The following is a 93745-nucleotide window of genomic DNA, read 5'->3' on the forward strand; positions in this document are numbered from 1 at the left end:
ATGAACCCCGAGATGGACCGAGTCGAGCCCCGCGTGGACCTCACCAAGCGGCCTGGGACCTACTTCGTCATCGCCGACGACGAGGGCGTCTACGACTGGAACGTCTGGCGGGACCTGGACAGGCGCCATGTGCTGGAGGTTCAGCGCGCTTCCGGTCACCCGGTCGAGCAGTACGTCCAGCGCGAGGACCTGGAGGCCGCCTGCGAGGACTCGCAGTCGCCGCTCGTCTTCCGCACGTTCCGGGCCGTCAGCCACGGTCACGCCGCCCACCTCGCCCTTCGCGAGGACGCCGACCGGCGCGCGATCCGGGACCTGGAGGACGTCTTCTACGCCGACGAACTCGCCTTCACCGGCGCCGGTTTCACCGACACCCCGAGCTGACCTATACGCCCGTGGGGGCGGACGGGCCGGGAATCCCGTCCGCCCCCACGGCCCACCCACCGAACCACCTCAACAAGGAGCACGACCATGAGCACCGCCACCTTGCAGCCCCGTATCGGGGAGCCGGACATCGAGTGCCGCTACCCGGTGATCATCGGCGAGGACCGCGTCATCGGGCAGGCCTACCGCTGGCACCGTGACTGGCTGGTCATCACCAGCGAGGGCGAGCACAATCTCCGCCGCCCGCCTGCGGCCGAGGCCAAGCGCGCGAGCGGCATCGACATGGCCGCCGCGTACCTGGCCGAGGAGTACGCCGCCGGTCGCATCACCGCCACCGGGCTGGAGCAGCTCCGCGCCGAGGCCCCGCAGCCGCTGACCGGCCCGGTGCCCCTGCTGCACCCCCGGATGCCCGCCAGCGCGCGCAACGTCGCCGGTGCCACCACCGCGTTCGCCGGTCTGACTGAGCACTACTGGCGGGCCGTGCTGCGCGGCTTCCCGGGGTCGGACAACCCCTGGTACCTGCTCTGTGAGCTGTGCGGCTGGTCCGGAGTCCGCTACTGGAGCCACCACCGGGGCCGCAACAACCAGCCGCCCTCCCCGTACCGCCACGACGGCGGGTGCATCGGCAAGGACAGGGTCCGCGCCCTGATCCCCGCCTACGGCAAGTAGCCGCGTCCGCCCCGGGCCCGGACGACTTCCGGGCCCGGGGCGCCCACTCCACCATCCTGAAAGGCCCACCATGCAGATCGAGTTCTTCACCGTCGAGGCCAGCACCCACGGGCCGTACGAGGCCCTGCCGGTCGACGGCACCTGGAGCCCCTACGAGCCCATCTCCGTGAGCCGCGCCGTCGCCGAGCGCATCGCGGACGACCTGAACATCCTGGACGCCGGATGCGGCATGACCGCCGCGTGGGACGGGCCGGTCCTCACGTTCACCTGGGACGAGACCCGCGACGGCGACGGCGGGGTCCTGTCGGTCCGGCCCGGCGACGACGGCCGCTACCTGATCGGCCGCCTGTGGGCGTGGGAGCGCCGCGTGCCCGCGCCGCTTCCCTCCGGCGAGTAAGTCCGCCTGCTGCCGGGGTCGGAGCACCCTCCGGCCCCGGCAGCACCGCCGGGCCGCCCTCCCGATGGCCGCCGGTCGGCTGCTCGCCCCGGCGGTCGACCGGCGGCGAGGGGCGGCGCGCTGAACTGCGGGGGAGCTTGACCAGACCCCTAAGAATTGAGAGTATTAGTTACGTCGGAAGGGGGCGGGAATCCCCTCTCGGCGCCGGGCCCCTGCGGGCCCGACCACACCGAAGAACCTCAATGAGGAGCAACCTGTATGAGCACTGCCATCCCGGCCGGCGAGTCCGCCGGTCACCGCCCCGCCCCGGGTGCCGAGCACCCCTTCGTCGTCTCCGCCTTCGCGGCCGCAGTCGCCGAACTCCTCGGTGACGACTGGACCGCCAGGCCCCGCCACTGGGGCACCGTCGCCACCCTGGCGGGCCCGTACCCCGAGCGCATCGCGGTCAAGGTCGACTACGAAGGGGACCTGTGCTTGGAGTTCGACCGGCGGGGCGACGACTGGCCGCAGGACCCGGTTCTCCCGCAGGGCTTCGTCGCCTACGACGGCGAGCCGTCCGACGGGATCTTCCTGGACGCGGCCTCGCTGATCGACAACCCCGACTTCCTTGCCGAGCAGTACGCCGCCGCCGTACGCGCCCTCACCGGCTACCACCGACCCCTCACGGACGAGTCCGGCAAGGGGGTCACCGGAGCGGAGGCCGCCGCCCGGGCCCTGAGCGCACGAGGCGTCAGCGCGCGCACCATCGTGGATGCCTACCAGTCCTGGCTGGTCGTCGGCCACGACAAGGCCACCGGAGCCCACGCGCTCCTGCACCTCTACCGGACGGACGGGGAGGAGACCGACGTCAACCGGGTGCCCGACCTGGACCGCGACAACTGGTACGTGGCGACCGTCGGCACCGACGGCACCGAGGTGATGCTCGCGATGCAGCCCGCCGGGGGGCTGGAGGCCTGCGTCGAGGCGATCGCCGCCTGGGTTGGCGCCGGGCGGCCCGACCGCCACGTCCCCGCCGAGATCCGCGACCTGCGCGGCCGGTTCGCCGACGGCTACACCCCGGAGGCCATCCGCACCGTCTTCGGCCGCATCCACCAGGCGGGCGGGCCCTTCCTGGTCTGCGTCTGGGAGTACGCCGACGCGCACGGCTTCGGCGGCAACTCCCGGTTCTACGCCGAGAGCGAGGACGGCGACCACTTCGAGATCCACCCCTACGTCCAGCTCTGGCTCGGCGGCCAGATCGACGTGCCCGCCCCGATGCACACCTGGGTGCGCGGCCCCGTCACGGAGTCCACGGACTTCCCCGTCACCGACGACTTCCACAACTACGCCAGGACCGTGCGCACCGGCTGAGAAGCCGGACCGGCCGGGGGAGCGGGGCGGGAATCCCGCTCTCCCGGCCGCAGTCACCCACCACACCGAACACCCTCAACACCCCTTTGGAGGGGACCGTCATGACCGCTTTCGAGCCCACCTTGCAGGCCCGCGCCGCCGCCGGCCGCGCCGCCGTGCTCGCGGACATCGCCCGCCGCCGTACCTTGTTCGCCGCCGCCCTGGACGCCCGGGCGCTCCTGCACCTGGCCGACCTGCTCGACATCGCCGCCCTCTCGCTCTACGAGGAGGAGCCGACCGGGCTGGACGGCATCTGCGACAGCGCCCGCCTCGCCCTCGCGGACGCCGAGACGACCGCCATCGACGCGCCGGGTACCGGCTTCCCGACGGGCTTCGGGCAGTACGTCACCCACGCCGTGGACCACCGCCCGCTGACGACCCCGGCCCGTCCCGCTCCGGACGGCTGGAGCCTGGCCGACGAGGACGCTCAGCTCGCGGCCGCGCTGGACGCCCTGCACGGCCACCTCGGCGCGGCCGCCACCGAAACGGTCGCCCTGGCCCTGCTGGAGGCGGCGTTCGCGCTGCACGCCAAGCGCGCAGACCTCGCCCAGCTCGCCTGCCGCTGACCCCGCGCCCCAGACTGCCCGTCCGTCCGGGCCCACCTCTCCGTGGTGGGCCCGGACGGCGCTTCGGCCCCCCCCGCAGTACCACGGCCGAGGAGTTGACCTAGACCCTAAGAATTGAGAGTATTAGTTACGTCGAAAGGGGGCGGGAATCCCCTCTCGACACCGGGCCTATGCGGGCCCGACTACACCGAAGAACCTCAACGAACCGAAGGGCACGACCCTATGACCACCAGCACACCGCCAGTCACGACCCCTGACGGCGTCAACGCGGCCCAGCTCGCCATCGAGGCCCTGGCCGCGCGGGGGATCTCTGCGGACATCGATGAGGACGCCGGGAACTCCTGGCTCATCATCGGCGAGGACGCGAACACCGGCTCGCACGCCGTGCTGTGCCTGTTCCGGGGGGACGACGACGAGACGGTCGTTCTCCGCGTACCCGACCCGGACCGCGACGACTGGTACGCCGCGACCGTCGTCAACGGTGTCGAGCTCCAGCTCATGATCCGGCCCGCCGCCCAGCTGGGTGACTGCGTCGAGGCCATCGCCGCCTGGCTCGCCGAAGGCCGACCGGCGCGCAGCCTCACGGGCGGCACCGAGGGCGCCATCGAGCCGGACTACGCGGTTGGTGACCCCGTGTGGTTGAAGAACAACCACGGCTTCCCGGTCGTCACCATGAACAACACCCACACGTCGCACGAGACGGTCACCTTCACCATCCAGGCCATCAACAACGGCCGGTACGAGCTGGACACGGACAACAAGTTCGCCCGCCGACGCCACTGCGGGGGGAGCGACGTGTCCGCCGACAGGCTGATGAGGCCGCAGGCCGCGCCCAAGGACGGCGGCGCCCGGTACTGAGCCGGACCACCGGCTGAACGCCCGGCGGGGGAGCGAGGCGGGAATCCCGCTCCCCCGCCGGGGGCCTGGCACAGCCCCACCGAAACCCCTCAACGAGGAGACCACCGTGACGAAGAAGCCGTTCACCCCGCCGTGCGCCACCGGGTGTGCTGCCGCCCAGATGGAACTGTTCGCCGCGCCCCCCGCCGCGCCGGCCGCGCCGCCCGCCGAGTTCGACTTCGACGCCCATGATGTCGTCATCGTCGGCGACAGCGGCGGCAAGGACTCCGGGGCCACCGTGCACGAGGTCTGCACCCGCGCCGACAAGGCGGGCCAGCTCGACAAGGTCCGCATCCTGCACTGCGACCTCGGGACCACCGAGCGCGGCCACCTGGTCGAGTGGCCCGGCGCGATGGAGGTCGCCCGCGCGCACGCCGAGCAGTACGGCGTCCCCTTCGCCGTCCGCCGCAGCACCCGGTGGGCTTCGCTGTGGGAGCGGATCCGGTCCCACGGGAACTGGCCCGGCCACTTTGCGCGCTACTGCACGAGTGACACGAAGACGGCGGTGGGCCGGGACTACGTGGACGAGGTCGGCGCCGAGCTGAACCTCGGCCGCCCGGTCCGGGCCGGGTACGCCATGGGCATGCGCGCGGAGGAGTCCCGGGCTCGCGCCAAGAAGCCCGAGATCGAGCGGAACCGCATGAGCGGCAAGGGCACGTTGCGGGTCGTCACGACGTGGCTGCCGATCCACCAGCTCACCACGGAGCAGGTCTGGGGGGTGCACGACGACAACGACATCGAGCACCACGAGGCCTACGACCAAGGCATGCGGCGCCTGAGCTGCCGGGCCTGCCCGCTCGCCCACACCGACGACCTGGTGCGCTCCGCCCAGCTCAACCCCGAGCTGTTCGACGAGTACGCCGCGGCCGAAGCCGACATGGGCCGCCAGTTCAAGAAGTCGATCAGCCTGCGGGAAATCATCGTGCGCGCCCGGAGCTGACCGGCCCGGCCGGCGGGGGAGCGGGGCGGGAGTCCCGTCCCCCTGGCCGGAGTTGACTGCCATCCTAAAACTTGACAGTATTAGTCACGTCGAAACGGGGCGGGAATCCCGAGCGACACCGGCCCCCGGGCCGCACCGAACACCTCAACGAGGAGCGACACCACCATGCCGATGATCTCCAAGGCCGTGTGCCAGGAGCTGCAACTCGCCACGTGCGACGGGCCGACGGTCCGACTGCGCGAGAACTCCGACACGGCGCTGTCGGACAAGGTCCACGTGGTCCTCGCCCGGTCGGGTGCCACCTGGAGCTGGAGCCTCCGGGTGTACGTCTTCGCCGACCTCTACCCTCACGGCCAGGCGGCCGAGGTGATCCAGCGGATCGTCGCCCGCCAGACCGCCGTTCGGCCGGATCGCGGAATGGTCTCGTGCCCGGCGTCGATCGCCGAACTCCTGTGGAGCGAACTCCCGCAGGACTCGGGCCTGCTGGGACTGGAGCCCTCTGCCGGGCACGGGGCTCTCGCCGCCGAAGGAGCGCGCCTCGGCTACTCGGTGGACTGCTATGAGGTGGAGGGCCACCGGGCGGCGGACATCACCCGGGCCGGGATCGCGCGCAGCGTTTCCGTGGCCGACTTCCTCACCGTCGAGCCCCGGCCGGAGTACCACGCCGTCGCCATGTACCCGCCCCACCGGGTCGACCTCGCCGCCGCACATGTGCTGCACGCCTTCAAGTTCCTTCGCCCGGGAGGGGTTCTCGGAGCCCTGGTCTCGTGCGGCATCGAGAACGGGGCGAGGCCCGCAACGCGACGGTTCCAGGAGCTGCTGGGCAGCAACGGCCACTACACCCAGGTCCTGGACGAGGTGGATGGCGGTGGGGACGACTTCCTGCTGCTGTCCCCGGGGGGCAACCCCGTGCGAGCACAGATTGTGTACCTCTACGCCGACGAGTAGGCCCGAGCGGCGCCGGCCGGGGAGCGAGGCGGGAATCTCGCTCCCCGGCCGGGCCCGGCCCCGAGAGCACCGGAACCCTCAACCCAGCTGGAGACCCGCAGTATGAACGAGACGCCGAACGCCGCGTCGCCCGTCATCCGCCGACCGCAGCGCACTCTCACCCCCGAGGAGCACGAGACCGTACGGGACACCGCGGCCCTGAACTTCCAGGGCGGTCTGTTGATGGGCATCATCGATCCGGTGCCCAACCCGTCGCCGATGAGCGAGGACGAAGGGACGTGGGTTCGCGAGCAGGTGTGGCCCGCGTTCCTCACGGACATCGACCGCAAGTACCCCTTCGGCTTCTGGCGCTGGTCGAACTGTGAGCGGGGTACCTGCCGGAACTGTCTCGCCCGTCGCTGCGACCTGTGCGTCCACCGCCAGGAAGGCGGTCCGCACGTGGACGACAACACCGAGTGGGTGCACGACACCCGGGGGATGGTCGTCGCGAAGTTCACCCTGCGGCCCGACGGCGCTCCGTGCGTGTGGTGGTGCAGGTGCCCGTGCGCCAAGACCGGCCCCGCCCCTGACCGGCCCACGCGCGGGCGACGGCGGCAGAAGACTGCGGCTGTCAGCGCCCCCGAGCCCGGCCCGCTGGCATCCGAGGCGCACTCGGACGAGGCAGCCGCGTCGGAGGCGGCGGAGCAGTACACCCTGTTCTGACCGGGCGGCCGGGGCGACCTGGCGCCGGACAGCGAACGGCCCGGTGGGGGGCTGGTGAATCGGGAACCCCCGCCGGGCCGTTCGCTGTCCGGCCACCGAGGGTCCTCAACAGACCCATAACCGAACAGTCATCATCGTACCCAGCACCGACACCACCAGGAGCACAGCGTGAGAAGCATCGAGGGCCGCCAGTGGGCGAACCGCGAGGACCTGATCGAGCACAGCGGCTACAGCCGGGCCACCCTCGGCGCACTGTGGCGCGACCGCGAGACCAACGGCCACCCCCCGGCCCGCACGATCGACGGCGTCATGCACTGGGACCTGGAGGAGTGGACCGGCTGGTTCGCCACCCACTGCGAGAGGCCTCGCGACCTGGCCAAGGTGGACCGCAAGGGCGACCCGGATGAGATGCTCCCGCCGGCGGGGCAGGCCCGCGTCCTTGGCGTCGACCCGAGCCGGATCACCCAGTACGGCAAGAAGCCGCCGCCCGGGTGGCCGGACCCGATCCACACCGAGCAGTTGGCCAAGCGCACCCGCGAGTACCGGACCAGGGCCCAGCTCTGGGAGTTCGCCGACAACCCCGCCAGCGGATTCGGGACCAAGGGCGGCAGGCCGACCGGCCCCACCGCGAAGGGAGCCGCCACCGACCCGCGGGTACAGCAGGCCGCCGAAGCGCTGGCCGCACGGCCCGACCTGAAGGCCGGCGAGGTGGCGGCCATGCTTGCCGAGCGCCACGGCAGGTCCGTGGAGACCTGGAAGCGGATCGTCACCCAGGCCCGCAGGGAAGCCGGGCAGTAGAAGGCCTGCGGGCCCGACGGCGGCCAGCGCGCACCCGGACCGGGGGCACGCTGGCCGCCGCCTTTTCATCACCCCGCCACCAACTCACCTCTTAAGAGGGGAGCTTGCGGCGCCCTTCGGAGAGTCCGCGCGGTTCCAGGCAGCGGGGGCTCTGCCCCCACACCCCCGGCCCTACTCGGAGGGGGAGGAGGTCCGCGCCGAGCCGCAGGTCTGTGAGGGGTTGGGGGTGGTGGTCGGGGGTTCCCTCCCCGGACGGGCCCCCGGAGGGGACCACGGCCCGCGCCGGGCCGCCAGGCCAAGCCGCCTTCGGCGGTCGCGCGAGCGCGAGCCCGGCACCCCGACACGGCCCGCGGTCGACTACGCCTGCCCGACCGAGGAGGGAGCCCCCGACCGGCCCGCCGTACGGCTTCCGCCGGGAACGGCGGAGGCAGGGTGACATCCGGACGGTTCCCGAATCTCTCAAAAAAGGCTCCTGACCTGCACCTTTGTGGAGTTGAGGAGGTTGACTCCCACCCCAAAAATTGAGAGTATTAGTTACGTCGAAAGGGGGTGGGAATCCCCTCTCGGCACCGGCCCCCGGGCCACACCGAGAACCCTCAACGACCGAAGGACCGTCATGGTGAGCACCCCTGTGCGCGACACCGCCCCCGACGCGGCGACGGACCCCGACGGCCGCCCCTACGCCAACGGCTTCCGACCGGCGACGCTGGAGTGGGACGGCTGGACCTGCGCCGACTGCATCGTCTGCGCCACGGGCAGGCAGTGCGCCGACTGCCGCGCCTGCACCAACTTCGCCTTCCCCTACCCGCCGCACTGGGCCCGGCCGTGGACCGAGGGCGAACCGGAGCGCGGCATCGAGGCGTTCGGCGGCCCGGCGGGCATGTCCACCGGCCGGAACCTGGTCGACAACACCGGCGACTGGGTCCTGATCGAGTTCAACCGCGACGCTGCGGCCACCGCCCGGGCCGCCGGTCACTGGGTGGTCGAGGCCGACATCCGCACCCTGGACCCCCGCCACCCGGCCCTGCGGTACGTACGCCGTTTCCACGGCTCCCCGCCCTGCCAGACCCTCTCCGGCGCGGGCAAGCGCACCGGCTGGAGCACCGACGAGATCGCCGAGCTCCAGTCCGTCATGTGGCAGGCGTCCGAGGCCTTCGGCTTCCTGGAGGTCGATGACCTCTGCTCCCTGTACGGCGGCCCCCACACCTACTTCGGCGACGTGATCGACGGGATGGACGACCACCCCGACGCCGACATCTGGGGCGACCTGTGCCACGGCGGCCACCTCCCCCCGACCATGACCCCGGACGAGTTCCGTACGTGGGCGGCGAGCACCGTCTCCGACGACCGCACGGCCCTCATGGCGGAGATGCTGATCTGGCCGATGTGCCTCATCCAGATCGGTGCCCCGCTGGTGTCCATCACCATGGAACAGAGCGCGAACCTCCTCAAGCAGAGCCCGGCCCTGGCCGAAGCCATCCAGTCCGAGATCACCAGCGTCGAAGGCTTCGGATGGGCCTGGTGCTCCTGGCAGATCGCGGACGCCGCCGACTACGGCGCGGCCACCCACCGCGTCCGCGCCTGGATGGTCGCCACCCGCTACGCCGAGCCCCGCTACGCCGACCACGTGGACGGCGACCAGGCCGCCCGCAAGATGTGGTCGCACGTCCTCCAGCGCACCGGCCGACTCCCCGACTGGACACCCGAACTCAACCGCCGGATCGACCCCTACCAGGGCCGCCCCGCGCTCCCGAAGGTCACCGTCGCGACCGCCCTGGAACTGCCCGAGGACTGGTGGGCCGACACCCGTGGCAAGCGCGGCATCAACCCCGCCACCGGCAAGCCCAAAGGCGGCGGAAGCTTCCCGCTCAACGCCGTCGGCCCGTGCGTCACCGCCCCCTGGTACGCCATCAAGTTCCGCCCCGCCGACGTCCCCCAGGGCGAGGGCACCCACACCATCACCGCCGCCGAACTCGGCGCCCTGGTCGGCTTCCCCCGGGACAAGCAGTGGGTCTACATCCCGACCCGCAAGAACGCCCGGGGCGTACGGAACATCGCCCAGATGATCGCCGACCCGGTCAGCCCCTTCCAGGCCGCCGCCATCAGCGCCGCCGTCCAGGGCAAGGACTGGTACGAACCGACGGCCCTGTACCAGGCCAAGCTCTACCGACTGGAGGAGAACGCCACGGCCACCACCGCGCAAACGGTACTGCCCGCCCCGCGCACCGAGGGCCGGGCGATCGAACAGCTGGAGCTGTTCCCCGCAGCCTGACCGACCCATGAAAGAGCCCCGGCGGACCGCCTCTTCAGCGGCCCGCCGGGGCTCTTTGACCGACCGGGGCAGAGGGCACGGAGTCCGCCCCGGCCCGGCCGGGGCCTACCTGGAACCGGCCGATACGGCGACTGCGAACGCCACCGCCAGTAGCAGCCCGAGACACCACGTCTGCCACCAAGCCCACCACGCAGGTGCCCGACGCTGGGAGCGGCGACGACGACCCGTCATGACCGGGGCAGGGAGTCCGGCGTGATCCGCTCAGGACGGGCGAGCGCATCCGGGGCCGTGGTCCACTCCACCCCTCCGCCGACCGGCAGCAGCCACGCCAGCAGCCCCGGCTTGTCGACGTCCGGGGCGATGGCCCGCAGCGTGCCACGACGCTGCCGCACGGTGTCCTCCACGCTCCGCCCGAGCCAGGGATGATCCTGGTGGAGCAGGCCGCGTTCACCCGCGCGCGTCACCGGCACTCCCCGGTCGATACGGCCAGAGGAGCCCACGTGTAGACGACCTTGACGCCCTGCTCCTGAAGCCAGTTCGCCTCCCGGTAGCGGTACTCGTGCGTCGCCTCCGGGGCGATCATGGCGGGCCACCGCGTGATGACCGTGGCGACTGCGCCGGCGGCGGCCAGAGCCCGAACCCGCTGCCACCCTTCCCGCAGTGACGGGTCCGGCTGGCCGAAGGGGTCCGTCACCACCTCCATCACCCTCAGCTCGCGCTCCTGCGCGAACGCCTGTCCTTCCTCCACTGCGCGCTCGGAGGCCAGCTCCGGCATCGTCGTGCTGCGGTCCGCGCACACGTACAGCACGGCCGCGGAGGGGTCCGGGACCGCCGAGGAGGCGGTCGATTCCTGGGAGATTCCTGCACTACTCATGGCTGCCTCAGCACTGGTGTCGACGGGAAACACGAAACCCCGCCGCACCCCACGGGGGAGGGGGATGCAGCGGGGCCGTACACACCACCTAACCGCCCACCACCGCCATCCGCCCATGACCAAGTCGCGCCAGCCTCCCCCTCCGTGACTGACAAATTGACTCTCCCTTTACCTGCGGCGCCGAGGCCGAACGCCCTACCTTTCAGATGTGGACGCAGCACAGAACAACCTCCCCTTAGCCGAGTGGATGGCGGAACACGGGATGAAGGCCCCTGAGCTTGCCGACGCCGTCAACGACGCCGTCGCCCAGCTCACCGGCACCACCAGCAACACCTCGGAACGCACCGTCTTCCGATGGCTCTCCGGCAAGACCCGATGGCCCCAAGAACGCCAGCGCCTCGCCCTGGAGGCCGTCACCGGCCTGCCGATCTCGCACTTAGGGTTCGTCCCGCGGGGGAAGCCGTCAGAGAACGCACCAGCACAACCGGAGGAGGGCTCCGACGTGCACCGTCGCCAATTCCTCGGCGCGGCCGCCAGCACCGCGGCCGCCGCCATCCCCATCGCTCCACCCGCCTTCGCGCGACCACCCCATGTGGGCACGGCCGACGTGATCCGCCTGCGCCAGGGCATCGAGAGACTCGTCGCCCTGGACGACGAGCGCGGAGGCCACGGACTGGAAGGCGTCGCCCTCGCCGGCGCCGCCGAAGCGCTCGCACTGCAAGGCCAGTCTGCGACCCAGCGCGTACGCCAGCGCCTGTTCGCCCTGGCCACCGACTACACCGCCCAGGCGGCATGGTCGCGGATCGACGCCGGACAACTCGACGGCGTCGAGGCCCACCTGGACCGGGCACTCACCCTTGCGGGCCTGGCCCAGGATTCTGAGCGCGCCATGCAGGTCTGGAACCTGCGCGCCATGCTCGCCCGACAGCGGAAGAACTACGCCGAAGCCGTCGCGTCGGCAGAGGCCGCCCAGGCGACCACCGTGGCGCGACGCAGCCCGCTGCACGCCTCCCTCGCCCATGCCCGTACCGCCGTCTGCCTCGCCCATAGCGGCCAGACCAGGCCCGCTCTGCGGCACCTCGGCCGAGCCGAGGACCACCTCGTCAAAGCCGACCTGGAGCAGCTCCGCGCGAGCTGGATCACGTTCTACGGCCCGGCCGAGCTCCACTCGCTCACCGCGATCGTCCGCGACGAAGTCGGACACCCGGCCGAGGCCGAAGCCGCCTCGCACCAGGCACTCGCCGCTCTTGCTCCGTCGTACCGCCGCAACCGGGCGCACACCACCGCCCGGCTCGCTCTTGCGCAGCTCCACCAGGGCGACATCGAGCAGGCCTGCGCGACCAGCGGAGCCGTCTTCACCATCATGGCGGGCACCGCCCTGCCCGGCCGGATGCGCCAGCTGATCGGCGATTTCCAGCGCGATCTCATCGCCAGCGCCCCGCCAGCCATCGCACATGCATGGACCGACCAGTACCGAACCCAGTGGAGCGGATGATGAACACCGACACGATAGAACTGCGCCGCTACGGTCACGACGACCTGCCAGTCATCCGGCAGACCCTCCTGGACGTCCATGCCGACGCCTACGCCGACCAGATGCACGACGAGTTCGTCCAGAGATTCCCGTGGTTCGTGAACCACTGGGGCGGTCACCCGGGCTTCGCCTGCGTGATCGGCTACGACGGTGAGGAGCCGATCGGCTTCGCCTACGGAGCACCATCGGAACCCGGCCGGGAGTGGTGGCGCGAGCACGTCTCCCCGCCGCCGCCGGACAGCTCCACCTTCTCCTTCTCCGAGCTAATGGTGCGCCCGCGCTGGAGGAAGACGGGCATCTCCGAGCAGCTGCACGAAACCCTGCTTGCCGACCGGCCGGAGGCCCTGGCCGTACTTCTTGTGGACCCCAGCCACCCCAGGGTCGTGGACCTGTACGAGAGCTGGGGCTACCGCACGGTGGGCACTCGGCAGCCGTTCGCCGACAGCCCGAACTTCGGCGTGATGCTGCGAGAGCTGGACTCTTCTTCGCCGCACTGATGCCGAGAAGATCGCCGACGGTGCCCGACCTCTCCACGGCAGGTGGCCGGGCACCGTCTGCGTGTTCCAGAAAAGCGGAACCGGCCCGCACGCGCAGCAGCGGCACACCGTACCGAGGCGGTAGCGGGGACCGTCCTTTTGCTCCTCCCCGTGGACACTTCACCAAGGCCGGGGGACAGAGTGTCAAGGTGGAGCGCCCGCACCGCAGGCGTGTCCGGGAGGGACGAGCGGACACGGCGAGGGTGCGGACGTACGACCTTGATGCGGCGGAGCCCGGCCGGACACTGGAGAAGTCGGGGAGAGGCCAAAAGACCGAGGGCCCCGCTTGGCGGGGCCCTCGGATTCTGGTTGGTGTAGTGAGTTCAGGCGGAGACCGTCTCGGGCTCCACCTTGGCCTCGGAGTCCTCGGCGTCAGCCTGAGCCGGGATCTCTGCCGTGGCGGGACCCGTCGGCCCGTCGCCGGGCAAGGTCGAGGAAGCCTTCTTCGGCCGGTTACGGCTTGCCTTGGGCCGTCCACGCCGTGCTGGCTCCTCTGCGCCGAGCGCTGTCAGTTCCTCCGCCGACCAGCCTCCGGTGAGAGCACCGCTGAACGCGCTTCGGTACGGGCCATCCAGTTCAGCGAGGCGCTGCTCCTGCTCCTTGAGTAGGCGTGCGATCTCTCCTCGCACGCTCTCGCGTTGCTCCATGACGGAGGCGAGGGGTGCGAACGCGGCCTCACGCCTCTCCTGGAGTTCCTTCATTCGCTTCATGACATCGCGAGCACTCGACATGCTCCGCATCGTAGCCGTGCACGGGCAGGAGTAGGCTGTCAGACCTCTGTAACGCACGCTTTTGACCTGGTCTGACAGCCAGACAAAACCGTGCCGCCACCTGCCATTCCGGCGGTAGATTCTCCAAGCGAGTTAGTGCTTATTGTTCCAATAAGCGGGATCGCCGCCGGTCCAGGGTTACCCTGGCCGACGGTGATCATGGGTCCGAGGACGGACCGGGGCGCTCGTTGAGCGGGGGGTTTCTGTGGTGGGGAAGGCGACGGCCCGGCGCAGGTCGCGTGACAAGGAGACGGCGGCGGAGGGTCGGCCGGCGCGGCGCGACAGGCGGGTAAATCTCGCCTATAACGAGGACGAGTTCCGCAACATCGAGGAGGCTGGTTCCCGCGAGGGCCTGGTCCCGGCTGCGTGGGCTGCGAAGGCTGCGCTGGCGGTTGCGAATGAGGTCCTGGTGCCGACGCCGACTGCGTCTGCGGAGGTGGTGGCCGAGCTGATCGAGGCCCGCCATCAGTTGTCGAGGGTGGGTAATAACGCCAACCAGATTGCGAAGGCTCTGAACTCCGACGGGAGTGTGACAGAGGCTCAGCTCGCCGCGGTTCTGGCGGGGGTCGAGAAGGCGGTGCGCCGGGTGGATGAGGCGACGTTGCAGCTGATGCGTGAGCGGCGGGCGCGCTGATGATGCCGAAGAAGGCCCGGGACGGTGATGACACCTGGGGTCTGATCGACTACCTGTATGGCCCGGGGAAACGGGATGAGCACGTGGACCCGCACCTGGTGGCCTCGTGGGACCCGTACATCGATGATCCCGGGCGCGTGCCCGACATGGCCGCCGCGATTTCTGACCTGGCGCTGCTCCTTGATGCGCCGGTCTTCGCGATGACGTCGAAGCCACCGCCGAAGCACGTCTACCACGTGGCCGTCCGCAATCCGCCCGAGGACCGGCAGCTGACGGATGAGGAGTGGGGCAGAGTCGCCCAGGAGATGATGCACGCGGCCGGGATCGCTCGGCATGGTCAGGAGCGCGCCTGCCGGTGGGTGGCGATCCGACATGCGGACGACCACATTCACATCGTGGCGACGCGGGCGCGTGAGGACGGGAGGCAGCCGAATCTGCGACAGGACATCGTGAGGATGCACGCGGCTGCGAGAAACTTCGAGGTCGAGTTCGGGCTCCGCCGCCTGGTCGACGGGGACCACACCGCACGGAAGTGGCCGAGGACCGGCGAGATGGAGAAGGCGGTCCGCCGAGGGCTGGGAGAGCCCGTACGGGAGACCCTTCAGCGGACGGTACGGGAAGCCGCGGCGGCCGCCGCGAGCGAGGAGGAATTCTTCGCCCGGCTGACTGCAGCGGGGGTCCGGGTGAACCGGCGGGTGGCACCCGATGGGAACGTCACCGGGTACTCGGTCGCGCTGCCCGGAGACCGCGACCAGGGGCAGCAGCCGGTGTTCTTCTCTGGTGCGCGTCTGGCTCCTGATCTGTCGTTGCCGCGGGTACGGGAGCGATGGGCGATTGCGGTCTCGGCGCCGACGGTCGCGCCGGCGCAGATGTGGCAGGAGGCCGAGCGGCGCGTCCGCGCGGCCGCGGAACATCTTGGTGCGGGAGGCCTGCACGAGGGCGCCGGGGATGTGGCCGCGCTGGGCGATCTCATCGTGGTCGCCGCGGTGGCGTCGCCGCACCTGGTGCGCGGACAGCTGCGGGACGCGGCGTTCGAGTACGAGCGTGCCTCGCGGGCACCGGGTGACCGGAGGCTGGAGGGCCAGGCGCGCAGTCTCTACCGGGAGTCGACCTACCTCGTTTCACGGTCGGCGGCGGTGGCCGGGCGCGCCGACACGGTGGCCGCGCTTGGCTTCCTGGTGGCTCTGGCAACGGCGGTCGAGGCCGCTCAGCGGTGGCATCAGGCGCAGCAACACCGGGCCCAGGCGGAGGCCTCGGGGAGGGCCGGTCGCCTGTTGCGGGAGGCGGTAGAGGTGACCGCCGGTGCGAGGGCGGCACGTGAGTACCGGGCGGGCCGAAGGCCTGCGGCGGGACGTCCGTCGAGGGCTGGCCGGGCCGTGGCGGTCTCGGGTGAGCGGCCGATGGCGGGCGTGGTCCAGGAGGCTCTGCCCGGGCATGCCCGGTTGATCCTTGCGGACCAGGCGTGGCCCGCGCTGCGTACGCGGCTGGCCGCGGTCGCGGAGGCGGGGGAGGATCCGGCCGCGGTTCTCGCCGTGGTGGCGGCCCGCCGGGAGTTGGGGTCAGCGGACTCGGTCGCGGAAGTGCTTACATGGCGGCTGTACGGGTGGAGTCGTGAGCGCGGTGCGCCGACGAGTGCCACCGGCAAGAGCCCGTCGCCGACGTCCACCGGCGGTACCAGCCGTACCAGTGGACCGCGCAAGACGGGGGCGCCCGGACCACGACGGCCACCGGGCGATGAGCAGCGCAAGGGCCCGCGACGGGCCCGGTGACGAGGGGAGCGGACATGTCGATGCCGACACCGGAGGAACGGGCGGGGGAGGCCTTCACGGAGGCTGCTGCCGAGGCGGTGCAGACCTCGACGATGGCCTTCCGTCTGATGATGGCCATCGCCGATGCGGTGCGCCGTCAGCAGCAGCAGAAGGAGGCGGGCCGGGAGGAGGAACTCCCGCCGGTCGAGAAGGCTGTGCCCGAGGCCACGGAGTACGCGAAGAAGTACCTACCGCCGGACATTGGTACGGCCTTGATGGACGGCGCGGACTGGCCGATGCTTGCCCAGCAGCTCATGGCACTGGGTGGTGCGGGGGTGGACCTGGAGGCCCTTATGCCGCGCGTCGCGGAGATCACCGTGACCGTACGGGACGCCGTTGCCGAGCACGCCAGGAAGGCCCTGGAGGACGAGGGCGCCGGGAGGTGGGAGGCGATGCTGCGCGAGGCGGTTCCGGCCGGGCCCGTACGGGAGGCGATCCTTTCCTCCCCGGCCTGGCCGGACATTGCGACGAAGATGGCGAGCTTGGACGAGAAGGGCGTCGATGTGCGGGGAGTTCTCGCGGCCGCCCACAAGGAAGGGCTCGGCGTCGAGCAGGCTGTGGCCTCGTCGCTGGGCGCGGCGGCGCCGTCGACGAGCCGGGACGCGCTGCTGGCGTACGGTCCGCTGACGACTGGCCTGGACGTGCCGAAGAACCTCACCCTGAAGGACCGGGCACGGGCGCTGGTGCAGCTCGGGGTCAGGGATGCGGACGCGCGGAACGTGCGGATGGTGCGCGAGGCCATGCCGGGCAGGGAGCGGGATGCCGACCTGATGGTCAGCGACCGTCACTGGCCGCTGATTTCCCTGCGGATGGCGGAGATGGAGTCGCGGGGTGAGCCGGTGGCAGAGCACCTTGCCCGCCTCATGCAGGACACCTCGTGGGAGAAGGGCACGGGAACGCTGGGGACCCGGCTGGTCAGGGCTGCGGCTGACGCGCTGACCCGGCCGGTGGGCGATGCTGCGGGAGCCTCCCGGCCGGTGGTGAGCAGCGCGGCAGCCAAGGCCACTTCGCCGAGCGTGGGCCCTACTAAGGGCGTCTCCGTAACCAAGGGCGGGCCCCGCCCGGCAGAGCCGGGGGTTGCCGCACACCGTGATTCTGGACCGGCGCCGAGCAAGGGCAGGACCCGCTAGGCCTCCCGGTTACCGAGCGTCCCCGTCCCCGCCGTTGTGCGGAGGCGGGGGCCTGAACGGCGGCCGAACGGCAGGAAGGGGGATGGTCAGGCCGTGCGGCGGCACCACGGCTTGTCGTACGGGCCGCCCCAGATGCTGCACGAGGCGGTGTAGAGGGCGGCGGCCGGGCCCATCTGGCTGCTGGGCTCGGCCGGGGACTGACGGCGGGAGATGGTCACGAGGCGTGGTGGTGGTCCCCTTGCTTTCGCCACCACACGCTCAGGTCAGGGGCGGGTGGCGCCGAGGTAGTCCCCGGCCGGCATGGCGGAGGCGAGGGGAACGAGTTCGACGGTTTTGCCCGTGCGGGGGGCGTGGAGGACTCGGCCGTCTCCTGCGTACAGGCCGACGTGGTAGATGAAGCCGCTGCTGTTGGACCAGAACAGCAGGTCGCCGGCCTTGAGGTTGTCGCGGGAGACGGGCCGGTTGGAGGTGGCGCCGTACTGGGCGGCGGCGGTGCGGGGGAGCTTGACGGAGGGCCAGTAGGCGTACTGGGTGAGCGAGGAGCAGTCGAAGCCGGTGGTGGTGGAGGCGACGCAGCGTCCGTTCCGGTAGCCGTTGGTGCCGTCGCAGAATCCGGTGGAGGGGCCGGAGGGGCTGCCGCCGCCGTAGGCGTAGGGGGTGCCGAGCCGGGTGGAGGCCTTGCGGAGGGCGTCGGGGCCGGTGCCGGTCCCGGAGAACGACACGGGGACCAGATCGGGGCCCTGGAAGCGGCTCATTGTGGAGAGGATGAGCTGGACGTAGTTGTAGGTCTCGCCGCCCGCGAAGGACTTCGGCGGGACGCCGCGGTACTGCTGGACGCGGCCCCATCCGGCGTTGTAGCCGGCGAGGGCCAGGGCGCGGGGGCCGCCGGGGTAGCCGGAGGCGGTGGCCTGGCGGAGCAGGGAGCACATCATGCGCCCTTGGGCCATGACGGCGTCGCCGATGTCCCAGGGACTGTTGCGACCGTTGCCGTCGTCGTCACGGCCCCAGGTCGCCCAGGTGCCGGGCATGAACTGTGCGGGGCCCTGGGCGCCGACGCTGGAGGTGGCCTCGGCCACGGACGTCTTGAACTTGGACTCCTGGTAGAGCTGAGCGGCGAGCAGAGCCGGAGTCATCGGCGGCTCTTTGCACTCGGCATCTGCCTTCAGAATCCACTTGCGGAACTCTGCGGGGACGCCCTGCAAGCCGCTTCCGCCGTTGGTCGCGTCGACCGCTGCGTCGTCTTCGTCGATGACCAGGACCGCGATGCTGATGACTAGCAGCAGGATGAGCCCTAGGACTCCTGCTGCGGCGCCTGTGATCACCTTCACGTGCTATCCCCCGTTGGTCTTTCGGATTCCGTTTGTGTGACTTTCTGGCACGCACTAAATGTGCGCTCTCTTCTTGTGCAGGCGCTGAGTCGTACGCCTGGAGTCCGGGCTCACGTAGAGTCGGCTCTCGGTCTCGCTGGATGGTGGATTTGCCCAGTAAAACTCTGCCCGGGCTTGCCCTGTGCAGGGGGCATGTGGCTCCCAGTGCGGGGCTGTTGGCGACTCGGGGGTGGGGCTGTTGCGTACGGGGCGGGCGGCTGGTGTACGCGTCGAGATTCAATCAATGTCTCAAAAGGGCCTTTCGTGTGAGGCTGGCTTTCCGGCCCTCTGGGCTTTACCGCTGGCCTCACCTCCCGTCACCGAGTAACTGGTGAATCGCGTTGCTGGGGATCACGCTAACCTCAGGGATCCCGGGGCCCAATCCCGTGACTAGATGGAATCGCACAGGGGGAGTTGTGGCATGACCACTCAGCCGGTGGCGTCAACGCAGGTCGAAGCGGAGCGTGTTGTTCTCCGGTATGCGCTGATGCCGGTTGACGGTAATGGCATTGCAGTAGCGACGGTGTCCCGGATGCTTGACGATGGCGCGAATGGCGGCCGTGCCCGGGTCCTGGCGCCGGGGGAGCAGGTCCCGTACGGGGTTGCTCCCGTTCTGGTCGCGGACACGACCCTGTACGCCGCGAAGCGGGTGCAGGAAGCGCTGCTGCGGTGGGGGCAGATGCCCCGGCCGTGGCTGGTGCTGGTGTCGGATGCTCCCGCGCGGCCGGTGCAGGACGCCCGCTTCCTGATCCGAGGGCTGGAGAACCGACTGGCCGGGGTGGCGAGGGTGCCGTACCTGCCGGTCCTGCGAGCCGTTACAGATGCCGACGAGGCCCTGGAGTACAAGGACGTCCGGGCCGCAGCGGAGAAGCTGCGGACCGCTATGGAAAAGAGGAGTTGAGCATGCTGGATCAGTGGTACCTGGCAGCGGACTTGATCCCGGGGGCGAAGCCGACGGAGATCCCGGGGATGGCGGGCACGGTCACCAAAATTTTCGGGTACGGGCTGTGGATTTTGATCCTGGCCGGCGTCGGCGGGGTCGGCTACGGGTTCTTCAAGCTGGCCGTGTCCGACAAGGGCCGGGGCGGCGGCGGATCCGAGCCGTTCAAATGGATGGGCGGCGGGCTGATCGCGATCGTCATCTCCGGCAGCCTGATCGCGATCCTCAACGGCGTCGCAGGCTGAAGGGGGAGGTCATGGGCGGGACCAGGAGCAGGTGGAACAGCACTTCGGTGTGGCTGTCGGGGGTAGCTCTGGTGGGGGTGCTGGCGCTGGGCGGGTACGCCCTGTTCTCCGGCGGCGACGAGGGAGACGAGGCGGGCAAGAAGGAGCCGGGCTCCTCGGCGAGCGCGGATCCGAAGCCGTCGAATTCGTACGAGGCCCCGGAGGACTGGACCGACCCGAAGCGCTGGGCGGCGCTCCCGCGGGGGGAGCGGACCGACGAGCGCGGCAGCCAGGTCGGCTTCCCGCAGAGCGCCGAGGGCGCGGTGGCGATGATGGCAGCGGCCAACACCACCGCCATCGAGGGCACCACGACCAACGACGACGAGCAGCTGCGTCTCTACTACAGCTACATCGGCAAGCCCGACCAGTCCGAGGCCGCCGCGGAGCGGGTCGAGCAGGGAGCCATCACCAACGGCAAGTCGATCTGGCGCAGCCTGGGCCTGAAGCCCGGGGCTCCGCTGCCGGCGGGCGCCTACGCGCGCACGCACGTGATCGGTTTCCAGGTCATCAAGGAGTCGCCCACCGAGGTGACCGCGTGGGTGCTGGGCACGGAGACGCTGAAGGCGGGCGAGACGGAGGAGGAGAAGGTCTCCTACACCCGTACGCTGATGGGCGCGCAGTGGCAGGACGGCGACTGGAAGCTCAGCGTGCAGGCGACGCGGCACGCGCAGGACGACACCCAGGGCAAGCCCGAGCCTGAGATGGCTGCGGTCGGGGACGCCAAGTTCGACGCGGCCGGGTGGACAGCGATCCGGGAAGCGTCGTGAAGCGGCGGCTGACGGCGCTGCTGCTGGTCCTGGTCGCGGTCTTCGGAGGCCTGTCGGCGTCCGCGACGCCTGCGGCCGCCGACGGGATCGTCTCAGGTGGCATCGAGGCGACGTGCCGGGCCGGGGCCGGTCCGCTCCTCGGCCTGGTCGACGCCGGCGCGGAACTGATCACCGGGTCCTCGGTGTGCGACAAGATCGGCAAGGCCGGTGAGAAGAAGGTCAAGGAGGCCTGGAAGTCGGTCCAGGACTCCGTGCTCGGCGACGTGATCGACTCCGGCAAGGACGTGGCCGGGTGGGTCCTCAAGACCACCATCACTGTCTCCCTGATGGGTCCGTCCGTGAACCTCAAGGCGACCGGCCTGTGGCCCGAGGGCGACAAACCCACGCTGGCGGGCATGATGACCTGGCTCGGACTGGTGATCGCAGCAGCCGGGGTGATGTGGCAGCTGGGCAAGATGGCTGTGACCGGACAGGCCAAACACGCCGGGCGGGCGATGGTCGGCTGGATGGAGAACATCTTCATCTCCGCACTCGGCGTGAGCTTCTTCGCGATGATGCTGCTGCTCGGCGATGCGCTCGCCAACGGAGTGGTGAAGCTGACGTTCAAGGGCGGCGACGAGGCCATCGACCGGATCGTCACGACTCTGCTGCCGACCGGCATCCTCAACCCCATCGGTCTGGGCACCGTGGTCCTGGTCCTGCTCATCATCGGCGGCATCCAGCTGATCATGATGTTCCTGCGGCAGAGCGCCATCCCGATCATCTGCGTGCTGCTGCCGGTGGCCGGCGGCGGCCGCACGGGCGGCGACACGACCCGCAAGTGGGCCGGAGGTTTGATCACCGCCGGACTGGTCGTCATCGCCTACAAGCCCACCGTGGCCATCATCCTGTGTATCGGGTTCGCGGAGTTGGGGTCCGCCGGGACTTTTGCTGAGTGGCTGCGCGGCTGCGCGACCCTCCTGCTGGCCGTGCTCGCCCCGGGACCGCTGACGAAGATCTTCGCGCCGTTCGGCGCGGCGGCGGGTGCCGGGATGAGCGCGGGCGGGGCCACCGGGGCCCTGGCCGGAGCCGCCGGGTACCTCGGGGGCAAGTTCGGCGGCGGCGACGACGATGGCGGGCAGGGCGGTGCGGCTGGAGCCTCCGACGACCCGGTCTCCCGCGCCCAGATGGTCTCCCAGACCATGGGCCCGCAGGGCGGAGGCGACGGCGAAAGCGGCGAAGGCGGCGGGCAGGGCGGCGACGCCCAGGCGCAGGCATCCCGCAACGAGACAGGGGCGAGCGTTCCGGCCCAGGGCGGCCCGGGCGAGCCGGGCGCCGACGGCGGGCTCGGCGCAGCTGGCCAGGCGACCGAGGGCACTGCCGGAGTGGGCGGCGGTACGGCGGCCGCCACGGGCGGCGGTGCGGTGGCGGTCGCCGGTCCGGTGGCCGCAGGCATTCAGGTCCTGGACGGCGTCAACGACGCGGTGCAGGGCGCGAGCGGAGCAGTGGGCGGAGACCAGAGTTGAGTTCGCACGAGGTACCGCAGACGCTGATGGTCAGCGGGTTCCGTACCCGCCGATCCTTCGGGTTCGGCGGGCTGTCCAAGACCGGCACGCTGCTGGCGGTGGCGCTGCTGACGGCCGAGGGGCTGATCGGTACGCAGGTGCCGCTGTCGCTGCTGGTCACGATCCCGGTGACGCTGCTGGTGTTCGGTCTGGCGGCGTCGAAACGGCACGGGATGCCCGCGCTGTCGTACTACTGGGCGCGGTTCGCCTGGAAGCGGGCGGGCCGGTACGACGCCACCTCGTACCGCAGGCTGCTGCTGCCGCATCCGTACGCGCTCGACCTGCCGGGCGTGGGCGCGTCCTCCACGCTGATCCGGGCGGCGGACCCGACGACGAACCGGGCCGTGGGCGTCGTCCACGACCGCTCCAGCGGCAACATGACCATCACCACACTCCTCAACCCGGGTGGCAGCCTGATGGCGCCGACCGGTTCGGTCCAGGGCAACATCCGCACCTGGTCGGCCGTTCTGGACCAGATGGCCACGGATCCGCAGATTAAGGGTGCGAGCGTGACGATTCAGATCACCCCCGGCGCCGGCGAGGCCCTGGGGGATGACGTGAAGCGCCGTCAGGACCCCGGCGCCCCGCAGCTGGCCAAGCAGGTCATCAGCGATCTGGTGCGGACGACCCCGTACGCGACGGCGAGCGTGGCGCCCTGGATGAGTGTCACTGTCGACCCGTCCGAGACCGCGAGTCCGCCGGTGGATCTCGCGGAGCAGGTCGCCGAGGCGCTGCGGGTGGTCGACGGACTCGATCTCTCCGGCACCGGCACCGACATCGAGCGCCGGGCGACCGACATCGACCTGCGCCGCATCGTCCGCAGCGCCTACGACCCCACCGTCTTCAACGCCCGCGACGACGAGTTCGCTGCCCTCAGCTGGAGTGAGTGCGGGCCGCAGGCGGCCGACGACGGATGGCAGGAGTACGCCCACGACTCCGGGGTCTCTATCAGCTGGGTCCTGCGGGAGATGCCCCGCAGGCCCATCCCCTACAGCGTGCTGCTGCCGCTGCTGGCTCCGGGCCGCTTCCAGCGCCGCATCTCCATCTCCTACCGGGTGCTCGACCCGCTGGAGGGCGAGGCGATCGTGGAGCGGGAGATCAGCAACGCGCACGACCGGGCCCGGGTGACCCAGGAGGTCAAGGGGCGGGCCAAGCACAGCCAGGCCGCCGACCTCAAGAAGTCCCAGCAGGCGGCCGCCGCGGTCGCCGACGGCGCGCAGGTCGTGGACTGGACGCTGCGGGTGACCGCGACCGCCCGCAGCGCGGAGGACCTGCCCAACCTTCGCCAGGAGCTGGACCGGGCCGTCAAGGCGACCCGGAGCCTGCGCTTCCGCCCCGCGTTCGGGGCTCAGGCGGCAACCTTCGCCGCCGGGCTCCCCATCGGCTTCAACCCGCTGGTGAAGGACTGAGCGACATGGCGCGCAAGACCACCAAGCAGACACCGGTCACCACACCGAAACGGATCACGGCCGAGGCCGAGGTGCGGCCCAGCCGCGAGGAGCGGCGGACCGAGCGCCAGCTGCGGCAGCGCTTCGCACCCCGTCTGGGGTGGAGCGGCCGGTTCAGTGGACGCAGCCCCGTCGAGGACGCCGGCACCGTCTACACCGGCCCCTCCACCCAGGCGGGCGGTATCTTCCCCTGGCTGCTCGGCAGCGGACTCCCGCCCCGGGGCGTGCCGGTCGGCCGGGACGTACTGACCGGCGAACTGGCCTGCGTCGACCCGGCTGGATGGACCGGGAATCTGACGACCAACCCGGGCGTCTACGTCATCTCGCAGCCCGGGGCCGGGAAATCGGCCCTGGTCAAGCGGATCTGCCTGGTGTACTCGTCGTACGGGCACATGGTGTGCGTGCCCGGCGACCCCAAGGGCGAGTACAGCGCCCTGGTCCGCGAACTCGGCGGATCCGTCGTACGCATCGGGGACGGCATCGGCCGCCTCAATCCCCTGGACTCCGGCCCGTTGAAGGGTGTTCTGCACACCCTTCCTGCCGACCGGCGCGCATCCTTGCGCGACACGCTCAACGCGCGCCGCCAGGACGCGCTGGTGGCGCTGCTGGGCACCAAGCACGGCCTGGGGCGCATCCCCGACGAGGTCGAGCGCAGCGCGCTGACCACCGCCGTCAGGATCGCCGCGGACACGCTCGGCGAGACCGTCGACCCGGTGGTGTCCGACGTGGTGCGGGTGCTGCGGGCGGCCCCGGAGGCACTGCTGTCCAAGCTCAGCGCCCCGGAAGCCGAGTTCCGCGCGCTCACCCGCAGCATCGTCGCCGGTCTCGACAACCTGATCGACGGCCCGCTCAAGGGCCTGTTCGACGGGCAGACGACCTCTCCTCTGGACATCAACGCCCCGGCAGTGTCGGTGGACATCTCCGCCCTGCGCTCACGCGGCTCCGACGTCGAGGCCGCAGGCATGATCGCCACGTGGGCCTACACCTACAGCGCGATCGACAGCGCCCGCAGCATCGGCATGCTGCAACGGCCCCTGGTCCTGCCCATGGACGAGATGTGGCGGGCGCTGCGGGCCGGGCCGGGCATGGTCGAGGCGATGGACTCCATCTCCCGCCTGAACCGGCAGCACAGGGACGTCGCCATCTACGTCACCCACTCGCTGCTGGACGGCGAATCGCTGCCCACGGAGGCAGACCGGGCCAAGGCGCGCGGCCTGATGGACCGGTGCGACACCCTGATCATCGGGGCATCGTCCTCGGACGAGCTGACCAGGATCTCCAGCAAGCGGCCGCTCACCGAGCAGGAGCGGATGATGATCGGTTCCTGGTCCTCGGCGACGTCGACCGGGCTCGATGTCACCCCGAGCACCCCGACCGACGGCGAGGGGATGCCCGTCGAGCAGACCCGGCACCCCGGACGCGGCAAGTACATGATCAAAGTGGGCTCCCGGCCGGGTGTCGCGGCCGCGATGGAGCTGACGGCCACCGAGCGGCGGCTCTACCACACCGACCCCGAACAGCGGCGCAAGATGACGACGGAGGCCAGCTGATGATGACGGACAACGACCGGGCGTGGGCCGCCGGCGGCGTAGCCCTCGGTGGCGGGATCACCCTCGCGGTCTCCACCTGGGCCGGGGCGGCGGCCGGGGCCGTAGTGACCGGCGACCAGGTCGCCGACTTCCCCCTGACGGTGGTCGACGCCTACCGGATGGCCACCCAGTGGTCCCAGCTCTGGCCGCACTCCCAGACCGCGAGCACCCTCGGCGCCGCGCTCCTGGACCTCTTCGTCGTCATTCTCATCGTCTGGGGGCTGCGGGTCACCTTCCGCTGGTACCGCAACCCCAACAGCCTCGCGACGCTGCACCAGGTGCGGGAGCTGACGCCCAAGCACGCCGCCCGCTCCGCGATCCGGCTGCGGGCCTCCCTCAAGGGCACGAAGCCCAAGGATGTTCCGGCCCGCGACCGGGGTGTCCTGCTCGGCGACCACCTGCCCTCCGGCGTCGAGCTGCGCGGCTCGGACGAGGACACCTTCGTCGCCATCATGGCGCCCCGCGCCGGCAAGTCGACGGCGCTGGCCATCCCGATCGCCGAAGAGGCCCCGGGCGCACTGCTGATGACGAGCAACAAGGCCGACGTCTACGCCGCGACCCGTGCGAGCCGTGCGCAGAAGGGGGAGACGTTCCTCTTCGACACCCAGGGAGTGGCCCAGGCCTCGCAGGAGATGTGGGTGGACCTGGTCGCGCAGGCCGAGACGCTGGAGGGCGCCGAGCGCCTCGCGTCCCACTTCGTCAACCAGATCACCAGCGAACAGGCTGATCCGTTCTGGAGCCAGGCCGCCGGAGACCTCCTCACCGGCCTCTTCCGCGCCGCCTGGTGGGAGGGCGCCACCGTCCGCGAGGTCATGAAGTGGCTGTCCGACCCCAAGGAGAAGGCCCCGCTCCGCATCCTCTACCAGAACGAGGCCGTACTCGCCGAACAGGTCGACTCCTCGATCAACATCGCCGAGGAGACCCAGTCGGGGATCTACCAGAACGCCCGTACGGCGATGAGCGCGCTGCGGGACGAGAAGGTCCTGGCGTGGGTCACCCCGGACAAAGGCCGGGCACGGTTCGACCCGGAGGCCTTCGCGACGAGCACGGACACCCTGTACCTGCTGTCGAAGAAGGGCGGCCCGTCGAGCGCCCTGGTCGCGGCGGTCGCGGACGCGGTGTTCACCGCCGCCTCCGAGGCCGGCGAGCGCCACGGCGGCCGCCTGCCCGAGCCGATGCGTGCCGTCCTGGACGAGGCCGCCAACATCTGCAAGATCGCCGACCTGCCCGACCTCTACAGCCACCTCGGCAGCCGCGGGATCACGCCGATCGTCATCCTCCAGTCCTACCGGCAGGGCGTGAAGGCGTGGGGCGAGGTCGGCATGGACAGCATGTGGGGCGCCGCGACGAAGAAGCTCATCGGCCCCGGCGGGGACGACGCCAAGTTCGCCCAGGACATCAGCGCGCTCGTCGGCGCCCACCATGTCGAGCGCGGCTCGTACTCCAAGAGCAAGGACGGGCACAGCCGTAGCTGGTCCGAGCAGCGGGAGCAGGTGCTCGACCCGGCCGAGATCCGCGCCATGCGCAAGGGCAGCGCACTGCTGCTGTCCACCGGCATGCCGGTCGCCCAGATCGCTCTGCGCCCCTGGTACAGCGAGAAGTCGATGTCCCACATCGGCCCGCAGATGAGGGACGAGGAGCTGGCCATCACCAAGCGCGCCGGATGGGCGTACGAGGACAGGAAGGCGGCGCGCAGTGGCCGATGACCCCGAGGAGGAGCCACGCCTGGACGTCCCGATCGGGATGTTCCAAGACATCGAAGACATCAAAGCCGAACTCTCGCGGCTGAATACCCTGTTCAACTCGTTCACCGGAGGCGACGGTGCCGAGCCGGGCGAGGCCTCCGCTGCCGAGGACGCTGCGGCCGGCGCGGAACCCGACGAGGGGGAAGCCGACGAGGACGAGTGGCAGTACCCGCCGTTCATCCTCCTGCTCGACCCCCCGGCGTACGACGACGAGCTGCGAGCCCTGGTCGAGTGGGTCGAAGGCGTCCTCGTACCCGGCTACCTCGCCGAGCCCTCGGCCGATGCCCGGTGGTGCCACCTCTGGTTCGAGCACAGCGTGGCCATCGCGCGCCTCCACGCGGTGTGGCTGGCCTGGCAGGAGCTGACCGACCCGGCGTCCTGCGGGTACACCGGCCCGAGCGTCTGGCACCGTGACCACCTGGACCCCGCTCTGCGGGAGCTGCGGGCCTCCTCCGGCCCGTTCTCCGGCTGCACCAAGGGAGAGCACCAGATCGACCACCGGATGCCCAGCACCGTGCCCAGCGCATGGAGCCACGGCATCGACTGAACAACCCCGCCGCACGGCAGGAGGGCCGTCGGACCGACTGGCGGCCCTCCTCTCGTCCCGGTGTGAACTTCTCATTTGCGACCATGTCGTGCGAAGCGCGGGACCAACTCACCCTCAAAACTCACCTCTTAAGAGGTGAGTTTCCCTTAGGGTTGAGCCATGACCACAGAAGCCGTCGCCCTCATCCCCGAGCCCGCTGGACCTCCGGCCCTGGAGGTCGTGCCCGACCTGCCTGCCGTGTCTGTCGCCGACATCGCCGCCGGGATCACCGCCGCCCTGGTGACCGGCTGGAACGCGATCCGTGCTCGGCATCCCGACGTCCCCGAGGCTGTCATCAGCATGGCTACCGGAGGTCGCATGAGCGCAGTGGAGCTGGCGCACTTCTGGCCCCGCAAATGGCGCGCGAGGGAAGGGGACACTCGGCATCACGAGGTGTTCGTCACCGCCGAATCGCTCGCCGATGGCGCACCGAAGGTCTTCGGGTACCTGCTCCACGAGGCCACCCACGCGGCCAACGAGCACCGAGACGTTAAAGACTGCTCCACCGGCCAGTACCACAACAAGGAGTTCCGGGAGACTGCTGCGGAGCTGGGGCTCGTTCAGCAGCCCGGCATCAGCGACAAGCGGAAGAAGAAGTACGGGTTCGCCGATACGGATCTGGGAGAGGACGCAGCGAAGGTGTACGCCAAGGAGATCGCCGCTCTCGACAATGCGATCCACGCCACCCGTCTGCCCGACATTTTCCTCACCAGCAGCAAGGGCGGCGGCAAGGGCGGCGGCAAGGGCGGCGGGGCTGCTGCCGAAGCGGACGGCGACGCCGGCGGGGACGGTGAGGCGCCGACTAAGAAGAAGGAGAAGGAGGACCGCAACTACGTCAAGGCGGTCTGCCGGTGCGAGCCGCCTGCGGTGATCCGGGTGTCTCCGAGGACGCTGGAGCGCCGCAACATCATGTGTGGCGACTGCATGGAGAACTTCGCGACGGAGTCCTCCTCAGAGTGATGGTCTTTCTGGCCAGATAACCTGCGGGCCCCGGCGGTCCCCTCTCGCAGAGGGGGAGCCGGGGCCCGCGTTGTTGTGCGGCTGTACCGCCGATGGTGTGCCAGGAACGGCGCCTACCAGGGGGCTTCGGGCTTTACTTCACGATCATGCTGTCGGGGCAGCGGCCGCCCATGTGGGCGACGCACTGCGGGCAGTCCTCACGCGGACCGAGATGGGCGTGAGCTTCGCGGGAGGCGTAGGCGTGAAACCAGCACTGCCTGCACTGGCCCTTCGGCGGATTCGTGGCGGTGGCCCTCAACGGGTCTCCTCGTCGTCGCAGATGCGGAATGCGCGGTTGATGACGCGGCAGCCGAGCAGTGCGCTGACGAGCGCGATCACGATGTTCAGCACGAGCCCTCCTCGGCGGTCAGCATGCGGCGCGCGGCGCGCAGGATGTCGGCGTGGTCGAAGGCCAGCTCGGCGTTTTCCAGGGCGGCGCCCAGCTGGACCCACCGCACGTTCAACGCGTCGTCGTCGGCCACCGCGACGGTGCCGACGGGCACCCGGGCGAGGTAGGCGTCCGTGCTGTACGGCCCGCGCGGGTCACGGCCGGGGGCGTTGTAGGTGCCGATCAGGACCAGGTCGGCGGCGTCGACCCGTACACCGGTCTCCTCCACCAGCTCCCTGGCGGCGGCCAGCTGGGAGTCCTCGCCCTCGTCCAGGTGCCCGCCGGGCAGGGCCCAGTGGCCGGTGAACGGCTCCCAGCGGCGCTGGATGAGCAGCACCCGGCCGTCCTGGTCGACCGTCACCACGTCGGCCGTGAAGCGCCACTCGTCGCCGTCGGCGGCGGGCGGCTGGGCCACCACGGTGTCGCGGCGGGCGTCCCAGCGCGTGCAGTGCGTGTGCTCCCGGCCGTCCTCGTCGAAGCGGACGGTGATGTCCCACACGGGCCAGACGCCGACCGGACGCGGGCCGCGCTCGATCGCGAGGACCTCGTACGTGCTCGCGGCGTCGCCGTGGTTGTACCGGCCGCCGACGACGCGGGGGCCGACCTGGGTGGCGATCCACTCCTCCCAGGTCATCTCGAAGCCGTCCTCGCGGTCGCCCAGCAGCTCGGCGGGCATCTTGCTGTCGCACTCGTCGCAGCTGCTGAGGGCGGTGGTGTTGACGGTGCCGCAGGCCGCGCACGTCCACGACGGGCTCCCGCAGTCGTGGCAGGCCCCGTACGACGCCGGGTTGTCGGCTCCGCATCCGCAGCCCCACGCGGTGCGCGAGCGCTTCGCGGCGGCGAGGTCGGTCTCGTACGTGCTCATGTGTCTCCTCCTTGTCCGGGCCGGGGGAGTCCCGGCCCGGGTTGGTGGTCTTTCTGGCCAGATAAATTGGACTACACGGCCCGGAGGCGGCGCGGGGTGCGGGCGGGGGGCGGGTTGCCCGGGTCGGGCCAGTCGTCGGCGGACAGGCCGTACGCGACGGGAGGTTTCCAGTTCGCCGGGGCGTAGCGCCGGTAGACCTCCTCCCACGGCGCCGAGAAATGCGCCGGCAGCAGGCCGCCGCGGTTCGGGATCGGCTCGGGCGCGGCCGCGTTCTGCTCGCGGACCTGCTCGGCGACGCGCTCGGCGTGCTCCACATGCCGGTTGCAGAACCAGTGGGGGATCGTCCAGCCGGTCCGCGGATCCAGCTCCTGCACCTGGTGGTGGGAGTTGGCGCCGCAGATCCCGCGCTCGTTGCGGACGTCGACCGGCGGTACGTGGCCCGGCCCGACGTGCACGACCGGCTCGGGCAGCGGCCGCAGCGGCACCACGGCCTCATCGTCCAGCGGGGAGGCGGTCGGGCGCGGCCGGTAGACGTATGGGCGCAGGCGCGGGGCCTGGCACCCCGGAGCCTGCCCGGGGCTCCAGTTCCCCGCCGCTCGGGGCGGCTCGTAGCGGGGCCGGTCGTCGGCGACCAGGGCGTCGAACCGGGGGCGGCCCGTCGCCGTGCGGCCCAGGACGCGGGCGGCGGTGTTCAGCACCCGCCCGGGCTCGCCCGGGGCGATGGCGAGGGCGTACGCCACGGCGAGCAGCAGCTCCCGCGCCGGCGGGGCGGCACGCCGGTCGCTGAAGATGCGGTGGACGGTCTCCGCGTGCTCGGTCGCCCGGTCCAGGCGGGGGAGTTCGTCCGGCGTGCTCACCCGAAGACCTCTACCAGACGGATCATGGCCTTCGGGTAGTCGCGCGTCCGCTGCTGCTTCACGTACTGGTTCCAGGTGCGGTTGTCGCAGCGGACCGGGATGCCGTCGCCCGGGTCGTAGTCGACCAGGCAGGTGGTGTGCACGTCCTGCGTGAGGACGTCGGCCAGGTCGTCGGCCTCGTACAGGGCCCTCTCGCCCCGCCACAGGCGCTGCCGGTCGACCCGGGCCCGCGCCGAGGCGATACGGACCTCCAGGGCGAGCGGGGAGAGCGCGGCCCACTCCAGCAGCACGTCGGCGTGGCACGGCTCGCCGGGCGCGCACGGGCAGGCCAGGTCCATGCCGCGCAGCTCCGGCAGCCGGGTGAGGATCTTCTCCCGGCGCTGGTCGCCCTCGGTGGAGGTCCAGTTGGAGCGGCTTCCGCGCAGCCACGGGTGGAACTCGGCGGCGGCGGTCAGCCGGGCCTCCGGCTCCGCGTAGCCGATGTCCACGAGCTGCGCGACGGTGAACGGGTTGCCGAAGGCGGACGTGCGGTCCACGATCATGCAACGCTCGGGCCTACGCCAGTCCTTGGTGCGCTGACGCTGGATACGGGTGCAGGTACGCATGGAATGTGATCCTTCCTGCTGGTCAGAGGGTGGGGGCGGCCGGTCGGGCGTGGATCGGGATGTGGATCTCACCGCCACCGCAGTCGTAGTCGGTCCAGTCCTGTTCGGGGGCGAGCATCCAGCCGTTGTCCGTCGCCGCGCTGACGGCCTCCCGGATCGCCTCGGTCCTGCTGGAGTAGTCCCCGAGGTTCACCGACGCGAGCGGCATCCCGAAGTCCGCGCTGTAGGTGTCCACCGAGGCGCCCCACACCCCCTTCCCGTACTGCATGACCAGCAGGTGCGTCGCCACCATCCCGGCGTCGGCAGCCGCTTCGAGGTAGCGGGTGTGGTCGGTCTGCATGACCAGGCCCTCGTACTCCGGGAAGAACTCGGCGAGGCCCTCGTGTGCCTCCTCGTCGCCCTCCTGGGCCTTGCGCAGCACGGCGACGGCGTCGGCGATCCGCTCGGGGGCGATGGTGTCCTTGCTCATGGTGGCTCCTGTCGGGGCGGGTTCGATGTGGTGTACGGCGGTGAAGCCCTCGTGCAGCAGGGTGGGCACGGTGGCCTCCTGCGTGAGGGCGTGCTGCCAGCGCAGCGTCTCTTCGGGCACGCGCCGGTTGAGCGGGCGCAGCTCGTTGCGGGCCAGGCAGAGGTCGAGGTCGGGCAGGAAGCGCAGGGCGACAACAGGACGGCCGTGCCAGCGGGCCCTCGCGACCAGCTCCTTACGGATTCGGGGCTCCACGTTCGTGCTGTCCAAGAACACCGTCTCCGCGGCGCTCAGGTGCCACTCCAGGAGGCTGTTCTGGCGCTCTACAGCAGCCGGGGTGACGGACTGGTCGCCCGCGTCCCCGCCGATCTCGTACCGCAGGGAATCGAGGCACACCACGGCGTCGACGGCAACGGTGTCGGCGTACGTCGACTTGCCCGACGCTCCAGGGCCGACCGCGACGAGAAGCGTCCCGGGGGCCAGGTCGAGGGCCGGGATGACCAGGAAGCCCGCAGGCTCCTCGTCTGCCTCCTCCGTCCTGGTCATGACCGTCATCCCTGCCCCCCGGCCGCCTGCTTCAGCTTCGTGATGAACCGGCCGTTCGTACGCGTCTCCAGGCGGTCGAGGTATTCCTCCAGGTCGAAGCCCGAGCCCGCCCGGAAGCCCTCGGCCGGGTGGGTCCAGTCGGCCAGGTCGGCCACCTCGCGCGCCGCCCGCAGGGCGTCATCCTGGGAGGGGAAGGCGGCCAGGGCCTTGCCGGAGTAGTGGCCCAGCCGCCACGGGTTGGCCACGCCGTGGCCCTCCTCCCGGTGCTCTGCGGGCACTTCGTAGACGTGCAGGCCGGGCACCGGCTCCACGGCCGGCAGCAAGAGCGTGCCGCCTGCGGCGAACGCCATCGCGTGCTGCACGACGGGCAGGGGGGCCGGGTCCGGGTCGACAGCGGGGTGGGTGAAGCGGACGGGCTTGCCCACCGCGCGGGCGTAGCGGATCTCGGAGCGGGTGGAGTCCCCGATGTAGTCGCCGACGATCAGGACCTCGTCGGCGAGGCGGATCTTCGCCCGGTGCAGGTCGTCCAGCTCAGTCTTGAGGCGATCGACCCGGGCGGGGTCCGCCCACAGCGGGTGGGGCTGCTTGAGGTCGCACCCGGGCTTGACGACGATCCGCCCGGCCGCGGTCTCCTGGAGCTCCGCCTCGGTCATCTCGTTCATGAAGCGGGTGGAACCGCAGATGGCGACCACGATCGGGAGTCCGAGGTCCCGCTTCGCAGCGGCGAGCCGCGACTCAGGGGTGGGTAACTGCTGTGTGGGCATGGGGAGTTCTCCCTAGTTGGTGGAGGATGTCTTGGGTTGGGCAGGGTGGGGATTCTGGGGGCCGGTCGGCGGCGCCGCCAGCCGAATCTGAGGGACGTAAGCCAGGCAGCGCTGGCAAGTCGCCGGAGCGTCGGTCGGGTCCTCGTCCAGCAGGAGAGGCCTGGCGCGGCCGGGTGTCTCGCAAAGGGCGCGGCCTTCACGGTGGCGCCGACGCCGCCCGGAGACGGCCTCGGAGAGCGGAACGACGTGCCGCAGGCGCTCCCGGGCACCGCCCCGAACGCGGCCGTACCGGTTCTCACGGACGACGACCTTCACCAGGCAGCCACGGACTGCGGCACCCCACACAGCGGCCTCCGCGCGATGGCGCTCAACCGTGCGCTGTTCACGCAAGGCACGGCTCGCTTCGGCAGTCTGTGCCCGCTCCTCAACAGCAGCCTGTGCGGCGAGTTGGGTGCGCGTGACCGGCGGCTCCGGCTCAGCGTCCATGGCGATGGCCAGCAGGTACATGGTCGGCCAGTGGTTCAGAGAGAAGGCCGCGTCACCGACGATCGCCTCCGCCCACTCGCGGTTGTGGAAGTGGCGGCGGGCGTAGACGACCTTCGGGTCGACGAAGGGACCGGCCGTACGGCGGGCACGCTCACGCAGGGCCGCGATCTCGTTATCACTCAGCCGGGTCGGCCGGTCCGTGCCCTGGAGGGCCTGGAGTGTGCTCCTGGTGCTCGGCACGGTCACGGCTGCTGGTCCTCCTCGTCTTGGTCGTCGTGGTTCGGGCGCTGTCATCGCGCCGGTTCCCTTCTGATCAGTCAGGCAGGTTGATGCGGACACGGGAGTCCGGCCTGGGGCGGTCGCAGCCGAGGCAGACCGCGTCTGCCCGGCGGGTGTTGCTGGTGTCGCAGTCGGGGCACTTCCAGGCGCCGGAATCGGTGCTCGGGAGGTCGGGCAGGGGCTCCCACGTGCCGGTCAGTCGGTCCAGGGCAACCCAGGTGCCGTCCGCGCTGCGGTCGGCGTAGGCGTTGGTCTGCTGACTGCGTGCGGTCCAGAGTGTGACTCCGCCCGGGACATCGAGGTCGTCCAGGAACCGCCGGGCCTCGGCGAAGGTGGTGGAGCGCTGCTCGCGTCCGGCGACGCGGATGACCTCGGCGTCGGGCTTGGTCCGCGTGGTGCTCTCGGTGGCGTAGAAGACCTTCTTGGCGTTGCGCGGGATGCGGGTGGTCACGACTGCTGGCCCTCCTCATCCTGGTCGTCGTGGCCGGGGCGTGAACCGCCCTCCAGGTCAATGGAGTTCGGGTCGCTGATGTAGTTCTTCATGGCCGATGAGTTGGGCTCCCAGCGGAGCAGTCCGGCAGCTCGGGCAGCGTCGATGCTGTCGGCGATCCGGGAGACGGCCTTGCGGAAGATGGGAACGTTCGCGTTGTCCATCTCGTAGCCGATGGTCTTCTGCCACGACGGATTGTCCGGGTCGTACACGGGAGAGATGGGCGGCCGGGTTCCCTCCGGCCACCAGCCCTCCCGCACCCCGCGCGGAATGGCGCGGGACAGGGCGACGGTGGGGCCGTTGAGCTTGCCGACCTCTTCGCGCAGCACCCTGGAGTCGCAGTAGCCGTTGTCGCTGCCGAGAACGAGGATGGCGAACGAGCGGGCGCCGGCGGGGAGCGAGCGGAGATAGCGTTCGGCGCGCTCGACCGTCCACTCGGTGTCCGCGGTGACCGCCAGTTCATGGCGGTGCTCGGCGACCAGGCCGAGCAGCTTCTGCTCGAACTCCTCGCTCGCACCTTCAATGGTGATCTTCATGGGGCCTTCCGACAGATACTTGCCCGGTTCTCCGGGGCGTACATGGGGAGTATGCCTCGCCGGACCGTCCGCCGTATAGACCCCGGGGATTCTTGGCGGAATTCTGCACTCGTTCGGGTGATGTGGTGGACCGGTGCGTCTCGGCTCGGATAATGTGCCGTATCCGACGCCAGGGGGGCTCTGAGCTGCGGAAACATCACAGCTCAGAGCCCCCCTGACTGTCAGCCCCCGAGGCACTCCCCTTGGATCGCCGTAGACGGAAGCCTCCGCGCCGCCGCGCGTAGTGCGAGCCTTCAGCCGTTCTCGTGCGCCAGTGCGCCGGCGAGGTCGGCGCCGAGGGCGTAGCCGGGGCTGTCGTCGAGGAGTTCCTTGCGGCGGTTGTAGCGCTGGGTGGTCCGGGAGTCCTTGTGGTCGGCCCAGCGCTGGATCTTGTCGGGCCGGGCGTCCGGCTTCGCCAGGGCGTGGGTGACGGCGTCGCCCTTGACGCCGTGCGGACCGCGCGGTGTCAGCCCGGCCCGCTTGGCCAGGGAGTCCGTGAGGTGCCACACGGCTGGTTCGTCGAGCTGGCCGCCGCTGGCTGTGCAGAACAGCCATCCTGTGGTGCGGCCGTCGAGGTAGTCCTGGAGGGCGGCCCAGGCGATCGGCGGGACGGGCTTGTTCTTCCAGGAGCCGCCCTTCACCTTCACCTTGATGACGTGGTGGCCCTGGTCGTCGCCGAGGTGCTCGACCTTCGCGGTCAGCAGGGAGTCGACGCGCAGGCAGCAGGTGTAGAGCATGAGCAGCAGCGCGTACGCCCGCTTGCGGTAAGCCCGGATCCGGTGGTGGTCGCGGGCGGTGACCAGGAGCTTGGTCCACTCCTGCTCGGTGTAACCGGGAGTGGGGGAGTAGTCCGGGTCGATGACCGGCCTGCGTACGGCGTCGAAGGGGTTCTTCAGCGGGGTGTCGCTGACGACGTCGAGGTAGGCGAAGAACGAGGAGGCGGACGACAGGGCGTTGGCCCGGGAGGCGTCGCTGTAGGGCGGCCCGGTCCGGATCATCTCCCCGTGGGCCCCGCCCTTGACCCGCACCCAGGTGGGCGTCGCCTCCAGGTACATCCGGAAGGTGTCCGCCAGCGGGAACGTCACCTTCAGCGGGTGGGCCCCGTGCTCCCGGGCGAACTCCTCGAAGATGCGGAAGCCCCGGGCGTACGATCGCTGCGTGTTGGGCGAGCGCTGATGCGCGATCCACGCGGCCGCGAGGGTGGGCAGCGGATCGTCCTCGCCGTACAGACCGACCAGGTAGTCGTACAGCTTCCGCGCGTGCTCGGGCCACTGGTCGCGCGGGTCGCGGTGGAGCGTGGCCAGGGTGCCGCGTGCATCGCGGAGGACCGGCGCTCCGCCCGCCGGCGCGGAGCCCGGCACCGGTTGTGCGTTCACCCCGCACCCCCGCCGTGGTGGTAGCGGACGGGGCGGCGTGCGGCGTACCGCTCGATTCGGGAGGACAGTTCGTGCAGGGCCAGTTGCAGGGCTCCGGCCCGGTAGGCCCAGACCAGAGCGTCATCGTCCGACCTGACGGTCCACAAGCGGTCGTTGGCCAGGTCGACGCCGACGCGTGCGGCCAGGCTCTCGGCCTGGTCCAGCGCCGTACGCAGGTGCAGTCCGGCCGAGGCGTTCTCCATCAGCCCGGCTTCCGGGAGCAGCTGGTCCAGGCGGTGGAGTTCCTCCAGCCCGGCGGCCTCGGCCATGCAGTCCGCCCGGGTGCAGCGCACGCTGGCCCGGACGAGCGTCATGTCCTCCTCGCTGCTGGTGGACAGCAGGACCTCCCCGCTCTCCGCACCGCACGACAGGTCCTGGAGGAGTCCCTCCCTGACTTCCTCGCGCAGCGCGGCGAGGCCGTGCTCGGCGATCAGCGTCAGGCCCCAGCCGGTTTCGTTCTCGTGCCAGACCGCGGTCGGCGTTCCGTCGAGGCTGTACTCGATGCTCACCGTCGCGACTCCCGCCGTGCGGCCGCCGCCGCGGTGGTGGTGGCCGGAGTGCCGGAGGCCACCACCGATTGCGACATGTAGGGCGATTCACTCGAATGCAGGGCAAATTGATCGGGTGTCAGCATCCCTACAGGATAACCGTAATTATCCTGTGCGTTCCTTCCGGACACCCGAACGGGTGAATCTGGCCGAACCGTCAGAGAAGACCTGCGCATCGGATCGTCAGGCATTCCCTGCGAAGTCACTGGTCAGGAAGGCCGGACAGGAGGGAACGTCAAGCGTCCTTGACGCTACGGCGTGACAGGAATGCCTGACGCTGTCAGTTGTCAGGTGTACCTTGACGCTCATGTCTGAGACCGATGACACCACACCCGAGCGGGACCCGCGCCTGCCGCTGGTCCCGCTCGACGACGCCCGCCTCGCGCGGGCGATGACCCTCCAGCAGATCGGCACGATCGTCCTGAACGACCTGCCGACCACGGACGAGTACGACCCGGTCGGCGGAGCCCTCAACCTGGCCCGGCTAGCCGAGAAGCTGACGGAACAGGCCGTCATCATCCGCCGGGAACAGGGGGCCTCCTGGACGGAGATCGGCAAGGAAGCCGGGGTGAGCCGCCAGGCCGCCCACGACCGGTGGGGCAGCGCCGTCGAGACCTGGGTCGCGCTCGGTCAGTACCGCGAGGGAGCCCCCGACTTCACGGTGGCACAGCTCGACAGCTGGTACGCCGACATCGACCCCGAGCGCCCCGACGCGGTCAGCTCCGGACTGCCCTCCTTGCACGACCCCGCCGCCCGTCGCGCCGCCCAGGACCAGCGCGACGAGGCGAGGCGCCTGCACACCGAACTCAACACCTACCCGGAGCTGGAGAAGGAGGCGTTCAACCAATCGTTCGGGGCGACCGGCACCCCCGAACACCCGGCGCGCCGCCGGGAGTGGGCCGCCGTGCACCTGGAGCATGCCGCCCTGCTCGACCGCCTCGCCCAGGTCGAGCCGCTCGCCGCCACCGAGCACCGCCGCCGCGCCCGCACCCAGCGCTCCCTCGCAGACGAGATCGCCGCCGAGTCCACCGGCACGACCACCACCCAGGCCGAACCCGCCGCATGACCCCGGCAGAAGGCGAGACCACCATGACCAGCACCGACACCGTCCCGGCCGAGACCCTCCACCGGTGGCAGCTGCGCGGCCAGAAGCTGATCGACACCCTGCTCACCGACGCCCGGAAGCTCGGCCTGCCCCCGCTGGCCTGGACGCTCGCCGTCAGCGGCGCCGTCACCGGATCCGCCGAGCACATGAACTACACCCCCGACGAGCAGCGCGAGGCCGTCCGCCGCTGGGCCGCCCACGTCGGCGTTCCCGTCGACACCGAGCACACCACAGACCGCCGCGAGGAGCTGTACGCCGGATGGCAGATCGCGGTCGAGGGAGAGGTCGGCCCGGTGCAGGGCTGCTTCCGCGCCACCATCTTCCTGAACGAGGAGAACGCCTGATGCCCAACCTCCCCCAGCAGGCCCGGCTGCACGTCGTCGACCTCGCGGCCGCCGACGGCACGGCCGTGATCGAGTTCCTCGAACCGCGGCTGCGCGAGCAGATGGAGGGCCAGTACGGCACCCCGGCGTTTAAGACCGCTTTCGCGCTGGACGGCATCGTCCGCAGCGCGGCGAGCCGCATGGAGTACCACTGCGAGGAGCTCGCGGAGGACGACTTCCGCGACAGCCTTGATCGGTTGGACAGTCTGCACGCTGTCCAGGACGCCTGGAACATGCTGTGGCGGGCCGTGTTCCCCTGGCGCGAAGAGGACGGATACGACACCGCCCGCTGGGTGCACGTCGAGTACGTCGATCCGGCGGCCGCCGAGCGGGGCGAGGAGATGAAGGCGCGAGTCCGGGCCGAGGTCGAGGCCGAGATGCAGGCGAAGGGCGGGAGCTGATGAGCTGCACCACGGCAACACGCCCCGAGGCGCCCGCAGAGCAGCTTGAGCTGTTCCCCGTGCGGCCGCGCCCGAGCATCACCATCGACTACGCCCGCCCCGATGGCGGCGCGCTCACCGACGCCGACTTCGAGCACCTCGCCCGGCTCGCCGGTGCGGCCGCCACCACCCGAAAGAGTGGCTGATCACATGCCGCTGAACGTGCCCGTCACCCTCACCACCCCGCCGATAGACCGCCGCTACACGGTGCACACCGACCGCCAGCGCTGGAGCGCCGAGCAGCTCGCCGACCAGCCGGACGGCCGCGCAGCCCTGGAGACTGCGGTGCGCGAGGGCGTACGCAAAGCGGCGTCCACCTGCGCCTACGCCCAGCTCACTGAACCGGACATCGACCTCGCCGAGCACCCGGACGGGTCGGTGACGATGACCGGCCGCGTGCTGTGCGACGAGGCAGACTGCCACGCCGCCGCCCAGCGCCACCACTTCGACGCCGCTGAGTCGATCGAGGCCAAGGCCGCCGCCGAATGGGTCGCACAGAAGGAACTCGACCTCGCCCCCGGCGAACTCGCCGTCCACCAGGAGCATGTCCGCACGGGCTACTACGACCAGCAGGAGAAGCGCCGGGCCTCCTACGGCTTCATGGTGGTCGGCGTGCTCTGCACGGCCGCCGGCGCGGGGATGGGCCAGTACCAATACACCAAGCCCGAGGGCTCCTCCCCGGGCACCGACATCAGGGTGTGGTTCTGGCAGAACATCGACTCGCTCTGCAACTTCCTGGCCTTCCCGATGGTCGTCGCCGGGGCGCTCCTCGTGATGTTCGGCGTCGTCCGTCTCGCCATCACCGACAACACCCAGTGAACCGAGAGGCCACCATGCCGTTGTCCGTACCGCTGCTCCTCGTACCGGGAGAGCCGGACCGCCACTACACCGTCCACCTGCACCGCGTCGGCTGGAGCGTCCCCAACGTCTCCGTGCCGCTCGGCGCCGACGACCTCGCGAGGCTGGAGGACAACGCCCGCAGGTGCCTGCGGGCGGTATCCGAGTGCATCGCCGCCGAGCTGTCCGACGCCGAGGTTGAGATCATCAAGCACCCCGCCGGCGCCGAGGCGGTGGCCCGCGTGCTGTGTGCCGAGGACGAGTGCGCCGCCGTCGCCGAGAACTACCGCCGTGACGCCGACGAGGACGTCGAGGCCGAGGCCGCCCGCGCGTGGGCCGCCACCCAGCTCCAGGACCAGACTGTGGAACTCCTGAAGCTCCGCGCCGAGTGCCCCGGCGACGTTCCGGCCGGCACGCCGCTCGCCTCCCTCGCGCAGCAGCGCGCCGAGGCCGGTGAGCGTCTGCGGGCCGAGCACGACCGCGACCAGGACGCCGTCGTCGGCGACGCCCTGACGCAGCTCGCCGTGGGTGAGTCGATCCGGCGGGCCGTACGCAGCGAGCGCGGTGGCATGGTCGCGCAGGCACTGCGGCTCGGGGCGACGTGGGACCAGGTCGCGGCCGCGCTCGACACCACCGTGCTGGCGGCGGTTGACGACCTGCGGCTGTGGGCGGAAGGGCAGCGCACCCTCTATCACCAGCACCTCGCGGACGGTGCGGACATCCTGGTCGGCCTGGACGAGGACGCGTACGGCGAGGTGATGCGGTGGGTGGCGTTCGGCCTCGGGTGGGCCACCGTCGAGGCACCCGAGGCCCGTACGGAGCAGAAGAACCGTCTGCGGGCGGCGGTCGCCGCGGCGCCGATGCTGGACACCGTCGGCGAGCTGCGGGCCCTGGTGGAGCAGCTTCCCGACGAGATGCCGCTGTCTCTGGACAGCCACACCCGGGCCCTGCCCGGCGAACAGAACGAGGTCCACACCATCCACCCCCGGCTGGTCGCCTTCGTCTCTGGGCTCGCCACCGAGGCGGAGACCTCCCGGCCCGGGCTGATGCTGACCCAGGTCTTTGTCCCGTTCCCTGCCGAGGAGGAGGAGCAGGCCGCCGTCGCTACCCGCGACGACCTGCCCGCATACGACGAGCTCCCTCGCGCCGCCCATCACCTGGAGCGCGGTGAACTGCGAGCCGGGCTCAAAGACGTAGCCGCCGTAGACCGGGGCTTTGATCACCCCGGGCTCGCTCACGGCGTTCGGGGGGTTCCTAGGAAGGCCTTGGAACTTCAGGCCAGTGACTGGTCCGTGCCGCAGAGGATGCAGCCGCGAGCGTGCGGGGCGGCCATCGCCTCGCGGGCCTGGCCTTCGTCCGTGATCTCTTCGCGCCGCCCCCGGATCGACCAGCAGTCGGAGCGGTGCACCGTGGTCCGTGCGACCGCCGAGCCGGCAGCCGTCCGCTCGTACTCGACCGTCCACGCCGTCGCGGGCTCCACCCTGCGTACGGGCGGGGCCGGAATGTCCTGCTGGAGGCGGGTGGTCGGCACCCTGGAGTAGTCCGTACCGGCCAGCGGCTGCACGGAGGCCGAGGGCATCCAGGCGACGTACTCCCCGGGCACAGGACGGTCCGGGTCAGGGGCCTGCCACAGGACTACGCCGATCTTGTAGAGCCAGCCGTCCTCGGTCTGGCGCCGCTCGTGCAACCGCCCCTGGACCACCTGCCCGTCCGGCATGGCCACCGCCACCGGGGGCGGGGTGCTACCGGCCATGAGGATCCTCCCGCATCGGCCCCAGCCTACGACCGTGCGAAACGCTCCCGTCAGGGCTCCTGCGGAGCTTCCCCGACGGGAGGGTGTCCGGGCTCGCCGGTGATCACGCGCAAGCTCGGCTCGTGCATCGGCTGCCACCCCATGATCCGGACCCAGGCGGGGCTGGTGGGCGCCCCCTCCAGGTACATCGGCCTGGTCGTGCCGTAGGCGTGGCGTCGCAGGTCGGCGGTCCGCTCCCACAGAGCCCGCACCTCCGGGTCCTCACACACTTGGTCCACGATCCCCCGCAGCGCCGCGTTGGCAAGGGCGCCCTGACGCAGCTGCGCGAGCAGGGGTGGCGCCCAGTGCTCCGCCCACTGGGCGCACTGGTCCCGCCCGGGCCCAGGCAGCAGCAGATCCGTCATCACGTTCGCGCCGGGGCGGGCGGCCCAGGGGCAGGCCCGCTCCGCGCGCCGGTTGACGGCGAGGATCCCGAAGTCCGGAGCCTCCACCAGGGCGGGGAACGGCAGCCGGCGGATGTGGTCGGCGAGGTCGCCGGGGACGTCGGGGGCGGTGGGGGAGAGCAGGGGCGGGACGGGGCGTCCGGCCCAGCGGTAGAGGGCCTGCATCTCGTCGGGGTGCAGGGACAGGGCACGGGAGATCGCGGCGATGGTGTCGCTGGACATGCGGCGCTCGCCCGATTCCAGGCGCTGATAGTGGCGGACGCTGACGTCGAGGACCTCAGCCATGACGGCGGTGGTGACGGATCCGGCGGGGTCTGCGCCGAGCGGCGGGGCGGGCAGGTCGCGTACGCGCCGGCGGGCCCGCCACCGTTCCAGCAGGAGCGGCATGTCCGGCGATCGATAGCCCACCATCAGCGCTCCTGACCTCAGCAGAACCCCAAATCTACCCATATCCGTGCATGGGTGGCGGTGGCGGCCAGCCTTGGTCGCGACCAGGACGGGCCGTTCCGCTCCGGCTCCGCCGGGGTTTACCTGGAGGAAGTTCACCGACTGACCTGTCTGTCTCCGACACCGGGAGACTCACCTGTTTGGAGGAACTCCGCCATGTCGTGTCTTCTTCTGCCGCCCGTGCCCGCCTCGGTGGGCGCGGCCCGGCGGTGGGCGGCTCCGCTGCTGCCCCCGGACCTGCCCCCGGACCTGCGCGACTCGGTCGTCCTGGTCCTGTCCGAGCTGCTGACCAACGCCGTCGCCCTCACCACCGAGGGCCGGGCGGCAGCCGCCGAGGACATCGAGGTCGAGGTCTTCGTCGACCCGGCCGACGGACACGTCACGGTGGCCGTCACCGACCCCAGCGACCAGCCCCTTCCCCCGGCTCCCGTCGCGGTCGAGGCCGGAGCGGACCACGGGCGCGGACTGCTGCTCCTGGACGCCCTCGCACACTCCCACGGCTGGTCCCCCCGCGCCTGCGGCGGCAAGTCGGTGTGGGCGCAGTTCCGCCGCCGTGCCGCGGCACCCCGCCGCAACGGGCCCCGCCGGGCGGCCGCGCAGCCTGCGGGATGTGCCTGTGCCTGAGACCGGGGCGGCGGCCGTGGGCGCGGTACCGGGACCGCGGGTAGCGTCGGCGCCAGCCAAGGAGGACGTGAGGGCGATGACGCAGGAGCGCGGGGAGAGAGCCGAGCGGCGCGAGCAGACCGCGCGGCGCATCATCGAGGCCGCCGGCATCGTCATCGACCGCGAGGGCTACACGGGCGCCAGCATCCCCGAGATCCAGCGCGTCGCCGGGGTCTCGCGAGGCGCCGTCTACCACCACTTCGCGAGCAAGCAGGCCGTCGGCGACGCCGTACTGGAGCGCCAGCACGCCTTCTTCCGGCAGGTGGCGCAGGAGTCCTCCGAGCTGGCCCCCGCCCTCTGGTGCCAGGTGCTGGTGGACGTCAGCTACCGGTACACCACCGCCATCCTGGACGACGCCGTGCTGCGCGCCGCCGTACGCCTGAGCATCGAGCCGGGACCGTACCTGACCCGCGACAGCTACCAGGCCCCGCTGGAGGCCGTCGCCGCGATCCTCGCCGCCGCCCGCGAGGCCGGAGAACTCCAGGACCACGCGGACCCCGAGGAGGACGCCCTGACGCTGGTGGGCTGCTACAGCGGCGTGCAGCTCCTCGCCCTGGCCCTCACCGAGCGGGACCGGCTGCACACGCAGGTCGCGGCGATGTGGCGGATGTGCATGCCCGGGCTCGCCCGCCGAGACGTCCTGGACCGCCTGCGGCTGGATCCGCCGCACCCCTGAGCACGATCACGCCTGGATGGTGGAACGCAGACACGGCGAGCTTAAACCTCGCTGCCCCTCGGGGTGTGCCGGTTCGAACCCGGCTCCAGGCACGCTCACCCGGCTCCGGCCGGACCCGCCACCCGTACGTAGAGCGCGGCCGCCGTGAACCCCGGCCCGAAGGCCACCACCACCCCCGGCCCGCTCACCGCCCCCTCGCCCAGCGTCCGCTCCAGCACGTCGAGGACCGCGACGCCGCCCAGATTCCCGCCAGCCAGGGAATCCCGGGCGTGCCGACCGGCCCTCTCCTCGTCCAGGCCGAGCCCGGCCAGGGTGCCGGGGATGATCTGGGGCCCGCCGGGGTGCACCGCCGCCCAGTCCACCGGCCGACCGTCCAGCCACCCCGTCAGGTACGGCAGCACCCGCCCCGGAGCCGTCGTTGCCTCCTTCGTCGACTCGAAAGAGACACCCTCCTCGTGGATCTCGCTCCAGTACGCTTTCGCGCTCTTCGGCAGCACCAGCTCCCACACGCCCTCCGCCACCAGGTCCCCCGCGCCCGCCCGGTCGACGGTGGAGACGACGACGGCGCCCGCCCCGTCCCCGAACAGCCCGCTGTAGAGGATGTCCTGCATACGCAGCTCCGGGCGGGAGCGGTACAGAGTGGAGAGGTCCTCGGAGGCCACCAGCAGGGCCCGCCCGCCCCCGCGGCCGCGCAGGGACCGAACCGCGTGGACCAGGCCGTGGGCACCGCCGACGCACGCGGCGGTCGCCAGCCCGATCCGCTCCACATCCGGCCGCAGCCCCAGCTGTCCGACCAGGTCCACGTCCAGGCCCGGGACCGTCCACGAGGTGGTGTGGGTGGTGACCAGCACGTCGATGTCCCCCGGCCCGAGCCCGGAGCGGGCCAGCGCCTCCCCGGCCGCCGTCACCGCCCGGTCCCGGGCCGCCTCGTACGCGGCCCGCGACCGCACCCCGATCCCCTTCCGTCCGAAGGTGACGGCCGGTGGCGCCGACCACGGCCGCTCCATCACCCCCGTACTACGCATCTGCCGCAGCCACACCTTCAGCTTCGGATGGACGAACCGCTTCTTGATGTCCTGCTCCAGCTCCTCGGTGCTCACCCGGTACGGGGCCCGGACCACCACCGGCCTGCCGATCACCACGTCCATGCCCAACCCCCTCCACCGACGATTCCCGTGCGGCCACCGTACGCACACCGCCCGAACAGCAAGGAGATCCCTGTGCCTCGCCGTCTGACCCATCCCAGCCTGCTGCCCGCCGTCCCCGCCCAGGAGACCCCGCGGCGCCCGCTGGACCTGGGCGTCCACGTCCAGCGCATCCAGATAGACGACCTGGTCGTCATCGACCACCGCCAGGTCCTGGCCCACGGCCGCGAAGCCGCCCGCCAGGACCCCGAAACCGCCGCCCTCCTCGGCTACCGGCCCTCAGCCCCGCTCACCCTCCAGGCCGCCGCCGCCCTCCTCGCCGCCCTCCACACCCCCGACGAGCTGACCGAGATGGGGATGCGCACCGCCCGCCACCTCACCCGCACCACCGCCGCCACCCAGCACCGCGCCTCCGTCGTCCTCGAACTCACCGGCGCCACGGAGGACGACTGACCCCTCCTGAGGTGAGTGAAGGAAGAGCGCGACCCCTTGCCTCCTCGGGCTCACCTCTTAAGAGGTGAGTCCGAGGAGGACGGCCCACCGTCGGCGACAGGCCGACGACCGGGGCCGTACCCCTCCGATGCCGACCTCGGTACGCGCAGCAGTTGCCCAGCCCCCTTTGGCAGGATGGCGCCATGAGCAAGATCGTGAACTACAACATGGCGAGCCGCAGCCGAGTCGCGCGATTCGTTCCGGGCCGAAATCTGACCGCCGACGACATGGAAACTCTGGACCGGATCCGGGAACTGGCGCAGGTGAAGCAGGCCGATTTGGACGAGCAGGAGATCGACTGGGGCCTGACGGTCCCGGACGCGCTGGAGCACCTGGTGTCCGGGCGCGCCGATTCCCCAGCCGAGTGGGCGGGGAACGCGTACTACACGGCTCTCCAGCTCATCATCGACAACAGCGGCAGCGACATATCCACCCTGGCGAGCTACAGCAGCCCGATCACCCTCTACACCACGCTGGACAAAGAGCTGAGCGCCGTCGGCGTACCGCCGGACTTGCTGCCCACGCAGTACATCTTCAGCGGCCCGCCGTCCGAGGTCCCGTTCTACATCCCGCACCCCCCAGAGGGCTCACCGGAGATCGGGGTATGGCCCATGCAGCAGGCCGGGCCCGCCATCCAGGCCTACCGGGAGGCGCTGGACCGGATCGACCCCGACCTCCGGTACGAGCTGTCGGAGCTGATCGAAGCGCTCGACGGCTGGTACTCCCACTGGCACGGCAAGAAGGGCATGCGGTGGTGGCACGAGGACGCCTCGGTCTTTTTCTCCGTCGTCGGCTGACTCGGACCCGGCCCTCGTAGGCGCCCCGTACGAGAATCGCGCGGGCGCGGCGTCGCCTCGCGTGGTCACCCGCCTCCTGGTGCGGCACGGTGGAGAGGTGGAGCTCCCCGTCCCCCTGGCCCTGGCCCGTAGCGCCCCCCGTCTCCCGGCGGGCCATTGGTATGAGCCTAAGTACGACGGTCACCGTATGATTCTGTGGCGTTGCGAGGACGGCGTACGGCTGCTCTCCCGCTCGGGCCGGGAGGTCACGGGCCACTGGCGTGACCTGGCCGAGGCGGGGGAAGCGCTGCCGGCGCCGACGGTGCTGGACGGCGAGACGGTGGTGTGGCGCCACGGGCGCCTGGACTTCGGGGCCGTGCAGTCCCGCGCCGCGTCCTCCCCCCGGGCCACAATCACCGTCCCGGCCTCCTACATCGCCTTCGACGTCCTTCAGCACCCAGTCCATGGTGACGTCCGCCGCCGCCCGTACACCGCCCGCAGGGCTCTGCTGATCGCCCTGCTGAAGGACATCGGCCCCCCGATCCAGGCGACCATGGCCAGCGACGACATCGAGGTCGCCCGGCGCTGGTACGAGGACCTCGTCGCGGTCGGGGTGGAAGGAATCGTCGCCAAGCCGGACCGCGCCTACCCGGCCGGGTACGGCTGGACCAAGGTCCGCCACGCGGACACCGCTGACGCCGCGGTGCTCGGCTTCACCGGCCCGCGTGCCCGCCCCCGCCGCCTGGCCCTGTCGCTCGACGGAGGGCCTGCCCGGCTCTCCACCCGGCTCCCCTCCGCCCTCGCCGCACACCTCGGGAAGCCCCTCGCCAGAGCGCAGGACAACGGCCCCGCCGTGGCGCACGGCGGCGAGCCGTACACCGGACTGGAGACCAACCTCGTGGTCGAGGTGCTGGCAGGATCCGGGCGCCACGGCGTGCTCACCATCGTCCGCGCCCGGTGAGCACTCTCCCGGCACAGGCAGATCTGATCGCGGCGGGCCGGACTCCGAACGTAGGCAAAAGGCAGCCCACCCGGCGGTGATCCCTCTACTCTGACCACAGGGGGCGGGGCTTCCCCCGTGGCGCCGCACCCTGACACGACGAGGGGGCCGTTCCGTACCCGTGTTTCCCGGGGAGCAGAACGGCCCCCTCGCGTTCCGTTCCTGTGGCTCAACAGGCCGCCGAGCAGGGGGAAGTGAGTGACAGTGCGGGTACCTACCGTGTTTTCGCCCTGTTCAATCGTGGTGATCCTCACGCCGTCAGACGTGATCGATCAGGCTAGTTTTCTCCGGTGTGACTGACTCTCAGATTCCGGATTCCGTGTCCGTCTGCTCTGTTCCCGTTTCCGCCGCTCTCTCCGACGTCCTGTTCGACGGTCAGCTGGGAGCCACACACGACCGGTGGAGGAGCTTGTTCAGCTCCGCGCCGTTCTGGTTCCAGGAGGGGCTGACCCACCGGGAGCGAATACGCCTGAGCTACGACCGGCTGCGGATCGTCAACGAGGCCGTCGAGGCTCCGCAGGCGCTCGCGGCCGATCCGGTCGAGCTGACCGCAATCCACGAGTGGGCCGGAGCGGTCGACCCGGGCATGGCCACCATCGTCTCCATCCACTACAACCTCTTCTTCGGGAGCCTGGCCGACCACGAGGCGGCCGGGCGGGACCTGAGCGAGTACGTCCACGGGGACCGCATCGGGACGTTCCTGTGCACCGAGGTGGCCCACGGTAATGACGCCGCCCAGATGGAGACCACCGCGACGTACGACCCAGCGGCACGGGAGTTCGTGCTGAACACCCCGCACCCCGCCGCAGCGAAGTTCATGCCCAACACCGGCCCGGCCGGCGGGGCGAAGGGCGCCGTCGTCGCGGCCCGCCTCATCGTCGAGGGCACCGACCACGGCGTCTTCCTCCTCCTGGTGCCGCTCAGCGACCGCGACGGCAGCTCCCTGCCGGGTATCGGCGTGCGGCCTCTGCCCCAGACGACCAGCAGCCCCGTCGATCACTGCGCCACCACCTTCGACAACGTTCGCCTGCCGCACGCCGCGCTCCTCCAGGGCGACCACGGCCGCCTCACCCCGCAAGGGGAGTTCACCAGCAGCCTCGGCAGCTCCCGCCGCCGGTTCCTGGAGTCCATCGGCCGGGTCACCATGGGCAAGCTCTGCATGACCGCCCACGGGCTCGGCGTCATGCGACACGCGCTCGACGTCGCCATGCGCTACGCCCACACCCGTCACACCTCCGGCATGACGAAGGGCCAGCGGGTGCCCCTGATCGCCCACCGCGGGCACCACACGCCCCTGCTCGACGCCGTCGCGACGACCTACGCCGCCACGCTGCTCCAGCGCTCGGTGGTACGGCAGTGGGACCGGGCTGGCGGGGAGGAGCGCGAGGCGTACGAGCGGCTGACGGCGATCACCAAGGCCTGGATCACCTGGCAGTCGCGGGCGGTCATGTCCGAGTGCCGCGAGCGCTGTGGCGCGCAGGGCCTGATCCAGGCGAACGGGATCGCGCTCCAGCTCGCCTCCATCGAGGGCACGATCACGGCCGAGGGTGACAACACGGTGATCATGCAGAAGGCGGGGGGCGAGATGCTGCTCGGCGGCGTCGACCTCAAGCCCGAGAGCGAGATCGCGGCCGAGGACCGGGAGCTGACCGACCCCCAGTTCCTCCAGGACCTCCTGGCCGACACCGAGCACATCTCCCACACCCGCGCGAAGGCCCGCCTCAGGAGGCGCGCCACCTCCCCCCTGGCCCGCTGGAACTCCACGGTGACGCCCGCTGTGGCCCTGGCCGACGCCCACGTGCACCGGCTCGCCGCCGAGGCCCTGCTGACCGCCGCCGCCCAGGTGCCCTCCGGACTCCCGGCGGATCTGCTGCGCGCCCTGCACGCCCTGTTCGCCCTGCGCCGGATCGCCGCCCACAGCGGGGACCTGCTGGCACGAGGGAGGGTGACCGCCGCTCAGGTCGAGAGCCTGCCCGACGCCGTTGAGGAGGTCCTCGCCACCTTGGAGCCGCACGCACTCACCCTGACCAGGGCGTTCGGCGTATCCGAGGAGATACTGAAGACGCACCCGATGCTCAGCGCCTGACCAGCGCCGTGAAGGGGGAGTCTGCCCCCGGCCGCCGAGCGGGGCGGCGGCCGGAGTGACGGGTCAGAGGTACAGGGACCGGTGCATCGTGTACATGAACCAGTCGCCGGTGCTCAGGGCGAAACAGAACTTGTCGCGGTAGGCCTTGTACTCGGCGTGCTGCGCACCGTCGAGGGAGATCTCCCGCTCCGGCCCGGCCGGGGCCGCTTGCCCCAGGGCCGCGAGCAGGGCGGGGGGCGCCGGTATCTGCAACGCCCGCAGGACCCGGCGGACGTTGTCGACCAGATCCCGCTCCCGGGGCTCCCTGATCTCTTGAAGCGCGCCGGCCAGCGGCCCACCGAGGTCGTTCTCGGCCCCTTCGAGCAAGGCAAGGCACGCCGTCAGGTCGATGATGCTCTCGACGCTCACCTCCACCGTGAACAGGCTGATCAGCTGCTCGCCCTCGGGGCTGTGGAGGCGGTAGCCCTCCGACTCCCGGCGGGGCCTGGCGATCTCGAATGCGGTCGGCGTGTGCCAGCTCAGGAACTTGGGCATTGCGGCCTGGATGCTGCCCCAGCCCTCGTAGGCCCGGCGGATCGTCTCGGCCTGGTCCAGCGGCAGGTAATCGAGGTGGAGGTAGTAGAGGGAGTGGAGGAGGGGTTCCTCCATCTCCAGGAACCGCGTCATGAACACCGGGTCCTCCGGTATCAGGATGTCCATCACAGCTCCTTAGCATCGGGTTCGAAAATGAGTGTCAGGATGCTCGCGCCGGTGGTCCGGGAGGTGAGCAGGTGCGCGGTCCCGCTGCCGAGCGCCGGGTGGTGCAGCGGCAGGGACGCGCCGTCGAGCCCTCTGCCGCTCTCCTCGACCGTCCGCAGCCGGGCATCGTCGGCAACCTCGGACAGGAGGCTCAGAGCCGCACTGTCCCGCGGCGCGCGATGACACATCAGCTTGACCTCGGTCAGCAGGCGCGGGGCCCATGCCTGCGCCCAGTCCAGCAGCACCTTCTCCGCGTCGGGGCTGAACAGCGCCCAGCGCCACAGGTTGGCCGGCGGCCCGCCTTCGGGGAACAGGGCCGCGAAGGCGGCGTTGGCGGCCACCCGGTGCCCGTCGGGCGTGACCGCGCACGCGATCTCGCGCTGACCGCCGATCAGGCGGCCCAGGTGCGGCGAGGGCTCTGCGGGAGGCAGTACCGGCTCGGTCCGGAACAGCTCCAGGTGCCCGATGGCGGTGTCCTCGGCGCTGAAGCCGAGCAGCTGCGCCAGACGCAGGTAGAGGTCCGGCGAGGGACGCAACCGGCCCGCCCGGATCTTCTGGTACGTGCCCGCGCCTCCCTGGAGGGCGGTGTCAACGTCGACCTGCCGGACGCGCTCGGAGCCGCGCCCGCCCCGACCGAAGGGCAGGGACCAGGGTTCGAGGCCGAGCTCCTTACGGGTCCGCCGACGCCGGTAGCGCTCCATCAGCCGCTGGTACTCACGCTCCGGCACCGCTCTCCCCCTCCGCAACAGCCCGCCCCGTACGCACGGAATGTGCGCTCACCAATGAGCCGTTGCCATCTCGCCACATGGCCTGAACGATAGAGAGATCAAACCATGTGCATGGTTTGGTTTGTAACCCGGGCGGCGCCCTGCGCTTCACGCAGAGCGAGCCCGCACCCTCCCGCGCCCCGACCTATTCGACGATGACACCGTCGACCCGTCGGTGAGCGCGGGCACTTTCTTGATGACTTTGTGTGACGACATGAGGAGTGCTGCTGTGACCCTTGCCCCCGGACACGAATCGGTCGAAGGGGCCCGTGAAGACGCGCCCGGCATCCTCCTCACGGCCGGGCCGCCGGGAGGCGGGTGCCCATACCTGCGCGGCGCCACGGCGGACCAGACCAACAGCCAGGAGGGGCAGCGCCTGCGGGCATTGGGCCCGGCCCCGGTCGTGGAGTTGCCGGGGGGAGTTCAGGCACGGGTGGTGGTCGACCCCGGCCTCGCGGAGAGGCTGTCCGCCGGCCCTCACGTCAGCCGGGACGCCGCACGGCACTGGCCGGGATTCCGCGAGGGCACCCGGAGCGTGGACGGGATCATCGCCGCATGGATCGGCACCCACAACGCCCTGAACAGCTACGGCGAGGACCACCGGCAACTGCGGGCACCGATCGCGGCGGCACTCACCCGCCGACGGGTCGAGGCGATGGCACCGGTGATCGAGCTGATCGTCCACGACGTACTGGACGAACTGAACGGCCTCGGAGCCCCCGAGAAGATCGACCTGGTGGAGTTCTACGCCCTGCCCATCCCGCACCGGGTGATCACGCACCTGCTGGGAGTGCCCGCGCAGCACCTCCCCGCGTTCTCCGCCGCCGCGGCCGGACTCTTCGACACCTCCGCCAGCGCGGAGGACGTGGGCCGCTCGATGGGGGCCGTGCTCGCAATCCTGGACCAGCTGGTGGTCAGCGCGCGCGAGCACCCGGAGGACAACCTGGTCGGGGACCTGGTCCGGGCGGCAGACGCGTCCGAGAGCCCGCTGAGCGACACCGAACTGCGCGACCAGCTGATGCTCATCATCATCGCGGGCACCGAGACGACCGTCCACGCGATCGGCACCCTGCTGGTCCACCTCCTGGGCCACCCCGACCAGCTCGCCCTGGTGACCAGCGGACTGGCCTCCATGGAGGCCGCCCTGCGGGAGAGCCTGCGCCTAAGGCCGCCGATCGCCGCTGTGCCGCTGCGCTTCGCCGTCCGGCAGTTCCAGGACGCCCGGAGCGGGGAGCGGTTCGAGGAGGGGGAGCCCATCCTCATCCACCTCGCCGGCGCCAACACCGACCCCGAGACGTACGCGGACCCCGAGCACTTCGACGTGCAGCGCGCCGATGGGTCCCGGAACCTGGCATTCGGGCACGGCCCGCACGTGTGCCCCGGCGCCGCCCTGGCCACCAGTGAAGTGGTGATCGCCGTGACGCGCTTCCTGGACCGGTACCCCGACGCCCGGCTGGCAGTGGCGCCGGAAGACCTTCCGGAACCCTCGTCGTTCATCTCCAACGGCTACACGTCCATCCCCGGCCGACTGGCCTGAGCCCAGACACAGGGACGGGGCCGCGAGGAACTTCTGTCGCGGCCCCGTCTCCTTGAGATCAGGTCAGGCCGGGCTGCCCGTCGCCGACTCCATGGCTTCGAGGCCCTGGATGTACTCCTCGGCCCAACGGGACTGCCGCACCAGAAGGTCGCCTCGCTGGACCGACATGTCCAGCTTGAGGGCTGTTTCCGCGGTGACGATGCCCCGCACGATCACCGCATTCGCGTGCGCGATCTTCTCCGGAAGCCGGTGGTAGTCCAGGCGGGCGTGCTGGTCGGTCCCCGAGTAGAGCATGACCCAGGCCTCCGCCGTCAGCGCCGGGTCCACACCCTGCTGGAGCTCTCCGAACTCCTTGGCCTGCTCGATCAGCTGAGTGACCTGGGGAATGTAGAGCCGGATCAAGTGGCCGTAGAAGTCGGGGTGGTCCTGCTCGGTGGCGAGCCTTGCCGCCGCTTTGACGACCGGAACCACGGGGGTGAGCGTGGCCAGGGCGATCGAGGCGTCCACCACGCTCTGGATGCGCGGGATCTGCGGCACCGCCGCGTCCATCGTGAAGCCCTCCGTCACCACCGCCGTGGCAGCATCGGACTTGCCCAAGTTGAAGTAGTGGTAGAACGCGCCACGGCCGACACCGGCCAGCGTCGTGATGTCCTTGACCGTGGTCCGGTAGTAGCCCTTCTCGGCAAAGACCCGTGCGGCAGCGGCCACCAGCTCCTGCCGCTTGTCTATGGATCGCCGCTGGACCGGTTGCCGCACTGTCGTCTCCTGTTTCGGCTGCACTGCGGCAGCGGTCTGCGTCCCGCACCCCCGGCCGCGCCCGGCCACCGGAGCCGTCATCACAATCAGTTACAACGGGCTGGTGAAACTCTAACCCCGAACCATAGCCGCACTAGAAGTGCGCACACCATGTCCTCCGTTGATCTCTCACCGGCCTCCTGGAAGAGTCACTTGCGAACCAGTCACAGTGTTTGGTCTGCCAGCCAGGTGGGTGACGGGGGCAGAAAGAAGCGCAGCGGGCCGGATTCCAGACCAAACTGGGTGTCTGGCCTGCGTCACCTCCTCGCGAAACGAGGGGGACCTCTTCCTGCGCACCTGCCGCCTGTGACGACGTTCGGCTCCCGCCCGAGCCAGCGCTCTGTGGTGGTGCCGGCCCCAACGGCCGGCACCACCTCGGAACGCGCCACCACCAGGAAGGGCGGCCGCCAGCCTCCACAACGACACAAAAGCGGTGGCCGCCCCTGTACCACCAGGGACGGCCACCGCCGATCGCACCACCGCGAACCGGAATCCATCCACATCAACGGGGCGCTCCAGAGGCGTGTACCACCACGCCGCTGCTCCCAGAATAGTCATGCCCACACCAGGCGGGACCTCGTCCCCTTGGTCGGCGGCTATCGCCCTGGGTGCCAGGAGCTCCCCGCTCGAAAAGGGAGCCCCTTCATGCGTTCACCGACCCGACTGCCCTCCCGAGGAACGCACAACAACGGGGGAAGTGCGTTGCGTATTCGCAAGCGCGCTCTGTCCGTGGGCCTGGCGGCCAGCATCGCCCTGGGAGGGGCGGTCGCCCTCGCCCCGGCCGCGAACGCCGTCGGCTCCTCGAAGTGCAACATCAAGGACGCCCTTCCCGGAGGCGTGTGGGAGACCAGCGCCAGCAACGTGAACCTCCGCAGCGGCCCGAGCACCAGCTACAGCTCCAAGGGCCAGCTGAAGAAGGGCACCGACTTCACCTACCACTGCACCTACAAGGTAGGTAACCGCAAGGGTCTCTGGTACTACGGAACCGTCCGGCAGGGCGCCCACAAGGGCACCAAGGGATGGATCTTCTGGCAGTACGCGCACATCGCCCAGTAGGCGCCCGCGCGCCTCCCGCCCGGGAGGAGATCAACACAGGGCGGGCACCAACAGGGTGCCCGCCCTGCGCCGTTCACGACCCTGCCCCACGCGCCCGCCATCACTGGCGGCCGCCTCCTCGCATCCCACGGATGCCTGACCCCGGCGGCCTGGGTCGAACAAGTCCCATCCGCTGCTGTGGCCCGGGCCCCCACTGTTCCGCACCACGACGACCACACCCGCCCCCGCCCGTTCCGAACACCCGGCACAGCACAGTTTCCGCGCCGGGCTCTCTCCTTCCGGAGCGCCAGTGCCTCACTCTGAACCTTTGCCAGGAACCCTCGCCGCGGGCCCGCAGCCCGCGTCGCTCGAACCGCAGGGGCCCGGGCCCCTCAGCGCCCGCGTCGACTCCGGCTTATCCCCTGCCGCTTCCCGCCTGGACCACGCGTTGGTGGCCAGCCGCGACGAGGGGCGAGCGATGCTCGCCCCGTACTTCCCGGTCGGCTACCCGAGCTTTAGAAGTCATCTCATTTGGATGACTCGGTATTCTGTGAGTCATGGTGGGGATCGTTGAGCGGTTGGTGCCGGACGAGTTGTGGGAGTTGTTCCAGCGGGTGGTGCCGGAGGCGCCGTCGCGGCCGCAGGGCGGCGGTCGGCGTCGGCACGGTGACCGGGAGGTGCTGGCCGCGATCGTCTTCGTGGCCACGTCGGGTTGTACCTGGCAGCAGCTGCCTTCGGCGTCGTTCGGCCCGTCCGGCGCGACTGCCCACCGGCGGTTCTCGGAGTGGTCGAAGGCCAGAGTGTGGGCCAAGCTCCACCGCCTGGTCCTCGACGAGCTCGGTGCCCGAGGCGAGCTGGACTGGTCGCGGTGCGCGATCGACTCGGTGAACATGCGGGCCCTGAAAAGGGGGACCTGACAGGTCCGAATCCTGTCGACCGGGGCAAGTACGGCTCGAAGATCCACCTGATCACGGAACGGTCGGGTCTGCCCATATCCGTCGGCATCTCCGGGGCCAACCTGCACGACAGCCAGGCCCTGATCCCGCTCGTGAAGGGCATCCCGCCGATCCGCTCGCGCCGCGGCCGGCGACGGCGCAAGCCCGGAAAGCTTCACGCCGACAAGGGCTACGACTACGCCCACCTGCGGCGATGGTTACGCGAACGCGGCATCACCCACCGCATCGCCCGCAAGGGAGTCGAGCCCTCGCAACGGCTGGGCCGCCATCGCTGGACCGTTGAACGCACCATGGCCTGGCTCGCCGGGTGCAGACGCCTCCACCGACGCTACGAACGCAAGGGGGACCACTTCCTCGCCTTCACCAGCATCGCCTGCACCCTCATCTGCTACCGCAGACTCACCAAATGAGACAGCGTCTTAGCCGAAGCCTCGCCACCCTGCACGCCCTGGCCGAGCACGCCGGGGGGCGTGCCCTGCGCCGACCCGGTGATGGACGGGCCGGTGATCCGCGCAGCGACCGAGCAGTCCCTCGCAGCGGGCTTCCGCATGCGCGACGCCTTCCTGGCCGCCCGGCTGCTGTCCACCAACTCACCGGCGAACCTGCTGATCATGACGTACTGGGGTCCGGTAGCCGCATACGGGCCCGCCCGCTTCGCGTACGAGGCCAAGGACGCCGGCGCGGCCGGGGTGATCGTGCCCGATCTCCCCGCCGATGAGACCGCCATCTGGCTGGCCGCCACGCGATCGGTCGGGATCCACACGGTCCTCCTCCCGCAGCACGGCGCGGATGACGCCGAGCTGACGCGGATCGGTGCATCGGGCGGAGGCATGATCTACGCTCCGGGCCTGCCGGGGTTGACCGGGTCCACCGATCCGCTCGCCGTCGACCTGGAGACGTTCGTGCAGCGGGCACGTGACCTCACTTCGCTCCCCGTGGGCGTCGGGATAGGGGTCTCCAGCCCAGAGCGCGCCCGTGCAGTCAGCGCGTACGCGGATGTCGTCATCGTCGGGTCAGCCCTGATCCGTGCGTACCAGCAGGCCCCCGGAGGCGCAGGCACCCGCGCTGCGGCGTGCCTGGCCGCTGAACTCTCGGCCAGTCTCGTCACCCGGGGCCTCTAGAGAAGGCTAGTGGCGAACGTGTCTCACCCCGTGTTGCACACCAGGTGTGACCATCACCGGAGGGTGACGCACGCCTTCGCGGCCAGACCCTGGAACTGCACGCACACCCGGGTACCGCGCGGGTAGATCGGGCCGGTGTGCCCGTCGCGGCCCCAGCTCGTCTCCACGAAGTCACCGCCGACCCTGCCCGCGCGCTTCCACTTCCCGCCCGTCTTCCAGGCATCGCCCGGCTTCTTGACGAGCCATCGGGCGATGCCGTCGCCCCGGCCGTCGCGCGATGCGTACACCCAGCCGACACCGCGCGAGGCGGACCCGCGCTTGTGCCAGTGGTGCACGACGATGCCCGGTCGGCACCCGCTGGATCCTGCGCAGGCGTTGACCCGCGTGTCAACGTACCGGCCAGCGGCCGTGGGCGCGGCCGCCGCGGGAACGGCGGACACGGGGAGGAGGGCGGCCGCTAGAACGGCGGCCGTGATCATTCGTCGCATGGACGGCCCAACGTCGACCACCGCGTGCGCCGTTACGGGCAGAGGCCCCGGTTCACTCGTGGGTGCCCCGTGACCTGCTGACTGTTACCTCCGGGCTTGGTCAGCGCGAGACCGCGCGGGCCCGGCCGTGGGACGCCTGAACTCCGTAATCCTCCGTGGCCTGCCGCGTGCGCGACTGCAGGTGCGTCGCGCTGGGAACGACGGCTGGCGGCGGAGGGAGGGGGTCGGTTGTGGACCGGTCGCCGTCACCCCGCCGGGAGTTGGGCCGCTCGCCGTACTCCCGCCGTCGCGGATGACGGGCGCGCGAGGAGACCGCGCTGCCGACCGTGGCCGAGGGGGGAGCAGCTGCTGCCGCGATGGGGCCCAGGCCGTCGTGGGCGCGTACCGCTTCGGTCCCCTTTCGTCCCTGGCGCGGGATCGGTCGACCAAGGAGACCGGGCCGAAAGGGGCGGCGTCCTGCGTAGACCGCCGGGCCGCGCAGGTTATCTGGCCAGATTCACCACCTACGGGCACCCGGCCTTGCCGGTACCCGGGCGGGCACCGGTGCCCGCCCGGGAAGCCGGGTCAGCGCTGCTGGTTGGGCTTGGCGGCCGACTGCTGGTCGCCGTTGCGGCGGAGGTGCCCGGCCTGTTCGGCGACACCGGTGGCCGACTTCTTCGCCCCCTTCACCGGCCGCTTGGAGGTCGTGGTCGACCGTCCACGAGCGGCCGCCGCAGACGGCCGCTTCCCGGCGACGGGCATGGGCCGGGCGAGGGCGTCGCCCATCCGCTTCAGCGACTCGACCTTCTTCACGTCCGGCACGTCACTCGCGGGCGGAGGCGTGCTTCCTGCGTTCCGGGGGCCGCGGTACGCGAGGGCCGCGTCTCCCAGCCGCAGCAGCGCATCGGCGCTCGGCAGGGCCGAGCGTTGCTGCTGGCCTCGCTCGTCGTCGCGCCGGAGCCGGTCCGCGCCTGCCTGTGCCCACCTGGCCACCTTCTCGCACACGCGGAGCGACGTACGGCGGAGGAAGTCGGCGACGCGTCCGTCTTCCATGAGCTTGCCGAAGTGCTCCCCCGCGCGCTCCCTGATGACGTTGACGAGGTTGCCGAAGGCGCCACGGACCGTCTGGAGACGCTGCCATTCCGGCAGGTCCTGGAGAGCGGGGGCGTGCTCGTCAGCCTGCCGCAGCGCCGCGTTCACCGCGTCCGCCGCCTTCTGTGGATCGCGGTCCGCCGGCACTGCCTCCGGTGCACCGGAAGGCGACGCGGCGGCCGCAGGCGTGGGCTCGGCGGCTGGCGCGGGCTGCACGGGGATGACTGGCAGGGCCTCGGGGGCGGGCTTCGCCTCCGCGACGGCTTCGGCGAGCAGCTGCTGAAGAGTCACCAAGCGTTCCTGCACGTCGGCGAACAGGTCCTCCCCCGACCCGTTCTCCGCGGGCACGTTCTCGTCCCACGCTGCCTTGACGCCGTCGAACTCGGAAACGACGTCCGCCGGGCCCTCCACCCAGACGAAGCTGTCTTCCCAGCCGAAATTGGCAGCCAGGGGCAGGTCGACGGGGAGGACCGTCTCAGAGGTGGGCTCCTCCGATGCGGCGGAATCCACAACCTCACCGGTCTCGGGCTGACGCTCGCCTGTACCGGTGTCCGGGGCGGTATCGGCGCTGACACTCTCGGGTGCCTGGCCCACTTCGTTGACCTCCACGGTGCCCGGTGTCGGGATATCGGGAGACGGGGCGGCCGTCGCGGGCTCCTCGCGGGGAGCCGCACCCTGAACGTCCGGGGAGACCGTCTCCGCCGAGGTGGGCAGTTCCGTGGCCCGCAGACGCTCGTAGGCGGCGGGCGCAGCCAGAGACAGTAGCTCGTTCCGCTGAGAGGGGGTCTGCTCGGAGTAAGCCCACCGCAGGTGTTCCCAGCGGCTACCGGTGATCATGAATTCGGCAGCCCGAGGGAAGTACATCAGCCTGAAGTCGTCCAGGCTGTTCTTGTGTGCGGCGTGAAGCAGGTCGCCGTCCTCGGCTGCGGCGTCGACCAGCCAGTCGGCGATCTCCTCGGAGGAGGGCGCCATGCCCTCGCGCAGTACGTCACGCGTCAGGTCCGCCAGCGCGGAACGCAGCTCTCCGACGTCCCAGGCAGACTCCATGGGGCCGCCCACAAGGTGCCTGGCGAGCCACGGGCCTGTCTCCAGGGTCGACACCAAGCTGTCGGACTGCATCTCGGAGCGCACCAGCATCGGCACCTCCACCATCATCGGGAGCGGCAGTTCCGGCATCGGCTCCCGCCGGAGCAGCCTGGGCTGAATCACCGTGGTCCTGATGGCGTCCGGTGTCATCACCCGGGCGATCAGCGCCTGTCCGGCTCCCTTCCGCAGCTGGATCGAGATCACAGATCCGGACTGCGCTGCTGAGTCAACCGGCCGCTGCTCTTCCTCGAATTCGTCATCGCGGGCGGGCGTGGCCATCTCGGGCTCCTTCAGTGTTTCGGCGGCGATCGGGGCAGCCGGTTCGGTCTCGCGGATGGTGGCCGTCTCCGAAGCAGGGCTCTCAGGCGGGGCGGTCAGCGCACGCAGTTGCTCGTACGCGCCGGGTGTGGCCAGGGTCAGCACGTCGAGGCGGCGGTTACCTTCGCTGTCTCCCAGGTAGCGCCATACAAGGAGCTCGGAGCCGCCGTCGGCCACCAGGTCGTCGGCGGCCTGCGCGAACGCCGGCGCGAAGTCGGCGACGGTGGCGGCGGTGTGGGCGGCCTGGAGCAGGCCGTCCTGCTCGGATGCTGCGGCCACCAGCCAGGCGGCGACCTCCTCCACCGAGGGGGCCGTGCCGTCCCGCAGCACGTCGGCCGCCACCGCGACGATCGCCTGACGTACTGCGTCAGTGCTCCAGGCCTGCGCGAGCGGGCCGTCGGCCAGGTGCCCGGCGAGCCACGCGTGCGTCTCCTCGTCGGACACCAGCTGCTCGGCCCGCTGCGCCTGGCGTACCAGCATGGGCACTTCCACCCGGGCCGGCAGCGGCATCCCCGGCAGGTCGGCGGACGTGACGCCGGGCAGGACCAGCGTCTGCGAGGCCTCCACGGTGTCCACCATGGCCACGAGTCGGCCCTCGGCGACCTCCCGCAGTCCGAGCACCGCTACCGGGCCGCGGACCCGCTGCGGAGGGGTCGGCGCCTGCTGTGCCTGCTCCTGGCCGACGGGCGCCGTCGGCGCCGCTGCGGCGGCCGCGCGCTCCGCCTGGACCGCGTCCAAGGTGGCCTGGATCCGCCCGCGCAAACGCGTGCTCTCGTACAGCAGATCCAGGAGGGGGAAGGCGAGGAACTGCCGCTCATCGTGGGCGGGGTCCGCCGGAAGGTTGGCACCCCAGGCGTTAGCCGCCTGCTGGATCGCCGTCAGGTTGGCAATCATCTGCTGGGAGCCGTGCTGATCAGGGACGGCCGCCGCAAGGTTCCCCAGCGCATCGGTCAGGTCCTGGAGGTGCGGGTTCTGCCCGTAGTCCTGGTCCGCCCTGGCCGCCGCCACGGTGATGGTGCGCAGGTGCCGGTCGGCGGCAGTGCGCAGGTCGGCGCGCAGCACGTCCACCCGCGACAACATCTCCCGCGCTTCGGCCGCGGCCGGCGGTTCACCGTACGGCTCCCCGGTGCGGACCGTGAACAGGATGGCGGCCTGGTGGGCCGCATCCTGGGGCGAGCCGCTCAGTGCCGTGACGTCGGCGGGCAGACCCTCTACCGCTGAGCGGGCAAACCAGCGTTCGTCGGCGGACCGGCGTACGACGGCAACGGTGGCCTCGCCGTACAGCAGCTCCCCATCGCGCAGCCCTTCGCCCTCCACGGTGGTGAGCCGGAGCCCGTACCGGTCGTCGTTGGCGAGCGGGACCGTCTCCGTGAACGTACGGGGCTCGGGCGGGTCTTCGACGTCCACGGCAGGCTCGGCGTCCTTCTGCACCAGGTTGTCCGCCGAGAGTTCTTCACCAGCCGGAACGTCCGTCGCGATGGAGGTGGGTTCCGGCTCGTCTGCCACTGCGTCCTCCTGGTCTTGCTGTTCGGGGTCATCATCCGTGCGTTCCGGCACGGCCTTCTCGGTGGCCGCTGGTTCGGTCGTGGTCGGGTTCTCATCGGGTGCCGGGGCGGAAGTGGTTTCGGCGGTCTCCACTGCCGGGGCTTCCTGCGGTTCTGAGGCGGGCGTCTGCGCCGCCGACAGGGTCGTTGCGGACGCGTCCGCCGGTTCAGCCTCCGGTTCGCGGACCCGCGCGCGGGCCCACTCCAGCACGCCCTGCCACCGTTCATGCCGGGTGCCCGTGCCTCCCGGGTCCGTCACGGCCAGACGGTGACCGTCGTCGCCGGGGAGCCCCTGCTGGTAGACCATCTCCACCGTGAAGTCGGTGTCGCCGATGGTCAGGCCCCACATCGGGCCGTGCTCCAGCGGCGCCCGTTCCCGGCGGGCTTTGCTGGAACGGGCCGTGATGCTCTCCCCCTTGGGGAGAGCGACTTCCTTCAGCTGCTCTCGGTAGGAGAAGAACACCCAGTCGTCGCTGGCCGTGGGGTGAGTCTCGGCGGTGCGGCCCAGTGCGGCCCGTTCGGTGAGTTCAGCGATGGTGCCGACGGAGATGCCGGTGCCCACGGACACGCCGGACAGGTCGCGCATCACGAAGCCCCGGTATCCGCTCTCGGCTTCCTTCGCGGTGCGGTAGCGCTGACCGGTCGGGCGGTGGACGCTGGTCCACTCGTTCTCGGCGGTACGGCGGAAGACGATCTCGGAGTCCTGGGAGTAGGGCTGCGGCCAGATCTGTACGCCACCGCGCCGGGCCTCTGCGAGGTCGGCGAGGCTCTGGGACTGCTGCTCGGACAGGCCCAGGGTCTGCTCGACGCACGGGCCGCACTCGGCAGCCATCTCCGCCTGGTCCTTGCTCCACCAGTGCAGCACCACGGTGTAGCGGTCGGTGTCGGGGGTGCCGCAGCGGTCGCATTCTCCGTGGTCGGCGTGCCCGTAGATGCCAATCCGTCCGTGGGGGGCTTCCTCGGTGCCTGATGAAACGGCGGGTTCCGGCTGACGGCGCCCGCGCCTCCGGGCGGGGCGCTGTGCAGGGGCGGGCGCGGGCTCAAGGGCGGCCGCCTGGCCGAAGAGGTCGAGTTGTTCTTCTTCCTCGCCGGTGACGCCCGCCGTCTCCTCCTCCGTCTCCGAGGCGGCGGCCGGCGCGGGATCGGGCGCCGGAGTCTCCATGGCGGCTTCACGCAGCCATGCCTGGGCCGCCGCCCGCTGCTCGCCGTCCTTGTCACCCGGGTCCAAGGCCTCGGCCGCCGATCGAACGGCCGCCTCCGAGTCGATGTACGCCATGCACTCGTCACGGGTGCCGGTGAAGATCGAATCGCTGAACGAGTAGGAACGGGTCTGGCGGTTGAGGTGGAATTGGAGCGTCTCGGGTTCACCGGGCCGCATGCTCCCGTGCATCCAGTACCGGATGTCCGCTGCTCCGGTCAACTCCACCCGTTTCAGCTGGGCAAGTTCGTCAGCAGCAGGGGGCTCTTGCGGCTCCGGATCGGCGTCGGGCCGCTCCGGCGAGGTTGGCGTGCCGACGCCGAACAGGTCGAGTTGTTCCTCCAGATCGCTGTCGAGGGCGGGGGCCGGTCCAGGCTCCGCCTCGGTGGTCTGCTGCTCCGCGTCGGCGAGGGCTGACGCCGGGGCGGGGTCCGTGGCACGAAGCCGCTCGTAGACAAGGCCCGCCAGCTCGGCGTACAGGCCGTTGCGGTCACTGACGGCGTCGTCGCCCCGTCGGAAATAGGCGCGGGCCCATTCGGGCCAGTCGCCCGGCGGGATGTCCGCCCACTGGTCGGTCACCCACTCGCTCCCCCAGGCACCCAGCGGGTAGATGAAGCTGTTGAGGTCCTTGGCGCGGGCCGCCTGTGCGACCTTCGGGGCGGCCAGCGCCGCAGCGGTCATGGCCTCCAGTAGGGGCCCACGCAGGGCCGGGTCCGTCAGAGTGCCCGGGAACTGTCGCAGCGCGGCCACGCGGTACGCCTCGGCGGCCGCCTCCGGCTCCATGGCGCCCGGTTCGACGGTGACCAGGTAGAGGGGGGCGATGTCCATGTCCCAGCCGTTCGGCCAGCCCTCACGGTCGAAGACGACTTTCGCCTCACGGCGGTGCGTCTTATCTGCGTAGCCGCCGACGATGCCCAGGTTGCCAAAGGCGATTGACAGAACGCGGTCGCCGACGGCGGGCTCCGGGCGGTCGGTGCGCTTCAGTTCGTCGATGCGCTGCCGTCCGGCCGGGGTGATGTCGACGTTCAGCGTCGCCCCGTACTCCAGCAGTCCCGCACCCATCAGCCGCTCGACCATAGCGCCGTCGGCACGGACGCCGCCGTCAGCGATGACGATGCGACTGGTGTCCCAGGTGACGCCGTCGTCGGCGACGCCCGCGGGCATCAGTTCCCGGTACGCGGCGTAGAGGAGCGCGAACTCGTCCGAGACAACGAGCAGGCCACTGTCAGCGTCCGACACAGGTGCCGACGGTTCCAGGTTGACCGGGGCGGGATCGGCCGGACCATGCTCCTCGGCGGCCGCGGGGGCCGCCTCGGTCGCGGCGGGCGTGGGTTCGTCCGACTGCTCGGAGGTGCCCGACTCCGGCTGAGTGGCGGCCGGCGCCTCCTGGTTCTGCTGCTCCGGGGCAGACGCGGACGCTTCCTCAGGGGCCTCCGCCTGGGAACGGGGCTGGTAGGGCCTGGCGTACGGGTCGCTCTCGCCGATCGGAGGGATGGTGGCTCGCCACCGGGCGGTGTCGTACACCTCGAACTCGAAGCGTTCGGCGGCATTGCGGAGCACCTTCGCGGTGCGGCGTTCCTCCGCCGTGACGCCCGGGAAGGCGTCCGCAGCAGCCTGGGCGGCCTCTCCGAGGGCCTGCATCTGCGCGACGTTCAGCTGGTACTTGCGGTGCCCGGCCACCCACTCAGGCGGCTCCACCGGGGTGCCGTCAAAGTAGGTGCCGTCCAGGGTGAGCCTCCGCAGTTCCCGGACCTGTGCTGTCGTCAGACGCACTTCCCTGGAGGCGTATTCGGCGGCGATCGGGCGGCGGTGCGCGGGCTCCTTGACCGCGGTCAGGCCCGTACGCACGTGTCCGGCCGCCCTGATCGCCGGGACGCCGGCGGAGACGGGCAGCGCTTCGTGGAAGGGCATGCTGTCAGGGGGGCCGCCCTCGGCGTCCTGGCCCCACCAGTAGCGTCGGCCGTCGTCGCCGAGGCGGGCGCGGACCCATCCGACGACCGCGCCGTCGGCGTCGACCACCGTGCCGTGCCCGGCCTCTGCGTCCAGGTCGACCAGCCGGTTGCCGTCGCCGTAGTTCAGCTCGATGCCTTCGGCGGTCGAGGCCTGCGCCAGGTCGGCCTCGTTCCGTCGGCGTTTGGCCGCGAAGTCGCCGTCCTCGGGCCGGGTGGTGCCCTCCGGCCACTGGACCTCGTTCCCCTCGTAGACCCGGGTGCCGAACTGCGTGGAGACCAGCACCAGGTCGCCGTCCGTCCCGACCACCCGGCCGGGGCCCTCCGGGGTCTGCACGATGACCATGCCCTCGGCGGCATCCGTAGGCGCTTCGTCGCCCTCTTCCTGCTCGTCGGCGGAGTCGCCCTCCGGCTCCGCCTCGGCGGTCTCTGCCGGTACCTCCGCAGAGGGCGGAGCGCTGTCCTGCCGGTTGCCGTCCGGCTCTGCCTCTGCCGGGTCAGCTTCCGGCGCGCCCGACGGGTCCACCGTCGTCTCCGCCGAGTCGGCGACCGGGGTCTCGGCCGTGGGGCTGGGGGAGGGTTCCTGCGGGTGGGGACCGAAGCGTTCGCGGGCCGCAGCGAGCTGGTTCTCGCTCGGCGGTGCCATCTCCCACAGGGCGACGTCCAGGTCTTCCATCGCCTGGCCAGCGGCCAGGCTCCATTCGTCGCTGCGGAAGTGGATCTCGCGGTCCAAGCGTCCGTACCGGCGCTTCGCGGACCTCTTGGCCTCCCGGGCGGCCTCGTCGTGAACGGCGGCCGCCTCGATCCAGGCGGGGATCTCCTCCCACGGCAGCACGGTGGTCCGTCCGGCCTGCTCCAGGGTGATGCCGTCGCGGCCGGTGGACAGGCGCACGTCCCCGTGGCCGCGCAAGGCCTCCGGCAGGTCGCTGCTGGGCGAGGCGTACCAGGCCGTGGTCGGCGTCTGCTGCTGTACGGCGATCCATTCGCGTACCCGCTCGGTCCGCTGTCCGTCGTGCCGGAGTGGTTGGCTGTCCACGGCGTACGCGCTGACGACCGCCTTCAGCTGCTGCTGGCTCAGCAGTGCCGCGATCGTCCACCCGACGGGGTGGCCTGCGGTCTCGGCGGAAGGGGCGGCGGTCTCCGGAGCCGGTGCCGTCTCCTGCGGGGTCTCGGCGGTCTGTTCCGAGTTCTGCGGGGCCGGAGCGGGAGCGCCGTCGTAGTAGGCGGTGTAGGTGGTGCCGATGCGGTCGAGGAAGTCGCGCAGGCCTCGCACGGCGTCCGCCCGGGCGTCCAGGGGCGTGTCCCGCCTCAGGTACCACATGCTCTGCCGCCGCGACCAGCGGAAGCCCTGGTCCTTGAGGGCGTTGCGTACGGGCTGGTCGTCCTTGTGGGTGCCCTTGACGGTGGTGCCCTCGGCATCGTGATGGATCACGATGGCGGACGGAGCCTGCTCCGGTGCCTCGGGCAGGTCGATCACGGTGCCGGACGGGGCGGCGAGGATCGTCTCCAGGTCGACCTCGAACAGCGGCTCGGTCTCGCGGTTGTAGAGCGTGAGCAGGTCGAGGTTCAGGTTGGTCAGCTGCTCGCTCTGCTCCTGGCGCCGAGCCCCGACCTCGTAGGTGACCCACTCGTTGTAGCTGCGCCGGAAGGTGCCTCCGACCCGTTCGCCGACCTTGCCGATCTCGTTCACAAGGTCGAGGAGCGGATTGTCGGGGTCGTAGCTGTAGCCGACGCCGGGGCGGTCGATGTAAGCCACCACGTCCTTGCCGGACAGCTTGTGGCGCTTCAGCAGCGGCTCGTAGTACCGCAGGACCGCCGCGATGCGGGCGATCTCCGGGGCGGGCCCGGTGTGCTGCTCGGCTTCCGCCGGCGCCGGGGCGGCCGGTTCTTCGGCGGCCGGTTCGTCGCCGGGCTGCGGGCCCCCGATGTGGGTGAGTGAGACGCGGTCGCCCAGAGCGCCGATCAGCTCCTGGAGGGGCGCCGCGTCGGCGGCCGGTGCCTCCTCCGGCGCTTCCTGCGGCTCCGGGGCCGTGGGCTCCTGCTTCTCGGGGGTGTTGCCCGGCAGCAGGCGTGAGCCGTCGGGGACCGCGACGATTTCACGGGGGTGCATGCGGGTGACGCCGCCCAGCTGATGACGGCACCGGTAGTAGCCGTCTCGCGGGTCGGGGCCTTCGGTGACCGTGACCGTGCGGAAGCGCAGGTGGCGGTCCTCCATGTACTGGCGCCAGCTCTCGCGGACGACGTCTCCCGGTTCCAGCTGCACCGAGTCGTCGGTGAAGGGCTGGTATCCCTCGGGGACTGCAACGTCGCCGGAGTCCTCCCCCAGCGCCTCCGGTTCCGGCTGCTGGGCATCGGCGGTCGGCTCGCCGGACTGTACGGGCGGCGAGCCGACCGTTACCGGGGACTGCTGCCCCTGCACCCCGTCGGCGAGAAGGTCCTGGATCGCCTCCCGTTCGCGGTCTCGTACCGCCTCCAGGGTGTTGAGGTCGAGCTTGCCGTCGAGGCGGTCGATCAGCTGCGTCGGGGGCGTGGCCTCCAGCTCGGCGGCAGTGAAGCTGTCGCGGTCCAGCAGCGGAAGCTGGTCGAACCCCAGCACGGCCCGCGCCCGGGGCGTACCGGGCTCATTCCAGCCGACGTACAGCACGATGCCTCGGATGTTGGCGTACGCCACCCGGAAGTCGGGGTCGAGGTTCTGCCGCTCGGCAGGGAGTTCTTCTAGTTCGCGCATGACGCGCAGGAGGTCGTCCCGCAGCTGGGTACCGGCGGCCTCGCGGTCGGTGATGGTGGCGTTCTGCCGGTCCATGCGGAAGTCGGAGCCCTGGTCGCGGAGGTACTCCATGGCGCTCTCCAGCACCTGGAGTTCGCGCAGCCGTGTTTCTGCCGGGCTCTCCGTCTCCTGGCGCTCCTGTGCCTGTTGGGCCAGGACGTCCAGGGTGGCGGCCAGCCGCTGCGCGTACTGGTCGGCGGTGTTGGCCACCTGGAGGAGGAGGGCCCGGTCGTCGTCGGAGACGTACGTGTCCTGTTCGGCGAGGTGGGTGTCCGCGCGGCGGGCGGCTCGGGCCAGTTCCTCGTACTGCTCGACGACCGTCCTCCCGCCGGTCGGGCCCGCGCTCGCGGCCGCGAGACGGGCGCGGTACGCCCATGAGGCGACCAGGCCGGCGGGGTTGGTGATCCCGGGGTCTTCGTCGGCCAGTTCCTCGTCGGCGTCGACCAGCATCGGCAGCGCGGTCTGTGTGGCCGCCCACCGCTCGTAGACGACCTGGACATGCTCCTGCTCGAACGCGGCCTCGCGCTGGCTCGTGAAGGGCCGCACGACTTCCGTCCAGCCCTCCCCGGCCAGCGCGCCCATGTCGTGGGCGATGATCTGCGCGAGGAGCGGATCGTCGTCCTCTGCGGCGGGGTTCTGGTCCTGCGCGCCGGACTCTTCGGGCTCCGCCCCGGTGCCGGAGAGGAGTTCGTCCAGGGCTTCCTGGAACTGCTGCTCCCGGCTCGGCTCGCTCGCGGCCTCGGTGCCCGGGTCCGCAGGAGGCTGCTCGGGGCGCGGCTGGTCCTGCGATCCGGCCGCGGTCCGGTCCGGGCCGGTCGAGGAAGGACCGGCAGTTGCTTCTCCCGTACCGGTCCCGGCGGTCTCGGCCGGGGCGGGTTCGGATGCGGCGGCCCCGGAGTGGGGTGCGGGCTCTTGGCCGGTCTCGCCGCGTGCGGACGCGGCGGCCTGTTCCTGGATCCGGTGTTCGTCTTCGACGGCCTTGCGGAGCTTGGCGATCTGCTCGCGCAGGGCGGTCAGTTCTTCGTCCTCCTCGTCCTGCCCGTCCGGGCTGTTGCTCGCGGCCCGCTCGGCGCGCTCGGCGAGGCCTTGCTCCTTCTCGTTGGCCACGACGAGCTTGCTCAGGGCCCGTTCCTCGCGCTCCTTGGAGCGGGCCTGGATCCGGTAGGGGTTGTCTTCCTTGGGGCGCAGGTTGGCGATGATCTCCTCGCGGCGGCCGCTCTGGGTGGCGGCGGACGCTGCGAGCTTTTCGAGGTCGTCGTCCAGGTGGTTGAGGAAGTGCTCCAGGGACTGGATGGCGCCGCGTCCGTTGGACGGGGTGACGGTGGAGGCCTGCCACTGGGCACGGTCGTCACGGTGGCCGATCGGTACGACGTTGCCCCAGGGGAAGCGCAGGCGCAGTTGGCGGCCGCCGCTGGCTCCGTAGACGATCTCGGCGTGGAAGTCCTGCCCGCCGAGGGTGCCGAGGGGGACGTGCTGCCCGGGCCGTACGGACTGGTCCTTCGCGATGGCGGCCATCCGGGCGCCGAGCGCGTTGGCGGCGGTGTCGCGGGAGCGGTAGGTCGCGTCGTCCACGGTCATCACGAACGCGTCGCCAGCGGTGGGGCGGCGGGTCGGGGCGGCTTCCCGCATCCGTGTCAGGGCGTGCTCGGCGCGGGCGATGTAGCCGTCGATGTCCTTGAGGTCCTGTGCGCGGTTGTCCTGCGCCCGGTCCCAGCTGCGGGCCAGGCCCTGGAGGCGGGAGCGCTCTGCGGTCGCCTCGGCCAGTTGCAGGATCGCCGGGTCTCCGGAGGACAGGGCGGCGAGCATGCCGAGGTTGAGGGCGTCGGCGCCGATGTCCTCGATCTCGCGGAGGTTGAACTCGCGGCGCTGGATCTGGCCGATGAACCGCGCCTTGCGGGCCAGGGTCGTCAGCCGGAACTCATCGAAGGTCCGCTCGGTGATGTAGTACAGGACGCGGACGTCGTCGGGGGTGTTGTCGATCCAGGGGGCGTTGAGGTTGCCGCGGCGCTCGATCCGGCCGTCGCGCTGGGCCATGTCCGCCGGCCGCCAGGGGTAGGACAGGTGGTGCAGGGCGACCGCCCGGTCCTGGATGTTGGTCCCGGTGCCCATCTTCTGCGTGGAGCCGATCAAGACGCGGACGCGCCCGGCACGGCAGTCGGCGAACAGCTTCTCCTTCTTCAGGTCGGTGCCCGCCTCGTGGATGAAGCGGATCGCCTCGCGCGGCATCCCGCGCGCCACCAGTTCCTCGCGCAGGTCCGCGTACAGGTTCGTGCCGTGCTTGGCCTTGCTGCCGGGGGTGCCCTCGTCCAGGAAGACGAGCTGGAGGCCGCCGGGCAGGTCCTGCGGGCTGGGGTCCTTGTCGGAGACGGGGTAGACGATGTCCTTCGTCTCGTGCCAGATTTCCGTGATCTTCTCGGCGGCGTAGGGGACCTTGCTGCCCATGTCCTTGGTGCCGCCGACGGAGCGCATGTCGGTGGCCGCGAGGTCGGCGATCTCGGCGACCTTGGTGTAGTCGATGACCTGCTCACCCGTGGCCGGGTCGGTGCTCATGATCCGGTTGGGGTTGATCCCCAGGGCGCGCAGGGCGCCGGTGGCGTCGACCAGGTCGAGGTCGACGGAGGCCCGCAGGCCTTCGCCCAGGGCCTTGAGCACGCCGCCCGGCTTGCGGACCCAGTCCTGGTGGGGCAGTCGTTTGATGAACTCGCGCTGCGCCGGCGTGGGCGGGATGAGGATGGTCTCGCCGCGCTTCCCGTCCTCGTTCTCCCGTACGGGAGGGGTGGGGAGGTTGAGGTCCTCGGCCATCTGCACGTCGGCGAAGGTCCGGTAGCCGGACATCAGCTCGGGGACGTTGAAGAAGCGGGCGAAGCGGGCCTTGTACTTGTAGCCGTCGCCCTTCGGGTCGGGCTCCAGGTTGGAGACGACCTCGCCGAACGTGGCGGCCCAGTTGTCGAAGGCGTCGAGCCCCATCTCGGCCAGCAGGGTCGGGGCGAGGTAGCGCTTGAGGACGTAGGCCTCGGTGACGCTGTTGGCGATCGGGGTGCCGGTGGCGAGGGTCGCGACGCGGTCGGACTCGTTCGTCTCGCGGAGCCAGGACAGCACCATGTGGAGCTTGGTGGCCTTGGCCGATCCCTGGATCGCGGCGCCGGGGATCGCGGAGACGGTCCGCAGGTTCTTGTACTCGTGCGCCTCGTCCAGGAACAGGTAGTCGATGCCGGTGTCCTCCAGGAAGACACCGTTCTCGTCACCGAGGGACTCGATCTGCTTCTGGAGCTTGGCCTCGGCGTTGGCCAGGCTCTCCTCGATCTGCTTGACCGTGTTGCGGCCCATGCCCGCCTCGGCGGCCACGTCCAGCTGCTCGCGCAGCGAGCGCATCTCCTGGTCGAGGTAGTCGCGCATGGAGTCGGGCCGCAGCGGCACCCGGTTGAACGCGTCGTGGGTGAAGATCACCGCGTCCCAGTCGCCGCCCGCCATCCGCGCCATGAACTTCGCCCGGCGCTTCACGCTCAGGTCGGACGCGGCGATGGCCAGGATCTTCGCGTTGGGGTAGAGCTGGCGGAACTCGCGGGTCCACTGCTTGAGCATGTGGTTGGGCACGACCAGGGCCGGTTTGTTGGCCAGTCCGGTACGGCGGAGCTCCATCGCGCCGGCGGCCATCGTTGCCGTCTTGCCCGCGCCGACCACGTGGGCGAGGAGCGCGGTCGGCTCGTTCACGATCCGGCGGATCGCCGCGTTCTGGTGGCCCCGCATCTCCCAGTCGGCGATCAGACCGGGCAGGACGAGGGCGGAGCCGGAGTATTCCGGCATCACCAGATTGTTGAACACCTTGTTGTAGATGCCCGCGAGCCGCTCGGCCCGCGGCTTGTCGGACCAGACCCAGTCGTCGAAGGCCTCGGCGATGAGCTTGGCCTTCTCCTGCGCCTCGTCGGTGGCCTCGCGGTCCACCCAGGTGTTGCCGTCGGCGTCCTTGTGGGTGACCTGGATCGTGGAGTCGGTCTGCCTCAGCAGGGCGGTGAACAAGTCCTGCGTGGAGCGGGAGCCGGTGCCCCACTCCTTGCGGGCCAGGTCACCGTGGTGCGCGCCGCGGACCTCCCACACCGTGCCGCCCGCGTGCAGGACGCTGGCGTTCTCGAACCCGAGGTGGGCGAGGAAGGCGTCGTAGACGTCGACCGGTACCCAGGGAGCGCCGATCTTGGCCTTGATCTCGGCCGGGGTCAGGTCGGTGGGCTGGACCCGCTCCAGAGCGGCGACGTTGCCCAGGAACGTCGGGTCGACCCCGGCGGCCGCTTGGGCGGCCGCGAGCTTGGTGCGGACGTTGCCGGACAGGTAGCGGTGGGCCGGTTCCCAGACCTCCTCCTCCGGCCCGCCCTGCTCCGGGTCGCGGTAGGCGAGCGAGGCGTCGGCGACCTGCGCGGCCACCGTCTCCACGTCCGAGCCCAGGAGGCTGGCCACCCGGGTCATCTCCAGGCGGCCGCCGTCGTACTCCATCGCCAGGGCGATGGCGTCCTCCGCCGTGGCCGCCCGTACGGGAAGGGTGCGGGGCTCCAGGACGCGGGCGTGCAGCACCTTCTGCTCGATGCCCTTGCGGGTCCGGTCGTCCCACTCCTCCAGGCCGAACAGGAGGGCGGCGTCGGGGTCGTCATCGATCCAGGCGAACGCGGTACGGGCCTTCCAGCCCTCGGGCACCTCCTTCAGGCCCTCCTCGGCGGCGCGGGCCTTGGCCTCGGGCGGGGTGAACTTGTAGTGCTGGCGCGGCTTCGTCAGCGGCGGGTGGCTCTTGCGGTAGTCCCGCCATCCGACTCGCAGTTCGGCGCGGAGCCGGGCGAGCTGCGGCGTCTCCCCCGGCTCCAGGGTGTCCCCCTCTGCCTCGTACAGGGCGAGGGTGAGGTGCTTGAGGCGGATCAGCTTGACCAGCTGCTCACGCTGCTCGGGGTGGACGTCCAGCGGGACGGGGCGGCCGTTCTCCACGATCGTCGGGTTGCCCTCGGCATCCAGCCCCAGGGCGTCCTCCGTACCGCCGGGGACGATGGCCGCGACCGGTTCGGCCCGCTGGTCCTCGGCGGCGAGGAGTCCTGCGGCCTGCGCGTCCACGGCGATGGCGGCCGCGGCCGCCGCCAGGGCGTCGGCAGGGGTCTGGTCGCTGCGCCCGACGACCGTGACCTCCGGGCCCCACTCGCGGGAGCCGGCGCGCAGCTCGCCGAGGACGTACTCGGGGTGTGCGTCGAAGAAGTTGTTGACCGCGAGTTCACTCTCGTGGCCGGGCAGGGCCCGCTTCGTGGCGGTCAGCCACGTCCGGTCGCCGGGCTCCTCGCCCTCCATGCGGCGCCGCAGGATCAGCACGTCGGTCACCACATCGGTTCCGGCGGCCGCCCCGTGGGCCCCGGCGGGCAGGCGGACCGCGCCCACCAGGTCGCCGAGTTCATACAGGCGCTCGCGCGCCTCGGTCTTCTGCGCGTCCAGGGTGTAGCGGGAGGTGATGAGCGCGACGATCCCGCCGGGGCGGGTGGCGTACAGCGACTTCAGTACGAAGTGGTCGTGGATGGAGAGCGTCAGGTCCTTGTTGTGGACCTTGTCGAACCGCTTGTACCGGCCGTAGGGGACGTTGCCGACGACAGCGTCGAAGCCGCCATCGGCGAGTTCGATCTGTTCCAGGCCGCTGGTGATGATCTCGGCGTCCGGGTAGAGGTGGCGGGCGATCGCCGCGGTGGTCGGCTCGACCTCCACCCCGGTCATCCGGATCGTGTCGCGGACCAGGATCGGGGCGAGGCCGATGAAGTTGCCGCTGCCGCTGCCCGGCTCCAGGACGCGGCCGCCCGTGAAGCCGAGGGTGCGGACCGTGCCCCAGATCGAGCGGACCAGGGCGGCGTCGGTGTAGTGGGCGTTCAGCGTGTTGCGGCGGGCCGCATCCCACTCGTCTTGCGTGAGCAGGGCCCGGATCTGCTCCCGCAGGTCGCTGACCGCGTCCCAGCGTGCGGCGGCCCGCTCGTAGGCGTCGTCGGTGTCGAAGGCGTCCCGGCCCAGGCGCGGATTGAAGATCACCGGCAGCGCGCCCCAGCCCGACCAGCGGGCCAGGACGGTCTGCTCCTCCTCCGTCGCCGAGCGCTGCTCATCCTCCAGGACGCGCAGCGCCTGAAGGGCGGCCAGGTTCGCGCGGGCCCGATCCCCCTGCCCGGCCGGCGCCAGATCCTTCTGCCCGCCCGGACGGAACCTCGGCGGAGCTACATCTCCCGGTGCTCCGTCCCCGGCTCCTTCTCCAGCCAGACCAGATCCGCGTAGACCAGCTCCTGCGCCTGCGACTTCACCGCCCGCCGGGCCGGTCCCCGCTGCTCCACCGGAAGTTGCTGGAGCAGCTCGTTCGCCGTCTGCCCGATCTGCTCCGTCACCCGCAGGTCCAGAGCCACGAAGAACTCCTCCTGCTGCTCCGGGCTCCCCAGCTCCGCCAGCGCCCGCGGCCGGTACGTCTGCCAGAACTCGCGGGCCGTCCGCCCGTGCCTGCTCAGCTGCGCCATTACGGTTCCCCTCGTCATCGCGGAGCGGCGGCTCCACTTCCCCGGTACTCATACGCGTTCTCCCCCGTGGTGCTCGTCGGGCACAGGCTTTGGACCCGGCCCGGCACGCTGCCCCCACGGACGCGACCAAGGACTTCCCCCGGTCTCGTCCGGAGGCTCACCAGCGGCCGGACTTGATCCATCCTCTTTGACCCTACGACTCACCAACAGCGGATTTCCTCTGCCGCACCATCAACCGCCCTACAGCGCTTGCGACACGGCCGGAACAGTACGCCCCCCAATTATCTGGCTACATTTCCTTCATGGCGAGCATGGCGAAGGTGAAGTTCCACGTTGCCCTGACTGAGGCAGCACACAAGGGGGTGCTCAAGCACGCGAAGGATGAGCGGGACCGCGAGGAGGCCTGGATCCGCGAGCGCCGGCACGAGCTACTCGCACCCGGCCTGTCCCGACGCGAAGCCGCGGCCGTCCGCCGCAGCATCCGGGCCGAGGTCTCCAGGAAGCGCCGCAGCGGCGAATTCGGCGGCAACCGGGACGAGATCATCGCCCGCGCCGTACGCGAGGAACTGATCGCCCGAGGCCTTGACCACAAGTGGCCCAAGCCACCAGAGGGCGAAGTCGACGCCCCGGGCCGCCGGTGGGGCACCCCTCCGAGCCAGCCGATGGGCGCGGGCGGCTACACCGAACGCCTTTCGATCAACCTGCCGTACACCCTCGGCGAGACCGTACGCCGCGCCGCGTACTGGACCAGCAAAGACGCCGTCGAGGCACTCCAGGAATGGGCTGATCGCTGGGGCAACGACCCCGAGACGGCCCTACGCGAGGCCGAGCGCAACGGCGTGCCCCCCGAACTCGCCCTCACGTCCGCCGCCGGACGGCCTTCCGCGCCCCAGTCCGCACTGAAGATCCGGGAGGAGCTCCGCGCTAAGGTCCTCACGACCGGCGACCTCCTCCGCGCGGCAATCGATCGAGCGGTAAGCATCGGCCAGCAGGAAATCCCCTGAGCGTTCCAATTGGAACGACTTTGTTCGACCCGGAATCGAACAAACAGCAAGGTGCATCCGGGCGACGCTTACCCCCGGACGACCGATGCTCGGCGAACGGTCCCGGCTCTGGCAGTATGACCGCGTCCGAGTACCCACCAGGGGAAGCCCACGGAGGTCCAATGCCCCCCGTTCAAAGTCCCGAGACAGAACACCCCGAGACGGAACACCGCGCCAAGGTCATCACCTTCTTCCAGCAGAAGGGCGGCGCAGGAAAGTCGACAGACGCCGTCAACGTCGCCGCCGTGCTCGGCGAGAACAACCCCTCTGCCGACCCCGATGACCCCGACTGCCCATGCCCGGTCGTCGCTGCTGGCATCGACCTCCAAGGCTCACTGGAGAAGTGGGCCCGAAAGGTCCCGGCAAAGCGACTGCCATTTGACTACGTCGTCACCCGCGGCAGGCTGGGGGAGATCCCTGACCTGGTCAGAGACCCTTCAGTGCGCCGGATCGTGGTCGACACCCCTGGCTTCGCAGACATTGACCCGGAGGCAGACCTTGACGCCATCGACCCTCTGGGCAAGGGTCCGGCAGCTGAGGCCATGCGCGAGATCCTTGACCTCACGGACCTTGCCCTCGTGCCCATCGTCCCGGTCGAGACGCTGACCCACGACCCCGCCGAGTACACCGTCGAGCGCCTCCTTCGCCCTCGCGGCATCAAGTTCCGCATGGTGATCAACAACTGGGACTCCGGCACGGATCGCACGAAAGCCGATCTCAAGGACATGCAGGAGTGGTGCAACAAGCGCGGCTACCCGTACATGCCACAGGCCGTACGCCGGTACAAGCTGCACGCGAAGGCTCCGGAGCAAGGCCTGACGGTTATCCAGTACCCCGAGAGCGGTACAGCCCTCCGCGCGCGGGAGGACTTCTACAAGCTGGCCCTGGCCGTGGAAGGACTGATCTGATGGGACGCCAGCGCGGCGGATCGGCCACCGAACGCTTCGAGTTCAGGAGCGCCATCGACATGGCGCGGGCCCTGCCAAACCTCTTCCGCCCCATCTCGGGGCAGCCCACGACTCTCACCTCAGATGAACGGCAGTCGCTCGCCCAGTGCGAGGCAGCCGTCGACACTCTGAAGTGGTCATTCTGGCTGGCCGGGAAGGCGTTGCAGATCATCCGAGACAGCCGGCTGTACCGGACGGAGCACACCAGCTTCGAGGACTACTGCTGGACCCGCTGGGGGATGAAGGCCAACTACGCAGGGAAGCTGATCCGCACGTGGCGGCTCGCGGAAGCCCTGTTCGATTTGGCGTCGAACGATTCCGTTCCAATTGGAACCCCTCGCCTGACCTTGGAGCAAGCCAAGAAGGCGAACCAGGCCCAGGTCTGGGAGCTGGTCTCCGTTCGTGAGGCGTGGGATGTGGAGCACGCAGTCTTCGTGTACGCGACGGTGGCAGCCTCCGACGTTGCCGTCACCGCCGAGGTCCTTCGGGGAGCGGTTGACGTCCTCCCGGAGACCGAAGAGTTCGACAATGAGGCCGCCAGAACGGCCATCCAGTCCTTCCTGGACAACTGGAGCGACGAGAAGGGCGAGGAAGAGGTCGATGTCGCCGCCCGAGCAGAGAAGGCGGTCTCCTTCCCCTGGGTGCGACGCCTGGCCCGGAGAGACAGGAAGGCCGCTGAGCGTTATCTCGATGCGCTCGAAGCGGAGATCCTGAAATGCCGAGAGCAGCTCAACGAGCGCGCAAAGACCAAGCGGGGATCAGGGAAGGCCCCCGAATCGCGCCAGCAGCCCACTGAAGAGGCTTCAGAGTCCCCGGAGGGCACCGAGAGCACCGAACCCGCGGCGGCATAGACCGCCTGAACGCAAAAGAAGCGGGCCCCGTCCGAGAGGACGGGGCCCGCTTCGTGTTGTCAGCTCAGGTAGTTGGCGCAGGCTCTGGTGAAGAGGTCGGTGAAAGGGTCGTCGCCGGGATCCTGGAGCAGTTCCCACCAGGCGAGCGCGACCAGGCCGGCGAATTCCTCCGCGCGACCGTCGCCTTCGATCAGGATCTGTGCGGCACCCGTGGCGCAGCGAGGGCCTGCGGCGGTCAGCCATTCGGGCAGGCCGCCGCAGGGGAAGCAAACTTGCAGGGCGGCGTACAGGGCGGCAGGAACGGCCCGACCAGCCACGCGTCAGGTCACCCGAGGGTGTCGGAGGCGCGCGGTGGGCTGGACGAGGCCACGCAGGAGAGGGTTACGCCGGAGCAGGGAGCGCCACCGAGGCGGGTGGACGTGGTACCAGGCGCTGCGGAACGCGTCTCCCTCGGCGGCAAAACGCTGACCGATCCCGCATTCGCAGGCCCACCCGTACGGGAGCGGGTCAGCGTCGTCTCGGGTGGCGAGGGCGAGGACCTTGGCGTCGTCGTGACTTCCCCAGAAGGCGCCTACCACCCAGAGCCCGGCCCGACGGGCGGCATCAACAGGGTTCAGCTCGGTTTCCATGCTGTTCTCCTTGGTCGAGGAATCGGTCAGTGAGCGAGGGCCAGAAGAAGTGCGGCTCCGAGGGCGAGGAGTGATGCGCCGGTGATGATCCCGGCGAGCCGCAGGCCCTTGTACTTCCGGCGGGCGATCTGGGAGAGGTGGATGATGTGGCGGACGCGGTCGCCAGGGTGCTGGAGGTCCTTGAGCAGGTCCTCGGGCGTGCAGAGCGACCAGTAGAGGAAGCTGCCGCGGGCGGCGCCGCCCAGTCGGGGGTGAACCACGATGAGGACAACGAGCATCGCGGCGATCAGGCCGACGGCGCCGGCGCCGACGAGGGTGGCGACCGGGGGCGGTAAGTCCTTCCCGGGCACCACGGCGATGAGCGCGGCGAGCGGGAGGGAGAAGCTCGTGAGCAGGACACCACTTTTGGCGTCGGTCCTGCTGATCTCGGCGAGAACAGTGTCGTTGGCCGCGTCCAGGCGGGCGTCGAGATTGCCGTCAGGCGGGGTCATGGAGTCCCTCTCATAGCGGTTGAGCCGGATGGGGAAGTGCAGGAGCGGCCGCGCCTCCGGTCGGAGGTTCGGCCGCTCCCGTGCCGGTGGTCAGCCGACGCTGTTCATGACCGGAGCCGGTTGGCCGGTCGCTATGCCGCAGCGTCGGCGCCGACGTCGAACAGGCCGATCTGCATCTCGGCGAGTTCCTGCGAGCGCCGCTCGTCGGCGCGTACCTGCTCGGCGGCAAGCGCGGCCCGCCAGCACGACCAGCACCAGGGCCGAAGCTCCTCCAGCGGCGCGGCGGCGTTCTGCACATCGGTGGCGTGAGGGTTCTGCGGGGCCGCCATCAGAGGCTTGTTCTTGCCGCTGCTCGCGGCGTTGCACTGCTCGCCTTCGCCCGTGTGCACCTTGCCGCAGGCGCCGCGGCAGGCGCAGTGCTCACCGTGGGTTTCGAGGACGGAGGCCAGGACGTTGTCGCGTCGCTGCTTCATAGTCGTTTCCCCTTAGCCGTCGAACCGGTTGGTGGTGTGCGCGATGACACCGCGGGTGTGCGTGTTGATCTCGGTGTTGTCCTGGACGACCGTGCTGCCCTCGTAGTGGTGGTGGATCACGGGCGGGGCGGCCTGCGCGACGTCCTTGGCCCGCCGGACCAGGCGGCAGAGAGCGAGGACGACGACCGTGGGGGCGCCGAGGACGACGCCGCAGACGACCGGGTCGGCGTACTGGGACAGGTACATCAGCAGTCCGGCGGACACGCTGACCATGGACACCGCTCCCCCGCCGGCGAGCATGAGAACGCTGGCGTCGGTGGCGCCCTGGCTCATCGGCGTCCGGCCGGGCTGCGCCTGGGGCGGGGTGGTCCCGACGGTAGGCCCGGTGGGGGCGGGAATGGGGTCCTTGTAGAAGCTGGCGACGGGGACGGGGGAGCTGGTTCGGCTGTAGCCCTCGGCGATGAGGCGGGCGGCTTCGGCCGCTGCCTCGGCTTCACTGAGCACGCGCCCGGCGGGGCGTTCGGGGTGGTTCACTGGGGTCTCCTTCGTCGTGGCAGTCTGCGGGGAAGGGGCCGGGGCCCGGAGGCGGAATCTCCAGGGCCCCGGTGTTATGTGTCAGTCCGCGAGGTCGGGGACGATGAGGCCGGTCCCGTCGGGGCGCGCGAGTTTGCCCTTGTTCCGCAGGGTGCTGATGTTGGTGCGGACGGATCCTCGGGGGACGCGGCGGCCGCCGTCGACTTCGAGCGCGGCCATGAGGTCGACCTCGGCCAGGCCGTCCGCCGGCAGGATGGCGAGGATGCGCTCAGCGGTCGACATCCGGGAGGCGTCAGGCGCCGGGGCGGGCACCGCCGACGAAGCGCCCTCCTGATCACCCTCATCGGCTGCCTCCTGCTCTTCCGCGCTCACGTACTCCTCCAGGTCGATCGCCTGGCCCGGAGGGGCGTGGTCGCCGTACAGGGCGAGGATCAGCGGGTCGAATCCCGGCGTCGGAGCGACGCTCCCGACCATGAAGGTGCGACCCATGCTCGTGGGGCGGATCCCGGTGAGGTGGTAGAGCATGCCCTGGCTGTTCACGTCGTCCTCGTTGTCGGCCCGCTCCTCGTTGAAGCGGCGGATCCGGCGGACCTGGCCGACAACCTTGGGGATCGGCTGGAGCGACTCGCCCCGGGGGAGGAGACCATCGCTGACGAGCTGCTGCATCATCGCGCTGGACCAGCGCAGGAGGATGACCTCGCCCTCCTTGAGCATCCCCCGCAGTGTGTCCGAGCCCCCGAGTTCGTCCAGATGCCCGGCCTGCGCGGCGATGATGATGCCGACCCCGACGGACCGCCCCGTACGCCCGAGTTCCTTGATCAGGCGGGCTGCCTCGTCCCGGAAGGGGGCGCCCTTCTCCAACAGCCTGTTGGCCTCGTCCACGATTCCGTACATCAACGGGTCCGGGGAGTTGATGACGAAGCCGGAGCGGCCCATCTCCGCGTACGCGGCCATGCGGCGCTCGGCCTCGGCGACCAGGCCGCGCAGCATGAGGATCGCCTCGTACTGCGTGGTGACCCGAGTGGCGACCTGTCCGGCGGCCTCGGGCACCGACTGACCGTGCTTCAGGTCGGCGAGGTGGACTACGATCCCGGATTTTTTGCAGGCGATCAGGATCGCCTGGACCAACCTGCTCTTACCGGCCCCGGTGGTGCCGAACACCGCGCCGCGCTGGGCGTTGCCCGTCTTCGGGTCGAACAGGCGGAAGCGGAGCGGCGAGCCGTCGAAGTACGTGCCGAGCTGGATACGACCCCGGGCGTCCATCACCAGGTCGTCCGCCGTCATGTCGCGGACGCCCATGAGGGGGTTGGAGGGGTAGATGCGGACGATGGCCTGGCGGCCGACACCCTGCTCGAAGATGACCCGGGAGCGGTCTTCGACCTTGAGCAGGTCGCACAGCGCGTCGTGGTTGTAGCGCGTCACCCCGCCCGGCGGGGTCTTCAGTAGGTATTCGCGGATGTTCATCAGGTCAGTTCCTTCGGCATTTCGTAGGTGGTGGCCTCGATCAGCTCGACGCCGGGCATCGCGGTGGCGGCGATCTCCGCCCACACGGCCTCGTCGCTGTCGACCGGACCCGCGTCGGCTTCGGCGACGGGGCGCTGTCCGAGAACCAGGAGACGGACTCCGGCTCCGCGGCCGGGCACCGGGCCGACGTCGATCTGCTCCTCGGGGAGGTCCAGTGCGGCGGACAGGCCGGGCTTGGAGATGTCGGGTACGGGCTGGCCGCGCTTCTGGGTGCCGATGATGAGTGCGACGCACTGGTTACTCACCTGCTGGTGGTCGAGGAGGACGGTGCCGGGAGCGAGGCCGCCTTCGACGGCGAACGTCTGACCCCACCACCGAGCGGCCTCACTGGCGTAGGTGGGTGTCACCGGCACGACAGCGGCCGTCTCGGCGGCCTTTGCCGCTTCGGCCAGCTCTTGGGCCAAGGCCTCGTCGGTGAGCTCGCGGGCCGTCAGGCCCGGGCGCAGCATCCAGGTGGCTCCGGTCCACAGTGCGACGACGGCCGCCTGGACGAGGACGGACACCGGCCCGTCAGGGGCCAGGCGCTCCCCGATGAGGATCGCCGCGCAGCCCGTGTGGGGGGCCGCGTAGAGGGAGATGGCCGTCCACCGCACCGATTCGGGGGCGCGGATGACCTTGAGGTTGGAGGCGAGGCCGACGCCGGCGGCGACGGCGGCGGCGGCGACTCCGGGGAGGGTGAAGATGTCGTTGCCCAGTCCCCCGGCCAGGACGAGGGCACCGGTGACGGTGGCGGTCCGGCCGACCGCTCCGCGTACGCGAGCGAGCATGAGTGATACCTCCGATAAACGGGCGGGGCGGCCGGGCCAGTGGGCTCCGGCCGCCCCGCAGGGGGAAGGGGTTATCGGTTGCTGTAGTAGGTGCGGTCGGTGTCCTTGCCCGCCATCAGTTCGGCCACGGGCCCGTAGTCGGCTTCGTGGCCTTCCTTGGCCGATTTGAAGTCCGTGGCCATTTCCTCGGCTTCGTTGGCGAGCGATTCCGCGTCCGCGAGAACGCCTCGCATTACTGCGGCCGCGTCACGGTGGGCGTTTACCACGTCGCCCTCCACCCACAGGGTGGATGCGGTATCGGCGAGCGTGTCGACCGACCGGGCGCAGTCCTCGACGTAGTTGTACGCGCCGCGTACCGCCTCGCTCAGCGCGAACATCGCGATCGACGCCATTCCCAATTTGGCGGTGGCGACGGTGTACGTGATGCCGTCGGAGACCAGCTCCACGACCTTCGACCCGACTCGGGCGAGATCCATTCCCATGGCAACTACTCCTTGTGGTACGAGGCGTCGGCGGGTGCGGTGTGGCCCATGTCGCGGACCGTGTCAGCGGCGGGCTTGTCGACCTGGGCGGCGAGCTGTCCGGCGTGGGCGATGGCCTCGGCCGCCCGGGGCAAGCCCCCGGCGACGGCCTCGGCCTTGGACGCGACGACCCCGGCCCGCTCGATCAGCCGGGTGCACCAGCCAACAACAACGCCGGGCACGGACCTGGCGATCAGCTCGGCGCGCATCTCCTCGATCGCCCCGGCCAAGCGGTCGCACCGGTCGGCGACGAGCCGGGCGTGCTCGGCGCCCGCCATGATCTCCTCGGCCTGGTCCGCGTCCGCCTCAATGACGTCGTAGACGGTGAGGTCGGCGTCGCCGAACTGGGTGTCCCGTACGGGGATACCGGGCGATCCCATGGGGGGTGCCCCTTTCCGTGGTCCTGGCACCCCGCCGGTCGGCGCGGGCGGTGCAGCGGCTCCTCCTGATCCCGCCGGGAACTCGCACTTCCCGGTCAGGGCCTTCGGCTTCGGCCGGGCGGTCGGCTTCGGCTCCTGGTCCAGCCGGGTCAGCGTCACGGAGTACGTGGCGCTCATCCCGGGCGGCGGCCGCAGCCACGCCCCATTGCCCTGCGGTGTCTGCGGGGGCGGCGGCTGCTGGCTGCGGTTACTGCGCGAGCGCGATCCCGGCCGCGTCCCTGCGGAGCCGGGCGGGGCCTGGGCGCTCTTGCTCCTGCGCCCGAACCGCGGGGGCTTCGGGACCTTGGGCGGCTTCGTCGGCCGGGGCGGGACCGTGGGCCCGGACGCTGTCGGCCCCGGCGGGGGAGCCGTGGGACGCGGCGGCACCGTCGGCTTCGGCGGAACGGTCGGCTTCGGCGGCGGGGTCGACGCTGCGGGCGGCGGCGACGGCTTCGGCGGCTTCTTCAGGTTCGCCTTCGGCGGCGTCGGCGGTGTGGCCGGCGGCGCGGACGGAGACTTCGGAGCCTTGGTGAGGCTCACCTTCGGCGGTGGGGTCGGAGGCTTCGGGGCCTTCGTCAGGCTCACCTTCGGCCCGGCAGGGGCGGCGGTCGGGGCGGCCGCCTTCTTCTTCGCCCGGGTGAGTACGGGCGATGCCGGGCTGTTGCGCCGCTTCTCCAGCCGCTGCCCGGCCTTCTCCATCACGACCTGGCCCAGCGTCGTACGCGCGGCGGCCGCGTCCTTCTTCCGCTGCCTGGCCTCGGCCCTGGCCTTGGTCTTGGCCTTCTTCTCCTTGGCCTTGACCCGGGCCGCCTTGTCCTCGACCTTGGCCGCCGCCTTGAGTCGGCGGTCACGGATCTTGTCCTTCACCGCCTGCTCGCCGTCCAGGCTGCGCCCCTGACGCTCCCGGGCGGCATCCCGGTCCTTGGCCCGGTGCTCCAGGCGGGCCTGCTGCCGGTCGGCCTTGCGCTGGTTGCTCGCGCCCTGCCGGGTGGCGGCCCGCTCCTGGCGTCCACGGGCCCGCTCCATCGCCGGGCTGGAGGCGTTGGAGCTGGGTGACTTCGTCCCGCCGGGGCCCTTGATGCCCTTGCCGGAACCGTCCTTCCCCTTGCCCTTGCTGCCCCCGGTGGACCCGTTCGTCGAGCCGGACTTCCCGACTCCGGGCTTTCCGGTGCCGGACGGGCCGCTCTTGCCCGAGCTGCCCTTCCCTCCGGCCCCGGACGTGCCCCCGGCGCCCTTCGGGCCGGTGCCCTTCGACGGTTTGCTGCCCGGCCCCGGCTTCCCGGCACCGGTCGATCCGCTCCCGGCGGGCGATTTGCCTCCGCTCCCGGACGCCCCGCCCTTGCCCGAGCCGGGCTTGCCGTGACCGGTAGACCCGAGCCCCGAGCTGGGCTTCGTACTTCGGCCGCCACCACCGGCCCGGCCGCCGGAGGATCCACCACCGCCACCCTTGGACCCGCCTCCCTTCGAGCCGGAGCCGGAGCCCGTGTCGGTGAGGGACTTGAGGCGGCCCTTGGCGCGGGCCTTCTCGGCGTCGCCGCCGATCTGCGCCAGGGCGGCCTCATGCTCCGCTCGCGCCTTGACCTTCTCCGCCTTCGCCTTCGCGACCGCCTGCCGTACAGGGGCCGCGTCCGCGAACGCCTGGCGACGGTCTGCGAGCCAGCCGGTCATGCCGCGCAGCGCGGCGACCGCCGTGCCGATCGCGAGGACCATCGCCCCCCGGCCCGAACCGCCACCCGGTGCGATCCCGCCGGACTGGAACGCGGTCGGCACGTTCGGCGCGGTGCCGCCAGGGGCCGACGGCACGGGGACCGGCGGAACCGCCGGCGCGGGCAGCGTCAGCGCCGGGTGAGACGGAACCGCCCCCGTGGGGGCGGGTGCGGGAGCCGCACCAGAAGCCGCGGGGGCGGGCGGGGCCGTCGGCGGCGGTGGTCCCGGAGCCGGAGGCGGGGGAGGAGGAGGAGGAGGGGGCGGCGCCACGGTCCCGGAGGGACGCAGCGGGATCACCTGACCTCCGCCACCACCACCGTTGTTGGTGCTGTTGCTCATGAAATTCTCCTGGAAGAGGGTTGACAGACGGTGACCGCCTCGCATACGCGCGCGCGTGTCCGCGCGCCCGTGTGCCCGCGCCTCCGCATTACGCGAGGGCGAGGCGGTCACCGCCTGGATTGACCGGTGGATTGATGGACCCGGGTGGTCACTGTTCGTAGCGGGAGACCCAGGTCGACATGGTCCGCGCGAGGTCGTTCCACACGTCCTCGTCGCCGTTCGTCTCCCGCGTCGCGGCGATGGCGCGGGCCCGTTCCATCCACGACTCGGCCAGGCCGCGCGGACCGCGTGCGGCCCGCTCGGCCTGGCGCTGCTCGAAGTGCGCCCGCTGGTTGATGGTCCGCCGCTCGGACTTGGTCTGAGCTGCCATCAGGCGCCGCGCTTCAGAGCGTCGAAGACGTCCCCGTACTGCTGCTTCTTCTCCGGGCCCGTGTCGGCGGGGCCCGACTCGATCGCCTCGGGCTGCTGCCCGGCCCTGGCCAGCGCCTTCCGCTGGCGCTTCTCCTCGCGCTTGACCGGCAGCTCCTCGTACGACCTCTCGAAACGGGCGTTGAAGCTGATCAGGTCGCTGATCACCTGCTCGATGTCGTCGGCCGCCTTGAACAGCGGCTTCCCGACGCGCCAGGCGCGCAGCCTGGCCTGACCGGGGAGATCGCCCTCGATGGCGCCCATCTCCTTGAGCAGCGCGTCCATCTCGCGGGCCACGCGGCGCAGGTCGTCGGCGAGCGGTAGAAGCTGTGCCCGGCGCTGCTCCAGGTGGATCGCCCGGGTCGCGGGCGACAGGAGGTGAGCGGGGGTCCATTTGTCGCTCATGAGCATCCTTTCAAGGGGGGGGAGAAAAGCGGGGCCTGCCCGCATCTACCGCCGTACCGCATCAGCGGACGGCGCGGATCTGGTTACGGACCCACTCGGGATCCAGGCCGCCGAACTCGGCAGCGAGAGCGGTAGGCGAGGGGGTCTCGCCCGCCGCGATCAACTCGGTAACGCGGGCCCGTACGCGGGTGCGCTGCTCGGCACTCGGGGCACCGGGCTTGCCCGCTTTACCGGTCCGCCTACCGCTACGGGCGTCGCCCGACTTACCCGTACCGGTAGAACCGGCGTTACCGGTACCGGTAGAGGTGGGGTTACCGCTACCGCCACCGGTACCGGTAGAGCGCGGCCTACCGGTACCGGTAGGACCGGGGTTACCGCTACCGGTGTCGGTGGCGGTAGGGCGCGGCTTACCGGTACCGGTGGAGGTCGGGCTACCGCCGCCGTCACCACCGGCGGTAGCGGACGAGGGCTCCTCCTCGTGGTCGTCCTCCAGCAGGCGGTGAACCCGCCAGACGATGGCGACCACCACGAGGACGGCGACGATGATCAGGTACACGCTCGGGTGCTTCTCTCCGTCGGTCCCCACCGTCACGCCGGTGCCCGTCATGTCGGCCACGTGGTACGTGATGTTGGTGGCGGCCATCAGGCCGAGCGCATAGGGCACGTCCCGCTTCATGCGGAAGGCGGTGACGGCGTAGACGTCGAGGCCGAGCGGGAGCGCCCACCCCGCGTCTCCTATCGGGGTCTCGCCCAGCCCGACCATCCGGGCGAACGCCCACTCGCCGGAGGCCGTCAGGACGATCACGGCCGCGAGTGCGATCCAGACGCTCCCCTGCTTGACGATCTCCGCCCAGTTCTGTTTGCGCTTGAGGCTCGCCGCGTGCTTCTCGGCGGTACGCCGAGCCGCTTGAGCGGCGGCCAGTTCCCGGTTCGCTTCCGCGAGCCGTGCGTCGGCCTCCTTCCGGATTCCGCCGGCGGCGACCCGGGCCTCCCTCTCGGCCTGCTTGCGCAGTTCCTCGAACTCGGCCGCGAGTCGCTCCCGCTGCGCCTTCCGCGCCAGCTCGTGCTGTTCGCCGAGCTTGTGGAACTCGGCTTCGATCTCCGCGCGGGCTGTGTCGACTTCCGCGCGACGGGCCGCCAGTTCGGCGTCGATCGCCGCGCGGCGCTCGGTCAGTTCCTCGTCCAGGTCGAGCTGGGCCGACCGGCGGGTCAGTTCCAGCTCGGAGTCGAGGGCAGAGCGGGCCGTTTTGATCTGCACCGCCTGGTCCTGGGCGTCACCGACGATGCGTGCGGCGTCGTCTAGGGCCTTGCGGTAGGCGGCCTCCGCCGAGGTTCGACGCAGGTCCACCAGGGCGTGCGCCCTCTCCTCGGCCTCGGCGAGCACTTCGCTCACCTGTTTCTCGGCGTCGGCGAGGAGGCTCTTGGCCTGCTCCGCCGCGTCCGCCATGACCTCTTCGGTCTGCCGGTCCGCGTCGTTGCGGGCCTGATCGAGGAGTTTCTGCGCATCGTCCCGAGCGCGGCCGCGGACCGTGTCCGCGTTGCCCTCGGCTCTGCGCAGCCGCTCCCCGGCTTCGTCTGCGGCTTCCGCCAGGACGCGCCTGGCGTCGGCGGCCGCCACACGGCGGATCTTCTGGGCTGTGTCCTCGGCGGCCTGGATCAGCGCCGCCGCTTGTTGAGCCCCGTCCCACCGGGCGCCGTCGATCACGTCGGCTGTACGGTCTCGGAGATCAGCGGCCAAGGTCGCGGCCTCTGCTCCAGGGTCGGGCTTCGGCGTCGCGGGCGCCGCCTTGACCGGGCGACGGGGCGGCGCCTTCTTGCGGGTGGCTGTACGAGCCGCCACACCGACCTCCTTTCATGCGGGTGGCCGCCCGAATTCGGGCGGCCACCAGGGTGTGCGGTCCGTCAGCCCCGTACGAGGCGAGCGGCCTTCTGGCCAACACAGTTGGCGACGTTCGCGACCAGGTCGAAGACCCGGCCGATGCGCTCGATCAGCTCGACGTCACCGGCCCGCTCGCACGCGGACTCGATGGCCGAGCACCGGTCGTCCAGCCGGTCGATGACCGCCTCGATCCGACCGGACCCCTGGTTCCGGGCCACCCACAGCAGCTCGTTGAGGAAGTAGACCGGCATCGCTGCCCCGGTCCACAGCAGCAGCGTCATCCGCAGTCGGAGCCGGGCCACCGGCCCGGGGGTGTTCACGACGACGAGCAGGTCCAGCACGTGCTCGAAGTCGTCGCGGACCAGCCCTCCATCGGCCCGTGCTGCTCGCGGAAAAGCTGGAGGGCCTTCTTAGGCTTGCGGAGACCGAGGGAGTTGGTGAACGTCGTCATCGTCGCCCCTTGAGGTTGGTCACGGTCTGGCCGTGCTTCTGCAAGTCGCCCTGCGCCTTGCGTCGGGCTTCCTCCGCCTTACGGACCGCCTCGTCCGTCTCGGCGCTCACAGCAGGTTGGAGGGGTCGGCGAGGGCCGTGCCGGTCAGCACGGCCAGCTCCTGGGCGGTCACCCACTCCTGCGGGATGAGCACCCGCAGCGTGACCGTGCCCTGGCACATCGAGCCGGTGACGACGAGCTTGCCGTCGGGCAGCTGGCCCGGGCGGGCGTCGTCGATCTCCTCCAGCAGCGCCGGCAGGACCTGGGCCGCATTCGCGGCGACCCGGATCGTGGCGACGATGCGCGAGGGCGCCACCTCGAAGGCGACGCTCACGCCGAGGCGGGCCAGGTTCTGGACCGACTCGAAGAGGGGGAAGACCTCGTTGACAGCTTCCTGAACGTCCTCGGCGATCCCGGTGGACGACAGGGGGATGTCGGCAGGCATGATGGTCATGCGGATCATTTCCTTTGCTGGTGGATCCGTGGACCCCCGGCACATATGGCGTCTCTAGCGCCGTGTCGGGGGTCGCGCCGTACGGGGGACGGCGCGGTAGGCGAGCGGGGACTCGAACCCCTGACTCCGGAGAGCCCGAACCAGTCGGGCGCGCCCCTCATGACCTCGGCCTTGGAAACTCCGCCGGACCACCCCTTCGTGGAGTAGGTCCGGCGGAATTCGGCCCAATTACTCATCTTTGGCACGCTGTTGAGTTCTCAAGGAACGAACGGCCAGCCAGCCGAGCCCTGAAAAGGCCCTGTTCCCGACACCGTCGCGAGCTGCGCTAAAACCTAGGTTTTTGCTTGCTCGGGGAAGATGACACCACAACCGACGGGAGCGTGTCAATAACCCTAGGTTTTTTTAGGCTCGGGCTGGACAGCGGAGCGCAATGCGCGCTAAAACCTAGGTCTGAACTAGTGTGGTGGTGACGCCCCGTAACCAAGGAGAGATGCGTTCCGATGACAGAGTCCAGCTCCATCAAGTGGCGCCAGCTCGCAAATGAGCTGCGCGTCAAAATTCAGGACGGGACTTACCCGCCTGGATCTACATTGCCGCAGCTCAAGGCGTATTCCCGCGAGCTGGGGATACACCACGAGACCGTGCGTGCCGCGTACAAGGAGTTGGAGCGGGAAGGCCTGGTTCGGACGATCCAACGCAAGGGGTCCGTCGTCCTGGAGCCCCCCGTCCGCCGCCGGATCACACGCGGCGTGACCGTCACCCGCGACCCCGCTCGGGGTTATGTGTTCCCGGCCGCCTCCCGGCCAGATGAACCTTGGCAGGTGCATGGTCAGCCGTTTCGCAAGGTGGTTCCAGCGCCCGCCGAGGTGAGCGACCAGTTCGAGGTAGACCCCGGCTCAGAGGTTCTGCGCCGTCGGCGCGTCACCAGCCCCGCCGGCGAGCCTCCGTTCCAGCTCGTAGACACGTGGCTGAGCCCCGAGGCGGTGCAGTCCGCACCCAGGATCGCCGAAGCGTCCCCGGGGCCGGGGGGGTACTTGGACCGGCTAGAAGAGGCTGGCCACGGACCCATCGAGTGGGAGGAGACCTCCCGCATCCGGATGCCCGACCGCGAGGAGGCGAAGCTCCTGGAGATCGCGACGTCCATCCCGGTATTGGAGACCACGATCGTCGGCACATCGGCCCTCACTGACAAGCCGGTCGAGGTCACGATCCGCGTGATCCCTGGCGACCGGGTCGAGCTTGCGGGAAAACTCCTGCGGGGTGATTCGGCTCAGTGGCCGGTTGACCCCGTAGAGCCGCCCGAGGCCGCGGCCTAGGCTGCCTGACCGACGGGTCACGCCGTGCACGGCGTGACGCGACACTCCGCGCGCAAGGGGGCGTCGCCACGACACACCGGCTAACGCCCCCTTCGGTGCCATCGCCGAGCGAGAGGGGGCATGATGGCAGCGCATCCGAGTAACCGCGTACACGCGGTGAAGCCCACGGAATCGAGGCTCCAAGACATGACGCGTACCGCAGTCGTACCCGCCTTCCCGCAACGGGTAGTGACGGCGCGTCCGCTGCCGCCCCGCTCCAGCGCCTTGAAAACGCGTTCACTGGAGACCGGAGGGCGAGGCAAGATCGTTGGATGCCACGTACACATTCGCCGCTGCGTCGCCGGTCGCTCCGCAGACGCGGCCGCCCGCACCTGCGGACCTGCGCCATGAAACGCAGATGGCCGCCCTGCCTGCCAGCAGAGCGGCCATCTAGATCGACTCCCAGCCTCCACAGCTTGAGTCGTAGGTCGGCGATGACGCCGGGGCCTGAGCCCTGCCAGGGGCCCGAGGTCACCACACCCAGGATATGACGAGTAATGGCGTGCACGCAGCAGCGTGCCCCAGGTCACCGTCTCTTTTCCGTCACTTGCCGGTCTGCGACTCCCCAAACCACTCGTAGGGGAGATTCCGCACCATGTTCCACACCCACCCGACGACACAGAGCGTCGCAGTACCGATTCACTCGGTCGCGCTCGCTGCCGTCTCCACCCCACAGGCCACCACGGTGGCGTTCCGGTGAGGCGCCCGAAGAAGGCACTGGCGGCCGCCGCAGCGCCGGACACCGACGACATGTTCGAGTTCTCCGGCACGATCACGGACTACTGGTCGTATACGCAGGTCCGTGACTACCTGATGTTGATGCCGGGGATGACGCATGTTGCGTACCGGCTCTACAGCCTGCTGCGGTCGATGATCGCCGAGGCGTCCCGCAGGCGGGACGACGAGTCGTGGAACGGCGGCATGCGGCGCATGACGATCGACCAGCTCTGCTGGCTGATGCCCGGCCCGAAGGACAAGCCCACAAGCGTCTCGACCATGTACGAGGTCCTGGGGGTGCTGGAGGCGCTCAACCTCGTCGTCCCGAAGGACACGCGGGAGCTGGAGGGCATCAGCCAGCTCAAGGGCAAGCAGCGGGCCGCGAAGGGCATCTCGCGGGGCTTCATCGTGAACGACCTGCCGCCCGATGCCGTCCACACCGGGTGGCGCAACGCGTGGGACAAGCTCGACGCGTACACGCCGGACTGGCGGGAGAACCCGCCGGCGCCGCCCACCCACCTCACCGAGGCCGAGACCCTGCCGAACGGCCAGACCCTGGCCACGGTCCGGCTGGTCGACGCCAGCGGCAAGCCGTTCCAGAAAACTGGAACGCCGCAGGTCAAGGCCGACGATGCCCCTTCATTCCAGAATTCTGGAACGCCAGCCCAGAATTCTGGAACGCCAGACCAGATTTCTGGAACGGATCTGCCTCTGACCAGCGAAAACGATCACCCTCTAAGAAGCTCTCTCAAAGAAGCTTCTTCCTCTCCTGTCCCGGGTGCCCCATCGGTACCCGCCGTACCGGCCGAGCCGGTGACGGGAGGAGAGGAGAAGTCGGCTTCGCCGGAAAACGACACCGCCCCTGCGGCTGGTGCTCAGGGGCCCGCCACCCACGACGACGTGCGGGTGGCGGAGGCCTGGATCACTGCTCGCCAGAAGCACGGTCATGAGGTTCCGGCGCGCGCCAGGCAGGCGATGGTCCGGGAGGCCTCACGGCTGCTGACCGAGGGGGTGGACGTGGACCATCTGGCCGCCGCCGCTGCTGACATGGGCAGTCGTGAGACCTGGTTCAACCTGGAGCGCCACCTGGAGCGCTTCGTCCTGCCGAAGTCCTCCGTGCCCGGCCAGCGTCCGGCACTGCCGGACTGGTGCGGGAAGTGCAACGACGGCATCGAGCCCGTACAGCCCGGTCACCGGCTCCGTGAGACGGATGACGGTCGGCTGGTCCGGTGCGAGTGCCACCCGAGCCACCCCAGCAACGCCAAGTCGCCGGTGCTGGCCTAAGACCCCCCGCAGCACGACGGCGGCAGGGGAGCCCCTGGTAAGGCCCCTGCCGCCGACCGAATCACCCAGTTCAGAAGGGATTCACCCATGAGCGTACCGACACAGCACGACGGGATCGAGAACGGCGCCGGATCGCTGTTCGACCAGGAGCCCTCCGAGGCCGTGGCCTTCGAGCGAGTTCCTCCGCAGGACTTCAACGCGGAGCAGTGCGGGCTCGGCGGCATGATCATGTCAAAGGACGCGATCGGCGAGGTCAGCGAGACGGGAATCACCGCGTCCGCGTACTATCGGCCGGCGCACGGCGTGATCCACGAAGCGATCATGGACATGTACGGGAAGGGCGAGCCGGTCGACCCGGTGACGCTCGGCCACTACCTGCTGAAGTCTGGTGATCTGGAGCGGATCGGCGGAGCCGCGTACCTGCACACGCTGGTGCAGACGGTTCCTACGGCGGCGAACGCCGTGTACTACGCCGAGATCGTGGTCGAGCGTGCGAAGCTGCGGCGCCTGGTTGAGGCGGGCACCCGCATCGTGCAGCTCGGGTACGCGGCCGAGGGCGAGGTCAGCGACATCGTCAACGCCGCCCAGGCGGAGATCCAGTCGGCGACCGAACTCTCGACCGGGGCCGGGCTGGAGCGGGTCGAGTTCGTCCGCACCATGCTGGAGGACTACCTCGTCAGCATGGACGAGCCGCCGCCGGTCCGCCTGCCCCTGCCGTACCGCGACCTGGCGGACAAGCTCCCCCTGGAGCCCGGCGACCTGGTGGTGGTCGCGGCACGTCCCGCCATCGGCAAGTCGGTCGTTCTGCTCGACATCGCCCGCCACGTGGCGATCAAGCACGGCATGGCGGTGCTGGTGGCGTCGATGGAGATGAGCCGCCCGCAGTTGATGGAGCGGATCATCGCGGCAGAGGCCGGGGTGCCGCTGAACCGGGTCAAGAACCGCACGTACGAGAACGGCGACCGCGAGAGGATTCACAAGGCCGCACTGAGCATCGGTGAGGCGCCGCTCGTCGTGGACGACGGCCCGGCCACCACGATCGTCCGCCTCCGGTCCCGGCTGCGCTGGCTCCAGGGTCAGGGCAAGCTGCCGAAGGTGCTCTGCCTGGACTATCTCCAGATTGCGAAGGGCTCCGGCAAGAGCGGACAGAACCGTACCGGGGAGGTGGACGAGATCAGCCGAGGCCTCAAGGAACTGGCCGGCGAGTTCGAACTCATCATCATCGCCGCGGCCCAGCTGAACCGCGAGGTCGAGAAGCGCGAGGACAAGAAGCCGATGATGTCCGACCTGCGCGAGTCCGGCTCCATCGAGGCCGACGCCAACGCGGTGATCCTGCTGCACCGGCCCGACGCGTACGAGAAGGAGCACGAGCGGTCGGGCGAGATGGACTTGATCATCGGCAAGAACCGGCAGGGAGAAACGGGCACGGTCACCGTCGCCTTCCAGGGGCACTACGCCCGCGCACGCGACATGGCAACGCTCTGACCTGCGAAAAGAGGAATCCGACATGATCGCCACCGACGTACGAAACAGGTTCGTCACCGAGCCTCAAGCCCACCATATCGCCGATCGCTGGAACCGTGTCTACCCCGCAATGCGGACGATCCTGGACACCGTCATTAAGGCCCAGCGAGCCGCCGAGCTGCCGACGGTCGACATTGCCCGGCTGGAACGGGTCCGCCGCGAAATGGGTCAGCAGGACCGGGGCAACTTCAAGCTCTGCACCCATGATTCAGGTGCGTTCAGCATCTCCGACGCGTTCAGTCAGGTGCGCGAGGTCGTGAACGTGACGCCGATCGGCCACGCGGACGCGGGCGCGATCCTCCGGCTGGCCGGCGCGCTGGCCGACCTGGTTGCCAGCGCGGGGCTCGCGCGGCTGTCCGAGCGGGAGGCTGAGCGGGCCGGGACGCTTCCGGTACAGCTGGTCGACGGCGGCCGCCGCGAGCAGGCAGACTTGGCGCAGACCGAGAGGGGCACGCGATGACCGCACAGCCGATCCGCCCGCACGAGCCGGAGCGGGTGCCGCGCAACGGCGAGGGCATCGCGTCCGCGCTGGACGGGCCGCGACGCATGGAGTTCTACCGCGAGCTCCTGGGCGCCGCGCCGGAGGAGGCCGAAGGCGTCCTGAAGCGCTGGTGGGGCGAGGCGATGCTCGACAGCGATCCCGACGGCGACCTGCTCGTTGTGGCCGCGATTGACGGCACGCTGCCGATCACCTCGGTGGCCGACGCCGTCCGACGCCGCCGAGAAGTGGGCCTGCCCGTCGAGTGAGCCGTACGACGAGGAGCCGCACATCGTCCTCACCCGCGTTCAACTTTTCTGACCGACCAGCGTGACCAGGGGCCCGGCGAGACATCCCTCTCGCCGGGCCCTTCGACATTCACGGCAGCGACGCCGGCGCGGGGCGGTGCTCGAGGAACGGCGCTCCTCTCCGTTCCGCACCGTGCCTCGTGCACCAGGCCGCCGCCCGACTACCGGTCGCCTCACCTCTTAAGAGGTGAACACGTGGCGGGGGTGACCGTGCGGGTGCGGGTACAGGCACGCGGGGGCTCCGCCCCCACACCCCCGACCCTCCACAGAGGGGTGGGGGCGCCGTTTTGAGCTGCGGCTGCGTGGGTGGTGGGGGAGTGGGCGGGGTCGGGGGGTTCCCTCCGCGTCCGGGCCCCCGGAGGGGACCACAGCCCGCGCCGGGCCGCAAGGCCGAGCCGCTCCGCGGCTGAGACCGGCCTTGCCCCCCGACACGGCCCGCGGTCGGCTGCGCCTGCCCAGCCGCGGAGGGAACCCCCCGACCGGCCCGTCGTACGGCGAGCCGCCGAGAGGGGCCGGGGTCGTCGGTCGGGCACCCGAAAGTCTTCAAAAAAGGCCTCTGACCTGCGCTTTTGTGGTGCGTCGGAGTTGACCCAGACCCTAAAAATTGAGAGTATTAGTTACGTCGAAAGGGGGCGGGAATCCCCTCCCGGCACCGGCCCCCGGGCCACACCGAAAACCTCAACTCGAAGGAGCAGTAATGGACTTCATCGCAGCGGTCTGGAGCGACCTGACTACGCCGGACCGCGCCGACCGCGCACGCAAGGCGTGGGAGCTGTACGACGCCGCGAGCGGCGACGGCGAGGAGAGCCGGATCGAGGACCTGATCACCGACCTGCTCCACCTCGCGGACACCGACGAGCACCCCGGCGGTGCGGAGGGTGTCGCGGCCCGCGCCTCGCGCAACTACGAGGGCGAACTCGCCACCTGGCCGACCGTGGCGCGCGAGGCCACCGCCGAGCCCACCGGCCGCTTCCTCGCGCAGGCGCGGCAGGTGGGCGGCCAGTGGTTCACCGTCGCCGCCGACGACGACCAGCGCAGCGCGGCGGTCGACCTCTGGAGGGGGATGCAGCTCGCCGGGTTCCGCTTCTCGGAGCTGGCCGCGCACACCGAGGACCTGATGAAGGGCTACGTCCTCACCTCGGACGGCTGCGAGTTCCGCGTGATCGAGCGCGGCAGCGACGAGGGCTGACTCGAAGTCTCCCGGCGGGCGGGCGGGGCGGGAATCCCGTCCGCCCGCCGGGGCCCCACACCGAAAACCTCAACGAAAGGCCCAATGGC

88 protein-coding genes, 1 tRNA gene and 1 pseudogene are annotated in these 93745 nt (G+C 70.7%); 50 read left to right on the forward strand and 40 right to left on the reverse strand.

Annotated features, from left to right (window positions below):
- The 11 genes from ACQP09_RS33915 (at position 1) to ACQP09_RS33965 (ending at position 9959) form a co-directional block, all read left to right on the forward strand.
- The gene (locus tag ACQP09_RS33915) at positions 1-381 is read left to right on the forward strand and encodes a hypothetical protein (RefSeq protein ID WP_433407004.1); all 381 of its coding nucleotides are present in this window, start codon (positions 1-3) and stop codon (positions 379-381) included.
- Between the two features lie 87 nt (positions 382-468).
- Positions 469-1050 carry a hypothetical protein gene (locus tag ACQP09_RS33920; protein ID WP_433407005.1) on the forward strand — a complete coding sequence of 194 codons (582 nt, stop codon included), beginning with the start codon at positions 469-471 and terminating at the stop codon, positions 1048-1050.
- A 70-nt stretch (positions 1051-1120) separates the two neighbouring features.
- On the forward strand, positions 1121-1447 hold the full coding sequence (locus ACQP09_RS33925; RefSeq protein WP_433407007.1) for a hypothetical protein: 327 nt from the start codon (positions 1121-1123) through the stop codon (positions 1445-1447).
- Between the two features lie 258 nt (positions 1448-1705).
- Positions 1706-2797, forward strand: coding sequence for a hypothetical protein (locus ACQP09_RS33930; RefSeq protein WP_433407009.1), 1092 nt, complete (start codon positions 1706-1708; stop codon positions 2795-2797).
- Between the two features lie 101 nt (positions 2798-2898).
- Entirely contained in the window at positions 2899-3402 is a 504-nt protein-coding gene (locus tag ACQP09_RS33935; RefSeq protein ID WP_433407011.1) for a hypothetical protein, read from the forward strand.
- Positions 3403-3624: 222 nt separating this feature from the next.
- Positions 3625-4260, forward strand: a complete 636-nt coding sequence (locus ACQP09_RS33940; RefSeq protein ID WP_433407012.1) for a hypothetical protein — start codon at positions 3625-3627, stop codon at positions 4258-4260.
- Positions 4261-4366: 106 nt separating this feature from the next.
- Positions 4367-5239 carry a phosphoadenosine phosphosulfate reductase family protein gene (locus ACQP09_RS33945; RefSeq protein WP_433407014.1) on the forward strand — a complete coding sequence of 291 codons (873 nt, stop codon included), beginning with the start codon at positions 4367-4369 and terminating at the stop codon, positions 5237-5239.
- A gap of 165 nt (positions 5240-5404) precedes the next feature.
- Entirely contained in the window at positions 5405-6187 is a 783-nt protein-coding gene (locus ACQP09_RS33950; protein ID WP_433407015.1) for an SAM-dependent methyltransferase, read from the forward strand.
- A gap of 102 nt (positions 6188-6289) precedes the next feature.
- Positions 6290-6889, forward strand: coding sequence for a DUF6248 family natural product biosynthesis protein (locus ACQP09_RS33955; protein ID WP_433407017.1), 600 nt, complete (start codon positions 6290-6292; stop codon positions 6887-6889).
- Positions 6890-7057: 168 nt separating this feature from the next.
- Positions 7058-7687 carry a hypothetical protein gene (locus tag ACQP09_RS33960; RefSeq protein WP_433407019.1) on the forward strand — a complete coding sequence of 210 codons (630 nt, stop codon included), beginning with the start codon at positions 7058-7060 and terminating at the stop codon, positions 7685-7687.
- Between the two features lie 616 nt (positions 7688-8303).
- Positions 8304-9959, forward strand: a complete 1656-nt coding sequence (locus tag ACQP09_RS33965) for a hypothetical protein (protein ID WP_433407021.1) — start codon at positions 8304-8306, stop codon at positions 9957-9959.
- 227 nt (positions 9960-10186) lie between these two features.
- On the opposite strand, the gene ACQP09_RS33970 is transcribed toward ACQP09_RS33965, so the two are convergent.
- Positions 10187-10423: a hypothetical protein gene (locus tag ACQP09_RS33970; protein WP_433407022.1), complete on the reverse strand. Its 237-nt coding sequence runs from the start codon at positions 10421-10423 to the stop codon at positions 10187-10189.
- The gene (locus ACQP09_RS33975) at positions 10420-10833 is read right to left on the reverse strand and encodes a hypothetical protein (protein ID WP_433407023.1); all 414 of its coding nucleotides are present in this window, start codon (positions 10831-10833) and stop codon (positions 10420-10422) included. Before ACQP09_RS33975 ends, ACQP09_RS33970 begins: the two co-directional genes overlap by 4 nt.
- A 208-nt stretch (positions 10834-11041) precedes the next feature.
- Between ACQP09_RS33975 and ACQP09_RS33980 the strand changes: the two genes are divergently transcribed.
- Positions 11042-12328, forward strand: a complete 1287-nt coding sequence (locus ACQP09_RS33980) for an XRE family transcriptional regulator (RefSeq protein WP_433407025.1) — start codon at positions 11042-11044, stop codon at positions 12326-12328.
- Positions 12328-12864: an N-acetyltransferase family protein gene (locus tag ACQP09_RS33985; protein WP_433407026.1), complete on the forward strand. Its 537-nt coding sequence runs from the start codon at positions 12328-12330 to the stop codon at positions 12862-12864. The genes ACQP09_RS33980 and ACQP09_RS33985 overlap by 1 nt, the downstream gene beginning before the upstream one ends.
- Before the next feature lie 362 nt (positions 12865-13226).
- Here the strand turns inward: ACQP09_RS33985 and ACQP09_RS33990 are convergent, their stop codons facing one another.
- Positions 13227-13634, reverse strand: a complete 408-nt coding sequence (locus tag ACQP09_RS33990; protein ID WP_433407028.1) for a hypothetical protein — start codon at positions 13632-13634, stop codon at positions 13227-13229.
- A 247-nt stretch (positions 13635-13881) separates the two neighbouring features.
- Here ACQP09_RS33990 and mobC point away from each other — a divergent pair, with 247 nt between their 5' ends.
- From mobC to ACQP09_RS34005, 3 genes are all read left to right on the forward strand, one after another.
- Positions 13882-14307 (forward strand): plasmid mobilization relaxosome protein MobC, encoded by a 426-nt coding sequence (gene mobC, locus ACQP09_RS33995; RefSeq protein WP_433407029.1) that lies wholly within the window; start codon positions 13882-13884, stop codon positions 14305-14307.
- Positions 14308-14390: 83 nt separating this feature from the next.
- Positions 14391-16076 carry a relaxase/mobilization nuclease domain-containing protein gene (locus ACQP09_RS34000; protein WP_433407030.1) on the forward strand — a complete coding sequence of 562 codons (1686 nt, stop codon included), beginning with the start codon at positions 14391-14393 and terminating at the stop codon, positions 16074-16076.
- A gap of 14 nt (positions 16077-16090) precedes the next feature.
- On the forward strand, positions 16091-17245 hold the full coding sequence (locus tag ACQP09_RS34005; protein WP_433407031.1) for a hypothetical protein: 1155 nt from the start codon (positions 16091-16093) through the stop codon (positions 17243-17245).
- Positions 17246-17331: 86 nt separating this feature from the next.
- Here ACQP09_RS34005 and ACQP09_RS34010 read toward each other — a convergent pair whose 3' ends face one another.
- Together ACQP09_RS34010 and ACQP09_RS34015 are read right to left on the reverse strand one after the other, a co-directional pair.
- Positions 17332-17463, reverse strand: coding sequence for a hypothetical protein (locus ACQP09_RS34010; protein ID WP_433407033.1), 132 nt, complete (start codon positions 17461-17463; stop codon positions 17332-17334).
- Between the two features lie 45 nt (positions 17464-17508).
- Positions 17509-18573 carry an NlpC/P60 family protein gene (locus tag ACQP09_RS34015; RefSeq protein WP_433407034.1) on the reverse strand — a complete coding sequence of 355 codons (1065 nt, stop codon included), beginning with the start codon at positions 18571-18573 and terminating at the stop codon, positions 17509-17511.
- Between the two features lie 460 nt (positions 18574-19033).
- On the opposite strand from ACQP09_RS34015, the gene ACQP09_RS34020 reads away from it, so the two are divergent.
- The 9 genes from ACQP09_RS34020 (at position 19034) to ACQP09_RS34060 (ending at position 28475) form a co-directional block, all read left to right on the forward strand.
- Complete coding sequence (locus ACQP09_RS34020) at positions 19034-19513, forward strand: hypothetical protein (RefSeq protein ID WP_433407035.1); 480 nt, start codon at positions 19034-19036, stop codon at positions 19511-19513.
- Positions 19514-19515: 2 nt separating this feature from the next.
- The gene (locus ACQP09_RS34025; RefSeq protein ID WP_433407037.1) at positions 19516-19797 is read left to right on the forward strand and encodes a hypothetical protein; all 282 of its coding nucleotides are present in this window, start codon (positions 19516-19518) and stop codon (positions 19795-19797) included.
- Positions 19798-19808: 11 nt separating this feature from the next.
- Positions 19809-20603, forward strand: coding sequence for a hypothetical protein (locus ACQP09_RS34030; RefSeq protein WP_433407038.1), 795 nt, complete (start codon positions 19809-19811; stop codon positions 20601-20603).
- Positions 20600-22108, forward strand: a complete 1509-nt coding sequence (locus ACQP09_RS34035; protein ID WP_433407039.1) for a hypothetical protein — start codon at positions 20600-20602, stop codon at positions 22106-22108. Before ACQP09_RS34030 ends, ACQP09_RS34035 begins: the two co-directional genes overlap by 4 nt.
- On the forward strand, positions 22105-23556 hold the full coding sequence (locus ACQP09_RS34040; protein WP_433407041.1) for an SCO6880 family protein: 1452 nt from the start codon (positions 22105-22107) through the stop codon (positions 23554-23556). Before ACQP09_RS34035 ends, ACQP09_RS34040 begins: the two co-directional genes overlap by 4 nt.
- 5 nt (positions 23557-23561) lie before the next feature.
- On the forward strand, positions 23562-25145 hold the full coding sequence (locus ACQP09_RS34045; protein WP_433407042.1) for an ATP-binding protein: 1584 nt from the start codon (positions 23562-23564) through the stop codon (positions 25143-25145).
- Positions 25145-26890, forward strand: a complete 1746-nt coding sequence (locus ACQP09_RS34050; protein WP_433407043.1) for a type IV secretory system conjugative DNA transfer family protein — start codon at positions 25145-25147, stop codon at positions 26888-26890. The genes ACQP09_RS34045 and ACQP09_RS34050 overlap by 1 nt, the downstream gene beginning before the upstream one ends.
- Positions 26880-27476 (forward strand): DUF4913 domain-containing protein, encoded by a 597-nt coding sequence (locus tag ACQP09_RS34055; RefSeq protein ID WP_433407045.1) that lies wholly within the window; start codon positions 26880-26882, stop codon positions 27474-27476. The genes ACQP09_RS34050 and ACQP09_RS34055 overlap by 11 nt, the downstream gene beginning before the upstream one ends.
- 159 nt (positions 27477-27635) lie before the next feature.
- Positions 27636-28475 (forward strand): hypothetical protein, encoded by an 840-nt coding sequence (locus ACQP09_RS34060; RefSeq protein ID WP_433407047.1) that lies wholly within the window; start codon positions 27636-27638, stop codon positions 28473-28475.
- A gap of 133 nt (positions 28476-28608) precedes the next feature.
- On the opposite strand, the gene ACQP09_RS34065 is transcribed toward ACQP09_RS34060, so the two are convergent.
- From ACQP09_RS34065 to ACQP09_RS34115, 11 genes and pseudogenes are all read right to left on the reverse strand, one after another.
- On the reverse strand, positions 28609-28773 hold the full coding sequence (locus ACQP09_RS34065) for a pRL2-8 (RefSeq protein ID WP_433407049.1): 165 nt from the start codon (positions 28771-28773) through the stop codon (positions 28609-28611).
- A gap of 85 nt (positions 28774-28858) precedes the next feature.
- Positions 28859-29767, reverse strand: coding sequence for an NUDIX domain-containing protein (locus ACQP09_RS34070; RefSeq protein WP_433407050.1), 909 nt, complete (start codon positions 29765-29767; stop codon positions 28859-28861).
- Between the two features lie 71 nt (positions 29768-29838).
- Positions 29839-30624 carry a hypothetical protein gene (locus ACQP09_RS34075; protein WP_433407051.1) on the reverse strand — a complete coding sequence of 262 codons (786 nt, stop codon included), beginning with the start codon at positions 30622-30624 and terminating at the stop codon, positions 29839-29841.
- Complete coding sequence (locus tag ACQP09_RS34080) at positions 30621-31229, reverse strand: DUF4326 domain-containing protein (protein WP_433407053.1); 609 nt, start codon at positions 31227-31229, stop codon at positions 30621-30623. Before ACQP09_RS34080 ends, ACQP09_RS34075 begins: the two co-directional genes overlap by 4 nt.
- A 22-nt stretch (positions 31230-31251) precedes the next feature.
- The gene (locus ACQP09_RS34085) at positions 31252-32241 is read right to left on the reverse strand and encodes an AAA family ATPase (protein WP_433407055.1); all 990 of its coding nucleotides are present in this window, start codon (positions 32239-32241) and stop codon (positions 31252-31254) included.
- Between the two features lie 377 nt (positions 32242-32618).
- A pseudogene (locus ACQP09_RS34090) lies at positions 32619-33005 on the reverse strand (hypothetical protein); the annotation flags it as partial.
- Between the two features lie 12 nt (positions 33006-33017).
- Positions 33018-33737: a hypothetical protein gene (locus tag ACQP09_RS34095; RefSeq protein ID WP_433407057.1), complete on the reverse strand. Its 720-nt coding sequence runs from the start codon at positions 33735-33737 to the stop codon at positions 33018-33020.
- Between the two features lie 67 nt (positions 33738-33804).
- Entirely contained in the window at positions 33805-34221 is a 417-nt protein-coding gene (locus ACQP09_RS34100) for a hypothetical protein (RefSeq protein WP_433407058.1), read from the reverse strand.
- Positions 34218-34796: a hypothetical protein gene (locus ACQP09_RS34105; RefSeq protein ID WP_433407060.1), complete on the reverse strand. Its 579-nt coding sequence runs from the start codon at positions 34794-34796 to the stop codon at positions 34218-34220. Before ACQP09_RS34105 ends, ACQP09_RS34100 begins: the two co-directional genes overlap by 4 nt.
- Before the next feature lie 293 nt (positions 34797-35089).
- Positions 35090-36211: a tyrosine-type recombinase/integrase gene (locus tag ACQP09_RS34110; RefSeq protein ID WP_433407061.1), complete on the reverse strand. Its 1122-nt coding sequence runs from the start codon at positions 36209-36211 to the stop codon at positions 35090-35092.
- The gene (locus ACQP09_RS34115) at positions 36208-36759 is read right to left on the reverse strand and encodes a hypothetical protein (protein ID WP_433407062.1); all 552 of its coding nucleotides are present in this window, start codon (positions 36757-36759) and stop codon (positions 36208-36210) included. The genes ACQP09_RS34110 and ACQP09_RS34115 overlap by 4 nt, the downstream gene beginning before the upstream one ends.
- Positions 36760-37105: 346 nt before the next feature.
- On the opposite strand from ACQP09_RS34115, the gene ACQP09_RS34120 reads away from it, so the two are divergent.
- From ACQP09_RS34120 to ACQP09_RS34140, 5 genes are read left to right on the forward strand one after another with little or no spacing between them, the layout of a single operon-like run.
- Positions 37106-37864: a hypothetical protein gene (locus ACQP09_RS34120; protein WP_433407063.1), complete on the forward strand. Its 759-nt coding sequence runs from the start codon at positions 37106-37108 to the stop codon at positions 37862-37864.
- Between the two features lie 23 nt (positions 37865-37887).
- Positions 37888-38247 carry a hypothetical protein gene (locus tag ACQP09_RS34125; RefSeq protein WP_433407064.1) on the forward strand — a complete coding sequence of 120 codons (360 nt, stop codon included), beginning with the start codon at positions 37888-37890 and terminating at the stop codon, positions 38245-38247.
- Positions 38247-38687, forward strand: a complete 441-nt coding sequence (locus ACQP09_RS34130) for a hypothetical protein (protein ID WP_433407065.1) — start codon at positions 38247-38249, stop codon at positions 38685-38687. Before ACQP09_RS34125 ends, ACQP09_RS34130 begins: the two co-directional genes overlap by 1 nt.
- Complete coding sequence (locus tag ACQP09_RS34135; RefSeq protein ID WP_433407066.1) at positions 38687-38872, forward strand: hypothetical protein; 186 nt, start codon at positions 38687-38689, stop codon at positions 38870-38872. Before ACQP09_RS34130 ends, ACQP09_RS34135 begins: the two co-directional genes overlap by 1 nt.
- A 4-nt stretch (positions 38873-38876) precedes the next feature.
- Positions 38877-39545, forward strand: a complete 669-nt coding sequence (locus ACQP09_RS34140; protein WP_433407067.1) for a hypothetical protein — start codon at positions 38877-38879, stop codon at positions 39543-39545.
- 1291 nt (positions 39546-40836) lie between these two features.
- Here ACQP09_RS34140 and ACQP09_RS34145 read toward each other — a convergent pair.
- Together ACQP09_RS34145 and ACQP09_RS34150 are read right to left on the reverse strand one after the other, a co-directional pair.
- A complete protein-coding gene (locus tag ACQP09_RS34145; protein ID WP_433407069.1) occupies positions 40837-41316 on the reverse strand; it encodes a DUF6233 domain-containing protein in 480 nt (159 codons plus the stop codon).
- A 50-nt stretch (positions 41317-41366) separates the two neighbouring features.
- Positions 41367-42170: a helix-turn-helix domain-containing protein gene (locus ACQP09_RS34150; protein ID WP_433407071.1), complete on the reverse strand. Its 804-nt coding sequence runs from the start codon at positions 42168-42170 to the stop codon at positions 41367-41369.
- A gap of 192 nt (positions 42171-42362) precedes the next feature.
- Here ACQP09_RS34150 and ACQP09_RS34155 point away from each other — a divergent pair, with 192 nt between their 5' ends.
- The 3 genes from ACQP09_RS34155 to ACQP09_RS34165 all read left to right on the forward strand — a co-directional run bounded on the left by ACQP09_RS34155 (position 42363) and on the right by ACQP09_RS34165 (position 43637).
- Positions 42363-42830, forward strand: a complete 468-nt coding sequence (locus tag ACQP09_RS34155) for an ATP-binding protein (RefSeq protein WP_433407072.1) — start codon at positions 42363-42365, stop codon at positions 42828-42830.
- A gap of 76 nt (positions 42831-42906) precedes the next feature.
- On the forward strand, positions 42907-43545 hold the full coding sequence (locus ACQP09_RS34160; RefSeq protein ID WP_433407074.1) for a ScbR family autoregulator-binding transcription factor: 639 nt from the start codon (positions 42907-42909) through the stop codon (positions 43543-43545).
- Positions 43546-43555: 10 nt separating this feature from the next.
- Positions 43556-43637: transfer RNA gene (locus tag ACQP09_RS34165), tRNA-Leu, on the forward strand.
- Between the two features lie 3 nt (positions 43638-43640).
- Here the strand turns inward: ACQP09_RS34165 and ACQP09_RS34170 are convergent.
- Positions 43641-44693: a PhlD gene (locus ACQP09_RS34170; protein ID WP_433407076.1), complete on the reverse strand. Its 1053-nt coding sequence runs from the start codon at positions 44691-44693 to the stop codon at positions 43641-43643.
- Between the two features lie 72 nt (positions 44694-44765).
- Between ACQP09_RS34170 and ACQP09_RS34175 the strand changes: the two genes are divergently transcribed.
- From ACQP09_RS34175 to ACQP09_RS34190, 4 genes are all read left to right on the forward strand, one after another.
- The gene (locus ACQP09_RS34175) at positions 44766-45143 is read left to right on the forward strand and encodes a hypothetical protein (RefSeq protein WP_433407077.1); all 378 of its coding nucleotides are present in this window, start codon (positions 44766-44768) and stop codon (positions 45141-45143) included.
- Between the two features lie 182 nt (positions 45144-45325).
- Positions 45326-45979: a DUF7691 family protein gene (locus ACQP09_RS34180; protein WP_433407079.1), complete on the forward strand. Its 654-nt coding sequence runs from the start codon at positions 45326-45328 to the stop codon at positions 45977-45979.
- A 97-nt stretch (positions 45980-46076) separates the two neighbouring features.
- Positions 46077-46919, forward strand: coding sequence for a hypothetical protein (locus tag ACQP09_RS34185; protein WP_433407081.1), 843 nt, complete (start codon positions 46077-46079; stop codon positions 46917-46919).
- A 331-nt stretch (positions 46920-47250) separates the two neighbouring features.
- Positions 47251-49044: an acyl-CoA dehydrogenase family protein gene (locus ACQP09_RS34190; protein WP_433406949.1), complete on the forward strand. Its 1794-nt coding sequence runs from the start codon at positions 47251-47253 to the stop codon at positions 49042-49044.
- Positions 49045-49107: 63 nt separating this feature from the next.
- On the opposite strand, the gene ACQP09_RS34195 is transcribed toward ACQP09_RS34190, so the two are convergent.
- Positions 49108-49743, reverse strand: coding sequence for a hypothetical protein (locus ACQP09_RS34195; RefSeq protein ID WP_433406950.1), 636 nt, complete (start codon positions 49741-49743; stop codon positions 49108-49110).
- Positions 49743-50510 carry a sulfotransferase gene (locus ACQP09_RS34200; protein ID WP_433406952.1) on the reverse strand — a complete coding sequence of 256 codons (768 nt, stop codon included), beginning with the start codon at positions 50508-50510 and terminating at the stop codon, positions 49743-49745. The genes ACQP09_RS34195 and ACQP09_RS34200 overlap by 1 nt, the downstream gene beginning before the upstream one ends.
- Before the next feature lie 268 nt (positions 50511-50778).
- On the opposite strand from ACQP09_RS34200, the gene ACQP09_RS34205 reads away from it, so the two are divergent.
- The gene (locus tag ACQP09_RS34205; RefSeq protein ID WP_433406953.1) at positions 50779-52086 is read left to right on the forward strand and encodes a cytochrome P450; all 1308 of its coding nucleotides are present in this window, start codon (positions 50779-50781) and stop codon (positions 52084-52086) included.
- 63 nt (positions 52087-52149) lie between these two features.
- Here the strand turns inward: ACQP09_RS34205 and ACQP09_RS34210 are convergent, their stop codons facing one another.
- Positions 52150-52794: a TetR family transcriptional regulator gene (locus ACQP09_RS34210; protein WP_433406955.1), complete on the reverse strand. Its 645-nt coding sequence runs from the start codon at positions 52792-52794 to the stop codon at positions 52150-52152.
- Positions 52795-53583: 789 nt separating this feature from the next.
- On the opposite strand from ACQP09_RS34210, the gene ACQP09_RS34215 reads away from it, so the two are divergent.
- The 3 genes from ACQP09_RS34215 (at position 53584) to trpA (ending at position 55993) form a co-directional block, all read left to right on the forward strand.
- Positions 53584-53937, forward strand: coding sequence for an SH3 domain-containing protein (locus ACQP09_RS34215; RefSeq protein ID WP_433406956.1), 354 nt, complete (start codon positions 53584-53586; stop codon positions 53935-53937).
- 536 nt (positions 53938-54473) lie between these two features.
- A protein-coding gene (locus tag ACQP09_RS34220) for an IS5 family transposase (protein ID WP_433406958.1) occupies positions 54474-55282 on the forward strand; the annotation gives its coding sequence in 2 pieces (ribosomal slippage) (positions 54474-54822 and positions 54822-55282; 810 coding nt in all).
- Positions 55283-55342: 60 nt separating this feature from the next.
- Entirely contained in the window at positions 55343-55993 is a 651-nt protein-coding gene (trpA, locus tag ACQP09_RS34225) for a tryptophan synthase subunit alpha (RefSeq protein WP_433406960.1), read from the forward strand.
- 53 nt (positions 55994-56046) lie between these two features.
- On the opposite strand, the gene ACQP09_RS34230 is transcribed toward trpA, so the two are convergent.
- The 3 genes from ACQP09_RS34230 to ACQP09_RS34240 all read right to left on the reverse strand — a co-directional run bounded on the left by ACQP09_RS34230 (position 56047) and on the right by ACQP09_RS34240 (position 72920).
- The gene (locus ACQP09_RS34230) at positions 56047-56433 is read right to left on the reverse strand and encodes a hypothetical protein (protein ID WP_433406962.1); all 387 of its coding nucleotides are present in this window, start codon (positions 56431-56433) and stop codon (positions 56047-56049) included.
- A 612-nt stretch (positions 56434-57045) separates the two neighbouring features.
- Entirely contained in the window at positions 57046-72450 is a 15405-nt protein-coding gene (locus ACQP09_RS34235; RefSeq protein WP_433406964.1) for a DEAD/DEAH box helicase family protein, read from the reverse strand.
- 179 nt (positions 72451-72629) lie between these two features.
- Complete coding sequence (locus ACQP09_RS34240) at positions 72630-72920, reverse strand: hypothetical protein (protein WP_433406966.1); 291 nt, start codon at positions 72918-72920, stop codon at positions 72630-72632.
- Positions 72921-73222: 302 nt separating this feature from the next.
- On the opposite strand from ACQP09_RS34240, the gene ACQP09_RS34245 reads away from it, so the two are divergent.
- From ACQP09_RS34245 to ACQP09_RS34255, 3 genes are all read left to right on the forward strand, one after another.
- On the forward strand, positions 73223-73924 hold the full coding sequence (locus ACQP09_RS34245) for a hypothetical protein (protein ID WP_433406968.1): 702 nt from the start codon (positions 73223-73225) through the stop codon (positions 73922-73924).
- A gap of 161 nt (positions 73925-74085) precedes the next feature.
- Entirely contained in the window at positions 74086-74871 is a 786-nt protein-coding gene (locus ACQP09_RS34250; protein ID WP_433406970.1) for a ParA family protein, read from the forward strand.
- A complete protein-coding gene (locus tag ACQP09_RS34255; protein WP_433406972.1) occupies positions 74871-75761 on the forward strand; it encodes a hypothetical protein in 891 nt (296 codons plus the stop codon). Before ACQP09_RS34250 ends, ACQP09_RS34255 begins: the two co-directional genes overlap by 1 nt.
- Positions 75762-75820: 59 nt before the next feature.
- Here the strand turns inward: ACQP09_RS34255 and ACQP09_RS34260 are convergent, their stop codons facing one another.
- From ACQP09_RS34260 to ACQP09_RS34330, 15 genes are all read right to left on the reverse strand, one after another.
- Positions 75821-76078 (reverse strand): hypothetical protein, encoded by a 258-nt coding sequence (locus tag ACQP09_RS34260; RefSeq protein ID WP_433406974.1) that lies wholly within the window; start codon positions 76076-76078, stop codon positions 75821-75823.
- A 3-nt stretch (positions 76079-76081) separates the two neighbouring features.
- Positions 76082-76390, reverse strand: coding sequence for a hypothetical protein (locus tag ACQP09_RS34265; protein WP_433406976.1), 309 nt, complete (start codon positions 76388-76390; stop codon positions 76082-76084).
- A 26-nt stretch (positions 76391-76416) separates the two neighbouring features.
- The gene (locus tag ACQP09_RS34270; protein WP_433406978.1) at positions 76417-76881 is read right to left on the reverse strand and encodes a Pycsar system effector family protein; all 465 of its coding nucleotides are present in this window, start codon (positions 76879-76881) and stop codon (positions 76417-76419) included.
- A gap of 131 nt (positions 76882-77012) precedes the next feature.
- Positions 77013-77354 carry a hypothetical protein gene (locus ACQP09_RS34275; protein WP_433406980.1) on the reverse strand — a complete coding sequence of 114 codons (342 nt, stop codon included), beginning with the start codon at positions 77352-77354 and terminating at the stop codon, positions 77013-77015.
- A gap of 12 nt (positions 77355-77366) precedes the next feature.
- The gene (locus ACQP09_RS34280) at positions 77367-77888 is read right to left on the reverse strand and encodes a hypothetical protein (RefSeq protein WP_433406982.1); all 522 of its coding nucleotides are present in this window, start codon (positions 77886-77888) and stop codon (positions 77367-77369) included.
- A gap of 81 nt (positions 77889-77969) precedes the next feature.
- Positions 77970-79352 (reverse strand): DNA/RNA helicase domain-containing protein, encoded by a 1383-nt coding sequence (locus ACQP09_RS34285; RefSeq protein WP_433406983.1) that lies wholly within the window; start codon positions 79350-79352, stop codon positions 77970-77972.
- The gene (locus tag ACQP09_RS34290) at positions 79352-80179 is read right to left on the reverse strand and encodes a hypothetical protein (protein WP_433406984.1); all 828 of its coding nucleotides are present in this window, start codon (positions 80177-80179) and stop codon (positions 79352-79354) included. Before ACQP09_RS34290 ends, ACQP09_RS34285 begins: the two co-directional genes overlap by 1 nt.
- 71 nt (positions 80180-80250) lie before the next feature.
- Positions 80251-80655: a hypothetical protein gene (locus tag ACQP09_RS34295; protein WP_433406986.1), complete on the reverse strand. Its 405-nt coding sequence runs from the start codon at positions 80653-80655 to the stop codon at positions 80251-80253.
- An 11-nt stretch (positions 80656-80666) separates the two neighbouring features.
- A complete protein-coding gene (locus tag ACQP09_RS34300) occupies positions 80667-82922 on the reverse strand; it encodes a hypothetical protein (protein WP_433406987.1) in 2256 nt (751 codons plus the stop codon).
- A gap of 391 nt (positions 82923-83313) precedes the next feature.
- On the reverse strand, positions 83314-83535 hold the full coding sequence (locus ACQP09_RS34305) for a hypothetical protein (RefSeq protein ID WP_433406989.1): 222 nt from the start codon (positions 83533-83535) through the stop codon (positions 83314-83316).
- The gene (locus tag ACQP09_RS34310; RefSeq protein ID WP_433406990.1) at positions 83535-83978 is read right to left on the reverse strand and encodes a hypothetical protein; all 444 of its coding nucleotides are present in this window, start codon (positions 83976-83978) and stop codon (positions 83535-83537) included. Before ACQP09_RS34310 ends, ACQP09_RS34305 begins: the two co-directional genes overlap by 1 nt.
- A gap of 61 nt (positions 83979-84039) precedes the next feature.
- Positions 84040-85818 (reverse strand): hypothetical protein, encoded by a 1779-nt coding sequence (locus ACQP09_RS34315; RefSeq protein ID WP_433406991.1) that lies wholly within the window; start codon positions 85816-85818, stop codon positions 84040-84042.
- 62 nt (positions 85819-85880) lie between these two features.
- On the reverse strand, positions 85881-86198 hold the full coding sequence (locus ACQP09_RS34320) for a hypothetical protein (RefSeq protein WP_433406993.1): 318 nt from the start codon (positions 86196-86198) through the stop codon (positions 85881-85883).
- Positions 86174-86308, reverse strand: a complete 135-nt coding sequence (locus tag ACQP09_RS34325; protein WP_433406994.1) for a hypothetical protein — start codon at positions 86306-86308, stop codon at positions 86174-86176. The genes ACQP09_RS34320 and ACQP09_RS34325 overlap by 25 nt, the downstream gene beginning before the upstream one ends.
- Positions 86309-86414: 106 nt before the next feature.
- Positions 86415-86801 carry a hypothetical protein gene (locus tag ACQP09_RS34330; protein WP_433406995.1) on the reverse strand — a complete coding sequence of 129 codons (387 nt, stop codon included), beginning with the start codon at positions 86799-86801 and terminating at the stop codon, positions 86415-86417.
- 500 nt (positions 86802-87301) lie between these two features.
- On the opposite strand from ACQP09_RS34330, the gene ACQP09_RS34335 reads away from it, so the two are divergent.
- The 6 genes from ACQP09_RS34335 to ACQP09_RS34360 all read left to right on the forward strand — a co-directional run bounded on the left by ACQP09_RS34335 (position 87302) and on the right by ACQP09_RS34360 (position 93656).
- The gene (locus ACQP09_RS34335; protein ID WP_433406997.1) at positions 87302-88117 is read left to right on the forward strand and encodes a GntR family transcriptional regulator; all 816 of its coding nucleotides are present in this window, start codon (positions 87302-87304) and stop codon (positions 88115-88117) included.
- Positions 88118-88852: 735 nt separating this feature from the next.
- Positions 88853-90157, forward strand: a complete 1305-nt coding sequence (locus tag ACQP09_RS34340; RefSeq protein WP_433406998.1) for a hypothetical protein — start codon at positions 88853-88855, stop codon at positions 90155-90157.
- 87 nt (positions 90158-90244) lie between these two features.
- Complete coding sequence (locus tag ACQP09_RS34345; protein WP_433406999.1) at positions 90245-91642, forward strand: replicative DNA helicase; 1398 nt, start codon at positions 90245-90247, stop codon at positions 91640-91642.
- A gap of 22 nt (positions 91643-91664) precedes the next feature.
- On the forward strand, positions 91665-92141 hold the full coding sequence (locus tag ACQP09_RS34350) for a hypothetical protein (protein WP_433407000.1): 477 nt from the start codon (positions 91665-91667) through the stop codon (positions 92139-92141).
- Positions 92138-92428 (forward strand): hypothetical protein, encoded by a 291-nt coding sequence (locus ACQP09_RS34355; protein ID WP_433407001.1) that lies wholly within the window; start codon positions 92138-92140, stop codon positions 92426-92428. The genes ACQP09_RS34350 and ACQP09_RS34355 overlap by 4 nt, the downstream gene beginning before the upstream one ends.
- A 736-nt stretch (positions 92429-93164) precedes the next feature.
- Positions 93165-93656, forward strand: coding sequence for a hypothetical protein (locus ACQP09_RS34360; protein WP_433407003.1), 492 nt, complete (start codon positions 93165-93167; stop codon positions 93654-93656).
- Positions 93657-93745: the final 89 nt, after the last annotated feature.

This window comes from Streptomyces sp. CA-146814, from assembly GCF_050942385.1.
Lineage (GTDB): Bacteria > Actinomycetota > Actinomycetes > Streptomycetales > Streptomycetaceae > Streptomyces.

What these genes read in the sequence shown, in the direction of transcription:
- ACQP09_RS34290 (WP_433406984.1), bottom strand. Translation starts at nt 80,179, where the DNA reads ATGCTCGCTCGCGTACGCGGAGCGGTCGGCCGGACCGCCACCGTCACC.
- ACQP09_RS33925 (WP_433407007.1), top strand. Translation starts at nt 1,121, where the DNA reads ATGCAGATCGAGTTCTTCACCGTCGAGGCCAGCACCCACGGGCCGTAC.
- ACQP09_RS34180 (WP_433407079.1), top strand. Translation starts at nt 45,326, where the DNA reads ATGAGCAAGATCGTGAACTACAACATGGCGAGCCGCAGCCGAGTCGCG.
- ACQP09_RS34325 (WP_433406994.1), bottom strand. Translation starts at nt 86,308, where the DNA reads ATGACGACGTTCACCAACTCCCTCGGTCTCCGCAAGCCTAAGAAGGCC.
- ACQP09_RS34250 (WP_433406970.1), top strand. Translation starts at nt 74,086, where the DNA reads ATGCCCCCCGTTCAAAGTCCCGAGACAGAACACCCCGAGACGGAACAC.
- ACQP09_RS34195 (WP_433406950.1), bottom strand. Translation starts at nt 49,743, where the DNA reads ATGGACATCCTGATACCGGAGGACCCGGTGTTCATGACGCGGTTCCTG.
- ACQP09_RS34005 (WP_433407031.1), top strand. Translation starts at nt 16,091, where the DNA reads ATGTCGATGCCGACACCGGAGGAACGGGCGGGGGAGGCCTTCACGGAG.
- ACQP09_RS34295 (WP_433406986.1), bottom strand. Translation starts at nt 80,655, where the DNA reads ATGGATCTCGCCCGAGTCGGGTCGAAGGTCGTGGAGCTGGTCTCCGAC.
- ACQP09_RS34050 (WP_433407043.1), top strand. Translation starts at nt 25,145, where the DNA reads ATGATGACGGACAACGACCGGGCGTGGGCCGCCGGCGGCGTAGCCCTC.
- ACQP09_RS34265 (WP_433406976.1), bottom strand. Translation starts at nt 76,390, where the DNA reads ATGGAAACCGAGCTGAACCCTGTTGATGCCGCCCGTCGGGCCGGGCTC.
- ACQP09_RS34025 (WP_433407037.1), top strand. Translation starts at nt 19,516, where the DNA reads ATGCTGGATCAGTGGTACCTGGCAGCGGACTTGATCCCGGGGGCGAAG.
- ACQP09_RS34270 (WP_433406978.1), bottom strand. Translation starts at nt 76,881, where the DNA reads ATGACCCCGCCTGACGGCAATCTCGACGCCCGCCTGGACGCGGCCAAC.
- ACQP09_RS34020 (WP_433407035.1), top strand. Translation starts at nt 19,034, where the DNA reads ATGACCACTCAGCCGGTGGCGTCAACGCAGGTCGAAGCGGAGCGTGTT.
- ACQP09_RS34330 (WP_433406995.1), bottom strand. Translation starts at nt 86,801, where the DNA reads ATGACCATCATGCCTGCCGACATCCCCCTGTCGTCCACCGGGATCGCC.
- ACQP09_RS34245 (WP_433406968.1), top strand. Translation starts at nt 73,223, where the DNA reads ATGGCGAGCATGGCGAAGGTGAAGTTCCACGTTGCCCTGACTGAGGCA.
- ACQP09_RS34080 (WP_433407053.1), bottom strand. Translation starts at nt 31,229, where the DNA reads ATGCGTACCTGCACCCGTATCCAGCGTCAGCGCACCAAGGACTGGCGT.
- ACQP09_RS34135 (WP_433407066.1), top strand. Translation starts at nt 38,687, where the DNA reads ATGAGCTGCACCACGGCAACACGCCCCGAGGCGCCCGCAGAGCAGCTT.
- ACQP09_RS34240 (WP_433406966.1), bottom strand. Translation starts at nt 72,920, where the DNA reads ATGGCGCAGCTGAGCAGGCACGGGCGGACGGCCCGCGAGTTCTGGCAG.
- ACQP09_RS34345 (WP_433406999.1), top strand. Translation starts at nt 90,245, where the DNA reads ATGAGCGTACCGACACAGCACGACGGGATCGAGAACGGCGCCGGATCG.
- ACQP09_RS34160 (WP_433407074.1), top strand. Translation starts at nt 42,907, where the DNA reads ATGACGCAGGAGCGCGGGGAGAGAGCCGAGCGGCGCGAGCAGACCGCG.
- ACQP09_RS34105 (WP_433407060.1), bottom strand. Translation starts at nt 34,796, where the DNA reads ATGAAGATCACCATTGAAGGTGCGAGCGAGGAGTTCGAGCAGAAGCTG.
- ACQP09_RS33955 (WP_433407017.1), top strand. Translation starts at nt 6,290, where the DNA reads ATGAACGAGACGCCGAACGCCGCGTCGCCCGTCATCCGCCGACCGCAG.
- ACQP09_RS33990 (WP_433407028.1), bottom strand. Translation starts at nt 13,634, where the DNA reads ATGTCGAGTGCTCGCGATGTCATGAAGCGAATGAAGGAACTCCAGGAG.
- ACQP09_RS33930 (WP_433407009.1), top strand. Translation starts at nt 1,706, where the DNA reads ATGAGCACTGCCATCCCGGCCGGCGAGTCCGCCGGTCACCGCCCCGCC.
- ACQP09_RS33940 (WP_433407012.1), top strand. Translation starts at nt 3,625, where the DNA reads ATGACCACCAGCACACCGCCAGTCACGACCCCTGACGGCGTCAACGCG.
- ACQP09_RS33965 (WP_433407021.1), top strand. Translation starts at nt 8,304, where the DNA reads ATGGTGAGCACCCCTGTGCGCGACACCGCCCCCGACGCGGCGACGGAC.
- ACQP09_RS34150 (WP_433407071.1), bottom strand. Translation starts at nt 42,170, where the DNA reads ATGGTGGGCTATCGATCGCCGGACATGCCGCTCCTGCTGGAACGGTGG.
- ACQP09_RS33985 (WP_433407026.1), top strand. Translation starts at nt 12,328, where the DNA reads ATGAACACCGACACGATAGAACTGCGCCGCTACGGTCACGACGACCTG.
- ACQP09_RS34045 (WP_433407042.1), top strand. Translation starts at nt 23,562, where the DNA reads ATGGCGCGCAAGACCACCAAGCAGACACCGGTCACCACACCGAAACGG.
- ACQP09_RS34085 (WP_433407055.1), bottom strand. Translation starts at nt 32,241, where the DNA reads ATGACCAGGACGGAGGAGGCAGACGAGGAGCCTGCGGGCTTCCTGGTC.
- ACQP09_RS33920 (WP_433407005.1), top strand. Translation starts at nt 469, where the DNA reads ATGAGCACCGCCACCTTGCAGCCCCGTATCGGGGAGCCGGACATCGAG.
- ACQP09_RS34360 (WP_433407003.1), top strand. Translation starts at nt 93,165, where the DNA reads ATGGACTTCATCGCAGCGGTCTGGAGCGACCTGACTACGCCGGACCGC.
- ACQP09_RS34145 (WP_433407069.1), bottom strand. Translation starts at nt 41,316, where the DNA reads ATGGCCGGTAGCACCCCGCCCCCGGTGGCGGTGGCCATGCCGGACGGG.
- ACQP09_RS34335 (WP_433406997.1), top strand. Translation starts at nt 87,302, where the DNA reads ATGACAGAGTCCAGCTCCATCAAGTGGCGCCAGCTCGCAAATGAGCTG.
- ACQP09_RS34060 (WP_433407047.1), top strand. Translation starts at nt 27,636, where the DNA reads ATGACCACAGAAGCCGTCGCCCTCATCCCCGAGCCCGCTGGACCTCCG.
- ACQP09_RS34070 (WP_433407050.1), bottom strand. Translation starts at nt 29,767, where the DNA reads ATGAGCACGTACGAGACCGACCTCGCCGCCGCGAAGCGCTCGCGCACC.
- ACQP09_RS34170 (WP_433407076.1), bottom strand. Translation starts at nt 44,693, where the DNA reads ATGGACGTGGTGATCGGCAGGCCGGTGGTGGTCCGGGCCCCGTACCGG.
- ACQP09_RS34355 (WP_433407001.1), top strand. Translation starts at nt 92,138, where the DNA reads ATGACCGCACAGCCGATCCGCCCGCACGAGCCGGAGCGGGTGCCGCGC.
- ACQP09_RS34350 (WP_433407000.1), top strand. Translation starts at nt 91,665, where the DNA reads ATGATCGCCACCGACGTACGAAACAGGTTCGTCACCGAGCCTCAAGCC.
- ACQP09_RS34305 (WP_433406989.1), bottom strand. Translation starts at nt 83,535, where the DNA reads ATGGCAGCTCAGACCAAGTCCGAGCGGCGGACCATCAACCAGCGGGCG.
- ACQP09_RS33950 (WP_433407015.1), top strand. Translation starts at nt 5,405, where the DNA reads ATGCCGATGATCTCCAAGGCCGTGTGCCAGGAGCTGCAACTCGCCACG.
- ACQP09_RS34255 (WP_433406972.1), top strand. Translation starts at nt 74,871, where the DNA reads ATGGGACGCCAGCGCGGCGGATCGGCCACCGAACGCTTCGAGTTCAGG.
- ACQP09_RS33915 (WP_433407004.1), top strand. Translation starts at nt 1, where the DNA reads ATGAACCCCGAGATGGACCGAGTCGAGCCCCGCGTGGACCTCACCAAG.
- ACQP09_RS34120 (WP_433407063.1), top strand. Translation starts at nt 37,106, where the DNA reads ATGTCTGAGACCGATGACACCACACCCGAGCGGGACCCGCGCCTGCCG.
- ACQP09_RS34275 (WP_433406980.1), bottom strand. Translation starts at nt 77,354, where the DNA reads ATGAAGCAGCGACGCGACAACGTCCTGGCCTCCGTCCTCGAAACCCAC.
- ACQP09_RS34155 (WP_433407072.1), top strand. Translation starts at nt 42,363, where the DNA reads ATGTCGTGTCTTCTTCTGCCGCCCGTGCCCGCCTCGGTGGGCGCGGCC.
- ACQP09_RS34125 (WP_433407064.1), top strand. Translation starts at nt 37,888, where the DNA reads ATGACCAGCACCGACACCGTCCCGGCCGAGACCCTCCACCGGTGGCAG.
- ACQP09_RS33975 (WP_433407023.1), bottom strand. Translation starts at nt 10,833, where the DNA reads ATGAGTAGTGCAGGAATCTCCCAGGAATCGACCGCCTCCTCGGCGGTC.
- ACQP09_RS34310 (WP_433406990.1), bottom strand. Translation starts at nt 83,978, where the DNA reads ATGAGCGACAAATGGACCCCCGCTCACCTCCTGTCGCCCGCGACCCGG.
- ACQP09_RS34140 (WP_433407067.1), top strand. Translation starts at nt 38,877, where the DNA reads ATGCCGCTGAACGTGCCCGTCACCCTCACCACCCCGCCGATAGACCGC.
- ACQP09_RS34285 (WP_433406983.1), bottom strand. Translation starts at nt 79,352, where the DNA reads ATGAACATCCGCGAATACCTACTGAAGACCCCGCCGGGCGGGGTGACG.
- ACQP09_RS33935 (WP_433407011.1), top strand. Translation starts at nt 2,899, where the DNA reads ATGACCGCTTTCGAGCCCACCTTGCAGGCCCGCGCCGCCGCCGGCCGC.
- ACQP09_RS34130 (WP_433407065.1), top strand. Translation starts at nt 38,247, where the DNA reads ATGCCCAACCTCCCCCAGCAGGCCCGGCTGCACGTCGTCGACCTCGCG.
- ACQP09_RS34030 (WP_433407038.1), top strand. Translation starts at nt 19,809, where the DNA reads ATGGGCGGGACCAGGAGCAGGTGGAACAGCACTTCGGTGTGGCTGTCG.